Below are 110,320 nucleotides of genomic sequence, written 5' to 3' on the forward strand. Positions count from 1 at the left end.
CCAGATCCTGCGTGGCGACCTGCAACCGGGTGACGAGGTGCCCTCCGAGAGGCAGATAGCAGTCGATTGGAAGGTTGCCCGACCAACTGCCGCGCGGGCCCTTGAGGCACTGCGCCAGCAGGGTTTCGTGGAGAGCCGGCAAGGATCAGGCACATTCGTGCGTGATCGGATGAGGCCCAATCGTCTAGCCCGGGAGCGTTACTCGCGGGCACGCGAAACCGGGAAGATCTACCCTGCGAATGAACGCGCGGTGATCCTCGCCGCGGGCTATGACGCCGCACCTGACCACGTCGCGGAGGCCCTCGGGCTTTCGGCCGGTGAGCGCGTCGTTCGCCGACAGCGCCTGGTCCATGCCGATGATGAACCCGTGGAGCTCTCCACCGCTTGGTATGCCGCGGTGACTGGTGAACTGGCTCCCAACCTGCTGCTTCGTGAGCGCATCCGCGAGGGAACCATGGGATATGTCGAAAAGTCGACTGGGCGCCAGGCACGTTACGCTCGCGACGAAATGAGCTCGCGACTCGCGACCGCCCTCGAGTGCGAATCGCTGAGGTTGTCAGGCCCAGCGGCCGTCCTGGTCGTACGTCACGTGGTTCACGACAGCGAAGATCGGCCACTCGAGTTCACCGAAGCCGTCTTCCCTCCGGATCGCTGGGCTTTCGAGACGACTTACCCGGTCGTCTGAGCCGATCTCCTACCGTCCGGCTGAACGATCCGAAGAGGAGGTTGCCTACTCGGACTGGCCTATGCCACACTGCACTTGAGTGGCATAGGCCAGTCTGAGAAGGCAACCGAGATCATACTGTTGCGATTGCAGTGCCGAAATCGCAGAAACGGACCCTCATTCAACGAGCGGATCCATAGGAAGGAGGCCTCAGCCCTCATGAGAACCCATCCATACAACAGGCGATAATCCAATTGTAAGGCGGCGAATAAAGAATGCCAGACGACCAAATTCGGTTGATGGGAACCTACGAGATCGGCATCCGCCTAGGTATCAGTCGCCAGCGCGTCTACCAGCTCAGCCGCCGACCCCACTTCCCGTCTCCGGTCGCCTACCTGAGACAAGGCAAGTTGTGGCTCTTTGAGGATGTCGAGACTTGGATCACCGTTCACCGTCACAACAGAGCGCCACTGGGCAAATCGGTCGATAAACCAGGAGGTGAGGATGACAGGTAGCACCTATTACTCAACCTCGGCAGACCAAGCGCTCTACGAGGCACAGAACATCTTGGACATTCACGTCACGTCGAGTGGGACCGGGCGTTGTGTCGCGTGCGGTTCTCTCGGACCGTGCTGGCGGCGGGAGAACGCGGTGGTGACTTTCTCGCGCACTCTGCGCTTGCCATTGAGACGGCCAGGGGCCAGCAAGCCAGAATTGATCAACGCGACACGAATACCCATACACCGGCAGCCGTTGCAATAGGCGCAGCAGACAACTCTCGAGGCGGCAGTTGATGGATGAATCCTATATTCCCGCTCAACATAAATCTCTCGGAAGCGCTTTTCCCGCGGTTATGGTGACGGGCTGGACCGCCTCAGGGAAGACAACGCTGGTCGAGCACCTCGCCCGGACAGGGCTGCGCCGGATCACGGCCTCGAAGTTGCTGATCAAACGCCTGGGAGAGACGCAGTCAACCAAGATGGAGCGTCTCCTGTCCTGGCTGGCATCTGATCTGCCCACCCTCCGCGAAGGGGAGGCCGATCGACTGACGGACTTGGCGGTGTTACGGCGGCTGACGACTCGCGATGAAGGGTGCGTGGTGGAGTCCGCAGGCTCGGTCTCACTGTTGTTGCCGCCGTACAACGAGGCACTTCTGGTTCGGCTCGATGCGACACCTCAGGTTCGCACGGAGCGCCTCGGCCGGTTGCTCACCGGCCGGATCACGGCAGTTGAAGCTGCTCTGATCGTCGAGCGTAAGGACGCCGCCACCGCGCACGCGTGCCAGCAGGCATGGGGACTGAATCTGAACGATGCGACGTATCTGCACCGCTACGACGTGATCGTCGGCTGCCCCGATGAACGTACATGTGCCAATCCGCAACTATGCCGCAGCGCCACGTCAGAGGTCGTCATTGCCTCCTACCAGGTCTATCGCACCTTGTTGGGCGCCGATCGCCATGCCACAGCGATTGCAGTCGATCGCCTGAACGAGACGGCCGAACGGCTTAGTCCTTGGGTGTATCGGTTGGGTCCGTCGCTGACAGCACCGGACCCACGACAGGACTGGACGAGTCGAATGGCGCACCACGACTTTGACATTGACGTACCACGGAGGGGAGCGTCATGTTGACTCTTGCCGGCATCGTCACCGATCTCGGTTTCCTGCTCGCCATCGATCACTGCGCCCGCGGCTGCGCGCACTGCCCGGCGTTCGGTGACCGAACGCCGGTGCAACGAGCTCCGCTTCCCGACCTGGCGCGTACGGTCAAGGCTCTCGCAGCCGCGCGGCGCACGATCCGCACCACAGACCGGCGGGTGGTGCACTGCTGGCGGATCAGTGATCCGCTCGATTACGTCGTCCGCCTGGCAGACGGACGGATCGGCACGTGCGCCGACGTCGCGGAGCTATGGCGTACCCACCTGGGACAGGGCCTGTATGTGGTCACCAACGGCAGCGAGGCGAGCCCGATCGCGCGCCGGGCGCTCGCCCAGCTCGTCGACGATTCCGGGCTGACCTCCCAGCTAAAGCTGACCATCACCCATGCCGATCGGCACTTCGGGACTCCGCGTTACACGCCTCAACTGGCCGCTGACGTTGCGATCCTGGAGCCGCTGTGGAAACGGGACAGCACCCGTATCGAGGACGTCAACGGACGCCGTTTCCGGATCAACGTCAAGACCACCGCGAGCCGCAAAGCCGAGATGCGCGCGGTCCTGCACGAGGTGTTGATCGGCGCCGGACTGTCCCGCGCTCAAGCGGTCTCCTACTGCGACGATCCCACCAGAGTGCGGTTCAAACCGATCTATGATCTCGGCGATGCGGCCGGAGCGTCGAGCCCGGTCGCCGGCGCGCTCGATGTGCGTCGCGCCGACGGGCGCCGCCACAAGCCGACCGGCGGAACCCGCCGACAGATGCAGTTCGGCATCCGGCCGGATCGGCGGCTCTTCGTGGTCGACATGTACGCCTTCACCGAGCACGACCTGGGTGATGACGACCAACCTCTGATCTGGCCGGAAGGTCTGGATGGGATCGACCTGCATGCTCCGCTGAAGGACCTGACCCGTGCCTGACTCATGGGCGACCATCGATCAAGCGACGTGGAAACGGTTGAATGCGACCTTTCTCGGCAGTGACGAACCTCCCGCCGAGGCCGTACGGCGGGTGCTGGCGAGCGACGTCTACCAGCCGGACAGTTTCACCGTTGCCGAACGGCTGCACGCTCCGCTGTGGCTCGACCCGACAGAACGTGATGCCGAGAGGTGGCTGCACCGACTTGTCACCAGCCGGTTGCCGACGGCACCGGCCCGCCTGCCGAGCCCGCTTCGAGACGCCGCGGCCAGGCATGTGACCAGCGAGGTCTGGCGAGTCCTCGGAACCAGGGTAGACAGCCGTACGGTGGCTGAAACCCTGTGGAATCAGGAGGTGCCCTACCTGATCGACCGGGTCATCGGCTGGTGCCTCTACGGCGACGCCACCAAGACGTTCGACGTCACCCAGGGCTTCAACCAACGAGGCGCGGCCTTCATCAGTCGCTTCCACCATCAGCACGCCGCCGGCCTGCTACGCCTGGAAAACCCAGGCCTCCTCCGGGTCGCGGTCGCCGCTGGTCTGCTCGGCCTGGACGAAAAGGGAGGCTCGCGACGTTGTGACCCGATCCCGCTGACAGCCACATCCCGCGCCAACAAAGGCGTCTGGGAACGCCTACGCGGATACGCGAACGTCCTACCTGCCGTAGATCACTCGGACGCTTTGATCAGAAGCGTCTCCTCAGGACCCGTTCACCTCGTGTGGTGGCTCGACGACCTCGTCGAAACCTCATTCGATCTTCTGCTGATCCAACGACTCGTCCTGACAAACCCCCGCCTGAAAGTCACGATCGTGGCGAAACACGGCCAACACGACAACGACGCCAGCACTACAGCCGTACGGCGAATGCTGAAGCTACCCACTCTCACACCGCTGCGTCAGGTCGTCGCGTCCGAACGCGTGACGCTGTCACGACATGGTCCGAGGATGGCAACCGCCAACCCCCTCAAGCTGCACAAATCCCTACTCGACACCATCGCCCGTAGCGCTATCATGGTTTGCAAAGGGGGACGCATCCACGAGATGTTCAACGGCAACATCGCAGCTCCCATGTTCACCGCCTACGTCGTGGTCCGCCCGTTCACCGAAGCACAAGCCGGCGTCGACAGCACCGGTGCACCGCTCATGATCTTCGGGGCTGAGCCAGGGGAATGGTCCTGGTGGGGATTTCAGGGCCGGGCACGCCGTACCCTGAACCTGCCAACCGGGCGCACAGTTCCCGTATGCCACACGACGGTGGCCGAGCATGCCCACCGCGCCCGTACCCCAGACCCGTTATCTCTTCTGGATGCCCTGACGCACCTCGTCGCCACCTGGCCAGGGCTCCGGCACCGTTACAGTCACGCCGTCCGAGCCGAGATACGGCTCCTGCACAACCGCATCCGTCCGCACTCCGCAGCCCTACCGGCGGCGCTCCGCGCCGTACTCGACGAGGCCAACCTCATCAGCAAAGGAGAACCCACCCATGCCGACAGAAGCCGATGACACCTTCACCCAGCTTGCTCAACTGGTTGCCGCACTCGACCGCCGGTTCCCCGCACACAACGGACCCTTCGAGAGGGTCTCTCGTCTCGCCGAGGAAGCCGGTGAACTGGCCGGCGCGGTCAACCACGCCGAAGGCATGGGAGTCAAGAACCAGAAGCACGGCGAACCCGACTTGAAGAACCTCGTCAAGGAGGTCGAGGACGTCTTGCGCAGTGCCGTCGGGATCGCCCATCACTACGGCGTCCTGAACCAGGTCCGTGAGTCCATCGCCCACCACCACGCCGGCTACCGGGATCAGGGATATATCCCCGACCATGTCCATGCCGGCTGAAGTCCTTCTCGTCCGGCACGGCCGAGCCCGCTGCAACGACACCGGCACCATAGCCGGACCGGGTTGCGGCGGCCTGACCACGGCCGGTCGCGAACAAGCCGTCGCCACTGCCCGACGGCTCGCGACCGGCCCGTCGATACGTGCCGTACACGCCAGCATCACCCTCCGCGCCTGGCAGACCGGCCAGATCATCGCCGATGCCCTCCATCTCGACGTCGTCGCCGAACCGGAGCTTCGAGTACCCGACCCAGGAATCGCCGAGGGCGAACTCTGGGAAAGCGCTCGTACCAGGTGGCCCGCGACAACCGATAGCCCGACCCGACCGGCTGCACCCGGCGGCGAACCCTGGTCCGCTTACCTGGACCGTGCCGGGCAGGCGTGGAACCGGCTGTTCGACACCAGCACACCCGGCATCGTGGTGATCGTCGGCCACAGCGAAACTCTCGGTGCGGCTCTGCACTTTCTCCTAGGCGTGGAAAGTCTGGGGCGCCTCAAACTCGCCTTCGACCATTGCGCCATCACCACCTGGCAACCCGCCGTCGAATGGCCCGGAATGCGACACCCACAACACCGCTGGACACTCACGCGTTACAACGACACCCATCACCTCGCATAGTTCTTCGGGAGCACCAGGGGTTTGCCGGTCGTCGGGTCGATGACGTTGAGGGCGGTGAGCAGATCGAGGACTTCGGGCTATTAGGCAAGGTCGAGAAAGGTGGTCGGTTCGTCGAGCGGCAGCAGGTCGATGTCCTGGGCGAGTACCAGGACGATCCACAAGCGCTGACGTTGCCAGCCGGAGCCGTGACGCGGCGGCGAGTCCGGGATCACGTCGGGTGGTCGCGGGCCTGTGGAGTCACCGGTTGTGGCCGTGCGGTTGCGCTACTAGGTTGAGCGTTGCCATCTGCGGCGTCGTGAGGGAAACCGGTGGGAATCCGGTGCGGTCGCGCCACTGTTACCGGCCCGAGCCCGGGCCGGGAGTCAGAGAGCTCGCTCGCCGCAGCCCCACGGACGGGACGCGTCATCCCGTAGGAGGTTCGATCTCGCATGTCCGATGTGAAGCCGGTACAACCCACCGGAGTGCCCGCGGTCTCCGGGCAACTGCTCGGCACGGCCCTCGGCGCCGTTCTCATCATGCTGCTGCTGGCGTACCTGGTCGCCTTCGACCAGGGCGGCCTCTCCCAGAGCGGCATGTACCTGCACGAGCTGATGCACGACGGCCGGCACCTGCTGGGTGTGCCGTGCCACTGACCGCCGCCCCCAACTTCATCTCGCTGCTGCTGCGCGGCCTGCTCGCGGGCCTCATCGCCGGTCTGCTGGCCGGTGCTTTCGCGTACACGTTCGGCGAGACCCACATCGACGCGGCGATCGCCATCGAGGAGGCTGCCGCGCCGCCGGCTGAGCCGGGCGCCGTCGAGGAGGAGCCGCTGGTCAGCCGGGAGGGCCAGAAGGCCGGCCTGGTGCTCGCCACGACGTTGTACGGCATCGCGATGGGCGGCATGCTGGCCACCGCGTACATGCTGCTGCGCCGCCGGTTGCGGACCGGCAGCGACAGCCGGGCCGCTTTCGGCCTGGCCGGGGCGGCACTGGCCGGGATCGTGGTGATCCCGTTCCTGAAGTATCCGCCGAACCCGCCGGCCGTCGGCGATCCGGACACCATCGGACAGCGCACCTGGAGCTATCTGGCGGTACTGGTACTCGGGCTGGTCGCCGTGTGGGCCGCGGTGATCGCCGCCCGCACCCAGACCGCCGAGTGGCGTCGCGCGGCTGCCGGTGCCGTTGCGTTCCTGGTCGTCGTCGCGGTCGCCTATCTGCTGCTGCCGGACATCAACGAGGTGCCGGACACCTTCCCCGCGTCCCTGTTGTGGGAGTTCCGGGTCACCTCGCTCGGGGTGCAGACGGTGCTGTGGTCGGTTCTCGGTCTCGCCTTCGGCGCCCTGGTCACGCCGCGCGGAACGCCCACCCGGACGGCAGCGGCAACGGAATCGGCTGCCGCGTAACCCCTGAACCACGAAACGGCCGGGACCACGGACGGTCCCGGCCGTTCCACATGTAGTGACCGATGTCGGTTAGCATGATCCGCGGTGCTGGTTCACCCCGTCCGCCAGGCGGGGTGTCGTAAGAGGGAACCCGGTGCGATACCGGGACTGCCCCGCAGCGGTGAGTGGGAACGAAAGCCGTCATCAAGCACTGGGCTGGTGAGACAGCCTGGGAAGCGACGGCCGGTAGGTGGCTGGTGTTCAAGCCGTGCCCGCGAGTCCGAAGACCTGCCAGCGCTGCGCCCGCCGTCCGGTGGGCGCCGCCGGCGACCTCTCGGGAGGGTCAGGGCGGAAGCCCGGCCGTCGCCGTGCCTTCCCCTGTCCTCGTGTGCTCGTCGCCGGGAACTTCGAGGGAAGGACTCCCTGGTGAGCAACACCTTCGGGCAGAGCACCGTGCTCGGCTATCCGCGCATCGGCGCCAACCGGGAACTGAAGAAGGCGGTCGAGGCCTACTGGGCCGGCAAGATCGGCGCCGCCGAGCTGGAGAACACTGCCGCCGGGCTGCGGGCCGAGGTCTGGCAGCAGCTGCGCAACGCCCGCCTGGACGCCATCCCGTCCAACACGTTCTCCTACTACGACCACGTCCTGGACACCGCCGTCGCGGTCGGCGCCATCCCGGCCCGCTTCACCAGGCTCGGCTTCTCCGGGCTGAACACCTACTTCGCGATGGCCCGCGGTGTCGACGCCGAACCCGCGCTGGAACTGACCAAGTGGTTCGCCACCAACTACCACTACCTGGTTCCCGAGATCGACGCGGACACGACCTTCACCCCCGACCCCGCAAAACCGCTTGCCGAGTACGCCGAGGCCAAGGCCCTGGGCATCGAGACCCGCCCGGTGCTGGTCGGCCCGGCCACGTTCCTGCTCCTGGCCAAGGGCACGGACCCGTTCGCCCGCCTCGACGAGCTGGTCGAGGTGTACGCCACGATCCTCAACTGTCTCGCCGATGCCGGTGTGGCCTGGGTGCAGCTGGATGAGCCGGCCTACGTCGCCGACCGCACCCTGGACGAACTCGACGCCCTGCAGCGGGTCTACACCCGTCTCGGCGAACTCGAACACCGGCCGAAGATCTTCGTGGCCACGTACTTCGGGGAACTCGGCGACGCCCTGCCGGTCCTGCTGACAGCCCCGATCGAGGCGATCGGGGTGGACCTGGTCGCCGGCCCCGGCAACCTGGCCCGCCTAATTGCCGCCGGCCCGCTGGGCAACAAGACCATCGTCGCCGGGCTGGTCGACGGGCACAACATCTGGCGCACCGACCTGCGGGCCGCGATCACCACCGGCGCCGCCGTGACCGCCCTGGCCGACCACGTGGCCGTGTCCACCTCCTGCTCGCTGCTGCACGTGCCGGTAGACCTGTCCGTGGAGACCCGGCTCGCGCCGGAGCTGTTCGAACGGCTCGCGTTCGCCCGGCAGAAGGTCGACGAGGTGGTGCTGCTCGGCAAGGCGCTGCGCGACGGCACCGCGCACGTGCCGGCGCCGCTACCCGCCGCCCCCGCGGCCTGGCGCAACGACGACGTCCGGGCCCGCCTCGCCGCCCTGACCCCGGCCGACCGGCAGCGCGGCGACTACGAGCAGCGTGCGACGGCGCAGCAGGCGCGGCTGAACCTGCCGGAGCTGCCGACCACCACGATCGGCTCGTTCCCGCAGACCGCCGAGCTGCGCAAGGCCCGCGCCGAACTGCGTGCCGGCACCCTGGACGCCGACGGTTACACCGAGCGGATGCGCTCCGAGGTCGAACACGTCATCCGGCTGCAGGAGCGGCTCGGCCTAGACGTGCTGGTGCACGGCGAACCGGAACGCAACGACATGGTGCAGTACTTCGGGGAGCAGCTCGACGGGTTCGCGGCCACCGATCACGGCTGGGTCCAGTCCTACGGATCCCGCTGCGTGCGCCCGCCGATCATCTACGGCGACGTCGCCCGCAAGACCCCGATGACCGTCCCGTGGTCGACGTTCGCACAGTCGCTGACCGCCAAGCCGGTCAAGGGCATGCTCACCGGCCCGGTCACCATCCTGGCCTGGTCGTTCGTGCGCACCGACCAGCCCCTGGCCGACACCGCCGACCAGGTCGGCCTCGCGCTGCGGGACGAGACCACCGACCTGCAGGCGGCCGGGATCACGGTGATCCAGGTCGACGAACCCGCCCTGCGCGAGACGCTGCCGCTGCGCAAGGCAGCCCAGAAGGCGTACCTGGACTGGGCAGTCGGCGCGTTCCGGCTCGCCACCAGCGGCGTCGCCGACGACACCCAGATCCACACCCACCTGTGCTACTCCGAGTTCGGTGAGGTCATCACCGCGATCGACGCCCTAGACGCCGACGTCACCAGCATCGAGGCGTCCCGCTCCAAGATGGAGGTCCTCGACGACCTCGCCGCCATCGGCTACAGCCGCGGTGTCGGCCCCGGTGTCTGGGACATCCACTCCCCCCGGGTGCCGTCCCAGGACGAGGTCACCGAGTCGCTGCGCCGCGCGGTCGGCGCCGTCCCGGCTCGCCGGCTGTGGGTCAACCCGGACTGCGGCCTGAAGACCCGCGGCTACCCGGAGACCGAGGCGTCGCTGAAGCACCTGGTCGCGGCAGCCGCCGCGGTCCGCGGACAGTAATCCCCCGCAGCGGGGCGGAACCTTGCCGGGTTCCGCCCCGCGCCCCTTTCCGTTCCGCGCTCGAGGTGGTCCGGACGGTCGACCCGCGGATCGCTGACGAACGACCCCAACGGCGCCTGGTACACCTCCGGCATCCGCGCCGGCCGTCGTTCACCGACCGGCGACCATCATCGATGCGCTACGACCGGACGTGATCGTCAGATCAGCTCCTCGACTCGGGTGGTCCAGCGTTTCAGCAGGGCCGGGTCGTGGCTTACCACCAGGACGCCCATGTTGTGGTGGTGTTGTTCTTCGGTGATCACGGCGGCTACGTGGGCCTGGGTGGAGGCGTCGAGCATGGTGGTGGCCTCGTCGCAGAGCAGGTAGGCCGGGCGGTGGGCCAGGGCCCGGGCCAGGCAGGCGCGTTGCAGCTGGCCGTCGCTGACCGCGTGTGGTTGGCGGGCCAGCAGGTCGGGGGTGAGGCCGGTGCGGTCGGCGAGTTCGGCGACGCGGGTCTCGATCGTGTCGCGGGGGTGGCCGGTGGCACGCAGGGGTTCGGCGATCAGGTCGGTGAGCGACAGCCGTGGGTCGCTGGCGGCGCGGGGGCTCTGGAAGAGCAGGCCGATACGGGTGCGGATCTGCGGTGGGACACGGTGCCGGGCCCCGGTGACGGGTGTGCCGTCGAGGCTGACGTGCCCGGTGGTGGGTTCGTGCAGGAGTGCGAGGACGCGTACCAGAGTGGATTTTCCGCAACCGGAAGGGCCGCGGAGTCCGACCGTCTCGCCGGGCTCGACCGACAGTGATACCTCGGAGAGAACTTGGCGGCCGCGGTAGCCGGCGGTGATGGCGTGGGCCTGCAGTGTCATACCGCGACCTCGGTGTGCAGGGGGTGGTGGCAGGCGACCGGTCCGGTCGGCGGGGTGGCGCAGGTAGTGTCGGCACGGGGGCAGCGCGGGGCGAAGGCGCACCCCGGCGGGAGCGCGGTCAGCATGGGCGGGTGGCCGGGGATGGGCCGGAACTCACGGTCGGGAAGAGCTTTCAAGAGCGCCGCCGTGTACGGGTGGGCAGGCTCGGTGAAGACGCCGGTGGCGGGCCGGTGTTCGACGATGCGGCTGGCGTACATCACGGCGACGGTGTCGGCGACGCGTTCGGCGGCGGCCAGGTCGTGGGTGATCAGCAGGACGGCGCCGCCGTTGTCGCAGCGGCGGCGCAGCAGGTCGAGGGTGTGGTCGACGAGGGGGCGGTCGAGGCCGGTGGTGGGTTCGTCGGCGATCAGCAGGGGTGGGTCGGTGGCCAGGGCGAGTGCGGTGACCAGGCGCTGGGCCATGCCGCCGGAGAGCTGGAACGGGTAGCGGTCCAGGTCGGCGGGGTCGAATCCGGCGTCGGCGGCGACCCGGTCGGCGGTTTTCGGGTCGCGGTCGTGGGCGCGCAGTGTCTCGGCGAGCAGTGTGCGGCCGGTGCGCACTGCGGTGAGGGCGGTGGCCGGGCTCTGCGGGATCAGGCCGATCTTCCGGCCGCGGATCTGCCGGGCCAGCACCTTCTCGCCGCTGTGCAGCAGGTCGGTGCCGTCGACGGTGGCGTGCCCGCTGACCTCGGCGTTGGCGGGGAGCAGGCCGAGCAGGGCGTGGGCGAGGACGGACTTGCCGCACCCCGATTCACCCACGACGGCGAGCAGCTCGCCCGCCCGTACCCGCAGATGAAGGTCTGTCACGGCCTGGACCACCGCATCGCGCAACCGGAATCGCACGCTCAGGCCCTCGGTGTGCAGCAGTGTCATAGGTCGAGCTCCGCTCGGGCTCGGGGGTCGAGTCGGTCGCGCCAGCGGGTGGCGAGCGCGGCGATGGCCAGGGTGACCACGATGATGAGCAGGCCGGGCACGATGCTGGCCCACCAGGAGCCGGTGAGCAGCGACCGCTGACCGTCATTGATCATGTTGCCGAGGGACGCCAGGTGCGGTGGCAGGCCGAGGCCGAGGAACGACAGCGAGGTCTCGTGCCAGACCGCGTGCGGGATCATCAGGGTGGTGGCGAGGGCGATCTTCGGTAGTACGTGCGGCAGCAGGTGCCGGGTGAGCACGCGGCGCCGGCTCGCTCCGCCGGCGATGGCGGCGTCGATGAAGGGGCGGGTGCGCAGCGACAGCAGTTCGGAGCGCACGATGCGGGCGGTGGACAGCCAGTGGGTCAGGCCGATGGACAGGATGACCGCGCCGAGGCTGGGGCGCAGCATCGCGACGATGAAGATGCCGAGCAGCAGGTGCGGCAGGGCGGCGAGGGTGTCGATCAGGCGCATCAGGACCCGGTCGGTCCAGCCGCCGAGCAGGCCGGCGAGTCCGCCGACGATGCCGCCGAGCAGCGACGCGGCGAGGGCGGCGACGATGCCGACCAGGACGGAGACCCGCAGGCCGTAGATGCTGCGGTGCAGTACGTCGCGGCCCAGGTCGTCGGTGCCGCCGGGGTGTCCGGGTGACGGTGACAGCCCGACGTGGGCGAGGTCGACGGCGCTCTGATCGAGAGGCCAGATCACCGGTACGAGCAGGGTGGCCCCCAGGGCGGCCACCAGGGTCAGCTGTGCGGCCCGGAGCAGGGTGCGGTCAGCCATCGATGCGCACCCGGGGGTCGGCGGCCGTGTACGCCAGGTCGGTGCACAGGTTGGCCAGCAGCACGACCGCGGTGGTGATCAGGGTGATCGCGGCCAGCAGCGGGAAGTCGCTGCCGAGGGCGGCCTGCACGCTGACCGCGCCCAGGCCGGGTAGTGAGAACACCGTCTCGACCAGCACCGATCCGCCGACGAGTTCGGGCAGGTGGGTGCCGACCAGGGTGAGGAACGGCAGCAGGGCGGTGCGCAGGGCGTGACCGAACAGCACGGTACGGCCGCGCAGCCCGCGGGCCCGGGCGGCCAGGACGTGGTCGTCGCGCAGGCTGTCGGCGACCGAGTCGCGGACGAACAGCAGGAACCAGGGCGCCTGCGAGACGGTCAGGACGGCCACCGGCAGGACCAGGTGATGGGCGACGTCGCCGAAGGTGGTCGAGGTGGCGGTCACGTCGGTCAGCCCGCCGGCCGGGAACCAGCCGAGGGCCAGGGCGAAGACCGCGATCGCGGCGAGGGCCAGCCAGAACACCGGCATCGACTCCACCGCGTAGGCGGCGGCCCGGATGCCACGATCGAACAGTCCGCCGCGGCGGTACGCGGCGATGGTGCCGAGGAGCAGGCTGCCGGCCAGGACCACGGCGAGGGTGACGCCGATCAGCAGCAGGGTCCAGCCGGCCCGGGCGGCGATCACCGCGCCCACCGGTTCGTGCCGGGACGTGGACCAGCCCAGGTCTCCTTGGAACAGGTTGCCCAGCCAGCGGGCGTACTGCACCGGGAGCGGGTCGTCGACGCCCCAGTTCGCGCGGATCTGGGCGAGGTTCGCCGGGTCGGTGGTGAAGGCGGTGGCTCCGGCGTACTGCATGGCCGGGTCCATCGGGGACGCGGCGCCGAGCAGGAACATGCCGATGCTGGTGGCGAACAGCACCGGTACGGCGACGGCGAGCCGTCGCCGTACCAGCTTGATCACGCCCGGGTCCAGGTGTGCAGGTTCCACCAGATGCTGTTCTCGACACCGTGCTCGTGGGCTTCGACGCGGGGGCTGACACCGTTGACACCGTCGCGGACCACGTAGGTGTGCTGCAGGTAGGTCAGGAAGATCCACGGCACGTCGGCGGCGAGCTGCTTCTGGAACGTCGTGTAGGCGTCCTTGCGGTTGTCCGGCCGGCTCCGGCCGTCCTGCAGTGCCTGGTCCACCACGGCGGAGTGGTAGGAGCCGGGGTTGTAGTAGCCCTGCTCGGCGAAGTCGGAGCGGAACAACTTGTAGGAGACGAAGTCTGGGTCGTACGGGTTGCCGAAGCCCATGATCAATGCGTCGGACCTCATCCGCGGGGTGATCGCGTCCCAGGTCAGGCCTTCGGGCTTGATCTCGATGCCGGCTTTCTTCGCGTCCGCGGTCACGGCGAGCGCGAGTTCCTTGCGCAGGCTGTCGGTGGCCGGGTACATCAGGGTGAAGGTGGCCCGCTGCCCGTTCTTGGCGCGGATGCCGTCGGCGCCGGCCGTCCAGCCGGCGTCGTCGAGCAGCTTCCCGGCCGCCGCGGTGTCGGCGCTGCCGGTGCCCGCGACCGACGGTTCGGCGTACTCCGAGGTCGGCGGGACCGGGCCGTACGCGGGTTCACCGGCGCCGGCGAGCACCCCGGTGACCATGGCGGACCGGTCGGCGGCCACGTTCAGCGCCTTGCGGACGGCGAGGTCGCCGGTGACCGGGTTCTTCATCGGCAGCATGACGCCGCGGTAGTCGGCGGTCGGCACCTTGTGCACGCCGAAGCCCGGGAACGGTGTCGCCAGCTTCGGCGCGAGTTCGACCGCGTCGAACTCGCCGGCCCGGGTCCGCTGGGCGCGTACGTTGTCGTCGGCGACGAACGCGACCACGACCGCGCTGGTGGCCGGTTTGCCGCCCCACCAGGTGTCGTTGGCGGTGAGCTGGAGTTTGTCGCCGGGTGTCCAGGCGGTCACCTGGTAGGGACCGGTGCCGACCGGCTGGCGGTTGAACGCGGCCTTGTTGATGTCCTGGCCGGTCAGGGCCTTGGCCGGGACGATGCCCAGGACCAGGCGCTGCAGGAACGGGGCGTAGGCGTATTTGAGCGTGAAGACGACAGTGGACGCGTCGGTGGCCTCGACCTTGTCGAGCATGTCCAGGTCCGAGCGCAGCAGCGAGTCCACCTCGGGGTCCATCACCGACCGGTAGGTGAACACGACGTCGTCGGCGGTCAGTGCGGTGCCGTCGTGGAAGGTGACGCCGCCGCGCAGTTCGGCGGTGACGGTGGTGCCGTTCACGACCGGCAGTTCGGCGGCGAGCGCCGGGATCAGGGTGTTCTGTGCGTCGCGGGCGACCAGGCCGTCGAAGATCAGCGAGGCGCCGTCGGTGCCGTACCCGAGGATCGGGTTGAGGGTGTCGGGTTCACCGGCGGTCGCGACGACGAGCGGCTTCGTGCTGCTCGACGCGGTGCCGGCGTCCGGATTCGAGCAGGCCGTGAGGCTCACGGCGGTCAGCAGGGCGAGGGTGAGGGGCAGTGTCCTGCGCAGCATGGGACTCACTTCGGTCGGGACATCGATCGACGTCAGGGCCGTTGCCGCAATCCTGTACTAATTGCCAGATAATGGCAATAAGCCCGGATGATCTCGTCACGCGTACCACGGCGGTGCCGCGAAGCACTGTGCGTAGACCGTGTGCAGCCGGTCCTGGTGGGCGCGCAGTCGCTCGGCGGTCGCCGCCGTGATCGTGTACAGGACTCAGCCGGCCTCGGCCATCAGCAGGGTCAACTCCTGGACCAGCTCGTCCATGCTCTGCCCGGTCTGGGTGCGGACCAGTGCCAGCGCGAGTTCGGCGAGCAGCATGAACCCGCGGGTGCGAACGGTGTCGTCGCCGATGGCGCAGAGCAGTTCCTCCGCGCCGGCGAAGTCACCCCGGCTCTTGGCCGCGATGACCCCGGCCGCCTGTTGTGCGGCGAGGAAGGCCGGGCCGGCTGCCGTCACGGGGCGACGATCAGCGGGTTGCCGGCGGCGCGGGCCGCGTCGAACCGCTTCGTCACGTCGGTCCAGTTCACCAGACTCCACAGACGGTCCACGTAGTCCGGGCGCACGTTCTTGTACTGCAGGTAGTAGGCGTGTTCCCAGGCGTCGAAGACCAGGATCGGGGTCGAGCCCTGACCGACGTTGCCGTGGTGGTCGTAGACCTGCTCCACGATCAGGCGCTGCGACAGCGGCTCCCAGGCCAGGACACCCCAGCCGGAGCCCTGCACGCCCTTGGTCGCGGTGGACAGCTGCGCGGAGAACGCCTCGAACGATCCGAAGTGCTCGGTGATCGCGGCTTCCAGGTCACCTTCGGGACGGTCGGCACTCGCGCCGGGGCGCAGGTTGTTCCAGAAGATCGAGTGCAGCACGTGCCCGGACAGGTTGAACGCCAGGGTCTTCTCCAGCCCGACCAGCGCGCTGTAGTCGCCCTTGTCCCGGGCCTCGGCCAGCTGGTCGAGGGTGTCGTTGCTGCCCTTGACGTACGCCGCGTGGTGCTTGCTGTGGTGCAGCTCCAGAATCTGGCCGGACATGGCCGGTTCGAGCGAGCCGTAGTCGTACGGCATGTCGGGGAGCGTGTAAACCGCCATCACTAAACCTTCGCTTCTGCCTAGAGTTGGTTCTTGCCTCTATATTGCAATAGATCAGGTCCCGGCGTACGGCGGAAGGGCTTCGGATCGATGTCGTGTCGGAGTTTCGGTGACCGCGATCACGCCCACTAACGAGCCGGTGGTCGAAGATCTGCCGAACCTGCTGGCCGGAGCGGGAATGCGCTGGTCTGACCCGGCTGCGACCGGAACCACCGGTCGGGCTCAGGTCAGGCGTCATGACGGCTGAGGTCGTCAGGCCGGCCTCGGTGAGTGGAACGGGCGGGAAGGCCACCGAGCAGCCCGGTCCACCGTGGCGCCCCACCGGCCGCGAACACCGCCGCGCCGAGGCTGAGCAGCACGATCGGCAGCCGTGTTCAGGGCCGGACGGTGTCGTCGTCCCAGACGTCGGGGATGCCGTCGCCGTCGGCGTCGCGCTCCTCCTCCGCGCGGATGCGCCGGTAATGCCGGTTGCGGGTCCGGAGCACCACCGTGGCCAGCAGTGCGGCGATCAAGGAGCCGGCCAGGATGCCGATGCGCGCGTGTTCGTCCTTCGTGCTGCCGGCGCCGAAGGCGAGTTCGCCGATCAGCAGCGACACGGTGAACCCGATCCCGGCCAGCAGTGCCAGGCCGAAGACGTCCCACCAGCTCACCCCGGCGCCGAGGGTGGCCCGGGTGAACCGTTGCACCAGCCACGTCGATCCGAGCACACCGGCGCACTTCCCGGCCACCAGCCCGAGCACGATGCCGATGGTGACCGGGTCACGCAGCGTCTCGCCGATCCCACCGGCGCCGGCGACCGACACCCCGGCGGCGAAGAACGCGAAGACCGGCACCGCGAAACCGGCCGACACCGGACGCCACCGGTGCTCGAAGTGCTCCGCCAGGCCGGGGCCTTCGCCGGGGCCGCGGTGGATGACCGGGACCATGAAGCCGAGCAGCACCCCGGCGACGGTGGCGTGCACACCGGAGGCGTGCACCAGCGCCCAGGTGGCCGCGGCCACGGGCAGCAGCAGCCACCAGGAACGGACCCGCCGCTGCACCAGCACCGCGAACAGCCCCAGCGGCACGAGCGCGGCGACAAGCGGCAGCAGACTCAGCGAGCTGGTGTAGAACACCGCGATGATCAGGATGGCGAGGAGGTCGTCGACCACCGCGAGGGTGAGCAGGAAGGTACGCAGCGCGGCCGGCAGGTGGGTGGAGACGACCGCCAGCACGGCGAGGGCGAACGCGATGTCGGTGGCGGTCGGGACCGCCCACCCCCGCAATGCCCCGCCTGCCATGCCGCCGTTGACCGCCACATAGATCAACGCGGGTAGGGCCATGCCACCGACCGCCGCGGCGACCGGCAGCACCGCGCGCCGGGGATCACGCAGGTCCCCGGCCACGAACTCGCGTTTCAGCTCGAGCCCGGCGACGAAGAAGAAGATCGCCAGCAGAGCGTCCGCCGCCCACTGCGCCAGGGTCAGCGGGCCGACCCTGACCGCGACGAGGTCCTGGTACCCCGACGACCACGGTGAGTTCGCCCAGACCAGCGCCACCACCGCAGCAGCGAGCAGCAACGCACCGCCGACGGTCTCGGTACGCAGGATGTCGCCGATCCGGCTGACCTCCGGCCAGCTGCCGCGGCCGAACAGGTGACGACGCTGCTGAGGGGGTGTTGCAGACACGGAACTCCTCGGGAGTGTGGGCACGACAAGGACATCGCCGACCAGACTTCCCGGCACACCGGACGCGATCTTACCGGCCTGGATCAGGGCCGGCAGCGATCCAGCTCACCCACACCCGGCCGGGCCGCTTCGGGTTATCGGATCAGCCGGCGACGGGTCGTGACGAGGCCGGGGCATCCCGGCTGCTGGATCATCGCGGGCCGGGATGCCCCGAACGGGAACGACGAGTCACGGCCAAGCAACACTCGCCCCTGCCGCTATCATTTAGCAACTGCCAGCGAAGTGCAATAAGGCTCGCCCCGGGATCAGCCGGCGCAGAGGGCGGCGTCGACAAATCCGGCCCGGGCCGTCTGGGCGGACTGGCTCTGGATCGAGCCGTCCGTGGTGGTGACGGCCAGGGTCACGGTGCGGCCGTCGTCGGTGGCGCCGTCGCGGATCGAGTATCCGGCGATGTCGCCGCCGTGGCCCCAGGCGAATCCGCCGCAGCTCAGCGGCGTCTGCATGAGGCCCAGACCATAGCGCCACTCGTCGGTGGCCTCGACCGTGGTCTTCATCTGTTCGAGCTGGGCCCGGTCGAGGAGCCGGCCGTCCAGCAGCGCCCGCAGGAACGTGTTGACGTCGCCCGGCGTGGAGACCATCTGACCCGCACCCCAGCCCCAGCTCGGATCCATCACGGTGAAGTCGGTCATCCGGTCGTCGACCGGGTTGCGGACGTAGCCGTGCGGGTGCGGCCCCCGAAGATCCTTTTCACCGACCGTGGGCAGGTAGGTGTCGCGCAACCCGATCCGGTCGATGACCCGGGTGGTGATCAGCTCGGCCAGCGGACGCCCGGTGACCCGCTGGGCGATCAGCCCGGCCAGCACGTAGTTGGTGTTGCTGTACGACCAGGCGGCCCCCGGCGGCCGGGACGGCATCGACAGCGCGATGTCGACCAGCTCCCGCGGCTCGAAGTAGCGGTTGCGCAGGGTGAAGTAGTCGGCGTTCTCCTGGATCATCGCCTCGGTGTAGTCGGGCAGCCCGCTGGTGTGCTGCAGCAGCATCCGGACGGTGATCCGCTCGCCGTCCGGCACCACACCGGGCAGGTAACGCTCCATCGGCTCGTCGAGCCCGATCCGCCCCTCACCGGCCAGCTGCAGCAGCACCACGGACACGAACATCTTGCTGGCGCTGCCGATCCGGACCCGGCCGTTCAACGGCACTTTCCCGCCGGTACGCAGGTCGCCGACCCCGGCCGTCCATTGGCGCCCCTGGATCGAGGCGAGCGCACCGGGACACCCACCCGGCACCACCATGTCCGGCATCCCGTGCGGTGCGGCGGCCGGCACCGCGGTGGCGGTGGCGGCCACCATCAACGCCGCGAGTATCCGGGACATCAGCTCGCCTGCTCGGCGGGCGGCAGCGGTGTCGTGCCCCGCAGCTTGCCGAGCACCTCGGCCGGAACCGGCTTGCCGAGCATCTGGCAGCTGATCGCGTCCTCGGCGGCCAGCATGAGCTGGATGTAGCGGCGCGGATCGATGCCGGTCGGCGACATGGTGGTGTCACTGGTCGCCGTGCGGCGCCCGTCGGCGGTGGTGACCGCGGTGCTGTGGTGGCCGTTGGTGTCGCCGCCGTGTCCCCAGACCGGCCCGCACGGGGTGTCCTTGCGCATCAGGCCGAGCCCGTACTCGCCGACGATCTGGAATTCCGCCGGGACCGGCACGGTGGTCTTCATCTCGGCGAGCTGCCGCGGCGAGATCAGTTTCCCGCTGAGCAGGGCGGAGAAGAACCGGGACAGGTCCCGCTGGTCGGAGATGATCGCCCCGGCGGCGCCGCCCCAGGCCAGCGACCAGCCGGTGGTGTCGTAGTAGACGCGTTGCGGGCCGGAGAAGTCGATCGTGTAGCCGTGCGCGTAGCCCCGGCCGGTACTGGTCGCCCGTGGGTCGGCCAGGTAGGTGCGGGTCAGCCCGAGCGGCTTCGCGATCCGCTGCTGGATCAGGTCGGCCAGGTCGGCACGGGCCAGCTTCTCCACGATCATCCCGGCCAGGATGTAGTTGGTGTTGGAGTATTTCCAGCTCGTACCGGGCGCGAAGTCCGGCGCGTTCTGGAACGCGTAGCCGATCAGTTCGGTGTCCGAGGGCACCCAGTCCGGGTCGAAGACCTTGCTGTTGAACTCCTCGTCGCCGGTGTAGTTGAACAGGCCGCTGGTGTGCTGCAGCAGCATCCGGACGGTGATGTTCGCCCCGTTCGGCACGACACCGGGCAGGTAGCGTTCGACCGGCGCGTCCAGGACCAGCTTCCGCTGATCGACCAGTTGCAGGGCGAGCACCGCGACGAAGGTCTTGGTGTTGCTGCCGGCCTCGAACTGCTCGTGCCCGTTGATGCGGCGGCCGGTGTCCCGGTCCGCAAGACCCGCCGCGGTGACCGTGACCCGGCGGCCGTCGTCGATGCGGGCCATGAAGCCCGGTGCGCCGAAGTCGAGGGTGTACTTGACGACCTCGCGCATGGCGTCCTGCTTGGTGCCGGCCGTCGCGCCGGTCACGCCGGAACCGACCAGCGCGGCCGTGACCGACAGCGCGATGGAAGTGCCGACAGCTGCTTTCATCAGGTGTTTTCTCATGACTCATAGCTTTGTCGGCGACCCGCGAAAGGTCATTCCCCTACGCTACACAGTGGAACTGCGGCCACCGGTATCAGCGATGGTGGGGTTATCCCTACCTTCGGTCCCGTTGATGAGAGCGGCGAGACCATGGGGCGCACCGGGGCCGAAGATGAGATCCACGGTCTCGCGGGCGGCGACGGCTTCCGCTTCGCTGCGCCGGAACATGATTTCCTCGTACGCCGCGATGGCGGTCTCCGGGTCGCCCGGGTGCGCGGCGATCGCCTGCCCGAGTTCGGCCCCGTCGAGCATCGCGGTGTTGGCGCCCTCGCCTCCGGGAACGGTGACGTGTGCCGCGTCGCCGAGCAGCGTCACGCCGGGAACGCGGTGCCACCGGTGCCGGTCGGGAAGCCGGTGGATGCCGCGCAGGATCGGGCCGGTGTCGCTGTCGGCGATCAGGGAGATCAGTTCCGGCGCCCATCCCGCCAACTCGGCCGCGATGCGCTGCCGCGTCCCGTCGGCGTCATCGAAGTCGATGCCGGAAAACCATTCGAGCGGACGATGGAGTACGACGTAGGCGTGCACGACGTCACCCACCTCCCGATGAGCGAGGAAACCCTCGCCGGGCGTGAGGGCGTACATGGCACCGGCCCCGACCGTCTTGGCCACCGCGGGGTGGCGTTCGTCGACGTCGTGCAGGTGGACGTCGATGTAGCTCATGCCCGAATACACCGGCGTCTCGGCCGACAGCAGCGGCCGGACCTTCGACCAGGTTCCGTCAGCGCCGACGAGCAGACCGGTCTCAACTGTCGAGGCGTCCGCAAACGTGAGTAGATGACGCCCCCGGCCCAGGGGTTTCGCCGAGGTGAGCTTCCTGCCCCACTGCACGGTTCCGGCGGGAAGGGAGTCCAGCAGGATGCGGCGGATGTCGCCGCGCAGCGCCTCGGGGCGTGTCATCGAGCCGTCGTCGGGTAGCTCGGCGAGCACCGTCCCGAGCCGGTCGAGGACCCGCTGACCGCCGCCGCCCTGGTGGATGATCGCGCGGTATTCCTCCGACAGCCCGGCGATCTGGAGGGCGAGCTGGCCGTCGTGCTCGTGCAGGTCGAGCTGTCCGCCCTGGTTACGGGCCTCCGCGGAGGTGTCCGCGTCGTAGACGGTAACCGGGACACCGTGCAGGTGCAGGACGCGAGCCACGGTGAGGCCGCCGAGCCCGGCACCGATCACGGTGACCGGAGATGCGTACGTGGTCATGGTGTTCCTCCCGAAAGCGTGTTGGACCAGCGGTCCACCCACCCAGTCTTGGACCGGCGGTCCAACTCTGTCAAGATGACGTCGTGAACACTCCGGACCCGCGCAGCCCCCGGCGCACCGACGCCCTCTCCCGGGAACGCATCGTCGAAGCGACCATCGAGATCCTCGACACCGCGGGCGAGAACGGCCTGACCCTCCGGGCGGTCACCGCACACCTGTCGACCGGACGGGGCGCGATCTACCACCACGTCATCAACAAGGACGAACTCCTCGCCGCCGCCGCGGAAGGCGTCATCGGACCCGTCCTGGCCCGCACGGCCGGCGACACCGAACCGAGAGCCGCCATCCGTACTCTCGCGCTGGGGATCTTCGACGCGATCGACCGGCACCCGTGGGTGGGGACACAACTGTCCCGTGAACCGCTGCAACCGGCCGTCCGGCAGATCTGGACGGCCGTGGGCGCGCAGCTGCACCGGCTGGGCATCTCCGGGACGGCCCTGTCCGACGCGGGATCAGCGCTGGTCAGCTACGTGCTGGGCGCCGCGGCCCAGTATGCCGCGGGAGCGCGGCGCTCCCCCGACGCCGCCACCCGTCAGCGCTACCTCGAACACCTCGCGGAGCAGTGGGCGCGGCTCGACCCGGATCCGCTCGTCCAGACCTCGGCGGCCGCGCTCGCCGAACACGACGACCGCGAGCAGTTCCTCGCGGGTGTGGACATCTTCATCGCCGGAGTCACCAGTGGTGACTCCGGCGGGGATTGACAGGATCATCCGCCGATGGCGAGCGGCTCCTTCACACCGGCCCGGCGGGTCAGGCCGAGGTCGAGCAACAGCAGTCCCGCGTTCGCCCCGGCGGCCGCTCCGAGCAGCGCCGTCGCGACTCCCGGGAAGCTGGGCAGCGCGGAGAAGCCGAGCAGGGCGCCGGCTGCCGCGCCGCCGACCGCCGCCGTCAGTCCGAGACGCCGGGTCCGCACCTCGCGGTTGCGGTCGGTCCAGGCGAGATAGACGCCGATGCCGATGCTCGACGCCAGTGCCGGTACCACGACGGTGGCGTTGACCAGCGGGGTCCGCGGGAGGGCGGTCCACACCAGCAGCGCCGCCGCGCACAGCCCGCCGAGACCGAGCGGGATCGGCGCCAGGACACGCACCCAGACACTCGCCCGGGATCCGATCGCCCCGTTCCGCCGCACTCGCGCGGCCAGGACCAGCAGCAGGGCCACCGCGATCAGGGTGCCGGCCGCGGTGACACCGGCCAGGATGCCCGCGATCGTCGACATGCTCATCGGCGTGGGGGTGAAATCGACAGCCCGGGTGCCGAAGCGCGAGTCGTCCACCGTGCCGGTGTCGTAGAACGTGGTCAGCAGGTGCCGGCCGGCGTCGGGGCGGTGCTCCCAGAAGTCACCGGTGTGGCCCAGTTCCGGCAGGATCACCTGCTTACCGCGCGCGAGTGTCGGCAGTAGCTCCCGGGTGGCCAGTTCGGCGGGGGTGGAGAAGTCGACCGTACCGCTGACCAGAAGGGTTTCGGTGTCGCTCGGTCGCAGCGTGCGGTAGGCGGTGTTGTCCGGGCTGTCCGGCCACACCGTGGCATAACCGTCGGGGCCGCCCCAGAGGAAGTCGGCGCCGCCGTTGGCCAGAACCGATCCGGGGTCGCCGCCCGCCGCGTAGTAGGCCTCGGCCGCCGGTGCGTCGATCATGGCGAACGACGCGAACTGACCCCACACGATGGAGTCCGGCAGGATCAAGTCGCTCAGCGCGGACATCGCCCAGAAGGCGCTCGGGTCACCGTCCGCGGCGCTCAGGAACGCGTCGATGACGGTCGGCGCGGTCTGCGGCGCGGCATCGGGACCGTTGTGGTGCATGCCGTACATCGCGGTGGCACGGACGTTGCCCTCCTTGATGTTCAGCAACCCCCACCGGGACGGCGGTTCGGTCACGGCGGCACGCATCGAGGCCACCAAATTTTCGGTACGACCGGAGCACCGGCTGTCGGCGGCGCAGAGTTCGGCGTACCGCGCGATCTGGGTGTCGGTGATCGTGGGGTTCCAGACGAAGTGGCCGGGCGGGTTCACCGACACCATCGCCGAACGCGCCAACGAGGACGGGTGCCGCCAGGAGTAGATCATCGCCGTGCGGGTGCCGGCACTGGAGCTGAGCAGGTTGATCCGCTGGTAGCCCAGGGCCGTCCGGGCCGCTTCCAGGTCCTCGATCTGCTGGACGATCGAGTAGGCGTTCAGATCCACGCCGTCCTTGGTCAGCCGCTGCGCGCACGCCTGGAACGCCAGCCTGGTCCGGCGTTTCGCCTCGTCGCCGATCAGGTCGTCCGAGCTCTTCATGGCGCCGGCGACCTCGGCACAGTCCAGGCGCCGCGACCCGTCGACACCGCGGTAGCCGACCAGCACCACGTCGTGGCCGTCGGTGAGACGGCTCGCCTGCGGAAACAGCATGTTGGTGTTGCCGGGGCCGCCGCCCAGCCGGAAGATCGGCTCGCCGGAAACCGTCCCGGTCGCCGGGATCCGCACGACGGGCAGCGCGATCAGCTCGGAACCGGGATCGCCGCGGGTCTCCGGCACGACGAGCGTCCCGCACTCGGCCGGCACCGTCCCGGCCTCGGTGTCGTACTCGCACGGCCGCATGTCGAGAGAGCCCGCGGCGGCGCCCGCGGGAACCTCGAGGGTCCGCTCCGGCCACACGGTCAGCCCGCCCAGCCCCAGCAGAACCAGGCCGCTGACGGCAGCGGCAATGACCTTCGACGTCGTCATGCCGGGCAACGCTAGTGAGACCCGGGGCCCGGAACCTCCCCCACGGGCGGGATGCGGCCGCACCACCGATCGACCATGATCGCGAGGTGATGAGCACTCCCGCCGCCGAGGTACACCGGCGCCTCACCCGCCTGTCGTTGCTGATCGCGGCTGTCTGCGCGGTCACCGACGTCCTCGTCTACCTGGGCGACGGCCGCCCGGCGAGCGTGGTGGCGTGGGTGGTGCTGGCCGCGATCGTCGCCGCCGACGCCGCGGTGGCCGCGCCGACCCGGTGGTCACTCGCGGTCCTGATCGCCGCCGTCGCGGTCAACGCGGGCGGCGCCGCGCTGCTGCACGGTGACATGACGCTCAGCCTCAACGAGGCGGGCCTGCTGGTCGCGTCGTACCGGGCGGGCGCCTGGCTGCACGGCCGGCCGGCCGCGGTGGCTCTGGTCACGATCGTCGGTGGCCTGATCGTCTCCCACCACGCCCGCGGTTTCCCGTTCGACTGGACGGTGGTCGTCTCCTCGGTGAAGTTCGGCTTCGTGACCTGGCTGGTCGGCCGCTACACCACCGCCTGGCGCAGCTACCTGGACGAACTGCAGCGACAGGCCGACGAGGCGGACCGCGACGCCCGCGAGGCGATCGACCGGGCCGTCGCCGAGGACCGCGCCGCGATCGCCCACGACCTGCACGACGTCATCACCCACCACGTCAGCGCGATCAGCGTGCACGCCGGGGCGGCCCGGCTCCGCCTCACCGGCACCACCTCCGACCAGGCCGCCATCGCATCGCTGCGCTCGGTCGAGGACAGCAGCCGCTCGGCGCTCGGGGACCTGCGGCACATGCTGGACGTGCTGCACGGCCAGTCACCAGCAGCGGGGGAACGCCCCGGGCTGGCCCGGATCGACACCCTGCTGGACGGGATGCGCGCCGCGGACATCGAAGTACGGCTGCAGGTGACCGGCATCCCGGCCCGGCTGCCCGAACCGCTGGACGCCGCCCTCTACCGGATCGTCCAGGAGATGCTGACCAACGCGCTGCGCCACGGCGACGGCGGACCGGTCGACGTCGCGGTACGGCACGGCGACGGGGTCATCGAGGTGGAGACCCGCAACCCGTACGACGAACCGACCCGCACCAGCCGCACCAGCCGCGGCCTGGACGGGATCACCAACCGTGCCGCGGCCTTCGGTGGCCGCGCCCGCAGCGGCCCGGTCCCCGGCAGCCGCACCTGGAGCACCGCTGTCACCTTCGACTGGGAAAGGTCGTGATCACCCTGATCACCGTGTTGCTCGCCGACGACCACGCGCCGTTCCGCTCCGGACTGCGAGCGGTCCTGGACACCCAGGACGACATCGCCTGCGTGGCCGAGACCGCCGACGGCGACCAGGCCGTGGAACAGACCGTGCGGCTACGCCCCGACGTCGCGGTCCTCGACGTCCGCATGCCACGCCGCAACGGGCTCGCCGCCGCGCGGGCGATCCTCGCCATGCCCGGCAACCGGACCCGGATCGTCGTGCTCACCACCTTCGACACCGACGACTACGTGCGGGAAGCGGTGACCGCCGGCGCCCGCGGTTTCCTGCTCAAGTCCATGCCGCCGGAGGAACTGATCGCCGCCGTCCGGATCGCCGCCCGCGGTGACGTCCTGATCGACCCGTCCGTCGTCCGCCGCAACCTCACCCGCTTCGCCGACGCGCTCACCCCGGTCGAAACACCGGCCGACATCGCCCGGCTCACCGCCCGCGAACGCGAAGTGCTCCACCTGCTGTCCGGGGCGCTGAGCAACCCGGAGATCGCCCGGCGACTGCACGTCGGCGAGCAGACCATCAAGACCCACGTGTCCAGCATCCTGCGCAAACTCGGCCTCCGCGACCGCACCCACGCGGTCGCCTACGCCCACATCTCCGGCTTCGCGACCAACGCCACCCTGGACCGGTGATCACGCCCGGGCGGTGTAGACCACCACCCGCAGGTCACCCGGGTTCAACGTCAGGACGTCGAGGTCCAGATAGAGGTCGCCGTGCTCCGGGCTGGGCACCCGCAGCCGGTCGGCGGGACCGGTCCGCGACGGCGGCGCATCCCAGAGCAGCGCGAACTCCGGGCTGCGGGCCCGCAGGTCGCCGATCATCGACGACAGTTCGGTGTCGGCCGGGTAGCGGTGTGCGGCCGCCCGCAACTCGGCGACCACGGTGGCCCGGAACCCGTCCAACCGCTCGGGGGCCTCGAACACCGACGGGCCGGTCTCGGTGAACGCCCGCCACACCACGTTACGGCCGCGCCCGGACTCCGGCACCGTGCAGACATCGGTGTGCCAGAGCGCGTTCGCCGCCAGGACCGTCCACGTCGCGTCGCAGACACAGACCGCGACCTCGGTCAGCCGGTCCAGCATCCGCCGGGCCGGCCCGGTGACCTCCCGGTGCACCAGCCCGGCCGGCTCCGGCGCGGCGGCGAACCCGGCCAGCATCCGCAGCCGGTCATGCTCCGCGACGGTCAGCCGCAGGGCCCGGGCGAGCGCGTCGACCACATCCGGTGACGGACGCCGCCGGCCCTGCTCCAGGCGTTTCAGGTACTCCTCGGAGACACCCGCTATACCGGCCGGCTCGTCACGGCGCAGGCCTGGCACCCGCCGTACGGCGGGAAGTGACGCCCGGACCCCCGCCTCACCGGGAGTGAGCCGGTGCCGCAAGGTCCGCAGCGTGGTCCCGAAGTCGTCGTCCCGCCGCACGGCCCCATCATGTCAGTCCCGCGCGAGCCGCGGCCCACCCGGCACCGCGGCGTCCGCGGCGTCGATCGGCTCCATGTAGAACCGCGACCGGCGAATCAACCCGTCACGCACCGTGATGACAATGACGCCCTTGAGGTCCTGCCCGGCCGCCTTGGTGTAGTGCCACTCACCCCACACGTCGTCGCCCACCTCGACCGCGTGCGTCATCGCCACGGTGATCTCCGGCGACATCTTGAAAATCATTTCCCAGTTACGCCGCACCTGCTCCGGCCCGACGAAATCCCGTCCCGGATGCGCCGGCCACTCCCCCGAGAAATCCGCCCCGAAACAGGCCGCCACCCCGTCGAGATCGTGCCCGTTCAACGCGCTGATCAGGCGCTCCACCACAGAGTTACTCATGGACGAAAACGCTAGTCAGGTTCCCGCACACCGGCCGGGGCCAACCTGTACCCCCCACGCCGGCGCAGAATCAGGCACAGGGCGAACACCACGCCGGGGCATCGCCCGCGAAGCGGTTCGCACACTTCTCGACCTGGCCCGGTCCGACGGACGCTGGTGTACCGTCCACGCCTTCCCCAGCCGGACGAACACGGCATCGAACGCCATCTGCCGATCTGCCGGGTTCACGTTCGCCGGTGCGGAGGAGACGGCCTTCGCCGGGAGCGTGTTCGCGACCAACCACTGGATTCACGATTTTGAACCTGCCGGTGTCAGCGGTGAAGATGCGTGACGCCCGAGCCCTGGGCCGGTTGCGGACCCTGCTCGGCGACGACTTCCGGACCATGCATAGACAGCAGGGCCAGGGCGTCGGCGTCGGGGCTGCCCGGTGCGGCGTGGTAGACCGTCAGGGTGTGGCCGGTGCCGTCCTCGAGGCGGAACGTCTCGTAGTCGACTGCGAAGTCCCCGACGACCGGATGACGGAAGGTCTTCTGCCCGGTCGCCTTGACCCGCACGTCGTGGTGCGCCCACAGCCGGGCAAAGTCGGGACTCTTCAGCGCCAGCTCGCCCACCAGCGTGGTGAGCCGGGCACTGTCCGGGTCGGCTTCGGCGCGCAGCCACGCCACCGCGATCCGGGCCGACTCCTCCCACCGCGGGAACAGGGCACGTTCCGCCGGGTCGAGGAAGAACGAGCGCAGCAGGTTACGGTCCCGGGCCAGACTCGGGTGGATCGCGCCGGCGAGGCGGTTGTACGCCAGCACGTCCGCGCACCGGTTCTGCACCAGCGCCGGAGTGTCGCGCCACAGGTCCAGCAACCGGCGGGTGCCGGCCGAGACGTGGTCCGTGTCGCGGGGCGGGTGCCGGGTGGCGGCCAGCCGTCGCAGGTGGGCCAGGGCGTCGCCGTCGAGGCGGAACGCCCGGCCGAGCGCGGTCAGCACCTCCGGTGACGGGTTACGTTCGCGACCCTGCTCCAGGCGTACGTAATAATCGGTGCTCATCCCCGCGAGAACCGCGACCTCGTCGCGGCGCAGCCCCGGCACCCGCCGCACCCCGCCCGACGGCATCCCGACGTCACCGGGCCGGGTCGCGGCCCGCCGGGCGCGCAGGAAGTCCCCGAGAGCGTTCACCCGGCCATGCTACGAGCGCCCGCTGGGCCGCCGGGTAGGAGCGGCACTCCTACCGGGGTCACGCCGGCCGGCCCGATGGTTGCCGGCATGGAAGACATCCTGCAGCAGATGGCCGCCGTCTTCGGCGACCTGCACGAGCGCTCCCCGATCCTGCACACCCCGGACGAGGCCGGGCTCACCTACCACGACGTCACCTTCCCGGCCACGGACGGTGTGCCGTTGGAGGGCTGGTTCATCCCCGCGCCCGGCGCGGACCGTGTCGTCATCGCCAACCATCCGCTCGGGTTCACCCGGGCCGGGCTGCCGTCACACCTCGAACCGTGGCACTCGCGGTGGTCCGCCACCGGCAACGGCATCGAGGTCGACTTCATCCCCGACTACCGGATTCTGCACGACGCGGGTTATCACGTGCTCGCCTACGACATGCGCAACTTCGGTCACAGCGGTGCCGCGCACGGTGGCGTGACCTCGGCCCGCTTCATCGCCCGGGACGTTCTCGGGTCGCTGCGGTGGGCCCGGTCCGAGCTGCCCGGTGCGGCGATCGGCCTGTTCAGCCGGTGCATGGGCGCCAACGCCACGATGGCCGCGATGGCCCAGGAGCCGGTGGCGTTCACCGATGTGCGCTGCCTGGTGGCGCCGCAGCCGCTGTCACCGCGGGTGGTGCTGGAGCGGTCGCTGGAGCTGCTCGGGTTGACCGCCGCCGACCACATCGAGGAACTCGGGGAGCTGATCCGCCGGCGCACCGGCCTGCGCCTGGACGACGGCTCCCCGGTCGAGGCGGCCCGCTCGGTCACCGTCCCGACCCTGCTCTACCAGGTCAAGGACGACATTCTTACGCGTACGGACGACGTACGGTCCATGTACGACAACATCCCGATCGCCGACAAGGACCTGTTCTGGATCGAGGGCACCACCCGGCGCTTCGACGGCTACCTGCACTTCGCGAAGGAGCCGGCCCGGATGCTCGACTGGTTCGACCGTCACATGCGGTAGTCGTCAGTTCTTGAATTCGTCGACGCCGAGGGCGAAGTCGCCGTGGCCGATCCCGTTGCCGGCCAGGCCTACGGTGACGACGCCCATGCCTTCCAGCCAGTGCGCCATCGCGAGGCCACCGGTGTCCAGCGGGCGCAGGCCGAGACTCTCCACGAACGCCGCGAAGGTCGCCTTGGCCCGTGCGTCGTCGCCGGCGAAGAAGACGTCGGGCCGGCCGTTCTCCAGGACCGTCCGGAAGATCGTGTTGAAGGCCTTCAATACACTGGCACCGGCCGGAGCCACCTTCTGGGCCTCCTGGGCGATCGACGTCTGTCCATCATGGGCGAGACCGTCGAACGTGGCGTCGAACGGGTTGCTGATGTCGACGATGATCCTGCCGGCGAGGGCGTCCCCGAACTCGGCGACGACCGGAACGACACCGGCGTACAGCAGGGCGGTGATGACGATGTCGCCGGCGGGGGCGGCACCCCAGCGGCCTGTCGTCGTACCACCGCCGAGAGTCCTGGCCAGGCTCTCGGCTTTGGCGCGGTCGCGGCCCATGACCTCGACGGTGTTGCCGCCCGCCACCGCGAGCGTGCCGATCGCGCGAGCCATGTTGCCGGTGCCGATAAGGGTGATGGTGGTCATGATCGGTGTCCTCTTCCTGCTTCTTTTCGACTGATCAGGCGGCCGGGAAGTAGTTGCCGTTGTCCAGGTCGGCGAGCAGCCGGGGCTGGGACGGCTGCCAGCCGAGGGTCTCGCGGGTGATGAGGCTGGACGCCGGATAGCTGCGCGTGACGATGTTGGCGAGGAAACCGAAGTGTCCCGGCAGCACCAGTTCGTCGCGGGGCACGCTCACCGCGGGCAGCCCAGACGCGCGCCGATCGCTTCGCTGATCTCGCGGAACGTGATGCCCTCGTCGTTCACCGCGTGCCAGTACCGGCCGGCCGGTCCCTTCTCCAGCGCCAGACGGAACAGGGACGCGGCGTCCCGGATGTGCACCGCGTTCCACAGGTTGGCGCCGTCCCCGGGGTAGCCGGCGAAGCCCTTCTCCTTGGCGAGCGCGATCAGGGTGGGCAGGAACCCGGCCCGGTCGGTGGTGCTGTGCGCGATGTTCGCGATGCGGACGACCGAGGACCGCACTCCGCGTTCGGCGAGTCCGATCGCGGTGGTCTCGACGATGTTGCGGGCGTGCAGGGTGCCGCGGTGCTCGTCGCGGACCTCAAGGGCCGGGTCCTGCTCGGTGGCCGGGCGACCCAGGGTCTCCTGCCCGGGTGAGCCGATGCTGCCGGCTACGACCAGTGGTTTCCCGGTTCCGGCGAGGGGCTCGCCGTACGCGAGCACGATGGGTACCTCGGCGGCGGCCACGGCGTCGATGCCGCCGGAGAAGAGCAGGTCCTGCCGGTGGGCGACGTGGACGACACCGTCGAACTGCGAGGCTGCCGCGGTGAGGCCGGGGAGATCCGTCAGGTCGCCGCGGTGCACTTTCGCGCCGATCGCGGACAGCGCGGCCGCAGCCTGGTCCGAGCGGGCCAGCCCGGTGACCTCGTGACCGGCGGCGATGAGTTCGGGGACGATGTACGAACCGGAATGGCCGGTTCCGCCGGTGACAAAAACGCGCATGGTGTGGCTCTCCCGTTCAGTGGAGACTGTTGATCGGTGCCTGAGCCGACAGTGCCACTGTCCGGAATCGGCGTCCAAGACCTATTTCGGCGCTGGCGATACCCTGAAGGCATCACCGAATCGGGAGGCGCTGTGGACCTCGATCTGCGCAAGGTGCGCTACTTCGTCGCGGTGGCGGAGCGGCTGCATTTCGGTCGTGCCGCTGATGCGCTGCACATCGCGCAGCCGGCGCTCAGCCGTCAGATCCGCGCGCTCGAACAGGACCTGGACGCCACCCTGTTCCTCAGGGACAACCACGGCGTGATGCTGACCGAGGCGGGCCGGCAGTTGCTGGACGATGCCGGTCCGTTGCTGGCCTCCGCGCAGGCGGTCCGGCGCCGGGTGGCCTCCGCCGCCCTCGGCACCCGGCGGCTGACGGTCGGGTTCCGGGCGGGTGTCGCGGTCACCCCGGCGGCGCGGAACTTCGCGGTCCGGCATCCGGACGTGGTGGTCGACATGCAGCGGATCGAGGGGGACGAGCAGGCCGCGATGCTGCTCGACGGGCGCATCGACGTGGCCTACGTGCGGCTGCCGATCGACGGGACCGGCCTGCGTGTCACCCCGCTCTACCGCGAGCCGCGGGTGGCGGTGCTGCCCATCGGGCACCGGCTGGCCGGCAAGGAACAGATCACCAAGGCCGACCTGGCTGGTGAGCCGCTGGTCGGGAACCCCGGCCCGGGCATGCGACCCCACCCCGATGCCGGATTTCTGGTACGCGGGGTGGACGAGACCCTCGAACATGTCGCAGCCGGGCGCGGCATCTCGTTCCTGGCCCGTTCGGCGACCGTCTTCTACTCACGCCCGGACGTCAGCTTCGTGCCCGTCCCGGATCTGGCCGCCGACGAGGTCTGCCTCGCGATCCCGGCATCACGCTCCTCGCCCCTGGTGGACGACTTCGTCGCCGCGGCCGTGGCCACGGCCGAGATCACCGCCGAATGCGGAAACTACGAGATGTGGCAACTCGGAGGCGACACCGCCGTCCCGAACGGTTGAGGGATCCGGCTCGCCATGAGTCGCCGGCCTATCGGGGATCGGTGAAGAGGCCGGTCAGCAGGAGGCCGCAGAGGCGCTCGTGTTCGTCCCGGTCGGCGACGCCCTCGGCGCGGACCACCGCTCCGTTGGCCCGGATCAGCATCCACAGGTCGTTCTCGGACACGGCGGGGTTCACGGCTCGTTCCTGGCGGGCCTGGGCGAGGAACTCGTTGCCCGCGGTGCTGCAGAGCGCGCACAGGGCGGCGATGACCGCCGAGGTCGAGTGGTCGCGGGTGAGGACGTCGTTGGCGACCGGGTCGCTGAACTGCAGGCGCCAGGTCTCCCGGAGGAAGGCGGCCAGTCTCTCGCCGGGGTCGGTGACCGCGCGGGCCGCGGCGACGATCTGCTCGATCTTGACCCGGACCAGGTCCTCCACCACGGCGTCGACCAGGCCCTGCCGGCCGCCGAAGCGGTTGTAGATGGTGCCTTTGCTGACTCCGGCGGCCAGTGCGATCGCTTCCAGCGGCGCGTCCAGGCCCCGGGCCGAGAACTCGACCTGAGCGGCCTCCCGGATCACCTGGGTGGTCATGCGGGCGTCCACGCGCACTGTTCGGCCTCCGGGAACTGACTGTCGGTCGTTGTTGACGCTCATGCTACGCGTGCTAAGTTGACGGCACCGTCAGAACTTGACGGCACCGTCAAAGAGGGAGTTCCCCATGGCCAAGACCGTTCTGATCCTCGGCGCCGGACCGGGCAGCGGCCTCGCCGTCGCCCGGCGTCTCGCGGGTGAGGGCTATCAGGTCGCGCTGGTGGCCCGGCGCAAGGACAAGCTCGACGACCTCGTCGCCGGCCTCCAGGCGTCCGGAGTCACCGCGGCCGGTTTCGCACACGATCTGACTGACCTGCCGGCGCTGGCCGGTGTCGTGGACTCCGTGGTGGCACAATTCGGCCCCATCGACACCCTCGTCTTCGCCCCGTCGGCCGAGCACTGGGCCATCCCGGCGACCGAACTGACGGCCGAGGTCACCCGCGACTTCGCCGACCTGTTCCTCTACCCCCTGATCGAGGCGACCCGGCTGGTGCTGCCGGCCATGCTCGAACGCGGCGCCGGCCAGATCGTCTACATCAACGGCGGCCAGGCGATCGAAGCGCCGGCCGGCATGAGCGGCCCCGCTCCGGCCATGTCCGCGGCCCGCAACTACCTGGGCACACTGCGGCAGGAGGTGGCCGAGCGCGGAGTCGTGGTGTCCGCGGTCTTCGTCACCGCGCTGATCGAACAGTCCGCCGCGGCCGAGGCGGCCGCCGCATGGGATCCGGACAACGAGCACCCCCGGGTCTCGTCCACGGTGATCGCCGACGCGGTCTGGGCCTTCCACGACCGGAGCGCCGGCGGCTTCGAGGTCGTCGTCCCCTGACGGCCACGGGCGCGGGACACGGCAGTTCGACACGGCCGCCGCAGCCCTGGACGAGGCCGAGGCCGCGTACCGGAAAATCGGTCTGGACCGGGAGACCGCGCAGCTCATCGCCGACGTCGTGGCCCGCCGGGCCCGGGTGCACGCCGAGGCGGGGCGGCCCCTGTCCGCCGTCGCCGATGCGCAGCAGGCCCTGCTCGGGTGCCTGTCGCTCGCCTCGGGGCCGCTGCGCTCCCCCGCCCGGATCGCCGTCGCCCGGGTCGCGGCGCACGTGGCCCAGGTGCAGCTGCTCATCGACGGTGACACCGATCTGACCGCCGGGGCGGCCGACTTCGCGATCCGCGAGGTGGTCGGTGGGCTCGGGCCGGGTGATCCGTTGCAGTTGTCGCCGATCGAGGCGGATCTGCTGGTACGCGCCGGAATGGTGGCCGTCATCATGCACACCGCCGCCGGGCGGCCCACCCTGGCCGAAGCCGCCGGTCAACTGGTCGGGCTGGAGGCGCACGCCCTGTTCGCCTGGGCGTCGCAGCAGGGCGACGTCAGCATGCGCCACCAGTTCCCGACGTTCGGCGTGGACTGGCTGTCCGCGGTGGTCAATTTCGGTCAGCGGCACGCCGAGCAGGAGTTGTGGCCGGCCGCCGTGGACGCGGCGGCCTGGCTCACCGGCATCGTCGGGCAGCTGGCCCCGTTCGCGATCGTCGACACCGGCGTACAGCGAAATGTCCTGGCCATCCTGGACTGGCAGGAGGGCATCTTCACGGCCACCGGCGACCCCGCGGCCGCCGCCCGGGTCGCCGAGGTCCGCACCACGGTCCGGGCGTCAGGCGGCCCCGGCTGAGGCCGGCAGCGCACGCCGCCCGGCGAGCTGCTCACGCTCGGTCTCCGGCAGGGTCATCGACGCGGCCAGTTCGGCGGCCAGCGCGTCCACCTGCGCCTGGTCGACGTCGGTGTCGAACGTCCACCGCAGGTTCTCGTCACGGGTGATCACGTCGATGGTCCCGGTGCCGGTCCGCCGCACGTACCGCACCAGGTCGGTGGAGATGTCCTGGCCGATCTCGCCCTCCTCGAGAAACGTGGTCGCCTTGGCGATGAGGATCCGGCGGTCGGTGACGGCCACCAGCAGCTTGTTCGCGGCCTTGTCCTCGGCCGCCCCGAACAGGCCCTTCGCCCCGTTGAAGATCGTGGACAGGGTGTCCGGGCCGTCCGGGTCGGCGGGGAACGCGAGTGCACGCAGCGTCTCGCCGTCGGCCAGGAACCAGCGCAGGATCTTCAGGTACGGATCGGCGGGCAGTTTCCGTGGCACGCAGGCGATCTCCGGGACCACCGGCACAGGACGCGGCGGGTGCAGCACGTCGGCCAGTGGCTCGATCGCCGCCAGCAGGGCGCCCGCTGTCTCGCGTACCACCTTGGCGTCCTTGAGTTTGCCCGGCAAGGGAAGCGCGGCCCGGCCGGGAAGCTCGACGATCACCCGCAGTTCCCTGGTCAGCGCGTCGACGATCCGGGTGGTCTCGGCCATCGCCGCGTCCAGTTCGGCGCGGGTGTCGCGGGCGATCAGGTCGACCAGCGCGACCTCGGCCGGGTCGTCCGGGCCGAGCGTCCGCGCCCGGGCGGCGTGCAGCGCCTTGTACCCGGTCCACGCCTTGACCGAGGAGAGCAGCGCGTGGGTGTCGACGAGGATCGCCTCGGCGTTGGCCTCGAAGTAGTCCCGCCGGCCGCGCGCACCGAGCTGGTCGATCTTGCCGATGTGGCCGCGGACGCTGCGCTGGTACAGGTCACACTGTTTGCGCAGCAGCACCTCGCTGGGCGCGACGCTGTCCCACAGCGAGGCCGGCACCGCCTTCAGCTCGCGGGCCTGCGCCATCGCCCGGTCGATGCCGTCGACCAGCCCGGTCAGTTCGGCCCAGTGCTCGTCGCGAACCGTGGCCAGGACGTTGCCGGTGATGGCGATGTTCGTCCGGGTCAGGGCGGCGACCTCGCTGACCTGCATCTGCAAGCCGATCATGGCCAGTGCCGGGCCGATCGTCGCCGCCGACTGGGCGAAGCTCAGCACGTCCACCGGCAGCAGGCGGGCCTGGCCGACGATCTGACCGTTGGCCATGATCGTCCCGAGGTTGGCACCGTCCTTGACGGCCAGGGTGCCGCCGGCCTGCAGCAGCGCCATCGACGAGTCGCTGAGCCGGTAGAGGCCCTGCATGCCGGCCAGCGCACTACCGATGTTGCCGGCCGCGGTGGCGATGTTGCCGATCGAGGCGAGCACGGTCGAGAGCCGGTCACGGTCGGCCGCGGGCACGAGTCCGAAGTCGATCAGATCCAGTTCGAGTTCCGTGGGCACGTCGCCGTAGACGACGGCGACTCCGGGAAGCACCTCCGCCAGGACCAGTGCGGCGTCGTCCGTCGAATCCTGCATGTCGGTTCCTCCCCGGAGAAGACGCCGCAGTGTACGGCCGCACACCTGCCTGCCGACTCGGCGGATGTGGTGATCAAACGTTCGGCCCCGCGCGTCTGGCCTTCCCGGTGATCGATGCGCGATGATCTCCGGCGTGGCTTTCGTTGTCTGGTTCATGGTCGGGTTCTATCTCGTTTGGGCGGGCGTGAAGCTGGGGTGGCGGCTTCAGGGACTGGACCGCGACGGTCTGCTCACACCCGGGACGGTGGTGCGCATCGAGCAGGATCCGCGCGGGAAGTCGCTGTTCGCGCCGGTTGTCGAGTACTCCGACCGGGCCGGGGTGCGGCACGAGTTCACCGTCGGGTTGAAGGCGTTCAAGCCGATCCATCCGGTCGGCGCCACGGTGCCGGTGCGCTATTTCCCGGGCCGCCCGGACACCGCCACGCTGGGATCGGTGCGGAACACCGTACTGACAATCGGTGTGCCGTTGATCGTGGGCCTTGCCTGTCTGGCGGCGGGCGTCTGGACGAAGGACTGATCATTTTCAGTACGGGGTTTTTAGTACGGCAGGTCCGTCACGCACAGGGCGAAATCCTCGGCCAACCGGGCCACATAGGCCGGGTCGGGTTTGCCCATGTATTCGAGTCTGCTGTCCAGGGTGAAATCGATCAGCAGGTCGTGCCGGCCCACCGGGACCTCGGACACCTCCAGCAGCCAGCGGAACACCCGGTCCACGCGGTGATGCCAGTCCAGGGCGTAGTCCTCGTAGTCACCGGCCGCGATGATCAGGTAGCGGGCGGCGCGCTCCCAGTTGTCCGGATCATCTTCGGTCAGTGGCTGGAACTCCTCGAACCGCCGGGCCAGCTCGACCAGCCACGCGTGCCAGCGGACCACCCCGGCGGTGATGCCCTCGACGGTGAACGGCTCGTCGCCCGGGGTGTTCCACCACGACACCCACGGGCCGTAGTGCTTCGCCAGGCCGGCGTACACCCCGGGACCACCCGGCAGGAGCGCGTTGTACGCCACCCGCGGCAGCGAATCGACGTCGAACGGCCGACCGGTGGGATCGAAATCCGCCCAGGTCAGCTCGTTGTCGGTGGTGTACACCAGGTACCGATCGAGGGTCCGCCATGCTGGCGGGCCCTCGGCAGCGAGGATGCCCTTGGGCGCGGGCAGGTCCGCGAACCGGCCCCGGGCGTCGGTGGCGATCTCGACCAGCAACTCGTGCCAGGCCACGACATCCGCGGCGACCGCGGCCGGGCTCCGCTGCGACGTGTCGGCACGCCAGACGGCCCGCCGGTTCTTGACCTCGACGGTCTGCGCCCACCCCACCGCCCACGGGCCCAGCGCCTCGACCAGGGCGTCGGTCATCGTCTCGTACCAGTCGCCATCGGCCGGCCTCAGCCTACGGACCAGCGCCGGGATCCGGGCGGCGTCGAACTCCCGGCCCGCGGGATCGAGCTCGGACCAGGGCACCTGCCGCAGATGACGCACCCGAACGAGGGTATCCGGGGCGGGCGAGCGGCTGGCATGATGCACGACTGTGTCGATGTCTCGCCGAGGTGTGCTCGGAGCCGGAATCACCGCCGCCACCGCACTGCTGACCGGATGTGATCGGGGTCCCGAGGGCCGTGCCGAGGGCATCGGGGACACCGGGGGCACCGGAGGGGGAACACCGGTCACCGCCGCCGCGCCTGCCGTGCCGTACGCCGCGCCGTTGAAAACCGTCCTCACCAGATATCTGAAACCCACCAAGGCCAACCCGAAACATCCGACGTACGCCGGGGCGACAGCCGTCGTCATGGTCGGCAACAAGGTGACCGCGACCGTCACGGTGGGGCACGCGCTGCGGTACGGCGCCGGACCGGTCCAGCTGCCCGCCGCCAAACGGGTGGCGATGCGCGCCGACTCGATCTTCGACCTGGCGTCGCTGACCAAGGTGTACACGTCGATCCTGCTGTTGCAGCAGGTCGACAAGGGTGTGGTCGATCTGGACGCGCCTGTCGCGCGGTACCTACCCGGGTTCACCGGCACCGGGAAGTCGAAGATCACCGTGCGAATGCTGCTCACCCACACCAGCGGCCTGCCGGTCGGCGCGACCGTCAAGGGGCTGCCGTCGCTGGCCGCCAAAAGGGCCCGTGTCCTGGCCACGCCGCTGGTGAAGGCAGCGACGCCCGGGACGGAGTACCGGTACTCCAGCGTCGGGTTGATGGTGGCCGCGCAGTTGGCCGAGAAGGTCACCGGCAAGTCCCTGGACGCGGCCCTGAAAGCCGGGGTGACCGGCCCACTGGGGTTGACCGGCACCGGTTTCCTGCCGCTGAAGTGGGTGACGAACAAGGCCCGGATCGCCGCCACCGACGCCCGCACATCCCGGGGTCTGCTGCGCGGTGTGGTGCACGACGACGTCGCCGCGCAGATGGGTGGGATCATCGGCAGCGCCGGGCTGTTCGGCACCGCCCGCGACGTGGCGGTCACCGGGCAGATGCTTCTCAACGGCGGCACCTACGGCGGGAAGCGGCTGCTGTCCGCGGCGATCGTCGCGGAGATGCTGACCAACCAGAACAAGGGGCTGCCCGCGGTGGACCCGGACCGTCCCGGCCGCCCGTCCGACCACGGCCTGGGCGTCACGCTGCGCCAGCCCTGGTTCATGGGCAAACTGTCGTCCCCGACGACGTTCGGCCACACCGGCTTCACCGGCACATCGTTGCTGGTGGACCCGAGCCGCCAGCTGGTGCTGGCCCTGCTGACCAACCGAGCCCACCCGAACTGGAGCTGGGCCAACCCCGACCCGATGCGCGCCGAGGTAGCGAACACCCTCACCAAATACCTGTGACAGCGTCCTGACGCCTGGTTTGGTAGACCCGGACATCTGACGGCGTTCGATGCCCCACCTGGAAAGCTAAGATCGCTCAGTGAGTGAAAACCACCGTCGAGTTCGTAGGGTCGTCGTCCTTTGACGCTTCACCGTGCCCTGACCGAGGTCGGCAATCCGCCGCTGCGGCCACTGCCCGCCGAGGTTGTCGACCTTCTTCTCTCCGTGAACGCGCCACCGCGGCTGGCAGCGCATCTACGTGCCGTCCATGATGTCGCCGCCCAAATCACGGCGTGGCTTGCCGATCACTACCCAGCCCTGACGATCGATCGTGACGCTGTTCTGTTCGGCGCCGCCACCCATGACATCGGCAAAACGGCGCATGCCGAGGAACTGTCCGGACCGGGCTCCCGGCACGAGCTGGCCGGGCAACGGCTGCTTCTCGACGCCGGCACCGATCCTTCCCTGGCACGCTTCGCCGCGACCCATGCCAGCTGGCAGACGGCGACCGTCACTCCCGAGGATCTGATCGTCAGCCTCGCCGACAAGATCTGGAAAGGCAAGCGCGTCCCCGACCTCGAACAACTCGTGGTCGATCAGCTTGCCGCAGCTTCGGGTCAGGAACCCTGGCAGGCCTTCCTCAACCTCGACGACCTGCTGAGCCACATCGCAGAGCACGCCGACGACAGGCTCGCCTTCCAGAACAGCTACGCCACCACGACCTATTGAGAACTCCCTACGGTCGAGACCTACCAGCTCACCACTGCGCCGCCCTTGGTGAGTGTCAGGTCGGCTCTGAGGTTCTTCCGTCGGGCGAGGAGGTCAAAAGGTCCGGTCAGTGCCGAACCAGAACCATAGGAAAGGCATGGTCAGCAGTGCGGCGGTCACCGCCATGAACAGCATCGGATTCAGCAGGCACGCAGCGCGGAGCCGATGCCACTGGCGCCGGTTGAGGAGCACAGCGGCGATCAGTAATGCTGTGCCGACAACAGCGATCTCCGCCACGGCGAATCGGGCTCCGACCGGGCCGTACGGCCGGACCACGTCGTCGCCGTTGGCCGCACGGATGTAGTAGGTGAGGGTGTCGAGGGCGGCGATCGGAAAGATCGCACACCAGCCGATGAACAGGTCGCCGGCCAGCCAGACCAGCATGCTCCGGAGCAAGCCTCATCGGTGAACCTTCACCGGCACGGTCACTGTGCTCCTCACGTCTCAACGGCTGGCAACCACCATGAACCATCCCGTCCGGGATTCGCCCCCGCCCGGGAGTTGGTCCAGTTTATATCGGCCGGCATCGCTACAGGCCAGCTCACCACGTCGCCCAAGGCCAACTACGGTGATGCCGACGATAATGGCGGCAGCGGTAGCGGCAAACCTCATCCGCGCAATGCCGGCGGCAGAAGAGGACGCTGCCCACCGCGCCGCACACAACCTCGCCGCGAGGGCCAAACCGCTAACCTGCATGGGCGACCTACCTAAGCCGAATTAAGCCCGCATTGGTGGCTCGAAAACCGCACATGCCCAGGTAGAAATGTTCGAGATGTGGTTCGAAGTCGACGTGCAGCCATTCGCATCCAGCTGCGCGGGCATCGTTAGCAGCAGCTTCGACGAGCCTGGTGCCGATACCCTGATGCCGGCGATCCGGATCGACCGCCGTGTCCAGGAGAAAAGCATGGGCACCACCGTCCCAGCAGACCTGAATGAACCCGACGAGCTGCCCAGCGTCGAACGCGCCGATCCACGTGAGCGCGTGTTCCTCCAGGCGTTGCGCCCACGGATGAACCTTGGCGAGGTCTCCGTCGAACGCGTGGGCATGCAACATGCTGAGCTGCCGGTCGTCAACAGCGAAACGGGGCACCAACTCAATCACCACGCAGGAAACGCTACCGCTATCATCGCCGGCCGCAGTTGGGCAGCCTGGCGGGAGCCGGACGTGGGCCTGTGCAACGTGCCTCATCGCGGCAAGGGAGTGTGTCCGTGCCACTGCTCATCTTCGAGCCATAATTGAGGGTGAAATGTCTACTTAAGCGGAAGCGAGCGCAATTGGCTGTTTCGGGCACAATTTTTGAGCCGTAGGATCCAGCAATAAGCCGAAAACCCTCGATAAAAGCATTCTATTGACGCACTCTTTTCGGCACGAGCGCGCGCTTGGCGAAGTTGGTGCGGGCGTTCGTCCAAGGCGTTTCTCTCGGCTGCCATGATGGGTGGATGCCGCTGTATGAGATGACTTCCGACGTTCTGGAGCCCATACCGTCTACGACCTTCGCGGCAGAACAGGTGTTGGAGCGGGCTGACCTGCAGCGGCTGCTCCGCGCACGGATCGACATGATCGTGGATGGTGTCCTGGTCGTGGCGGAAGAGTTCGGGGCGTTCACCGATGCTCGGCGCCGTATCGACCTTCTAGGGGTCGACCGCGGTGGCCGGCTGGTCGTCATCGAGCTCAAACGCACCAACGATGGCGGCCATGTGGAGCTACAGGCGCTGCGGTATGCCGCGATGGTGTCGGTCATGACATTTGACGACCTCGTCGAACATCACGAGCACTACCTTGCCCAGGTCGAACCCGAAGCAGTCGACGAGGCTCGTAGTCGGCTGGCGGACTTCCTCGAGGATGCTGGCGGCGAAGACACGGTACTGAGCCGGGAAGTACGCCTGGTCCTTGTGGCAGCCGGATTCGACCGCGAGATCACCACTACCGTTCTCTGGCTGACCGACGTGTATGGCCTCGACATCCGCTGCGTAAAACTCACGCCGTACAAGGTCGCCGAACGACTACTGCTGGATGTCCAACAGATCATTCCGCTACCTGAGGCCGGTGAATTGACCGTGCAGATCCGCCGGAAGCAGAACCAAGCCCGGGCGGCCAGCGGCGATGGCCGCGACTGGACTCAGTACGAGATCATCACGCCTTCAGGCCGCAGCGGGCCTCTACGCAAACGCTGGGCCGTGCTCACCATGGTGACAGCCCTGCACCAGGCAGGCATCACCGCACAACAGCTCACCACCGCCATCCCACGCTCACGGTTTCTACCCGTCGAGGGCGTGCTGAACGGTGAAGACCTAGCCAAGGCGTTCCTGGCGACATACCCCGGTTCCACCAAACGCCTCGGCCGCTGGTTTCTCGACGCGCCCCTGCATGATCAAGGAAGAACCTGGGTCGTCTCGAAGATGTGGGGCACAAACACCGAACCGGTCCTCGACCGGCTCACCTCCCTAGCGCCGAACGCCGAGTTCAGCTACGAGCCGCTGGAGCATGACGAGGCCTGAGCGGTTCAACATCACCGCGCCTATGACGCGACTCGCGGCAATTGGGTACGTTGATGGCCGCTGGCATGCGGGTTCCGGAAGGGCCCGTCATTGTCCGGAGTCAACGACGGCATGGCTTCATGAAAGTGGAAGGTCCAGGTATGGTTGCGTTCCTTTGAGCTGACACAAGAGCCGCTTCGCGCGATGCGGACCAAGCCCTTACATATTGCCTTTGTAGCTGGAGTACTCCCGTGACCGCACCAATCCCAGGTTTGCTCGGCTCCGCGGGGCCGGCTCAGTTCGAGTGGTTGGTCCACTTCTGCGGGCGGCCGAACCCTGCGGCCGTCACACCGACAGTGCCGCTTGCGATCCGCAATCAACAGCCGTGGCAGCGGCTGTTCAGCATTCTTTGGGAAGGGCAGATTCGCGGCTTCGCGCCGTTCGGCTCTGATTCGCCGATGGTGTGCCTGTCGGAGAGCCCGCTGGAGCATCTGCGGTGGCTCTTGTCGACTCGACAGTGGCCGCCATGGGGTCTGTTGCTAAGGCGGCAAACTGTTTACGACCTTGGCGGTGGACCGGTTTGGTATGCCCGCCCCGAGCAACTCGAAATGCTGCCAGCGGAGCTACGCGGTTGGACTGTGCGGTTTGAGACAGGCGTCAACCGGTCAGATTGGCTGCACGAGCGTGAGTGGCGGATCCCAGTGCCGCTAGCCAATCCCGTTCTGCCGCTTCCTGCCGACGCTGTTCCGGTGATCCTCGTAGGCGATCCGAACTGGCAACCCACCGCGCTGGTTTCCAGGACCATTTGCGTTGATGATTCAGGTATGCAGGTACAGCCTGGGCAGCTCGGCCATCCTCAGATGGTTGAGATGCTGGAACTGCCGCACCTGTGGACAGCCGCTGAACGGTGGTATTGGGATCCAGACCAACAGCAGATCCTGCAGATTCCGCGCTAGCCGAACGTAACGATACGCCGTCCTCAAGCCATAACCGCGGTCGATGGCCATCACCTATCGGTGCAGCAGACCCGACCGCTTGTTCAGCCATGCCTAATACACAAGCGAAACGACCGTGTCCCTGTAGGGCGATGGCGTCCGAGCCGCCTCGCGTGGGTGGGGACCGGGCAAGTGCGGGGCATTCGGAATGGCCAGACAGACCACGGCCAGGGCGAACCCATGTCGCCGGCAAACTCAACCTCGACTGATGCGATCCACCTGGCGGTTTGCTGGCCGGGCGACCCAACACGCAAGACGGACTTACGAACTTGCCGATCGCCATGGAGCGGCCGGGTCGGCGAGCGTATCGAGGATGACCTGGCACCATGTGCGGGCGGCACCTACTGCCATGTGGGCATGTCTTGTGTGCAGACCTGGGCGTCGCGCGGCGTGCCCTGTTCCCCAGCCCTCATTGCGGAGCTCGGCCAGACCGATGGCGATGCCCGAAAGGCCGCCAAGAATACGTTTAGTTGCATTGCTTCCGTCTGGTCCCGGCGCAACGGCTTGCGGGTGAAGGCCAAGCTTGCGCTGGGCGGTGTCGATGAGCCAGGGCAGCTTGACCGTCTTGTCGTCGAAGGCAACCCCGAGTTCGTCGAGCACGGTCTTGGCGGTTGCCTCGATCAGTTCTTTGCCCGACCCGATAGCTTGCGCGGGGTCAGTGCCGATCGCGCGGTCGATACGGTCGAATGAGTCAAGGATCATGTCGGGTTCACGCAACGTGTGAAGAGACTGCGGCACCCTGGATGCTGTGGCGATCGTGTTGTCCCGCGTGAAGGTCAATCGGCGGTCCCCGTCAAGAACGAAGTCGTGCCGGGTCAGGAACCTACGCGTGACTGCTAGAGCGTCATCGTCAAGTTCCTCAAGTAGGGTCTCATAGACTCGGAGCCCCCGCTTGACGTGATCAAGGTCTGCCCAGTCCACGTTGTCCTCGAACTCGTGCCAGAGACTGCGTCGCTGGCCGCTCTCGTCGTTCGGGTCCCCGGACGAGACGAAGCCCTGGTCCTCCCACATCGCTGAAATCAACCGTAGGACGCTGTAGTCCGAGCTGAGATCCCGAAAGTGCCGCCGAACTGGCCAGAATGCGAGGCTCTGTCTTGATGCCGGGTGACGGCCCCATGTCGTGAGGTTCTCCCCGAGCGATGACCGTCGCTCGGCACCCCGGAGGTTAGCACGCCACTGGCTGGCGCCCGCATGCCTTACCAGCGGCAACTGAGGGAGTTGACTAACGACCCGGGTTGGCACCCCAAATTGCCGGGTAGGAGGCTGCTTCTTGAGATTCTCCAAAGATATCCGATTGGCCAATGGTTGCGCCGGTCAAGCGATTGTAAAGACGACTGGTCTGCATCTCATTGAGATCACAAATTGCGTCACAGGCGATCCTCGCCGGCGAGATATCCAGGCCGGAATTTCTTGTGATCTCTGCCGATATCCGCGTTGAGCGCGGCAGGTGAGCGTGAGAAAGCCCGCTAGCAATCCTTCTGGCTTCTCCGTAAAAGTATTCGAAGACGGTCCTTATCATTATGCGCTGACCAACCTGCGAAGGTCGAACCTCGGCACCGTCTATAACGAAATACCAAGCCAGCTCCTTCATTGCTTCGACTGCAAGATTTAACCTATCGGGTCTGCGCATAGCCCAGGGATGTACACTGTCTCGAAATTCGAGACTGGTCCCTTTTATGCATTCGTGTACCATTCTAGCCGTAAACAATGAGAGTGCAACGTCCCGCTCGGAGGAACGCTTGAAGCTGCGGACGGGAAGATGCTTTTTCATACATCCCAAAGCCTCATCAAGAGCCTCGATTGCATTCGCATTTCCCTTTGATTCCCATTTTTTAGTCAGCCAAGCCGAAAATCGAATCAACGTCTCACCCTCTGATAATAGATCGGCGATCGGTATGACTCCAAGGCGGGCAAAGTCCTCAAGATCATGAACTGCGTAGGTGATGTCATCCGCCCAGTCCATGATCTCTGCTTCCATGCTACGAGGCGGTAGATCGCCTACGCTACTCCAGCTACCGAGAGGGGCTGCCGGGCCGCAGCACCATTCGAACATCTCACGATCGACTCGGTATGCACCCCATTTTTTACCGGCCTTCTTATGGCAGGGCTCTCTGAGCCACGGGTACTTCAAGACGGCCTGCAGCCCACCACGCGTGAAGTCAAGTCTTGACGCATCGTCTCTATAGTGCCCGGTGGGCCGCGTTAGAATTCGGAAGCCTTGAGCATTCCCCTCAAAAGAATCCAAGTCGTGGCTCTCCATAATATCCTGGAGTTCATCTTCGGCTGCATGGCCGAAAGGTGGATGACCAATATCGTGCGCCAATCCAGCAAACTCCGACATGTCAGGGTCAAGGTGCCGAGAGATGCGTAGCGATCGGCTGAGGAGACGACGTCGCGAATATCTTGATAAGAGATTATCGGCCAATCCTCTCGCAACTTGCCCAACTTTAAGACTATGCACTAGGCGACTGTGAAGCGATTGCCCCTCGTACGGTGAGACAACCTGCGTTATTCCGGCAAGTCGACGGAACGGCTCAGAGTATATCAGTCGGTCGCGATCGCGCCGAAATTCCGACCGCGTGTCTGATGCGCTTTTCGTGTTTCCGCTCCACCGCTCTGATCGCCGATCTTTGTGTCTCATTGGTTCTGCCAATCCGGAAAGCGAGATTACTGTCTCCTAATCGGCAGGTTATTCTTCAACCTTAGGAAGAGGCGATGCTGTGGCCGTAGTGACGTGAGTGAACCGGCAGGAGTTTTTCTTGACGCTCAACTCGGCAGATCAGTAAGTAGCGGATCGGCCGTCGCGAGGGCTGTCGACGGGACACGGGGCTGGTTTTCGGTGACGGGCGCATACGCCCGGCGGTCGCTGGGCGGTCCGGGTGGGGCGCATTGTTTGCGTTGACGGGGCAGGGCTGTTCGCCGGGCGTACAAAAAAGGTTAGATCTGGGACCATTGGGACGGGAGGACCAGGCGGAAACCGATCCCGCGGCGGTTTTCGATCCAGCGGGGGTCGCCGAGTTTGCGGCGGAGCGTGGCCACGTGGAAGTCCAGGGTTTTGCCGCGGCCGAAGAAGTTCGGTTCCCAGACCGTTCCCAGGATGCGGCGGCGGTCGACGACCGTGCCCGGCTGGGCTGCCAGCAGGGCCAGGAGCTGGTACTCCTTCGGGGTCAGCGGGAGTGTCTCGCCGTCGACGCTCGCCTGGCGGGCCCGGTCGTCGATGGTGAGGGATTCCAGGGAGCTGGCGCGGGTTGTGGCGCGGCGGCCGATCGCGCGCATCCGGGCGACCAGCTCGCGGGTGCTGAACGGCTTCGCCATGTAGTCGTCGGCGCCGATCTCCAGGCCCAGCACCCGGTCGGTGAGGTCGCCGCGGGCGGTCAGCATGATGATCGACACGTCGCTGACCTGACGCAGACGGCGACACACGTCGATGCCGTCGATGTCGGGCAGGCCCAGGTCCAGCAGCACGAAGTCGCCGAGCGGGGCCTTCAGCGCGTCCGCGCCGGTGCCCACCCGGGTGGTGACGATCCCGTAGCGACTGAGCCCTTCGGCCAGCGGCTCGGCGATCGACTCGTCGTCCTCAACCAGTAGAACCCGCATGCCACACCATACCGAGTAGGGTTGCGCGTGATCCGGCGCCTGCTCCTGACCTATCTGTCCCTCGCTCTGGTGGTGCTGACCGCGCTGGCGCTGCCGTTCGGGTACGTGTACCAGCGGGCTGAGGAACAGCACGCGATCAGTCAGCTGGAACACGACGCGGAGACCCTTGCCGCGTTCATCGACACCGCGCAGGGTGACGACGAGGACCACATTCCGGCGCTGCTCGGCGATGCGGCCCAGCGCTGGAGTGCGGAGATCTTCCTCGACGAGATCTCCCCCGCTCCACAGCCGGTGATCAGCGGCATCACCGACGGCACGATCTGGGTGTCGGTCCCGATTCATCCCGGAGAGCCCACCCAGGGCGCTTTGCGGGTACGGGTATCCAGTGAACCGTTGACCGCCCGCATCCACCAGTTCCGCTACCTGCTCGGCGGTGTCGGGGTGGCCGTGCTGACGGTCAGCGCCCTGATCGCCCTGGCCCTGGCCCGCTGGATCGGCCGCCCGGTCCGCGAGCTGGAGCGGGCCACCCGCAGTCTCGCCGACGGCGCCGCCACGCCCGCGCCCACCCTGAACGGACCGCCGGAGCTGCGCCGGCTGGCCGCCACGTTCAACACGACCGCGGCCCGGTTGCAGGAGTTGATCGCGGCGCAGCGTTCGTTCGTCGGCCACGCGTCGCACCAGCTTAAGACGCCGTTGACCGCGTTGCGGCTGCGGCTCGAGAACCTGGAGGACGACGTTCCCGCGGAAAGCGCCGGCACGTTGCGGGCGGCGGTCGTGGAAACCGACCGGCTGTCCGGGATGGTGGACACCCTGCTGGCGATGACCCGTACCGAACACAGCGCCCCCGCCACCGAGCCGGTGGCCGTCGACACCCTGGTCCACGCCCGGATCGCGGTGTGGCGGCCGGTCGCCGCGGACAAACAGGTGGATCTTTCGGTCAAAGGCGCTGCGGGTACGGTCGCGCAAGCCGTCCCCGGGGCCCTGGAGCAGATCCTGGACAACCTGCTGTCGAACGCGTTGAATGTGGCCCCGCCGTCCAGCACGGTCACCGTCTCGTGGGCGATCTCCGGTGCGGAGGTCAGCCTGCACGTGCTGGATGCCGGCCCCGGTCTGACGGCTGACCAGCGCGAACTGGCGTTACAGCCGTTCTGGCGGGCCCCGGAAGCCCCACGCGGCGGCACCGGCCTCGGTCTGGCCTTGGCCGCCAAGCTGGCCGAGGCCGGCGGCGGCGCCTTGCGCTTGGACGCCGCCCACCCGACCGGCCTGGACGCGGCCCTGACCCTCCCAGCAAGCGAGCGAACGCCATGACCGGGACGGCGGGATCAGCAGGCTCTGGCGCGATCAGCGTTATTGATCTTGGTGTCGGGTGTCTACGGGATTCGTATGCTGACCGTTGTGGAAGTGCCTACACGCGATGATGTCGACAGCTGGTGGCGGGCGGTGTCGACGGGCAGGTGCAGTCGAGAACAGGCTCACGCATGGTCCAAGCCTTGGGTCGAAGACGCGCCGGAACTGGTCAGCGACCCGATTACATCGATGGGCTTGCTGTGGCTTCACGGACTTGATCTGAGTGCGGGAGGGCCCGGATCCGCGCTCCTGCGACATGGCGGCGGTGATGGCCGTATCTACCTCCGGACGGACAGCGAGATGGCAGCGCTCCATCAGCAGTGGATTGCTGGTGCCGCAGCCTTCGACGCCGATCCAGCACACTGGCGTCGGGACCGCTTTGCTCAACTTCTCCAGACGGAGAATCGGGAACACGGACTTGAGCATGCGCGGAGACTTGCCGATCGCTTGATTGAGCGCCGGCATCTAACTGCCGCGCAAGCGGCGACGGTCTTGTCCGGGGCCGTGGACAACGATGGTTGGTGAGGGTCAGCAGCCCCAGTTGTCGACGAGTTTGATGCGGACGGTGCGCTGGCCGACGTAATCGCCGTCGCCGGTGAAGGCCCGGACGGTTCCGGTCAGCCGTTTGCGTTTGACGTCGTCGACGAATCCCTTGCTGACGCACCCGCCGTCGATCGAGACGGAGCTGTCGTAGGAGTAGGCCGGCTCGAAGACCTTCCCCCGTGAGGTCTTCACCGTCAGGTCGTACAGCACGGTATTGCGGTGGGGCGCTTCGAACCAGGCTTGAAGATAACCGTTTTTGCAGGTCCCTTTGTCGATCGTGAAGGTGGTGACCTCCAGGTTCTTGATGGGCTTGGATGATGCTTGGGCGGGCTGCGATCCCAGGGCCACCACCGCGAGCGCGGAACCGGTGACGAAGACCGTTCGGGAGATGTTTTTGATCATTGCCGTGCTCACTTTCGGGTGCGGTCAGTCGTAGATGCAGGGTGGGGGTGTGTGGCCGCTGATGTCGACCATCTGGTCCCAGATCCAGCCGTCTCCGGTCCAGTCCCAGTGGTCGTGGCCGTTCAGGCGCTGGCCTCGGACCGAGCAGTAGACGGTCACCGTCTCGTACGGGTAGATGGGGTAGAGCTTGGCGGAGCGGTCGGTCGGTTCGGCGTAGGCGTGGATCGGGCCGGGGTAGGCCAGGTCGGTCAGGGTGAAGGTGCCGTACGGTTCGTCGAATCCGTTGCCGTACGCCCGGTCGGTCTGTGGTTTGAGGTAGACCGTCTTGGTGGAGGCTCGGGGCTTTGCCGTGGGTTTGCCGGCCGGTGTGGTCGTCGGCGACGCGGACGGTGTGGGGGTGGCCACCGGTGCGACGACCGGCAGGATCGTCGCCGCGAGGGCGGGTGACGCCTGCACCTGAGTTTGGGAACGCTTTCCGTACAGGAATGCACCGGCGGCGATCCCGGCGGGTTGCCCGCCGGCAAAAGCTCACCCGTGCGGCGCGGCTCCCCTGAGGAACTGGTTCACGGCGGCGGCGGTCAGGTCGTCCAGCCGGGTCGCGTCGACGAGACCGTTGTTGATCAGCGTGGCGATGCCGTTCATCGTCGCGTAGAGGATCAGCCCGATCTCCTCGAACGGGCCCGCCCGCAGGACGTGCCGGTCCTGGCCCTCGCGGATCAGGTCGACGAGCGGGGCGAACGCGGTGTCGGCGGACCGGGACACCGGTGAGTCGCCCGGCCGGTGTTTGGCGGCGTTCATCAGCTCCAGCAGCGCCGGATTCTCCGTCGCGAAGTGGGCGAACGCCGATGCCGCCCGGCGCAGGCGCGGGGCGAATCCGTCGTCGCCGCTGGCGACCGCGGCCCGGATCCGCTCGCCGAGGCGGGTGTATCCGTTCTCCGCCAGGGCGTCGAGCAGGCTCTGCCGGTCGGGGAAGTGCCGGCGCGGGGCGGCGTGGCTGACGCCGATCTCCCGGGCCAGGTCGCGCAGGGAGAGTTGGGCCACGCCGTGGGCGCGCACGCTGCGGTCGGCGGCCGTCAGCAGGGCGGTGCGGAGGTCGCCGTGGTGGTACTGGCGCTGGTCGGGCGGCGTGCTCATGGTCGCCATCCTAGCCGAGATGTTGCCATTGACAACATAAGTAGTCGGTGACAACATCGCGGCCATGACTTCCACTGACACCGAACTGATCGTCGTCTCCGGCGCGTCGACCGGGATCGGCGCGGCCACCGCCCGGCAGCTCGCGGCCCGGGGCTACCACGTCCTCGCCGGAGTCCGCGACGACCGGGAAGCCGGCACGATCCGCGGGGAACGCATCGAACCGGTGCTGCTGGACATCACCGTCGGCGAACACGTCGACGCACTCGCGGCCCGCATCGCCGGGGATCCGGGGCGGCGGCCGTTGCGCGCGGTGATCAACAACGCCGGGATCGAGATCAACGCCCCGGTGGAGGTGCTGCCGCTCGACCTCTGGCGCGAACAGTTCGAGGTCAACCTGTTCGGGCACATCACCGTCATCCAGGCACTGCTGCCGGCGCTGCGGCGCAGCCGGGGCCGAGTCGTCAACATCAGTTCGGTCGGTGCGGAGGCAGTTCTTCCGATCTACGGGGCGTACGCCGGCAGCAAGGCCGCGTTCGAGTCCGCCAGCGACGCGCTGCGCCGGGAGGTGTCCGCGCAGGGCATCCAGGTGGTGATCGTCCAGTCCGGCGGTGTACGGACCCCGATGGCCGACCACAGCGGGCCGCGATCCCTGGAGATCGCCGCCGGTATGAACGCCGAGCACACCGGCCTCTACGGCGAGCTGATCTCCTCGACGGTGCGGTTCCAGTCGGCGTTCCTGAAACGCGCGATCACCGCCGAGAAGGCGGCGGCCCGGATCGTCCGGATCACCACGACCAGGCGGCCGCGCGCCCGCTACAGCCTCGGCCCGGACGCGGCGATCACCCTGCCGCTCAACCGCTTCCTGCCCACCCGGCTGATGGACCGGGCCCTCTCCTGAACCGGGGTGGCCTCACATCCGGGGCAGAGCTGCCGATGGTGACAGAGTGGTGGCCCGGCTGGTTCTGATGCTGCGGGTGGTGATGCTCGTACTGGCCGCCGGGGTCGTCGCCGGGCGGTTGACCGGGGTCGACTCATGGGTTCTGGACGCTGCCACTCCCCTGGCGTACGGCTGCGTGGTCCTGCTTCTGGCCTTGCGGGTGTGGTTCGTGCGCACCCAGCGGCTGGTCTGGGCAGCGTTCGGGCTGGGACTGTGCTCCTCGATCGCCGGGACGGTGTACGCCGCGGTCAACAACGTCGCCGATGTCCGGGACTCGACCTGGGCCGACGTCGGGTGGCTGGGGTTCTTCCCGTTCGCGTTCGCCGGGCTGCTCCTGCTGCTGTCGGATCGGGTGCCGAGCCGGCGTACCGCACTGGACGGCACCATCACCGGGCTGGGCGGCGCGGCGGTCTTCTCGGCGATCGTGCTGGACGGCCTGATCGGGGTGACCACCGCCGACGGCATCGTCACCCTCGCCTATCCGGTCGCCGACGCGGTGCTGTTCGGCACCCTGGCCGCGCAGTGGGCGCTGGGTTTCTGGAGCGGCCTCACCAGCACCATGATCATGGGCGGGATCTCCCTGTCGATCATGGCGGACACCGTCTACGCCGCCACCGACGGCCGGGTGCCGCTCCCCGCCGGACTGATCGACGTCCTCTACCTGGGCGGCATCATGCTGCTGGGCCTGGCCGCCTGGCGACAACCCGGCCCGGTACGCCCGGACCACGACCGGGATCCGTACCGGGTGGCGATCTGGCTGGCCGGTGGCGCCCTGACGGTGCTGCTGGTGGCCAGTCAGACGCCGCTGTCGGAGTTCACCGTGATCCTGGCCGGGCTGACCCTGGTCGCCGGGATGGCCCGGATGGGCATCACCGTCCGGGAGCTGGAGGCGGTCGGCCGGGAACGGTACCGGGAGGCCCGCCGGGACGCGCTCACCGGCCTGGCCAACCGGCGGGCCGTACTGGAGCGCCTGGACCGGCTCGGCCGGCGGCCGGTCGCCCTGATGCTGCTGGACCTGGACCGGTTCAAGCAGGTCAACGACGTCCACGGCCATCAGGCCGGCGACGACCTGCTGGTTCAGGTGGCGGCCCGGCTGGCCGAGGTGTCCCGCGCCGGCACCCTGGTCGGCCGGCTCGGCGGCGACGAGTTCGTGCTGGTCGTCGAGGACGACGACGTCGGCCCGGAGGCGGTGGCCGCCATCGCCCGGCGCGTCCGCGACCGCCTGCGCGACACCTACCGGCTGACCGGCACGGACGGCCCGGTCACCGCCGGCATCGACGTGAGCATCGGCATCACCATCCGCGACGACGCGAACCCCGAGGCCCTCCTGCACGACGCCGACCTGGCGATGTACCAGGCCAAACGCGCGGGCGGTGGGCACGTGCTGCACATGCCCGGCCAGCCGGTCGCCCCGGCTCTCCCACCCACCGCGCGGGAATCCCTCCTGGACCGCTGACTCAAGGTCGGAGCGGTTCACCGATGAGTTCGGCCGGGCCGGTGAGTCTGACTTTGTGAAGCTGTCTACGGAGAAGGAGATGTCGGTCATGGCGATGCCACCCGTTGTCGATCAGGAGACCTGGCGCGAGCAGCTGGACGCCCTGCGCGTCCGCGAGAAGGCGGCCACCCGGGAACTCGATGCGATCGCCGCGCAGCGGCGGAAGTTGCCGATGGTGCGCATGCCCGAATACACCCTGGTCGGGGCGGAGGGGCCGGTGCGGCTGGCTGACATCTTCCACGGCCGGTCGCAGCTGATCGTCTACCACCACATGTGGCACCCGGGCGCCGAGTGGCAGTGCGGGGGCTGCACCAGCCTCACTGCGGTGTTCACCCGGCTGGGCTTCCTCGAGAACTACGACGCGCGCTTCGTGATCGTGACGCAGGGGCCGATCGACGAGGCCCTCGCGTACGCCGACCGCGTCGGTAACAGGATGACCTGGTACTCCACCGCCGACAGCCCGTTCGGCGCCGACGTCGACGCCCCGGCCGGCGGCGGCTTCGCCGTGAACGTCTTCCTCCGCGACGGCGACACGGTCTATCGCACCTGGCACACCGCGGGCCGCGGCACGGAACAGCTCACCTATACGTTCGCCCTGGTCGACCTGCTGCCCTTCGGCCGGCAGGAGGAGTGGCAGGACTCCCCGGCCGGCTGGCCGCAGTCGCCGGCCTACAGCGGCTGGCTCGACTCGCCCGACGTCGCCCGCCTGTACGGCCCCGGAAAGTAGCTCCATCATGGACCGGTGATCGATGAACTGGCGGCTTTTGCCGTTGCCGCGATGCCGGGGCTGATCGAGCGGATTCCGGCTGCGCCCGCCCGGCTGCTGGGCCGGATCGGGGCGCCGGAGGACCCGGTCTCGCCGGCGGCCCGGTGGCCGTCGGCGGTGCCTGTGTCGCCGCGGTTCGGGCCGCGTGGTGAGGAGGCTGCGGCGGTCCGGGCTCTGCGGTCGTTCGGGCCGATGACGACCGAGCGGCTGCTGGGCGCGCTCGAACTGTTCCTGGCCGGTCCGGAAGGGGCCGGTTGGAGTTCCGCGCCGGGCCTGGCCGACGGGGTGAGCGGGCCACCACCCGGCGGGCAGATCATGGTCGGCACCGTGCGCGGTGGTGACCAGCAGAGCGAAGCCGTGGAGGCCGCGGCTCTGCTGGATCGGTTGTACCCGGGTGCCGCCGATCGCACGGCTGCTCTGACGCAGGCCGTCGCCGGCGACCCGGCCGTCGCGGCCCTGCTCACCGCGATGCCGGACGGCGCCGATGAAGCCGCCCTCGCCGCCCGGCACGGGGCCGTGCACCTCGCCCTGGCGATCACGGTTGCGGGTAGCGTCATCGAGCAGGTGGGGCCGTTTCCGATCATCGACCGGGTTCCGGCCACGGTCGGGCTGGCTACGGGTGTCGCCGCGTTGCTGCTGCGTGACCTGCCGATGCCCCGGGAGTATGCGGCGGCTTTCCTGGCCAAGATCCGCGCCGAGTACCTGTTTCCCCGGCACAGCCACACCCAGGCCGCCGTGGCGGGTCACCGTTTCGCGCTGACCGAGAACGGGACCTGCCCGGACGCTGACTTCTCCGGCAACGGGCTGGCCGCGGCCGTCGACGGTGGTGTGGTGATCCGTACCGGCGTGGGGGAAGGTTCCGTCCGTGTCGAGGCGGTCGTGCTGGCCGAAGCGCCCGCCGAGGTGGAGGAGCACTGGCCGGACGTCGTCGAGGTCAGCTGGCACGCCGAGACGGGCCTGGCGTCGTTGAGAGAAGCCACCGGGCGGGCCGGCCCGACCCCGCCCTGGCCCGGCGACTACCGGGTGCGGGTGCACGCTCGTGGCCGCGACGACGGGGACGCCGCCTACGAGAGCTACCGGCTGGTCGTGTGGGCCGCGCCCGCCGCACCACCGATCGTGCACCGGAGCTTCGACCGGCTCGGTCACCGGCTGCGGGGCGAACCCGAACCGGTCCGGGCGGTGCCGCCGCAACACGCCTACCGCTGGGTGCAGCGCACCGCGCTGACCGTCGCCGCGACGGTGACCGTGGTGACCGGTACCCCGTTCGCCGAGGTGCTGCGGGCCTTCGGCGCCGACCCGGACCAGCCGGAGCCGTTCGACCGGACGGAGATGGAACCGGACTGGATCACCGCACTGGACACCGGGGACGCGGTGGTGGTCGTGGAGTTCAACGGCTACTACGGTTCCCGGGCACCGGTGTTGCAGGCGGCGTCCGGGCGGGGGCGGGCGGCCAGCATGTTCTGGAACGTCAACGCCGTCACCCGGCTGTCGTTCGCCGAGCGTGGCGAGCTGCTGGCCGGTTTCGAGCCGATGGGTGGCGAGTCGGCCCCGCCGAAGGTCGCCGAGTGCCTGGCCGGTATCGATTTCGGCGAGCTCGGCGACCGTACCGAGAAGGGGCTGGTGGCGGTGGAGCGTTTCACCGGTCACGTCTTCACCGCCGACGAACTGGCCGCGATCGAGGCCGCTGGAAGCGGTTACCGGGTCAAGCAGGAGAAACAGCGCTGAAGAGCGGGGTGAGCAGCTGGACGCCGAAGCCGGTGCCGCCTTGGGCGTCGCCGAACAGGGCGGCCATCCGCGGGCCCAGGGCGAGGACCGCACCGTGGGTGAGCGTCGCGACGTCCACCAGTGGGCAGAACGCGCGCACGTGCAGGTCCGGCGCGACCTCGGGAAGCATCGCCCTGGCGTGCAGGATCGCCGCCACCGGTGAGTACGGCGGCACAGCGGGCGGCGGTCACGACGTGAGTTCCTCCGCCCGGGCCCGGCAGGCCACCACCGCCGACTCGAACAGACCACCCAGGTCACCGGCTTCGAAGGTCTCGACGGCGCGCTGGGTGGTGCCGTTCGGGCTGGTGACCTTGCGGCGCAGGTCGGCCGGGTCCTCGCCGGTCTCGGCGAGGAGTTCGACCGCGCCGCGGAACACCTGCTGGGCCAGCACCAGGGCGGTGTCCGGGTCGAAGCCCTGCCCGATCGCCGAGTCGCGGAGCTTCTCGACGAGCAGGAAGACGTACGCGGGCCCGGAACCGGCGACGGCGGTGACGCTGTTGAACCGGTCCTCGGGCACCTCGACGACCTCGCCGAGACCGGCCAGCAGGTCGCGGACCTGCTGGAAGACGCCGGCCGGGACGTGGGGTGCCGGGACCAGCCCGACCACCCCACGGCCGACCGCGCTCGGCGTGTTGGGGGTGCACCGCAGAACGTGCACCCCCTCGGCGAGCGCGGCGGTCATCGTGTCGACCCGGGTGCCGGTCGCGGCGGACAGCACCGCCGTGCCGGGCCGGATCGACGCCGAGAGATCGGCGAGAACCTCGGCCATCTGGTACGGCTTGACCGCCAGGATCACCACGTCGGCGTCGCGGACCGCGGTGTGCGCGGCCTCCGGGTCGGTCTCCAGCGAGGTGGCGACCGTGCCGGCCGGGAGTGCGCCGGCAGCGGTCGACGCGGCTCCGGCGGTACTGCGGTTCACCGTGGTGACGGAGGTGAACGCGGTGCCGGACCGGGCCCAGCCGGACAGCATGGCCCGGGCGATCGACCCGGCGCCGACCACGGCGAGACGTGGGCCGGTCATCGGACCACGAGACCGTTCTGGATCACCGTGCGGTCCCGGTCGCGGTCGGCGATGACGTCGATGTCGGTGAACGGGTCGCCGGACCAGACCACCAGGTCACCGGCGGTCCCGATGGCGAGCCGGCCGAGGTCGTCGCGGCCCAGCAGGGTGCTGTTGCCGCCGGTGACGGCCCGCAGCGCGGCCAGGGCGCCGACCGCCTCCTTGATCAGGCGGACGCCGACGAGCTGCTCGGAGACCAGGTCACCCATGTTGTCCGAGCCGAAGCCGACGGTGACCCCGGCTTCCAGGGCGTACCGGACGGCGTCGCCTCCGGCGTGCAGCACCTCGCGGTTCTTCTGCTGGGCCACCTCGGACAGGCCGAGCTGGGCGCCGAGGCGGTCCATCGCGTCGTACGCGCCCAGGGTCGGCACCAGCACCGCGTCGTGTTCGGCCATCAGCCGGGCGGTCGGCGCGTCGAGCAGGTTGCCGTGTTCGATCGAGCGCACCCCGTTGACCACCGAGTGGACAATCGCCTCCGGGGAGTAGGCGTGCGCGGCCACGTAGCTGCCGCGACGCCGGGCCTCGTCGGTGACCGCGGTGATCTCCGCCGCCGAGTACTGCGGCACGGCGATCGGGTCGACGGGCGACACCACACCGCCCGAGGTCATCAGCTTGATCGCGTGCGCGCCGTGCCGGAACCGGTCGCGCACCGCCACCCGCAGGGCTTCGACACCGTCGACGACCTCGACGGCGCAACCGTCGTGGCAGGCCGAGTCGTCGCCGGCGCCGCGGTAGTCGCCGTGCCCACCGGTCTGGCTCAGTGCCGCCCCGGTGAAGAAGTACCGCGGCGACACGATGACACCCTCGTCGATGGCCCGGGCCAGGCCGGCGTCGCCGCCGGCCGGGTCGCGCACCGTGGTGAACCCGCGGTGCAGGGCGTCGCGCAGCCGGTGCTGGGCCCGCAGGGCCACGTAGCTGCGGGGCGCTTTCTCGATCGGCCCGGATTCCAGGGAGATCGCGTAGGCGTGGAAGTGCGCGTCGATCAGTCCCGGGGTGACCACGGCGCCGCGCGCGTCGACGGTGCGGACGCCGGCCCCCGTGGCGACGTCACCGATCTCCCGGACGACGCCGTCGACGATCCGGATCGAGCCCTCGGTCAGTTCCTCGGTGTGGCCGTCGAAGATCCGTGCGTTGCGGACGATCAGGTCGCCACCGCTCACGCCGTCACCCCGTTCCGCCGGTCCGTGGTGGCGCCGCCGGAGCAGGCCGGGATCGGGTCGGGTGACGCGCGAGGGGTCCGCCGCCGGGTGAGCAGAGTACGGATCACGGTGACCTCCGGATGGTGACTGCCGAACACTACGGTGTGACATTTCACTAGGACAAGAGCTTTCACAGTTGACACGTCCGGCGGCCCGGAGGCGGACAGGTTGACCGTCAGGTTACGTTCTGCGCCTTCGCCGGCCCGGCCCAACGGCCCCTGACCTGCGCGATGTGGTTGACCATCAGCTCCTGGACAGCCGCCGGCTCGTTACGCTCGACAGCGTCCAGAATCGTGTGGTGCTCGCGCGCCGAGGCCTCCAGCTCACCGCTCTCGTACAGCGCGGCCAGCCCGTACAGCCGGGTCCGGCCCCGCAGACCGGAGATCAGCGAACAGATCCGCTGATTGCCCGCATAGTCCAGCAGGCGCAGATGAAAAGCCCGGTCGGCTTCGGTGTACGCCACCAGATCACCCTCCCGGGCACCGGCGACGATGGCCTCGGCCATTTCCCGCAGCATCGGCATGTCACCGGCCGGGATGATCGGCGTGACCCGGGCCATCAACGGCGGCTCGATGAGCATCCGCAGCTCGGTGATCTCGTCGAGGTCGCCCTCGTCGATCGCGGTGACCCGGAAACCCTTGTTCCGCACCGTCGTGACCAGGTTCTCCCGCACCAGATCCAGCATCGCCTCACGCACCGGAGTCGCCGAGACGTTGAAGCGCGCGCCGAGACTGGGCGCGGAGTACACCGCCCCCGGCTCCAGCTCACCGGAGATGATCGCGGCCCGGAGCGCCCGGGTCACCTGCTCACGCAGACTCACCTTCTCGAATTGCTGGATGCTGGTCCTCTTCGATGGCACGTTCGCTCCCCACTGATAAGTGAGCAGATACTAGCCGTGGTCATCCCCGGCCAGATCCGCCAGCGAAATCGGAGCCGCGAGGGTACGCCGCGACATCGGCGCCAGATCGGCAGCCGTCAGGTCCCGGCCCGGCGGCACCGCCAGCGCGGCCGCGGCGAATCCACAGACCCGCCCCTGACACCAGCCCATTCCCGGCCGGGCGAGCAACTTGACGGTACGCGCGTCGGTCGCGCCGAGCGTGTCCCGCGCGGCACACACCTCACCGACGGTGACCTCCTCGCACCGGCACAGCGTGGTCTCCGGCTCCAGCCAGTCCCGCCAGCCCGCCGGGATCGGATGGGCCCGGTGCATCGCGCGAGCGAACGCCCGCCCACGCCGGATCACCCGTTGGAGACGCCGGGTTCCCCCGTCCGGAACCGGCCGCCCGGCGTCCCGGCCGACCGCGAAACCGGCCAGCTCCCCCTCGGCGACCGCCAGCAGGGCGCCGCCGACCCCGGTGGCCTCCCCCGCCACCCAGACCCGGTCGACGTCGGTGCGCTGCCACGCGTCCACCACCGCCACCAGGGACTGGTCCACGTCGACCCGGGTCGCGGCGCCGAGCGCGGTCACCAGCTCCATCGACGGGGTGAAGCCCCAGCCGGTGGCGACCAGGTCGACCTCGAGATCGGCACGGGCCAGCCCGGTCAGTCTGCCGCCACTGTCCAGACGTCCCAGCCGCACCGACTCCACCCGGTCCGCACCGGAGATCCGGGTGATCACGGTGCGGGTGCGCAGCGGAATCCGGTGACGGGCGAACACCGCGGCGTACTCGAAAGCCTCCAAGGCCTTGGAGGGAACCGCAACCGCACCGCCGGGCGTCCTGGCCCAGCCGGCCGGCGAGCCCGCCTCGCAGACGGCGACGACCTTGGCCCCGGCCTCGGCCAGCCCGGCCGCGACCGGGAACAGGAACGGCCCGGTACCCGCGACCACGGCCCGTTTCCCGGCGAGGCTGCGATGGCCCTTGAGCAGCGCCTGGACCCCACCGGCCGCCATCACGCCGGGCAGATCCCAGCCGGGGATCGGCAGCTGCCGGTCGTAGCCGCCCGGGCAGAGCACCAGCCGGACGGCCGTCACCAGCGCCGGAACTCCCGGGGTCTTCTCCGAGGCCACGGTCGGGGTCAGATGCAGCGCGTACGCCCCGGCACCGGCCACCGGTTCCAGGAACCAGACCTGATGCCCGGCGATCCGGGTGACACTCCCCCGGCTCTCCAGCGCCCGCAGCCGGTCCCGCAACCCGGTGAACCGGCGCCACTGGTGCTGCCCACGGCTCTCGTCCGTGCTCGGCACCGACTCGTCCGGGTGCCGCCAGAACTGGCCGCCCGGCTGCCGCCCGGCATCCACCAGCACCACCCGCAGGCCCTGCTCGGCAGCGGTGACCGCGGCGGCCAGACCGGCCGGGCCGGCACCGACCACCGCGACGTCGTAGGTCTCACTCATCACCGGTCTCCAGCTTCATCCCGTCCCGGGCGGTGACCAGGCACGCGCGCTGGTTGGGGACGCCGTCCACGGTCACCAGGCAGTCGAAACACACCCCGATACCGCAGAACAGCCCCCGCGGGCGGCCGTTCCTCCGGGTGGTGCGCCAGGCGACGACACCGGCGTCGGTCAGGGCCGCACCGACGCTCTGCCCCGGCCGGGCCGAGATCGGCCGCCCGTCGAGGGTCAGATCCAACTCGGTCATGCTGCCTCCCGCAGGGCGAACCGCTCAGGGGCGAACGGGGCGAGATCAAGCTCGGGTTCGGCACCGGTGATCTGCTGGATCAGGAGTTTCGCGCTGCCGACCGACAGGCCGATGCCCGCGCCCTCGTGCCCGGCGGCGTGCGCCAGCCCGGGGGCCCGCGGATCCAGGCCGATCACCGGCAGATGGTCCGGGCAGTACGGCCGGAACCCGAAGTAGCTGCGCATCACGTTGACCCCGGCCAGCGACGGGTACAGCCGCAACGCCTTGCCGGCGATCTCGCGCAGCGCGGGCAGCGACACGGTCCGGTCGAAACCGACCCGCTCCCGCGACGACCCGATCAGGATCGTGCCCGACGCGCTGCCCTCGATGACCGTGGAGGTCTGCAGCGACTCGTCGGAACTCTGGGTGCTGGCGACGTACTCGCCCGCGTACACCTTGTGGAAGACCGTCTTCGGCAGCGGCTCGGTGATCAGGATGAAACCCCGGCGCGGCAGCACCGGCACCTCGACCCCGGCCAGCTCGGCGATCTGCCCGGCCCACGTCCCGGCGGCGTTGACCACGTGACCGGCCGGCACGTCGCCCTGGTCGGTGCGGACCCCGGTCACCCGGTCGCCGTCGCGCAGGAACCCGGTCACGGTGACACCGGTGCGCACCACCGCACCTGCCTCCCGGGCCATCCGCAGCAGGTGCGCCGCCATCAGCATCGGCTGCACCTGACAGTCCTGCGGATAGAACGCCGCACCGCTGATGTCCCGGGTCAGGTGCGGCTCGTACTCCGGCACCCGGTCCACCGGGACGTCCTCGACCACGATGCCCGCGGCCCGCTGCCGGGTGGCCAGCTCGGTCAGGCCGGTGGCGCCGGCCGGGCTGGACGCCACGACCAGACCACCCTTGGCCTCGAACTCCCACAGGTCACCGTGCTCGGCCAGTTCCCCGTTCCAGAGCTGGTTGGAGTACAACGACAGATCCAGCTCGGGGCCGGCCTCCTTGTCGGAGACCAGCAGATTGCCCTCACAGGCGCTGGTGGTGCCACTGACGATCGCACCCCGCTCCAGCACCTCGACGCTGAGCCCGGACCGCGTGGCGTAGTAGGCCGTGGCAGCGCCGAGCGCACCGGCCCCGATGACCACGAGGTCCGGGGCCGTCACAGCTCGAAACCCGTGGGGAACGGGTCGGTGGGGTCGTACATGTACTGCGCGGTCCCGGTGATCCAGGCCCGCCCGGTGATGGTCGGCACCACGGCGTCGAAACCACCCACGTCGGTACGCTCGACCAGCCGGCCGGTGAACCGTGTCCCGATGAACGACTCGTTCACGAAGTCGGTGTCCAGCGGCAGCTCGCCCCGCGCGTACAGCTGGGCCATCCGGGCGCTGGTGCCGGTGCCGCACGGCGACCGGTCGAACCAGCCCGGGTGGATGGCCATCGCGTGCCGGGACAGCCGCGCCGTCGACCCCGGCGCCTGCAGATAGACGTGATGGCAGCCGGAGATGTCCGGGCGCAGCGGGTGCACCGGCCGGTTCTGCTCGTTGATCGCGTCCATGATCGCCAGCCCGGCGTCCAGCAGCCGCTGCTTGGCCGCCCGCTCGAACGGCAGCCCCAGCTTCTCCAGCTCGACGACGGCGTAGAAGTTGCCGCCGAACGCCATGTCGTAACCGACACTGCCCAGCCCGGGCACCTCGACGCTCTGGTCCAGGGCCAGCGCGAACGACGGCACGTTCCGGATCGTCACCGAGGTGGCCTTACCGTTCTGCACCGCGACCCGCGCCTCGACCAGACCGGCCGGGGTGTCCAGGCGCAGCGTGGTGACCGGCTCGACGACCGGCACCATACCGGTCTCGACCAGCACCGTCGCCGCGCCGATGGTGCCGTGCCCGCACATCGGCAGCAGCCCGGAGACCTCGATGAACAGGATCCCGTAGTCGGCGTCCGGACGGGTCGGCGGCTGCAGGATCACCCCGCTCATCGCCGAGTGCCCGCGCGGCTCACGCATCAGGAACAGCCGCAGATCGTCGTTGTTCTCGATGAACCACTGCCGGCGCTCGGCCATCGTCGCGCCGGGGAACACCCCGACCCCACCGGTGACGACCCGGGTCGGCATGCCCTCGGTGTGCGAGTCGACCGCGTGGATGATCCGATCGGTCCGCACCGGCTCACTCCCCGCCGTCGGTGTCGCGCAGTTCCCCGGGCAGCAGGTGCTGCGGGAAACCCTGCCAGGCGACCGGCCGGACGAACCGGTTCAGCGCCGCGGTACCGACCGAGGTGGTGCCCGGCGCGGTGGTGGCCGGGTAGGGGCCGCCGTGCTGCTGCGCGTAGGTCACCGACACACCGGTGGGCCACTGGTTCCACAGCAGCCGGCCGGCCTTGCCCGCCAGCACCGTGAGCAGCTCCGGAACCGCAGCGTCGTCGTCCTGGGCCACCACCGTCGCGGTCAGCTGGCCCTCGACGATCTCGGCCACCCGGACCAGCTCGGCCTCGTCCTGGTAGGTGACGACCAGCGCGGTCGGCCCGAAACACTCGGTGAGCAGCGCCTCCGGGTCGGCCAGCACGTCCGCCGCCGTGGTCAGCAGCAGCGTCGACGCCGGGGCCTCGGCGGGCGTGCCCGCGGCCAGCACCTCGATGCCGGTGTGCGCGCTGAGCTGGTCCAGGACCCGCTGGTGACCGCTGACGATCTTGTCGTTGAGCAGCGGCGCCGGGGCCGGCAGGGTCGCGTCGCGCAGCAGGTCGAGCAGCTTCGCACCGGCCGGGGCCAGCAGCACACCCGGCTTGGTGCAGAACTGGCCGGCGCCCATCGTGAACGACCCGACGAAACCGTCGGCGATCTCCTGCGCGCGGGCGGCCGCGGCCTGCTCGGTCACGAAGACCGGGTTGACACTGCCGAGCTCGCCGTAGAACGGGATCGGCTCGGTGCGCGACTGGGCGATGTCGAACAGGGCCCGGCCGGCCGGGATCGAGCCGGTGAAGGCGCCCGCCCTGATCTGCGGGTGCACGAGCACCTCACGGGCCTGCTCCGGGCTGTGCACTAGCGCGAACAGGCCGTCCGGCGCACCGGCGGCACGCAACGCGTCCAGCACCACCCGGGCGGTGGCGTCGGACAGCTCCGGGTGCCCCTCGTGGGCCTTGACGATCACCGGGCAGCCCGCCGCGAGCGCCGAGGCGGTGTCGCCACCGGCCACGCTGAACGCGAACGGGAAGTTCGAGGCGGCGAAGACGATCACCGGTCCGAGCGGCACGGCGGTCCGGCGCAGGTCCGGGCGGGGCGCGCCCATCGGCCATTCCGGGTCGGCGTGGTCCACGCGTACACCCAGATGGTCTCCGGCCGTGGCGGCGCCGGCCAGCAACCGCAACTGGAAGGTGGTGCGCTTCAGCTCGCCGCGCAGGCGGGCCTCCGGCAGGTGCGACTCGCGCCGGGCGATCGGGACGAGGTCGTCACCGGCGGCGTCCAGGGCGTCGGCGACCGCCACCAGCACCCGCTCCCGGTCCTGGCGCGCGGTGGCCGCCCACGTCTTCGCCGCGGACACCGCCTGAACGATCAGCTGCTCGGTCGTCATCTGGTTCTCCTTCGTCACTGACCGTCTGTTTCCTGATGACGCTGGTACAGGGCGGTGGCCACCACCAGGTCCTCCCACGCCATCCCTACCCCGGAGAAGATCGCCGGGCGTCCCGGTGTCCGCTCGAACCTGCCGTTGACCAGGTCACTGAGGTTCGCGACAGGCAGGGCAGACCATTCTTCGCCGGTACGGGCCTGCAACAGGTTTCCCGCCTCCCGCATCGCCGAAGCACGCGCCTCCACGGCCACGTCACCACGCCGCACGAGAGCGGCGGGCAGCTCGGCGCGCTGGGCCCCGTGCGAGCCGATCGCCGCCACGACGGCGTCCGCGGCGACCAGCGCGTCGTCCAGCACCGGGGTGGAACTGGAGGTGACGCAGAGGACGACGGCGGCATCCCGCACGTCGTCCGGGGTGCCGGCCCGCACCGCGAGACCCTCGTGCCCGCTCATCCGCTCGGCGAACGCCTCGGCCGCACCGGGACGACGGCCGGTCACCGCCACGTCCAGCGGACGGTCCAGCACCGCGGACAGGCAGTGCAGGTGCCGTTCGGCCTGCGGACCGGTGCCGACGACCACGACCCGGATCGGCTCCGGGCCGAGATCCGGGCCGGCCGCCAGCAGATGCTTGATCGCCGTCACGGTGGTGGCCGGCGTACGCAGCAGGGTCAGTTCCACCGCGTCCATCAGAACTCGCGGCGCGAGGTCGTCACTGGCGAACAGCGTGTAGACACCCTGGATCTTGGGCAGGCCGCGGGCCGGGTTCTCCGGGGCGATGGTCAGGAGCTTGACCCCCGACCACGTCTGCCCCGAGGTGGGCATGACCAGGAACTCGCCGCGCGGGGCGGGCGAGAACAGGCGGGGGCTGTCGACCTCGGGGTCGACCTCCCCCGACCTGAGCGCCCGCTCCAGGAACCCGACCACGTCCGGATACGTGGCCAGCGCGGCGAGCCGGTCGGCGGTGAGGAACGGAATGGTCATGGGATCAGTTGTAGCCCTTGTCGATGACGGCCTGGGTCTCGGCGGTGATCCGCGCGGTGATCTCCGGCGAAAGCTGCAGGCGCGGCGGACGGCAGGCGCCACCCTTGCGGCCGACCAGGTCCATCGACAGCTTGATCGCCTGGACGAACTCGGTCTTGGAGTCCCAGCGCATCAGCGGGTGCAGGTCCCGGTAGATCTTCAGCGCCTCGGCGGCATCCTCGGCCTTGCCGGAGGTGGACAGGTCGTAGACCTTCTTGCACGCGTTCGGGAAGGCATTGGTGTAACCGGCGATCCAGCCGACCGCACCGGCCAGGCCCACCTCGAACAGCACGTCGTCCGAGCCGACCAGCACGTCCAGCTCGGGCGCCAGCTCGCGCACCTCGTAGGCGCGGCGCACGTCGCCGGAGAACTCCTTCACGGCCACGATCAGTCCCTCACCGTGCAGTTCGGCCAGGAGGTCGGGGGTCAGGTCGACCTTGGTGTCGATCGGGTTGTTGTAGGCCACGATCGGCACCCCGACGGCCGCGGCGGCCCGGTAGTGCGCCACGACGGTGGCCCGGTCGGCGCGGTACGCGTTCGGCGGGAGCAGCAGCACGGAGCCGGCGCCGGCCTTGGCGGCCTGCTCGATCCAGCGGACCACTTCCTGCGAACCGTACGCCGCGACACCCGGCATGACCTGGAAACCGGCGGGGGCGGCCTCGACGGCGACCTCGACGACGCGGGCGCGCTCCTCGGGCGTGAGAGTCTGGTACTCACCGAGCGAGCCGTTCGGCGTCACCCCGTCCATGCCGTTCGCGGCGAGCCAGCGCACGTGCTCGGCGAAACCGTCATAGTCGACGGACAGGTCGTCGTTGAAAGGAAGGGCGGTCGCGACGTTGATTCCGTGCCACGGCTGCTTCGCCATCGTGTGGTCTCCTCACCAGTAGTTGCCCACATGCTATGTGACATTGCACTGTCCGGACAAGGCTTCCGCCGCTTCATTCACGGCCCGTCTATGCGCCCGCCCGCCGCACCGTCGACGACACCCCCACCAGCTCCGGCCGCGCCGGAACCAGCAGCGTGGTAACCCCGAGCGCCTCGTTCATCGCGGCCAGCTGACACTCCAGGCCCAGGTCGGTGCGGTTGCGCACCCCGCGCACGATCACGTCGGCCCGATTCTCCCGGCAGAAGGTCGCGGTCAGCCCGGCCCAGGCGGTCACCACCACGTTGTCCCACTCTGGCAGGACCATTTTTCGTACGCCCACCGCCCGCTCCGTCGCCCCCGCGCCGGGACTCTTGTCCGGATTCACCGCCACCAGCACCGTGACCAGGTCGAACTGCCGCCGGACCCGATCGACGACATCAAGATGCCCCGACGTGAACGGGTCGAACGTCCCCGGATAGACGGCATGCGTGGCCACCCGCCGATCCTATTGCAGAGCGTCATCGATGGGGCCCGCCGCCCGGCCGCCCGTCCCGACCCGCTCCTCCGGCCCATCCCGCCCTGCTCCCGCTTCTCCGGCCCGGCCCGTCGTCGCGCCCGGCGTGATCCGGCTGACATCTCGCGGGCGGGGCTCTTCCGGGGCCGAGATTGTCGTACCCGCGGAGCATCATGACCGGGTGACCACTTCCGCGGGCGAACTCCTCGCCACCGTCGTGGCCCGCGCGGTCGCCGACTTCGCGGGTCACAACGCCTACGTGCGCGGCGGCACCGCGGTCCACGCGGTGGCGACGGTCCGCTGGCTCGGCGAGCTGGAGGTCCCCGCCCCGCTCTGCCACGTCGGCGTCAGCGGCGGCGAGCTGGCCGCCCTGCGCCCGACGACCGCCCCGGTGACGTGCCGCCGTTGCCTGCGCCGCCAGGGCGCCGACGAAACCCCCGGCCCATCGGCCACCCAGCAGCTCTCCCTGTTCCCGGCGACCCGAACACCACCCGATCAGCCGGCGTCGGGGTAACGCCTCAGGTAGGCCCGGGCCCGGCGCCACAGGAGGACAGCTTCGACGGTCCGGTAGGCACCCAGCAACAGCAGCGCGATGCTGCCGTAGAGGATGAAACGGCCGACGTGGCCGTTCAGGGCCAGGACGATCAGTACCGGCAGGCCGGCGAAAGCGGCGATGAGCCCGGTCGCCATGACCGGCCCCGACCGACAGATCCGGGTCGCCTCGGCCACCGCGTGCGGATGCTGTTTCTGATCGCGGATGGCGCGAAGGGTCTCCTTGTGCAGCTCCGGCGCTCCTGACCAGTCCGGCTGCGGCGCCATTCCGGGATGGCGGCGCAGCACGACGAGCAGGGCGGTGGAGACAGCCGCACCCGCAAACATGATCATCGCCCAGAGCAGCAGAGCGATCGCAGCCTTACCGGCCGAGGAGAAGACCATGGCCAGAACGCCGGCGACGATCCCCGCCCCGGCGAAGGCGGCCGCCCGGACAGCGACCTTGCGCCGGGTGGGCCACGGCCGAACGGGAAGAACGTCCACAACAGACTCCTACCCGCCCGGACCCGGAACCAATCGACCGCCGCCCGTGCCCGGAACCGCACGTCACCGCGGCTCAGCCGGCTCTTCGTAGGACTCTCGCAGTGCCCGCTTCAACAGAGCGAGGTCCGTGTCGAGGGCACGGCGGCTGGTCAGGCGCAGCAGTGACCCGAGCAGCGGGAGGCGAGGGGCGAAGTCCAGAACGTGGTCGATACGGGTGCCGGCCGGAGTTCCGGTCAGATGGAACCTCAGTTCGGCGTGCCGGAACATCGGTGAGCCGAGCAGAGCGAAACTCAACTCGGAGACGGGCTCCCAGACGGTGACCCGGAAATCCTGCCGCTTGCCGCCCGGCGAGACGGTGGTCGCCTCCCACCCGACACCCAACGGGCCGGTCGAGCGTGGGATGACCTCCGCGATACTGCGATCCCACCGCGGTGTGGTCCGAACCGGATCGGCCAGAAACTCCCACACCTGATCAGCACCCTGCGCAACGACGATCGAGGATTCCAGCCGCATACCGTCCACGGTAGGCAACCTCCGCCAGGCCGTCCGCGTGGATCAACTCCGCGGGATCGCCTATGGCATGATCTGCCGCCATGGACGACGTGGAACGGTTCCGGCGGCTGGCCCGGGAACGGGGCGCGACCGACGGCGCGATCGACACCTGGCTGCAGTTCAACCGGCCGAAGGTCGAGCTGCACGCCACCGGTGACGGTCCGCCCGCCGGTCGCTTCGGCGGACGCCCGTTGCTGCCGGAGAGCGCGGCCTGGCCGATGATGGACGGCCGGATGCCGTACTTCTTCCTGGCCGAGGTCGACTGTGCCGCGCTCGCCCCGGAGATGCCCGGACTACCGCCGGCCGGCACCCTGCAGTTCTTCGTCAGCGACTTCTACGACGCGGAAGAGGGCGCGGTCTTCTACTACCCGCCCGGCACCGCACTGACCGACACCGGGCCGCCGCCGGGCTCGCACGAGCCGACCGTCCTGGCCGGGCACCCGCTGCACGTCCGTCGCCGGGGCACGATGCCTCCCGATCCGGGCCCGGAGGACCCCACACCCGACTACGACCTCGACATCGAGGACTGGTGGGACGAGGTCATGACGGGCGAGGGCCGGATGCACATGGGCGGTATGGCCCAGCGGCTCTACTACGGCTTCCCCGGGCCCCGGGAGTTCGAGTTCGAGGACCCGTACACCGATGCGGTGCGGCTGGCGGAGTTCTTCTTCGACCCGGAGGAGTTCACCGAATTCGATCCGCAGAGGATCGAGTTCATGATCTATCCCGACGACCTGGCCGCACGGGCGTTCGACCGGGCCTGGGTCGGCACGACGATCAACGACTGAGCCGCCGGCGCCGACGGTCCTGGTGGGTACGGGGTCGTGGGCTCAGGCGCCGAACTCCCAGAACGCCCGTAGCGCCGTGATCCGGCCGGTGCCGTCGGTGCGGTAGGTGAAGACGCCGTTCACCCGCATCGTGTCGCCGGTCGGGAACTTCAGATGGATGGCGCCCACGTCGGCCACCTCGTCGCCGCACAGGTAGGAACGTTCGATCTCGAAGCGCATCGTCTCGACCTGGCCGATCACCGAGTCGTAGAACGCGGCGATCGCCGCGGCGCCCCGATGCCCCTGACCGTCGGGGCACAGGGGTGACGGGCCGACCGGGTCCTCCACCACGGCGTCGTCGGCGAACAGGGCCAGCCATCCGGCCCGGTCCCCCGCTCCGGCCGCCGCCTGTGAGCGGCGCGCCAGTTCCCGTGCAGTCGTCAACACAACCTCCCGAGACCGGAATTGATCAGTGGTGGGTGCCGAGATCGGGCGTGCTCCACCCGTACGGATAAATCGCCTTGATGTGTTGGTCGAGGGGACCGGCGGAGCCGGGCGGTGAATCCGGGCGCGGGTCGAGGCGGCCGAGCGTCCGCAGCACCGTCGTGGACAGGCGGCGGCGTGCCCGCGACGGGAGTGGCAGACCGCACCCCCGCAGGATCCGCGGGTCGACCTGGGCGGTCAGGATCGGGTTGATCAGCGGGCGGACCGGGCGCGGGAGCAGGGTCGGCAGATAGTTCAGGAACGCCCTGGTCAGGCGCTCGTTTTGAGGCTCGTACGCGACCTGTTCGTCCAGGTAACGATCCCAGCGGGCGCGCATCTGCGGCAGCGCCGGCGGCATCGGGTGATGCGAGCCGAACGCCCGGGCCACGGCACTGAAGTGCAGGCGCAGCGACTCGCGTTCCGCGTCGAGCACCGGGCGCCAGCCGAACCGGTCGGCGATCTCCAGGGACATCAGCGGTACGTCGCAGCCGACGGCCACGAAGTCGTCCGGGTGGATGTCGTAGTGCCGGTGCATGCCGTTGACCCGGCGGGCGGCGTCCCGGCCCGGCCCCGGGTCGAGACCGTGTTCCAGCACTTCGTTGACCAGCAGGGTGGTGTCGATGAACCGTCTGGCGGTGTGCTCGGTGAACTGCCCGGTGGCGTCGAGGATCCGCGACATCCGCGGGACGGCGAACGTCATCAGGTTCCCGGTGACCGCCTGCAGCAGCATCACCGACTGGAAGTCCAGGTAGAACAGCCGGGTGATCTCCCGGTGGTCGACGGCGGGATCCAGTGCGGCGATACGACGGCGGCGCGCGTCACGGTCCATACCGTCAGACGCTAACCGGCGGCGGGGTTCGTGGGAACCCGGGCACGCGGTCGTGCTATCCGGCGCCGATCGCTTCCAGGTGGGCGTCGAAGGCAGCGACCATGTCGAAGTCGGGGTCCAGCAGCCACCGGGTCTGCAGGCCGTCCATCACCGCGATCAGGCCGGCGGCGAGCCGGTCGGCGGGTGGCCCGGACGGCAGGTCGCCCTCCTCGCGGGCGGCCCGCACGGCGGTGGTGGTCTCCCGGCTGACCGACGCGTACCGCTCCCGGAAGAAGTCGTGCGCCGGATGGTCGGGCGCGGTCGCCTCGGCCGCGAGCGTGGTGAACAGACGGATCATGTCGCGGTCGGCGGCGTTGCGGCGGACCAGGGCGCGCAGCCCGGCGACGAACCCGCCCGGCGCCGCCCGCAACTCCATGCCGGCACCGACGTCGCGCTGTTCGAGCAGGGCCACCAGCAGGGCTTCCTTGGAACCGAAGTGGTGAATGATGTTGCCGGCGCTGACCCCGGCCCGCACCGCGACGTCGCGCAGCACTCCCCCACGGAAGCCGTGCTCGGCGAAGACGGCGCGGGCGGCGTCGAGGATGGCGCGCCGGGCCTCCCGGCCGGAATGGTACGGACCCCGCGGGCCCCGTTTCGGGGAAGAAGTCACGCTCCCGACCATATACAGTGGACGGTTCCTGGCCCCGGCGGGCCCCTACCGACCGGCGGTCACCAGGTGGGTTGCCGGGTCGTGGTCGAGGGCCGGAGTGCCGGCCACGATCACGTCGGCGCGCTCCCACGGGCGGTCCGCCTCCAGGAACGGGACCTCCTCGGCCTCCCACTCCTGCCACTGTCGTTGCGCCTCGGCCAGGTCGAAGCCGTTGCGGTCCATGTCGCGGCGCAATCCGCGTTCCTCGGCCTGGGCGTAGTCGGACTGGATCCAGATCGACACGTCCAGGAAGGGCACGAGTTCACGGCGGGACGCCCCGACCCCCTCGATGATCACGGTGCGGGTGGACGCGGGCACCTCGAGGTGGCCGGTGCGGCCGCGCGGCGCCCAGCCCGGTGGCTGAAAACGCACATCACGGCCTTGGCGGTACGGGGTGAGGATGCCGTCGATCATCGGCTCGGCCCACCCGAACCGCGAGTGCCACCACGCCACGTCGTCGGTGTGCACCACGGTCGCGTCACCGAGGGCGGCGCGCAGTCGTTCGGCGAACGTCGACTTGCCGGCGGCGCCCCGGCCGTCGACGGCCACGATCCGGGCCGGTGGGCTCATCAGCGACTGCACGAACACGTCGAAGCGCTCGGCCTGCCAGGGGCCGGCGGCGGGTTCTCCAGGTCCAGGTCTCATACCCCGGTCTACTACCCAGCAGGTCAGGATCCGATCCAGCGGTAGCGGCGTTCCGGGCGGCCGTGCACCGCGTACCGCAGCGTCACGGCGGCGCGGGCGGTGGCGTGCAGGTGTTCCAGGTAGCGGCGGGCACTCACCCGGGAGATGCCGACCACGTCGGCGCATTCCGCGGCGGACAGCGTGTCGGCGGCGGTCGAGAGCGCGTTGCGGACCAGCTGGGCGGTCTCGGTGCTCAGCCCTTTCGGCAGGGTGGCCGAGGCCCGCGGCGCGTAGGTCAGGGCGCGGTCGATGTCGGCCTGGTCGTTGTGGTCGGCGTACATGCCGGTGCGCTGGGTGGCGTACTGCTCCAGCCGGGTCCGCAGGTCGTCGAACCCGAACGGTTTCAGCAGGTAGTTGACCACCCCGCTGCGGACCGCGCCGCGGACCGCGTCGGCCTCCTTGGCCGCCGAGATGACCAGCACGTCGCTGTCCTGGCCGTCGGCGCGCAGCCGGGCGAGCACGTCGAGGCCGAACATGTCGGGCAGGTACAGGTCGAGCAGCACCAGGTCGGGCTGTTCGGAGCGGACCAGGTCCAGGGCGGCGGCGCCGGTGTGGGCCACCCCGACGACGCCGAAGCCGGGGATCCGGTCGACGAAGCTGCGGTGGATCCGGGCGACACGGAAGTCGTCGTCGACGACCAGGACACCGATCATCATGGTCTCCCCAGGGACAGGCGGGCGGTGAACATCGACCCGGCGACGGCGACCTCGCCGCCGTGCCGGGTACAGACGAGCCGGGTCAGGGCCAGGCCGATGCCGCGTTCGCCCTGCTCGGCGGCTTTGGTGGTGAAGCCGTGGGAGAACACCTCGTGGGCCAGTGAGGGGGCCACGCCGGGGCCGGAGTCGCGGACCATGATCTCCACGGTCGACCGGTCCTGCCGCAACTCCACCTCCACCCAGGCGTCCTCGAAGCCGCAGACCGCGTCGATGGCGTTGTCGACCAGGTTCCCCACGACCGTTGCCACGTCGGCGGCGTCGCCCGGGTCGAGGCGGTCCAGCGACGTGCGTTCGGAGATCCTCAGGCGCACCCGGCGTTCGGCGGCCTGCGCCGACTTGGCCATCAGCAGCGCCGCGACCGCGGTGTCGTGGACCCGGCTGGTCAGCGTCAGGTCCAGCGACGAACGGTGGCTGGCCAGGGCGTCCACGTACTGGACCACCTCGTCGTGCTCGCCGATCTGGATCAGCCCGGAGATGGTGTGCAGCTGGTTGGCGAATTCGTGGGCCTGCGCCCGCAACAGTTCGGTGGTGCTGCGGAACGAGCCCATCTCGCGTTCCAGCTGGGCCAGCTCGGTGCGGTCGCGCAGCGTGGTGACCGAGCCGAGCCCGGTGAGGCTCATCCGGTTCATCACCAGCACCCGCCCGGCCCGGACGACGACCTGATCCTTGTCGGCCGAGGAGAGGCCGGTGAGAACGTCGGCCAGCCGCCCGTCCACACCGAGGTCGCCCAGGGACCTGCCGACGCAGTCCTCCGGCAGGTCCAGCAGGGCCCGGCCGGGGGTGTTGACCAGGGTGATCCGGTGGTGCGGGTCGAGCGCGATGACCCCTTCGGCGATCCCGTACAGCATGGCCTCGCGGTGTTCGGCCAGGCCGGCGATCTCGCGCGGTTCCAGGCCCAGGGTCTGCCGCTTGATCCGGCGGGCCAGCAGCCACGACCCGGTCAAGCCGACGAGGCTGGCCAGACCGAGATAGATCCCCAGGTTGTACGACGATTCCAGGGCCCGTTGCCAGATCGTCGGGGACACCTCACCGATCACCACGATGCCCAGCTGGCGGCCGAGGTTGTCGCGCTGATCGCTGAGCACCGGCACCTGGGCCACCAGTTCGAGGGCGCCGTCGACACGTAACTCACCGGACCAGGCGCGCCCGTGGGCCACCGACGGGTCGCCGAGCGGCAGCTGTTCCCGTACCAGAGTGGGGTTTGTCGAATCGAGGACGACGCCGCGCGGATCGGTGACGGTGACCGAGGTGACGCCGGACTGGGTCTGGGTGGCCTGCACGATCGCGGGCAGCGCCGCCCCGGGCGCGGGTTGTTCGAGCTGAGCGCGGATCAGTGGATTGTCGGCGAGTTGTTCGGCGAGGGCAGCGACCCGGCGGCCCTCGACCCGGTTGAACGTGGCGGCGGACTGGGCGAGCGACAGCGCGGCCACCGCCACCAGCACGATCACGATGATCGCCAGCTGGAGGACCAGCAGCTGACCGGCGAGTGTCGGCCGTCTCAGATTCGTGACCACAAATTACTCAACCTCCGCTGATTACAGAACGCAGACACCCCCGTCGCCGGAGGGCCACCATCATCGCGCCGGACAGCCCCGAAACGAAAGAGAAACAACCATGAAAACATCGACCAAGGCGATCTTGGCGGCACTGATGACGGTGAGCCTCTCGGCCTGCGGCGCGACGGCGGGCGGTGGCGAGGAGAACAAGGGCGGTCCGGTCGCTGATCTGCGGCTGATGGTGCCGAACACGCCGGGCGGCGGGTACGACACGACGGCCCGCACGATCGCCAAGGTGATGGAGGACAACAAGATCGCATCCGGGGTCGAGGTGTTCAACCTGTCCGGGGCCGGTGGTGTGGTCGGGCTGCAGCGCACCGTCAACGAGAAGGGCAACGGCAAGCTGGCCATGCAGATGGGCCTCGGTGTGGTCGGGGCGTCCTACACGCAGAAGTCGCCGGCGAAACTGACCCAGACCACCCCGCTCGCGAAGGTGATCGAGGAGCCCGGCGCCATCGTCGTACCGAAAGAGTCGCCCTATCAGACCATCAACGACCTGGTCACGGCATGGAAGGCCGACCCCGGCAAGATCGCCGTAGGCGGCGGATCCTCCCCCGGCGGGCCGGACCACCTGCTGCCGATGCGCCTGGCCAAGACCGTCGGGATCGACCCCACCAAGGTCAATTTCGTGTCGTACGACGGGGGCGGCGAACTGTTGCCCGCCGTGCTCGGCGGCAAGATCGCGTTCGGCGCGAGTGGGGTCGGGGAGTTCCTGGACCAGGTCGAGGCCGGTCAGGTGCGGGTGCTCGCGGTGACCAGCGCGCAGCGTCTGGACGCGGCGAAGGACGTGCCGACGCTGAAGGAGTCCGGCATCGACATGGAGTTCACCAACTGGCGGGGCATCGTCGCGCCGCCGGAGATCTCCGCCGCGGACAAGCAGCAGTGGATCGACGTGCTGACCGCCATGCACGGCACCGAGGCGTGGAAGGCCGAGGTCGTCAAGCACGGCTGGACCGACGCGTTCGTCACCGGCGACCAGTTCGCCACGTTCCTGACCGAGCAGGACAAGGCCGTCGCCGACGTGCTCACCGACCTGGGTCTGGCATGAGGACTGGCGTGACCAGGGACCGGGCCCAATACGGGTTCTGCGTCTTCCTGGCTGCGGTCGGGGTGCTCGTCCTGGTCGACGCCACCACGATCGGGCACGCCTCCAGCAGCAACGACCCGATCGGCCCCCGGCCGGTGCCGATCCTGATCGGGGCGCTGCTGCTGGTGGTGGCGGTCCTCTACGCGATCGACGTGGCCCGCGGCGGCGTCGGCACCGAGGAGGACGGCGAGGACGTCGACCTGAAGTCGGGCATCGACTGGCGTACCGTGCTGCTGCTGATCGCCGCGTTCGGCCTGAACGCGGTGCTGATCGAACCACTCGGCTGGGTGATCAGCGGGTCGCTGCTGTTCTGGGGTTCGGCGTACGCGCTGGGCTCGAGAAATCATCTCCTCACCCCGGTGATCGCGGTGTCCCTGGCCCTGATCACCTTCTACGGCTTCGCCATCGGTCTCGGCGTCAACCTGCCGGCCGGCATCCTGCAGGGGATCCTGTGATGGGCGAACTCGGCAACCTGCTCGACGGCTTCGCCAACGTGGTGTCGCCGCAGAACCTGCTGATCGCGCTGATCGGCGTCACCATCGGCACCGCGGTCGGGGTGCTGCCCGGCATCGGCCCGGCGATGACCGTCGCGCTGCTGCTGCCGCTCACCTACGGCATGGAGCCGACGCAGGCGTTCATCATGTTCGCCGGCATCTTCTACGGCGGCATGTACGGCGGATCCACCACGTCGATCCTGCTCAACACACCCGGCGAGTCGTCGTCGGTGGTCACCGCCATCGAGGGCAACAAGATGGCCAAGGCCGGCCGGGCCGCGCAGGCCCTGGCGACCGCGGCGATCGGCTCGTTCGTGGCCGGCCTGATCGGCACCCTGCTGCTGGTGTTCGTGACCCCGCCGATGGTGTCGTTCGCGATCAGCCTGGGCGCCCCCGACTACCTGGCGATCATGCTGCTCGGGTTCATCGCGGTCAGCGCGGTGCTCGGCGCGTCCCGGATCCGCGGGTTCGCGTCCCTGCTGATCGGCTTGGCCGTCGGCCTGGTCGGCATCGACCGGGTGACCGGCCAGCAGCGGCTCACCTTCGACCTGCCGCAGTTGGCCGACGGCATCGACGTGATCGTGGTCGCGGTCGGTATCTTCGCCGTCGGCGAGACCCTGTGGGTGGCCGCGCACCTGCGCCGACGCCCGGCCGAGGTGATCCCGGTCGGTCAGCCGTGGCTGGGCCGCGACGACTGGCGGCGCTCCTGGAAACCGTGGCTGCGCGGCACCGGACTCGGCTTCCCGTTCGGCGTGATGCCGGCCGGCGGCGCCGAAATTCCGACCTACCTGTCGTACGCCCTCGAAAAGCGGCTCAGCAAGCATCCGGAGGAGTTCGGCAAGGGCGCCATCGAGGGTGTCGCCGGGCCGGAGGCCGCCAACAACGCGTCCGCCGCCGGAACCCTGGTGCCGATGCTGGCGCTCGGGCTGCCGACCAACGCCACCGCCGCGGTCATGCTCGCCGCGTTCCAGGGCTACGGCATCCAGCCCGGCCCGCTGCTGCTGCAACGCGAGTCGGCGCTGGTGTGGACCCTGATCGCCAGCCTGTTCATCGGCAACCTGCTGCTGCTGGTGCTGAACCTGCCGCTCGCCCCGGTGTGGGCGCGGCTGCTGCGGGTGCCGCGCCCGTACCTCTACTCCGGGATCGTGTTCTTCGCCGCGATGGGCGCGTACGCCGTCAACGCCCAGCCGTTCGACCTGCTCCTGCTGCTCATCCTCGGGCTGATCGGCTTCGGGATGCGGCGCTTCGGGCTGCCGGTGCTGCCACTGATCGTCGGGGTGATCCTCGGGCCGATGGCCGAACGGCAGGGCCGGATGGCGCTGCAACTGTCCGGCGGTGACCTGTCCGGGCTGCTCGGCGGGCCGATGTCGTACATCGTCTACGGCGTCATCCTGGTGATCCTGTGCTGGCCGCTGCTCAGACGGCGGGCCAGACCCGCACCGGCACCCGCGGAAACGCCACAGTCAGAAAATGCTCGGTGATCCGGTCGCCGGGCAGCGCGTCCGGCCACTCGGCGAGGATCTCCGGCAGCGTCCGGTGACCGAGCGCCAGCCGTAACAGCGCACCCGGCGGGAACTCGGCGTCCTGTTCGCCGGCCCGGCCACGTTCGGTGGTGATGTCGGTGAGCAGGCCGTCGGTGAAGTGCAGGCGGGCGGCCCGGCCGTACGCGCCGATCGTCATCGTGGACCTCGGCCAGCGCAGACCCGCCGCCTGCCAGCGGGCCTGGAGCAGCGGTTTCAGGTGGGCGATCAGGGCGGCGGGATCGCCGGTGCGGACGAACCAGCCGCGGGTACGGGTGGGGACGCCGGCCGGTCCGAGGACGCTCAACGGGTGTTCCGGGCCGAGCAGCAGCCGTAGTTCGGTCTGGGTCGGGTCGATGCCCTGCCGCAGGTAGGACCAGACGCCGTCGTCCGGGCGCAGGGTCGCCGCGACCACGGCCCGCGTCACCGGGGTGTGGACCAGGTAGCCGCCGTCCTCGTGGACGGCGATGACCCGGCGGACGATGTCGGCGGGGTGGCGGCCGGCGATCTCGTAACGCCAGAATTGCTCGTCGCGGGGGCAGCTCAGGACCTCGGTGTCCGCCACGGCCCGGTCCACGGCGGCGAGTTCCGCCGCGTCGTCGACGGTGGCCAGGCGGATCGTTTCGCTCTTACCTTGGCGTATTGTTTCGCTCTCACCGGCGGCGGGCAGCGCGGTCACCGGGATGCTCGGGGCGCCGTCGTTGGCCAGGGCGTAGTCGTAGCCGAACCGGCGGTAGAAATACGGGATGCCCTCGATCGTCTGCAACAGGACGTTCTCGGCGTCGAGGGTGCGGTGCACGGTGTCGAAGAGCAGCTCGGTCAACTGGTGGCCGCGGTGTTGTGGGTCGACACCGACCAACTCGATCACGGCCACCGGCAGGCGGACCCCGGCCAGACTCCACTCCTGGCGCAGCACGACGAGACTCGCGACCACCCGGCTGTTGTGCTCGACGACCACGAACATCTCCGGGTCGCGTCTCATCAGGGCCTCGACCCAGTGCCGGATGCCCGGATGTGGCTCGCCACCGGTCCGGTCCTGTAGTTGCACCGCGGCCTGCAACTCGGCGATCGCGGTGACGTCGGCGGCACGCCCGGGACGAACGTGGTAATCCATGCTTTACCTCCACTGCGGTTCAGGTTGCAGGCTTAGAGGATGACCAACGTCGATGAGGTTTACCAGCGGTTGAGTGACACCGGGCCGGAGCGGGACGGGTGGCTGTCCAACCACGCGCCGATGGCCGCCGAGGCACTGATCCGGCACGGACACGCCGACCAGGTGCACCGGTGGCTGGACGCCTACGCCGATCGGCTCGAACCACGGCCACGCGGGATCAGCCCGATCCGGGCCGAGGACTGGCGGTCACCGCTCGGGGATCCCCGTCGTACCGGCGACTGGCTGGTGTTCTTCGAACGGGAACTGGCGGCGGCGCCGTGGCGCGACGTGCTCGTCCAGTGGTGGCCGCGGCTGTTGCCCGGTATCGCCGCCGGGGCCACGCACGGGGTGATCCGGGTCGGTCATGCGGTGCGGTCACTGATCGCGGCGGAGACGCCGGAGCGGGTTGCCGAGTTGGGGCAGGGGCTGGCGTACTGGGCCGGGCGGTGGCAGACCCTCGCCCCACCCGGCGCCGGGCCCTATGCCGCGACCGATCCACGGGCAGCCCTGGACGCGGTGCCACGCGTGCCCGACCAGCGGTCCGGGGCCCGGGAGCGGCTGGCGCAACTCGCCGACACCCCGGGTTGGGCTTCGGCCGCCGGTGCGATCCCCGGCTCGTCCGCCACGGAAGACGTCCCCGCCAGGCTCGCCGGAATCATCGAGGCGGCGACACTGCGGCACGGCACCTTCGGGTACGCGTCCCCGGTCATGCTGGTCCACGCGGCCACCGCCCCGAACGCCGTCGCCCGCGTGCTGCCGGTCCTACCCCGCACCCTGTGGATGCCGAGCCTGGCCGCCGCGTGGTCAGCGACGGCCGCGATCACCGCCGCCTACTCCCCCGCCGCCCCGCGCCCCCTGCCGTCGTCGGCCGGGGATCTGATGGCCGCCGCTGCCGCGAGCGGCGACGAGCACGCGATCAAGTTCGCCGACACCGCCCTGGACGTCGGCGACCACGCCCTCGCCTCGGCCCGGCATTCGGTCAACATGCTCTCGTGAACCTAGGTTGATACCTTCCGCTCGCGTCGACCTAGGTTGATACCTCCCGGGAGCCGGGACTCACCGACAGCCGGCACGCCGCCCGGTATCGGGACGGCCCGGTGTTCCCAGCCGGCGACGCCGCGGCCGACCAGGCGGTAACGTGCGGGCATGGCGACGCGATGGACACTGGGCTGCGATGCCGCCGATCCACACCGGTTGGCGGCGTTCTGGGCCGGAGCGCTCGGCTATCAGCCGGAGCCCGGCTACCAGGATCCGGACGGCGCTTCGATCGTCGACCCGGACGGCGTCGGCCCGGCGATCGGCTTCCTGCGGGTGCCGGAGGGCAAAACCACCAAGAACCGGGTGCACATCGACATCCGGGCGACAGCCGCCCCCGGAGACCGCGAGCACCTGATCCGCACGACGGCGGCCAGGCTGGCCGCCGAGGGCGCAACGGTGGTCCAGGAACAGACCTACGACGGCCGGCTGGGCCACATCGTCATGCACGACCCCGAGGGCAACGAGTTCTGCGTCGCTTGACAACCACGGGCCTCTATATCGACGGGGGCTACTAGAAGGAAGCGCACCGGGCGGAGTTATGCTGGTTGGGCATGACCGATTCTTCGCATGAAGCCGTTGTCGATGCGGCTGAGCACGTCGCCGCCTATGGTGCGGCGTTCGCCACCGGGGCCAGTGAGCTGGTGGACCGGTTCTACGAACCGGGCGCGATTCTTGTTCCGCAGCCGGGGGCGGCGCTGTCCGGGGTGGACGCCCGGCGGTCCGCGTACGACCATCTGCTCGGTTTCGGGGTTCCGATGGTCGCCTCGACCCGGCATCTGTATGTGGCCGGCGACGTAGCCCTGTCGATCGTCGACTGGTCCATGCGCGGCACCGCCCGCCAGGGATTCCCCCTCGACATGACCGGCACGGCCGCCGACGTCCTGCGCCGTGGCACCGACGGCCGCTGGCGCTACCTGATCAACAACCCGTTCGGCACCGCGTCCTGAGGTGTGCGGGGACACCGCTGGCTATCGTCGTCGATGTGGTGAGCTTTCCGGTCGACGACGTCGTCCCCGCGGGTGAGAGGTTGCCGGCGCGGCCTCTCGGCGAGTTGTTCGCCGGCGCGCTGGTGGCCGGTGGTGACCCCGCACTCCCGGTCCTCGCGCCGGACGGTGTGCATCCGTTGCTGAGTGCTGTGGGCCGGGCGTTCGCCGAGCACCGGCCGCTGGTGTTGTCGCCGGACGCGGTGTGGCTGACCATTGCCCACGGGATCGCGCAGCACGTCCGTCTGCACGCCGGGGAGCTGCGGCCACGGCTGGTGTCGTGGCCGGATCGCCGCTGGCTGGAGGTGTCGCACGCCGGGCCGATGCCCGTCGATGCCGAGTCCTGGCGTGCCCTGGTGGGGTCGTTCGGCCGGCTGCTCGCCGCCGAGGTCGTCGATGCCGGTCTGTTCGCCTGCGACTTCTCCACGAGCACCGATGTCGAGCGGGTCGCGGGTCAGGTCGTGCTGCTGGACGCGTACTCGCCGTACTTCTCGTTGTGGTTGCAGTGTGTCTGTGGCATTCCCTCGATCACCCTCACCGGCACGGTGGCGGACTGGCGCAGGATCCGGGAGCGGGTGGACGCGCTGCCCGGTTTCGGGCTGGAGCGCTGGTGGCGGTCGCTCGCCCCGATCGCCGACCAGTTCACGCACGCCGCGGCGGGCGCGGTGGACACCGGGTTCTGGCAGCGGATCTACAATCCGGCGGATGCCTACGGCGGTGACGTGATCACCGGATGGGCGGCGCGGCTGTACCCGTACCTCTCCGGCGGCGGTGTCGTCGACCGGCCGAACCCGCTGTTGAACCTGCCGATCGACCAGCCCCGGGAGCTGACCTCGGGCCGGATGGGCTACACCGGTCCGGGAGTGCGCAGCGACGCGGTCCCGGCCACCCTCTCCCGCGTTGTGATCACCGTCAACGACCGGGCCGGGCGGGACAATCGCACGGTGGACCTGCATGCCGGCCTGGTCGCCGTGGCCCAGGACCCCGACGGCGCGTTGCGGCCGGTGGCCGGATGGCATCTGACACCCGCGGAACCACAGATCGACGACGTCATCGACCGCATCGTCCGCGACCACCACGCCACCGCACCCCGCGAGGAGAGCATGCTCTTCGCGTCGGCCGATCTCGCCGCGTTCTACCGGCGCATCGGATCGGCCACCCTGTTCGACGGCGCCTGGCGGATCCGCCCGATAGCCGAACACGGCCGCCTGCGGGACGGCACCGGCCAACAGTCCTTCATCGCCGTCATCGATCTGGCCGACGGCCGTACCATCGGCGCGGCCCTCGACCACGACAGACAGACCCTGCACTGGTTCGCCGGGCATCCCGCGGCACTGTGCGACCAACCCGAGGATGTCCCGGTCTACGGCACCTCGCTCACCATCGTGCTCGCCGCGGCCCTCGACAACGACGGCGACATCTCCCACCTGGAGACCGGCCGCCTCGACCAGCTCGACCTCGACGACCAGGAGGACACCGACGACACACCGGAGCCATCGCCGGTCGACCGGCGGCCACCGGATCCGCCGCCGCCCGGCGCCGATGCCGATGAACAGCTCGCCTGGATCCGGCAGGCCAAGGAAGCCGCCATCGACGAGCAGGACTACGAACGGGCCGCGTTACTCCGTGACCGGGAGAAAGCCCTTCTCGCCGGGGAACCCTTTGCAGGCCATGGATAAGCTTCGCTATCAGGAGCATCCAGCGGCTCATCCGGGTGGCCAGGAGGACCCTCATGACGCCTCGAACCTGTACCGACGGCACGTTGCGGCATCTGTCGGTGGATCTCGATCTCGATGACACCGGTGGTGGGGACGGCGGAAGCGTCGGGTACACGTTGTGTTCGGCTCCGGAGCGGCCCGTCTGGGGGCGTGATCAGGAGTCCGTCGACATGGCGTTCGAGAACTTCCGCACCGAATCGGCCGTCGACATCGCCGCCCTGCCGGCCTGCGAGGAGTGTTCGCGGGTGGCGGAGCTGCTGGCCGGGCCGGACGCCGTTCCACCTCTGCATCGGCGGCCGCCCCGGCCGGAGTTCGCGTCCGGGTTCAGCGGGGACGAGATCCGGGCCGTGCTGCGAACCGACATCGCGACCGGGGCCACGCCCGGGCGAAGCGCCGGTGTGCATCTGCTGTCCTTCACCACGATGCCCGACCAGCCCGGGTTCGGTGACCACGTCAAGATCTTCGACCTGGTGTGGGACGACGGCGACATCGTCCGGATGGGGCAGGTCACCGACTGGGCGGCGGTGGTCGCCTTCGCGGCGGCCGCCGACGTGCCGGACCGGGACCGGAAACTGATCGCCCTGGCCGCGAGCCTCGACAGCGGGCCGCTACCCGCCGTCCTGCACACCGAGGACCCGGAGGCGGCCCGGCGGGTGCTCGAGGCGATCGCGATCGTCACCGGTCACGGCGACCGCTGGGACCTCACCGAGCGGCCGCGTGCCTGATGTCCCCGGCCCCGGAGGAACTCGTCAGCGCCGCCGGTGAGCGGGAGGTCCTGGAGGCGTTCACCGACTACTACCGGCGGGCGTTGCCCGGCAAACTGCAAGGCCTTTCCGATTCCGCCGTACGCCGCCGCATGGTCCCGTCCCGGACCACCCTGATCGGGCTGATCAAGCATGCGGCCGCGGTGGAACGCAACTGGTTCCAGCACCATCTCGCCCAGCGTCCCCGCGACCGGATCAGCGCCAACTCCCGCGGGGACGACGCCAGCTGGGAGGTGCCGGAGTCCGAGACCACCGCCGACGTGCTGGCCGAGTACGCACAGGCGTGCGCCGAGTCCCGCCGGATCGCGGCCGGTTTCGCCTTGGACGACACCGTCCCGCACCCCCGGCTGGGCCGGGTGTCGCTGCGCTGGATCCACGTCCACATGATCGAGGAGATGGCCCGCCACACCGGCCACGCCGACATCCTCCGAGAACAACTCGACGGCACCACCGGCGACTGACTCCACGCGCCGGTCAGTTGCCGCCGACTCGGCGGCCGGTCCGGCGCGGGTCGGTGGTGGCGAGGTGATCAGCCCAGCGGGCCGCCTCGTCCACCGGATCACCGGAGCCGATCACGAACTCCACCAGGAACTGTTCCCACCGCGCATCCGGGTCCGCAGTCGGCCGGCCTGGGTGGAACAGCAGCACGGTCACCCTGTCCCGCTGCCACGGCCAGGCCACGGCGGCGTGCGGTTCGCAGTTCCACCGGGCCAGGATGTCCGGTGTCTCCCGCAGGTGCCGGCCGAGGAGCCGCGCCACCGTGCGGGCGGGCCACTCCCAGCTCGTGTCCGTGGTCGCCCGGAGAAGCTCGCGGTCGTAGCCGGCGGCGTCGAAGACGAACTCCGACAGGTCGATCTCCTCGTCGTCGGGGTTGCGCCACCCGCCCCACACGACCCGGTCGCCGTCGCGGCGGACGGTCACGTACAGCGCCCCGCAGCACTCCTCGGTGCATTCCGCCATAGCCAGGCGAACCTCCCGGGGCTGCCCGGCCGCCGTCAGCGGACCGCCCGGCGTCAGCAGTGTCTCCGGCTCGATGCCCGGCCCGGCGGGAAACGCCGCCAGGACGTCCCGCCCGTCGACCACCGGCCGCACCTGAACGGTGTCACCGACCACGACATCAAGCCGGAGCCGGCTCGCCATCAGGACTTCCGCCGGGCGATCAGAACAGCACCCGGACGGTCCTCGTCGGGCCCGAGAACGATCTGCGCGTCGATGGTGAACCCGCCAGCCCCCGCATCGTGGTGTTGGTCCACGGCCGAGCACGCTACACGGGAAGATCGTCGGTCTGACGATGTTCCGACAATTCGGATCTAGCGTGCGTCCGATGAAGAATGTTCTGCGTAGACGGCTCGGGGCCGGGGTGCTGGTGCTCGCGGCCCTTGTCGCCACCGGGGCCGGGGTGGGTGCTGCCGAGGCCGGTACCGGGCCGGTCGCCGTGGTGGAGTACGACCTGGGGGACGCGGCCTTCACCGATCCGCCGGACTGGGACGGGGTGTCGGAGGTCCGGGCGGTCGTGCACTATCCGCGGCATGCGGCCGGGAAGGTGCCGGTCGTCGTTCTCCTGCACGGGCAGCAGGTCGCCTGTCATTCGGCGGACGAGGACGACCGGGGCAGTTGGCCGTGCCCGGCCGGTGTCACACCGTACCCCAGCTATCGGGGTTATGGTTATCTGGCGAATGCCCTGGCCAGGGATGGTTTCGCGGTGGTGTCGATCAGTGCGAGCGGGCTGAACTTCCACTTCGGGACCGCGCCGGAGCGGGCCCATCTGATCAACCGGCACCTGGAGCTGCTGCAGCACCACCGGGAGTTGCGCAACCGGCTCGACTTCAGCCGGGTGGGCACGATGGGGCACTCGGTCGGCGGTGAGGGTGTGATGTACCAGGCGGCCGACGCCCACCGGGGTGAGCTTCCGCCGGGAGTTCGCATCCGGGGTGTCGTCGCGCTCGCCTCACCGGGGCCGAGCACCTTCTTCGACGTCCGGGTCACCACGGCGCCGATCGCGGTCGTCACCGCCGGATGCTGGGCGGGCGCGGGTGAGAAGTACTTCCAGAAGGACGTGCACGGCTTCTGGATCCGGGTGACGAAGGGCAACCACAACTTCTACAACACCGCATGGACGACCGGTCCCGGGCCCACCGACGGTGACGACACCGAGTGCCCGCAGACGCCGGGCCGGCCGACCGCGGCGCAGCAGCAGGGTCTGGCGGTGCACTACCTGCTGGCGTTCTACCGGTACACCCTCAAGGGCGACCGCACCGCCGTGTCCACGCTGACCGGCCCGTTCGCCGGTGTCGACACCGAGCGCGTCACCGTCTGACGGCGTCCCCTCCCACGGCTCACCTCTGATGCCGTGGGAGGGGGCGGGTGTCAGGCGACCGTCAGGGCCGTGTCGTCGATGGTGAAGGTGGTCTTCAGCGACGAGTCCTCGGTGCCGGTGAAGGTCAGGGTCACCGTCTGGCCGGCGAAGGCCGCCAGGTTGTACGAGCGCAGCGTGTAGGCGCTCTTGTTCAGGTTGGAGAACGCCTGCAGCGTGGTCGAACCGGCGGTCACCGTCAGTTTGTCGTACTGCGTAGTGGTCGTGGTCTCCGCAGTGGTGATCTTCAGGTAGAACGACAGGGTGTACGAGCTGCAACCGGCCGGCAGGGTCACCGACTGGGACAGGGTCTTGGTGTTCGTCGAGCCGACCCCGCCGAGGAAGGCGTCCCGGGTGCCGGTTCTGGGGGCGGCGTCGCCGGTGTTCGCGCCGATCACGCCGGTCGTGGCGGTCCACGGGGTGGTTCCTGTCTCGAAGCCCTCGTTGCCGAGTTTCTGGCCGGGGGCCGGGCAGGTGCCGGTGCCGTTGACGGTCAGCGTGTAGGAACCGGTGCGGGTCGCCGAGCCGGTTCCGGTCACCGTGATGGTGTACGAGCCGGGTGCGGCGGCCGCGGTGGCCGCGATCGTGACCGTGGACGATCCGCCGGACGTGACCGACGCGGGGCTGAAGCTGACCGTCACGCCGGAGGGTGCGCCGGAGCTGGTCAGCGCCACGGTCTGGGCGCTGCCCGCGGTGGTGGCGGTGCTGACGGTGGCGGTGGTCGAGGAACCGGGGTTGACCGCGCCGGTGCCGGGACTGACCGTCAGCGAGAAGTCGTTCGCGGTGGCCGCGGTGGTCAGCGTCCAGACCGCGTACAACTCGGCGTTGGCCCAGCGGCCCAGTGACGTGGTGTTGATGTTCGACGGGTAGGTGTCGCAGGCCCGGTGGTAGCAGGGGTCGTACGCCGCCCCGGCCGTCCCGCCCCACTTGGTGACCTGGGCGGCGGTCTTGGTGTAGCCGGCCCCGGTCGAGTTGATCGACGATGGGATGCCGGCGTTACGGAACGAGCCGTCGTCGCTGCAGCACTCGGTCGACGTCTCGGTCGGCACGTTGATCGAGGTGAAGTACTCGCGCAGTTTCACCGCGACGGCGTCGGTGCCGGTGACGAAGTAGCCGCCGTTGGTGGAGGCGATCATGTCGAAGGTGCCGTACGCCTTGATCGCGGTCTTCTGCGCCGTGGTCAGCGAGTTGACGTAGAACTTCGAGCCGATCAGGCCCTGTTCCTCACCGGCCCACCAGCCGAACCGTACGTGATTGGTCATGGTGGGGTTGTTCGCGGCCAGCCGCAGGGCCGCCTCCAGCAGGGTCGCGGTGCCGGAGCCGTCGTCGTTGATGCCCGGCCCGGCCGACACGCCGTCGGAGTGGGCGCCGAACATGTACGTGTTGGCGGTGTCGCCGCCCGGCCAGTCGGCGATGATGTTCTTCGCCGAGCCGGAGCAGGTGGTGCAGGTCTGCACGGTGACGGTGTAACCGGCCGCCTGCAGTTTCTGCTGCAGGTACGTCGTCGTCGCGGTGTGCCCGGCCGTGCCGGTGGCCCGGTTGCCGCCGTTGCTGGTGGCGAAGTTCTGCAGCTGCTGCAGGTGGGCGTTGACGTTGGCGACGTCGACGGTCGGCGGGGCCGCGGCGAGCGTGGTGGTCGACGCGGACACCGGCGGGGCGCTGAAGACCAGCGTCGCCGCGGCGAGAACAGCTAGGGCAGGTCCTGCCGTCACCGTCTTGAATCTCATGGGCTGTTCCTATGGTCGGGCCGATGCATGGGCGGCCGATTCGCGGCCGACCGTAGGAGAACAGCAACGTGGCAGCAGGCACAACATATCGAAATGCTTATATCTCGTACGGGGATGGACGACGTCGCCTTCGACGAGCCCGGCGGACGCCGCACCACGATGTCCCTGGTGCAGATCTTCCGCCGCCACGACGACCGGATCGCGATGCTCCGCGACTACTTCACCGAACAGCCACGCTGAGCGGATCGATCGTCGTCAGCGAAACATGCATCCAGCGATCGTCTCAGGTCGTCGCCACGCATTCCGTGACTCGACGACGTACGCTCCGTTGCGTGACTGCCGAACCAACCGAGAAGCGCAAGGGCTCGTTCTGGCGCGAACTCCCCATCCTCCTGGGGGTGGCGATCCTGGTCGCCGTCCTCGTTCGCACCTTCGTCCTGCAGACCTTCTACATCCCCTCACCGTCCATGCAGCACACCCTGGAGCTGTGGGACAAGGTTCTGGTCAACAAACTGGTGTACGAGTTCCGGGAGCCGCGCCGGGGCGAGATCCTGGTCTTCAAGTCCCCGCTCGACTGGAACGCCAACGGCGACGACTTCATCAAACGGGTCATCGGCCAGCCCGGCGACAACGTGGTCTGCTGCGACAGCGACCGCCGACTGGTCATCAACGGCAGGTCCCTGGACGAGCCGTACATCTATGTGGAGGCCGACGGCACCCGCAACCAGGTCGCGCGGCAGGACTTCGACATCACCGTCCCGCCGGGCCGCCTCTGGGTGATGGGCGACCACCGGGAGGCCTCCGGCGATTCCCTGGAGCACTACCTGCAGAGCCCCGCCACCGACGAGAACGGCAAGATCCTGGACGCGACGATCCCGATCGACACGGTCGTCGGCCGGGCCTTCACCATCTTCTGGCCCTTCGATCACGCCACCCTGCTCTCGGTCCCGGAGGAGTTCGACGCCATCCCCTAGGATCTTGAGCGTGACGGTGCTGGTCGGGGACGAGATGGCCGGCGGTCCCGCGGAGGACGTGGCGCTCGGGCCGTGGCTGCTCCGACACGGGCAGGGGGACGCACGGGACATCCTGCGTGTGTTCTCGCCCGCGCCGACAGCGGCCTTCAGCCGCCGGGACACACGCCTGCCGGGGTACGAACGGGCGGCTCACGCCGTACGAAAACTAGGGTTTGAGCCCGTTGTCCGTCCGCAAGGTGGGAGCCTCGCGGCCTATCACCGGGGCAGCGTCGTCGTGGACCACGTGCACCGGGAGCCCGCGGCCAGTCCCGATCCGGTGGAGCGGTTCCAGCGGTTCGCCCGGCTGCACGCCGACCTGCTCGCCGGGCTGGGGGTGGATGCCCGGATCGGGGCGGTGCCGGGTGAGTACTGCCCCGGCGAGTACAGCATCAACGCCGGTGGGGTGAAGATCGTCGGGTCGGCGCAGCGGGTCACCCGGGACGGCTGGCTGTTCAGCACCGTCATCCAGGTCAGCGGGACGGCAACGCTGCGTGCGGTGCTGACCGAGGCCTACCGGGAGCTCGGCTACGACTTCGACCCGGCTACCGTCGGCACACTGGAGGACGTGGTCCCCGGCCTGACCGTGGACGTGGTCACCGCGGCCGTTCTGGACGCCTACCGGTAACGACCACGACCAGCGGCCACAACGCCTGCGCGCCCGCGGCGACCCGTTCGGCGAGACCGACGTGGGTGGCGGTCACCAGGGACACGGCGAACCAGCCGACCAGCCCGAGCAGGACCGCCGCCGCGAGGACCGGCTCTCCCCGGCGCCGGTCGAACGCCGGCCACACCGCGAGCGCGCCGAACGCCGCCGCGGCCACCACACCGTGCCCGGCCATCGGCAGCGGGAACGCCGCCACCAGCGCCGTCGCCACCCCGCCGAGTCCGAGAACGATCCGTCCCGGCGTCGCCACCCACGTCAACCCGAGCGCGGTCACCACATGGCACACCCCGACCACGACCAGGGCAAGACTCATCAGCCAGCGGTCGGCGGCACCGATCGCGGCGAGCGCACTGATCGTGTCCACGGTGCTGTCGAAACCTTCGGGCTGCCGGTACGCCGCCAGGGTCCAGCCCCCGATCAGCGCCACCGGAGCGACCGCCGACGAGACCCGCGTCCACCAGGGCGTCACCCTCGGGCCCGCGCGGCGATGTGCCGGGCCGCCACCCGGCCGAGGATCCGGCCGCCCGCCCATGATCCGTACTGGGAAAGCCCGCCCGGGTTCGAGGGTTTCCCGTCGGCGAACGGCCACCAGGAGGCGAACACCGTTCCGGCCGCCCCCGGGATCGTGCGCCGGAACTCGCCGGTCAGCACCGTCTCCAGGTCGGCGCGGGCCAGCAGATCCTGACGGACGAAGAGCGGATCGCTGATGTACGCCGAGGCCGGGATCCCGTCGCGTAACTTCCCGGGTGTGGCCAGGGGCCGTTCCACGCCGACGCCGCCGTAGAGGGGACGGGTCCGTTCGGTGACCGCCACGAGCAGCTCGACGAGGTACCGGCCGAAAACGATCATCTGCTGGCGGGTGCCGTCCGGGTAGTCGAACGGGCCGGCCGACATGACGATCTCGACCACCCCGTCGTCGGCGCGGTCCAGTCGCATCCGGCGGTGACGTTCGATGAAGTGGTGGTCGCCGTCGGGCCGGGCACCGCGCTCCAGCAGCAGGTTGTGTATCTCGCCGGCGGCCCGGTCGTCGCCCGGTTCCGGGAAAAGCGAGACGCTCAGGTGCGCCCCGTCCATCTTCGTCACCGTGCCATCCTGGTGGTTCGGCGGGCATCGCGCCAGGAGATCCAGGCGGTCCGCAGCCGCGGCGACGGTTCGGTGCCGCCGTGCCTGCGGGCGCGCAGCTGGCTGATCAGCCAGGGTGGTGCGGCGGCCCGGTCGACGGCGTCGCTCTTGGTGAGCAGGGTGCCGGTGCGCAGGACGTGCCGGCCCCGGGCCATCGAGGTCAGGCTGAGGTCGGCGATGACCGGGTCGGCGAACATCCAGGGCCGGCGGGCCGCCCACGCCCAGTAACCGGTCAGTTCGGCGCGGCCCGCCGCCCGGATGTCGTCGGCGGTCATCGCCGGAAACAACTCCCCCGGCGCCCGGCCGAAAACGGTCCGCCCGAACGTGACCAGTTCGGCCCGGGTGATCCCGGACAGGATCCGCCGCACCAGCATCCCGTGTGTCCAGGTCGGATGCCGGGCCCCGACGTCCGCCCCCGGGGAGACGTAGACACAGCCCAGGTTCAGGTGATCCCAGGGCCGGTGCAACGACGCCAGCACCGTCTCGTCCACCGCCCCGTCGGTGACCGCAACCAGGTCGAGGTCACTGACCCCCGCGACGTAGTCCCCGGACGCCAGCGACCCCGCGATCAGCAGGTCACTGACGAACCCGGTCTTCGCCAGCTCGTCCCCGAACGCCAGAACCGCTTCCACAAAAGGAGCCTACGACTCGATGTGAACCAGGGCGCCCGGGCCTCTGTACACGGTTGTGGGTTCCGCTCAAGGCGGCTGGCACTTTTTGGATCACTCGGCGGGGGTGCAGGATGGGTGGCGAGTTGTTCGTCGACGTTGCCGGCATGAATTCCATCTACAACCAGCTGCAACGGGCCTCCGACCACTCGAGCGACGTTCTGACGTACGTCCGGCGGCATGCCGGAATGGGCATCAGTGCGCAGGGCTGGCTTCTGGCCCTCTTTCTCCGGCCCCACGAGAAGGCCTACGAGAAAATGACGGACGCGATCTCTCGCATTCGAGATCTGACCGACAGCGTGGCCACTCAGGTGAACATTGCGCAGGTCAAATACTCGAGGACCGACCTGGAAGCCGCCGCCGATTTGGATCGAGGCTACCCGGGCGCCACGAATTCCCGTGCCCTGGCGAGTTCCCTGACCCAGGAGAAGTTGCGGCTACCGGACGGCCATGATTCCTTTGCGGACACCGGCAACCCGGCGAGCCGTCTGGTGGCGCCGGTCGGGCCCGAGACCGAGCTCTGGTCGATCAATCCGCTCGCCGATCTCGTTAGCCCGTTCGCCTGGCTTCGGCAGACGGCGATCTGGGTGTTCGGCCACGACCCGTTCGAGTACTGGGCGGAGAAGTTCAGTGGCAACTGGAGTAGTTACCAGGAAGCCGGCGCTGCGATGCGCCGGGCCGGGAATGCCGCCGGAATCATCGGCGACAACCTCGCCGCGGGGGCCGTGTCCGTGCCGCTGGTCTGGCGAGGACACGCCGCCGAGAATTTCCAGGAATACGAACTGACCCTGGCGGCAGGAGCGCGATCGGTTCAGGAAGCAGGAAGCAAGCTCGGCGATCTCTACCATCAGGCATCCGACGCGGTGAAGAACATCTACGACGTGGTCGCCGGGATCATCATGAAGCTACTCGACATCCTGCTCGTGATAAGCATCGGACTCGGCGCGGGGGCAGCGACGTTCTACACTTTCGCAGGTGCTGTAGTGGGATTCTCAGTAGCACTCAGCTATTCCGTTTACGCATCGCAGTCGTACAACCAGGTAGCGAAAATATACGGCGACGGCGAAGCCGTCCTGAAAGCGATATCAGCTTCCATCGACGCCGTCGCGGCCTCTTCCCAGACTGTCGAAATCTCAGATCTTGAATCCTATCGACACCCGGGGAACTGAAGGGAGAACGGGTCGAATCCGATGAATGACAACGTTTTTGACGATCCCGTCGTGAAAGCACTGCTGAAACACCTCGCCGAGGAACGCAGCCGAAACGACGCCCTCGGCGAACTGTCCCGTGAGCTTCTGACGGGAAGAGCACGGCCGATGGATCTACTTCGGAGCGGTTGGTACGGTGAAGGCCTGGCCGCCGCAGCGATGCCCGGGCAGACGGAACTGACTCGAATGGCTCCCGACCAGCAGGCAGAGCTGCTGGACGTCGCTACCCGTCTCCGCGGAGCAGGGGACGCGATCGGAGGAGACGAGTCGTGAGCCGGTTTCTTCGCTGGCAGGTTGCGTCCGTCTTCGTCGTCGTCTCTGGTGTCGCACTGGGGTTGACCGTTCTCGGGGCCTGGGGCTATTGGGCTGAGGAGAGCCCGCAGATCCGTGCGATCACCGTGTTCATGTGCGTCGTGTTTGCCGGGTGTGTCGGGCTCAGTGTTTCCATCGGGACCGTCGACTGGGATGACGGCTTTCCCTGGAGACGTGTCGTCACCCTGCTGACCTTTCTTGTCCTGGGCTTCGGCGTCGGCTGGGCACGGCTGGTTCTCGCGTAGTCGGCCCGACCGGACTCCGCTGGTCAGGCGGCTACCGGGATCGGGGGTGACTGGAGGGGGACGGGGCGGCCCAGGTAGTAGCCCTGGCCGTTGCGGACTCCCGCCTCTTGCAGGGCGGCCAGTTCCTCGGCCGTTTCGATGCCCTCGCCGACCACGCTCATGCCCAGGGACGCGGCGAACGTGACCATGGCCATCGCCAGGGCCTGGCGGGCCACGTCCTGGTCGATGCCGGCGACGATGCCCCGGTCCAGTTTGATCACGTCGGGGCGTAGGCGCAGGACGTGCTGCATGGAAGCGTAGCCGGCGCCGGTGTCGTCGACGGCGAAGCGGACGCCGGTGGCGCGCAGGTTCTGCACGGCCAGGGCCAGGGTGTCGTAGTCGGCGACGGCGGCGTGTTCGGTGACCTCGACGACGATGCGGGCGGCGGCCGGGCCGAGGGCGGCGAGTTTGGCGGCGAAACGGTGGTCGAGGATGGTCTGCGGCGCGGCGTTCACCGACAGGTAGGCGGCGGGCGGCAGGAGCGTGATCTGGCGTACGGCGGCGTCGATCGCATGTAGTTCGAGGTCGATGCCGAGGCCGGTCTGCCACGCTTCCGCGAACCACACGTCGGGGGTGCGGTAGGGGGTGCCGGCGAACCGGGACAGCGCCTCGCAGCCGGCGATCTGGCCGGTGTGCAGGTCGTAGATGGGCTGGAAGAGGATCTGCAGGGCGTCCGGGTCGCGCAGGGCCCGCAGGATCCGGTCGCGGGTCTCGGCCTGGTCGGCGGCCTCGGCCTCGGCGGCCATCCGGGCGGTCACCTCGGCGGTGATGTCGGCGGTGGAGCCCTGGTAGGCGACGAGTTTGCCGTTGCGGTCGTGTACGGCGGTGGCGCTGCTGCGGACGTACCGGATGCTGCCGTCGCGGTGCCGCATCCGGGCCTGCCGGTTCTGCCAGCCGTTGTTCATCCGGCTGTTGTCCACGTCGGCGCGGATCATGGCGTGGTCCTCGGGCAGGAAGAACAGGTCGAACACGCCCTGGCCGATGATCTCGCCGGGGCGGTAGCCGAGCATCTCCTCGACGGCCGGGTTGGAGTAGAGGTAGAGGTGGTTCGGGTCGACCCGCCACACCCAGCCCTGGGCGCTGGACGCGGCGTCGTGGTAGGCCTCGGTGGCGGTCTGCGCCGCCTCGGCCAGGTCGCGGTGGACCTTGATGAGGCGGCGCAGGGTGACCGCGACCACGATCAGCCACAGCACTCCGGCGAGCGCCAGCCATTCGTCGAACTCCGGGGTGTCGTCGCCGAGGATCACGTCGGCCCAGTCCCACAGGTAGTAGGCCAACGACACCAGGGAGCTGACCGACAGCACGACGATGGCTGAGGACAGCGCACGGCGGGTGACGTCGGTGGCGGACCGGAGCGAGAACATGGGCACGCCGTGTGAATCGGTCAACCAGTCGGCCACTTGAGTAGATACTCGTTGTAACGTGCCAGTTCGTCGTCCTCCCCCGCGGCCAGGGCGCGGTCGGAGGCGCGGTCGGTGCGGGCCTGTTCGCGTTCGTCGCTGCGGATCCACTGGCGGACCAGGAGCAGCAGGATCGCGGCGGCGGGCAGTTCGCCGAACGCCCAGGCCAGGCCGGCGCCGAGACGCTGGTCGTCGAGCAGTGGTTGCGCCCATGCCGGGTGGACGGCGGCGTACCAGTCCAGGCCGATGATGGTGGTCGACTGCAGCAGCACGAACCCGAAGAAGGCGTGCGCGACCATGGCCAGGAAGTGCACCATCACCAGCAGCGCGGGGTGCATCCGGCGGCGGCCCGGGTCGCTGCCGATCAGCACCCAGAAGAGCAGGTATCCGGCGATCACGAAGTGCGCGATCATCGCGAGGTGGCCGAGGTGGTAACGCATCAGGGTGCCCAGTACGTCACTGAAGTAGAGGCCGTACAGGCTGGCTACGTAGATGCCGAGCGCCACCAGTGGATAGGTGAACACCCGGGCGATCCGGCTGTGCAGGATCACCAGCAGCCACTCGCGGGGGCCGCGGACACGGGGGTCGGCGGGCCGGCGCAGCGCGCGCAGGGCCAGGGTGACCGGGGCGCCCAGGACCAGCAGGATCGGCACCACCATCGACAGCACCATGTGCTGGATCATGTGCACGCTGAACAGCACGTACGCGTAGCGGGCCACGCCGAGGCAGGTGATCGCGGCGAGCAGCAGCATGCCCCCGGTCCAGGACACCGTGCGGGCCATCGGCCAGTGGTGGCCGGCTTTGCGGAGGCGTACGACACCGGTGAGGTAGGCCGCGATCCCGGCGACCGCGAGGGTCAGGATGAACATGTCGGGCAGCGGGTCGCCGAGCATCCGCAGCCCGGAGGGCGCGGCCGGGGCGGGGAAGCCGAGCAGTTCGGTCAGCGGGTCGGGTTCGACACCCTCGGTCTGTGGGGCGGGGCTGCGGGACAGGGCGACGGCCAGGCCGATCGCGGCGCCGAGCACGGCGAGTTCCCCGACGGCGAGGCGCAGGAACGCGCGCGGGTGGCCGGCTCGCAGGGCGGGCAGGCAGCGGGCGCGGTGCACGGCCCCGATCACACCGGCAAGAGCAAGGGCACCGACCTTGGCGAGTACGAGTAACCCGTACCGCGATCCGAAGAGCTCGGAGAGTCACCCAGCCGGACGGCCGCGTTGGCGGTGCCGCTGATCGCCGTCACGATGAAGCAGACCAGCGCGAGCCGGCTGTACCGGGCGACCGCCTCCGGGAACGCCTTGACCCGGCGCACCAGCAGCAGCCCGCCGAGACCGCCGATCCACAGGGTGGCGGCGAGGATGTGCAGGACCAGGCTGGACACCGCGAGCTGGTGGTCGCCGGCGCCGGAGGCGTGGCCGGTGAAGGCGGGTGGCACGATCGCGGCCAGGGCGAGGATCGCGGCGACGGCGGCCAGCCCGCGGGACAGCCCGGCCCGGCTGAGCAGCGCCACCACCAGGATCAGCCCGGCCTGCCACATCAGGGCCTGGCCCTGGGAGATGGAGAGTGTGAACCCGGCGATGGGTTGCAGTCCGAGTTCGGGAACCGGGACGCCGAGCACGTCGGAGACGCTGAACAGGATCCGCGCCACCACGACGCAGAACCAGGCGGCGGCCAGCCAGGTGGCCCGGCGCAGCAGCAGCCAGCCGTGCGCGGACACGCTCGGGCCGTCGCCGGGCAGCAGGAACGCGGCGGTCACCAGCACCCCGGCCAGCAGGATGGCGAGCAGGTCGGAGGCGGTGGTGACCACCGGCAGCGCCCACGGGGTGACCGGCCCGGCGTCCGGCAGGCCGGGGATGACGGTGGTGTCCACTCCCCCGGCGAACATGAGGGCGGGTATCAACACCACCGCGGCCGTCGCGGCGACCATCGCCGTGACCGACCGTGTTCCTGACTTCACTTTTCCACCTCTCACCGACGTAGCTCAGGGTTGTCGGTGCGGGTGAAGCCCTGATTCCCTGGACGTACGAGTTGTTACCTGGAACTCAGCGTTACGAGGGGACGGGTCAGTAATGCGAGGTTTGCGCCGATAGGGGAGAGTGCTCCGCAACCTGCGCATGCGTACCAAACTGGGCCTGCTGGTCGCCGTTCCGCTGGCCGGGCTCGTCGTCAGCACCACCGTCGGGGTCAGCGGGCTGCTGACCGCGAACGACAGCGCCCGTGAACTGCAGACGGCGGCACAACTCACCCGGACCGCGCTGGAAGCGGACATGGCCCACGACGCGATCCGCGGCGACGTGCTGCGCGCCCTGTTCTCCCGGGACGGCACCGACCGCACCGAGGGCGCCGGTGAGCTCACCGAGCACATCGCCGCGATGCGGGCCAAGCTGGACGCCCTCGACGATCCGCGGGCGCCGGCCGCCGTCCGGGCCGCCACCGAGCGGGTCACCCCCACCGTCGAGGAGTACCTGCGGATCGCGGACACCGTCGTCGACACCCCGGCGGGCAGTGCCCGGGGCGCCGCGTACCAGCAGTTCACCGCCGCTTTCACCGCAGTGGAGGAGCAGTTGCCCGCGGTCGGTGACGCCCTGGACGCGCACGCCGCCGCGACCACGACCGCCGTCGCCGAGCAGGGCCGCCGGGCGATCTGGCAGCTGGGCCTGACCGCGGGCTTCGCCGTCGTCCTGCTGCTGGGCCTGGTGACCGTGGTGTCCCGCGGCATCCTGTCGTCGCTGCGCCAGGTGTCCACCGTGCTGTCCGCGGCGGCCGGCGGTGACCTGTCGCAGCGGGCCGCCGTCACCGGCCGGGACGAGTTCGCCGACATGGGCGGGCAGGTCAACACGGTCATCGCCGGGATGCGGGAGACCATCGCGGCGCTCACCGAGTCGGCGGCGACGGTCGCGGACTCCACCGGCCGGATGACCACGGTGTCCCAGCGGATCTCCGCGGCCGCCGAACGCGCCACCGGTCACGCCGGCACCACCAGCACCGCCGCCGAGGCGGTGTCCCGCAACATCACCACCACGGCGGCCGCCAACGAACAGATGGGCGCGTCGATCACCGAGATCGCCCGCAGCACCACCGACGCCGTCCAGGTCGTCGCCGAGGCCGTCGCCATGGCCGAACAGGCCAACCAGATCATGACCCAGCTCGGGGAGTCGTCCGCCGAGATCGGTGACGTCGTCAAGGTGATCACCTCGATCGCGGAGCAGACCAACCTGCTGGCGCTGAACGCCACCATCGAGGCGGCCCGCGCCGGGGAACTCGGCAAGGGGTTCGCGGTGGTCGCGGGCGAGGTCAAGGACCTGGCCCAGGAGACGGCCACCGCCACCCGGGACATCTCCACCCGGGTCGAGGCGATCCAGGCCGGCGCCGGCGGCGCGATCCGGGCGATCAATGAGATCACCGCCGTCATCCAGCGGATCAACGACCTGCAGACGACCATCGCGTCGGCCATCGAGCAGCAGAGCGCGACAGCCGCGGAGATGACCCGCAACATGGGTGAGGCCGCCGGGCGCAGCACCGAGATCACCCGGGCCATCGGCACCGTCGCCGACGACGCGTCCACCACGGCGCAGGACGCTCAGGCCGCGCTGTCCGCCGCGCACGACCTGGCCGGCATGACGAATCAGCTTCATGCCCTGGCCGCGAAGTTCCGTACCTGATCTGCGACCATGGTCCGCGGCGCTGGTTCGCCCTGCCCGCCAGGTGGGGTGTCGTAAGAGGGAACCCGGTGGGAAACCGGGACTGCCCCGCAGCGGTGAGTGGGAACGAAAGCCGTCAAGTGAGCACTGGGCCGCTGGCCCGGGAAGCGACGGCCGGTAGGTGGCTCTTGCGGGAGCCGCGCCCACGAGTCCGAAGACCTGCCAGCGCTGTGCACACCGTCCGGTGTGCGCCGCCGGAGGTCTCTCGGGAGGACCAGGGGTGTTCAGCCTCTCCTGTCGTGATGCCGTCCGGCGTCTTCGAGGGAAAGGTTCCTGTGAGACTCCCCCTACTGGTGGTGGCACTTCTGCTGACCGCCGCATGCTCCGCCCCGGCTTCTTCGACGACCGTCACCAACGGTGAGATCGCGGTCGCGATGCAGTTCCCGCCCCGCTCCGCCTACGCCTTCGACGCCGACGACGGCGCGCTGCTCATGACGCTCGGTGTCGCCGAGACGCTGACCAGCGTGGACTCGTCCGCGCAGCCCTCCCCCGGTCTGGCCACCAAATGGGAGCAGACCGCCGATCCGAAGGTGTGGCGGTTCACCCTGCGGGACGGCGTGACATTCCACGACGGCACCCCGTTCAATGCCGACGCGGTCGTGAAGGCTCTGACCTACATCTCGACGGTTTCCGCGCCGCCGCGGGCCGTCCGGGACATCGGGCTGACCGTGCAGGCCGACGGTGCGAATGCGGTGCTGATCGGCACGGCCGAGGCCGATCCGGTGCTGCCCCTGCGGATGAGCAGCGGCAATCTGGGGATTCTGGCGCCGTCGGCCTACACCGCCGGTGCTCAGCCCTCTGTCGTTCGTACCGCAACCGGCCCCTATGTCCTGGCCACCGTCAACGGCGCGGACTCGGCCGTGCTGGAGCGCAACGACGACTACTGGGGTGACAAACCCGCCGCGTCGAAAGTGACGGTGCGTTACGTCACCGACCCGCAGAGCCGGGCTCTCGCGCTGCAGTCCGGGGACGTGCAGTTCGCCGAGGGCCTGCCGCACGCCGCCACCGCGCAGGTCGAGTCGGCCGGCGGCCGGGTGACCGCCTATCCCGCCGCCCGCACGGTCGAGTTGCTCCTCAACCAGAGCGCCACACCCTTCAACGACTTGCGGGTACGCCAGGCAGTGACCGCCGCCATCGACCGCCCCACCCTCGCCGCGCAGGTCCTGCAAGGCGCCGCGACACCTGCCGCCGACCTGTTCGGCACCGCCGTCCCGTGGGGTGCACAGGCCCCGCCCGCCGGAGCCGACCAGGCCAAAGCCAAAGAACTACTCGCCCAGGCCGGGTACGGACCGGAAAAACCGCTGACCGTCCGCCTGTGGACGTTCCCGAACCGCCCCGAGATGCCCGTTCTGGCCACCGCCGTCCAGGCGATGCTCGGTGAGGCCGGGATCAAGGTCGAGGTGACCGTCGGTGACTACTCGGCACAGGAGCCGAAGGTGCTCGCCGGGGACTTCGACATGTTCCTGAACTCGCGCAGCTACCTGTCCGACTTCGCCGACGCCGCCAGCGTCCTCACCTCGGACTACACCTGCAAGGGCAGCTACAACATCGACCACTTCTGCTCGCCCGAGTTCGACACCCTGGTCGGGACGCTGGCCACCACCAGTGACGTCACCGCCCGGCAGAAGGTCTTCACCCAGGCCGCCGGCATCCTCAACGACCAGGCCGTCGGCGTGATGATCGTGCACCCGAACAACACCGCCGGCTCCCGCGGCGTCACCGGTTTTGTCCCCGACCCGCTCGGTGTCCGGCCGGTCCTGCCGCAGCTGAAGCCCGCCGGGTGATCCTGCCGCTGATACGACGGCTGGCGCTGCTGCCGTTCGGGTTGCTCGCCGCGTCGGTCCTGGTGTTCGCGTTGCCGCGCCTCACCGGGGCCGACACGGTCCGGACCGTGCTGCGCGCCCGGACCGCCTCGGCCGTGCCGGACGCCGCCGCCGAGGCCCGGGTGGCCGCCGAGTTCGGGCTCGACGGGTCGGTGGTCGAGCAGTACCTGCGCTGGCTCGGCGCCGCCGTGCGCGGGGACTTCGGGCTGTCGTTCGTCACCCGTACCCCGGTCGGTGGTCAGGTCGGGTCGGCCCTGGCCGTGTCCGCGCTGATCACCGTGCTGGCGCTGCTGCTGGCGCTGCTCGCCGGGGTGCCCGCCGGGGTCTACGCGGCGTCCCGGCGCGGCCGGTTCTTCGACCGTCTTGTCACCGGGACCGGGATCGCCGGGGTGTCGGTGCCGGAGTTCGTGCTCGCCCCGGTGCTGGTCCTGGTGCTGTCGGTGCACGCCGGGGCGTTCCCGGCGATCGGCTGGGGCACCCCTGCGCACCTGGTGCTGCCGGTGCTGACCCTGGCCGTCTACCCGGCCGCGCTCACCGCCCAGCTGGTCCGCGCCGAGACCGTGACCGCGCTGCGGCGGCCGCACGTGCTGACCGCCCGCGCCAAAGGGCTGTCGTCCGGGCCGGTGCTGTGGCGGCACGGTGCCCGGCTGGCCACCACGTCGGTGCTGTCGCTGTCCGGGATGTTCGTGGCCGGGCTGATCGGCGGGTCGGTGGTGGTCGAGGTGGTGTTCGGCATCCCCGGGCTGGGGCGGCTGCTCTACGACGCGGTGCTGGCCCAGGATCTGCCGATCGTGCAGGCTGGAACCCTGGCCGTGATCGGGGTGGCCCTGCTCGCCGGGGTGTTGTCCGAGATCGCACAGTTGTCCCTGGACCCGGTGGCCCGCCGGTGAAACGCCTTCTCGCCGCGGCGGGTGCCGGCGTCCTGCTGGTCGTCGCCGCTTCGGTGCTTCCGGATCCGCTGGCCGCCGACTATGCCGCCATCCTCGCGCCGCCGTCGCCGGCTCACCCGCTGGGCACCGACCAGCTGGGCCGCGACGTCGCCGCCCGTCTGCTGGCCGGCGCCCGCCTGACCCTCGGCCTGACCGTGGCGACCCTGCTGGTCACCTCGGTCACCGGAACCGTCGCCGGCATGACCGCCGCCATGATCGGCGGACCGCTGGGCCGGACCGTACCCCGGATCGCGGACCTGCTGGCCGCCCTGCCCACCATCCTGGTCGGCCTGATCGCCGCCGCCGTCCTCGGCCCCGGCCTGCCGTCGATCCTGGCCGCGGTGTGCGCGGTCGGCTGGACCCCGTTCGCCCGCCAGGCCTACCACCTGACGATCGCCGAGAAGACCCGCGAGTACGTGATCGCCGCCCGCTCCCTGGGCGCCGGCCCGGTCCACGTCATCGTCCGCGAGATCGCCCCCAACATCGGCGGCCCGCTCTTCGCCCACCTGCTGCTGCGATTCGCCGGCACGCTGCTGACGGTCTCCGGCCTGTCCTTCCTCGGCCTGGGCGTGCAACCCCCGGACCCGGAGTGGGGCGCCATGGTCGCCGAGGGCCGCAACCACCTGTTCGACGCCCCCCACCTGGTCCTGGCCCCGGCCGCCGCCGTGGTCCTGACCGCGACGCTGGCCGTCGTCGCCTCGTCTAGCTGGCGAACGCGCGGGCGAGGATCTCGTCGATGACCGTGCACTTGGCCATCCCGTAACCGTCGTCGCCCAGCTCGCGGGCCAGGCGGCGCTTGGTGTCGGTATACAGGTCGCGGTCCTCGGGGTGGGTTCGCATCCAGTCCCGCAGCACCCGGTGGCGGATCGGTTCGGCGGCGCCCACCGGCCAGACGTGCAGGTGGAAGTCCTCGGCGGGGTCGATCAGCATCCGGTGGCCGAACCACCACGGCTCCCGCAGGATCAGGATCCAGCCGGCCCGCTCCAGGTCCGGCAGGTAGGCGGGCTCGTCGTCGGAGGACACGACGGTCAGGTCGATGTCGATGATCGGCTTGGCGGCCAGACCCGGCACCGACGTCGACCCCACGTGCTCCAGGCCGGCGATCCGGTCCCCGAGAATCCCGCGCAACTCGGCGGCGACGGTGCCGAACCGGGCCGCCCACGCCGGGTCGTAGTCCTCCAGCACGACCGGCCGCCACCCGTTCAGTGGTTCCCGGACCAGCGAAGTGGCGTTCTGCTCCGGTGTCCCCAGCTGACGGTGCAGCACTTCCGGCGGGTACTCGCCCATGACCGACCTCCACAGTAGAAGCAAAGTCCGCCAGAATACGTCACGGCGCAGTGCAACCTCAGCCCTTTTCCATCCGTCTTCGAGGCGTGAGAGACGACAAAGAGAACAGCTTTCACGAGCTCGTGGCTCGTCGGCGGCCCGGCATGCTGCGTACCGCGGTGCTGCTCGCCGCCGGTGACTCGCATCTGGCGGAGGACCTGGTGCAGGCCACTCTCACCAAGTTGTACGTCAACTGGTCGGCGTTCCAGCGGGCCCGTAACCCCGACGCCTACATCCGCCGCGCGCTGGTGAACGCGCTGATCGACGAGCGCCGCCGGGTGTGGCGGCACCGGGAGAAGCCGGTCGCCGAGTTGCCGGATCAGCCGGTGGCCGAGTCCGGCGCGGATCCGGCCGGTCAAGCGGTCCGGCAGGCGCTGCGGGAGTTGCCGCCGCGGATGCGGGCCGCGGTCGTCTTCCGGTACTTCTACGACCTGGACGTGGCGGAGACAGCGCACGCCCTCAAATGTTCGGAGGGCAACGTGAAGAGCCAGACCGCCCGCGGGCTGGACCGCTTACGCGACGCGCTGACCGCCCTCTCCCCTGTTGAGGAAAACCTTCCCGAAGGAGCTAGATCATGACGGATCTCCGTGGTCATCTCGAGGACATCGCCGGGCCGGTGACACCTGTCGCGCCCGGCCAGATCGAAGCCGACGTGCTGCGTGGCCGCCGCGCGACCCGGCAGCGCCGGTCGATGCAGGCGGTGGTGGGTTCGCTGTTCGGTGTGGCGGCGCTGACGGCCGTGTTCACGATCCCGTCCGGTGGTGTCGGCGCCGGACCGCAGGGCCCGACGGCGGCCGCCCCACCCGCGGTGGTGACGGCGGTGGACCTGGTGGCGTACCAGGGCGCCCAGCCGAAGGGTTTCACCGTCGACAAGGTGCCGGCCGGCTGGTTCATCCAGTCCGACGACAACTATTCGCTGACGCTGGCGCCGGAGAAGGTGCGTAACCCCGGCCCGGACGTGGACCCGTCGGCGCAGCCGGAGTACGACCCGGCGAACTTCGTCGGCAAGATCGGCATCTTCCTGGAGTCCCGCGACCAGAGCGGGCCCGGCCGCGACGGCATCGACCTCACCGTCGGTGACGGCACCGGAGTCCTGGTCAAGCATCTGCCCCCGATGATCCCCGGTCAGCCCGACGGCGACCCGAACGGCGACTACGGATGGTCGCTGTGGGTGCCGCAGCCGTCCGGGATCTGGCTGATCGTGCAGTTCCCGGAGCGCCTCGACATGTCCCGGGAGCAGATGGCCGAGCTGGCCGCGGGCGTGCACGTGCACCGGAACGCGTCCCAGGGCGCCGGGTGACCCGCACGGCGCCACCCTCGGCAGCGGGTGGCGCCGTCACCGGTGTCAGTACCCGAAGATCATCTTGTACGCGACCTCGGGCAGGAACTGGCCGGCGCTGGAGCCGCCGCCGACACCGCAGTTGCCGTCGGACTCCCCCGGCGTCTTGAGCCACAGCAGCATCTCCGCGCCGCCGCCGAGCTGGGTCGGTGTCCCGAGCCGGCGGCCGGCCGGGTTGCACCACTGGCCGTTGGAGCCGTTGCCGTTGCGGCTGGTGTCGATCACGAACGGTTTGGTGTACCCGTACCGCTGCAGCTCGGCGGCGATCCGGTTGCCGTGGCCGCTGTTCTCGCCGGTGGTGTAGTAGTTGGAGACGTTCAGGGCGAAGCCGCGCGCGTTCGCCACCCCGGCCGTGTTCAGGCGCTGCGCCATCGTCGGCGCGTCGATCCAGCCGGGGTTGCCCGCGTCCAGGTAGGCCCAGGTGTTCGGCGCCTTGGCCCGGAACTGGTTCACCGCGCGGGACAGCATGCCGACCCGTTCGTTGATCCGGTTCTGGTCCATGCAGTTGAAGTCGCCCAGGGCGTCCGGTTCGAGGACCACCACGGCGGGCCGGTTGCCGATCGCGGCGGCGAACGACGAGATCCACGCGTCGTACGCCGCGACGCTGCCCGCCCCGCCACCGGAGTGCCCGCCGCAGGCGTCCCGGCCGGGCAGGTTGTACGCCACCAGCAGCGGAAGTTTGTCGGCCGCGTCGGCGGCGCCGACGTATCCACCGACCGCGCCGCCGATGTCACCGCTCCAGTTGCCGAACCAGCTGGCCATCGGCTTCTGCGCGATCGAGGCCCGGATCGCGGCGGCCCGGCCGTCACCGGGGTTGGCGGCGGCCCACTGCGCCGGGCTGGAGTAGGGGTTGACGTAGAAGCCGCTGGTCTGGCTGACCGGGTCGGCGTGTGCGGCGGGCGCGCCCAGCAGGACCGCGGGGACGGTCAGGGCCAGGGCGGCGAGCACGCGGGACAGGACGGGATGTCGCATGGGGATCTCCTGAGCGTCGGGGTGGCCGGCGGTGGGGATGCCACCGGCTGGAAGCGCTTCCAGGAAGGTTCTGTTGCGTTGACGTCCATGTGATGCTCGTCAATACCCGCGAGGTTGTCAAGCGAACTGGAACCGCTCCCAGCCCATCGCTGAAACTCGATACGATGAGGTCCGGACAGGAAGGGACGGCATCGCGATGACGGCAACGGCGCCCCGGCGGCAACCCACACTCGACGAGGTCGCGGCCCGGGCCGGGGTGTCCCGCTCGGCGGCGTCCCGGGTCATCAACCAGGCCCCGCACGTCAGCCACGCCACCCGGGAAGCCGTCGAGAAAGCGGTCAAGGAGATGGGCTACCGGCCCAACCGGACCGCCCGCGCCCTGGCCACCCGGCAGACCGGGATCGTCGCGCTGGTCATCTCGCACGACGATCCCGGCCTGTTCGCCGATCCGTTCTTCGCCCAGGTCATCGTCGGGGTCTCGGCCGTCCTGGAGGAGACCGACCTGCACCTGGCGCTCTGCCTGGCCAGCTCGGAACGGGGGCGGGCCCGGCTGACCGGGCTGCTGCACGCGCGCGGTGTCGACGGCATCATGCTGATGGCCCTGGACGGCGACGATCCGCTGACCGGCATCGCCGAGGAGACCGGGCTGCCGACGGTCCACGGCGGGCGGCCGCTGGACAGCGAACCGAAGTGGTTCGTCGACTCGGACAATCTCGGCGGGGCCCGGCTCGCCACCGAGCACCTGCTCGGCCTGGGCCGGACCCGGATTGTCACCATCACCGGGCCGATGACCGCCCGGGTCGGCGCCTCCCGGCTCCGCGGTTACCAGGAGGCGCTGATCATGGCCGGGCTCAGCCCGTACGGCACGGTCGAGGCCGACTTCACCGAGGCCGGCGGCGCGGCGGCGATGACCACGCTGCTGGCCCGCCGGCCCGACCTCGACGCGGTGTTCGCGGCCAGCGACAAGATAGCCGCCGGGGCGATCCGGGTGCTGAACGAGGCGGGCCGGGCCGTACCGGAGGATGTCGCGGTGGTGGGGTTCGACGACCTGGACGTGGCCGAGCGGACCGATCCACCGCTGACCACCGTCCACCAGCCGATCCAGGCGCTGGGGCGGGAGATGACCCGGATGCTGCTCGCGCTGATCGCCGGGCGCGAGCCCACCGCGCTCATCCTGCCGACCCGGCTGGTGCGGCGCGGGTCGGCTTGAAACCCGTTCAGGCCTTCGGCAGGTACGGGTAGTCGGTGTAGCCCTCGGCGCCGCCGCCGTAGAACAGGTCCGCGCGCACCTCGTTCTCCGGGTGCCCGCCCTGCCAGCGCGCCACCAGGTCGGGGTTGGCGATGGCCGCCCGGCCCACCGCGACGGCGTCGATGAACGGCGACCGCAGCAGCTCGGACGCCTCCTCGACGGTGGTGACGGTGCTGAAGCCGCTGTTGAAGACGACCTTGCCGCCGAACCGCCGCTGGAGTTCCACGGCCAGGTCACCGGCCGGTTCGCCGTGCAGCAGCGACAGGTAGGCCAGGCCGAGCGGCTTCAGCTGGTCCAGCAGCGTGCCGTAGGTGGCGAGCACGTCGTCGCGGTCGGGCTCGAACGCGTCCTGACGCTCGTGCTGCGGGGAGATCCGCACACCGACCCGGCCGGCGCCGACCGCCTCGGCGACCGCGGTCACCACCTCGACGACGAAGCGGGCCCGGTTCTGCGGGGAGCCGCCGTACTCGTCGGTGCGGTGGTTCGAGCCGGGCGCCAGGAACTGGTTGAGCAGGTAACCGTTGGCGGCGTGGATCTCCACCCCGTCCAGGCCGGCGTCGATCGCCCGGCGGGCCGCCGCGACGTGGTCGGCGACCGAGGCCCGGATCTCCTCGGCGGTCATCGCCTCCGGCACGGCGAACGGCACCTTGGCGGCGCCGGTGTACAGCTCGCCCTCGATGGCGATCGCGCTGGGGGCCATCACCCGGCGGCCGCCGTTGAGGTCGGGGTGGCTGGTCCGGCCGCCGTGCATGATCTGCACGACGATCTTCCCGCCGTCGGCGTGCACCGCGTCGGCGACCCGGCGCCAGCCCTCGGCCTGCTCGTCCGAGGCGATACCCGGCTGACCCGCGTACGACTGGGAGTCGAAGCTCGGGTAGGTGCCCTCGGTGATGATCAGCCCGAGGCCGGCCCGCTGTCGGTAGTGCTCGGTGATCAGGTCACCCGGAATGCCCGCCGCGCCGGAACGCATCCGGGTCAGTGGGGCCATGACGACCCGGTTGGCCAGTTCGATCGCCCCGAGGGTGACCGGCTGGAACAAAGTCTCGGCGGTGGTGGTCGTAGTCATGGCGACGTCCCTGCTTCGTTGGTCGGACGCCGTACGGGTTCTCGTGCGGCTTCCGAACCGTACCGCATGTACGCGCAAACGCGTACATGATGTGATCGGCGGTACTCTGGAGCCATGGCGAGCCGCACCCCGACCCCGCTCACGCACCCGGACATCGACGACATCGACCTGCTCACGGTGCTGAGCGCGCTCGCCGACCCGGTCCGGCTCGGCATCGTGGTGAAACTCGTCGGCCGCCCGGGGCTGACCTGCGGCGGCTTCTACCCCGACGTCACGGCGTCGGTGCTGACCCGCCACTTCCGGGTGCTGCGCGAGGCTGGGGTGATCCGCCAGGAGGATTCCGGCGTACGCCGCGAGAACACCCTGCGTAAGGCCGACCTGGACGCACGCTTCCCCGGCCTGATCGACATCATCGTGAAGGAAGCGGCCGACGGCGCGATCCCCCGGCTACCGCACTGACCGCTTTTCCTCAGTGGCCGCCTTCATCGCCTGAGCACGCAGTCGCCGCAGGTGCCGCCGCCGGGGATCCGGTAGTAGAGGCAGCAGTTGTTGCGGGCCAGGTACCAGCGGGCCCGCGCCGGATCGGGCCGGTTCAGGGTGGCCATACCCCGCAGCGGCGGCAGGTCGAGGGCCTGCCCGACCAGCCGTGCGGCCGGTTCGGCGGCGTCCGGCAGGGTGTCGGCGATCATGCCGGCCGCGCCACCGAGCGCGGAGGCGACGTTGCCCCACAGGACCTGGGGTGACAGGCGGTACCGCTCGCGGAAGACGTCCAGGACCGGCTCGACGACGCCCCGGATCGCGGTCGTGGTGAATCGTTCAGCGGTGCCGGGTTCACTGTCGAGGTCGCGCCAGGCGATCGGAATCGGTCCACCTTGAACCGGCCGCCACCACAGCCGGTCCAGGTCGGCGATCGGCAGGACACCGGTGGTGGCGACCGCCCCGACCAGTGGCGACAGCAGCCGGGATGCCAGTCCGAGAAAGATGATCGACGCGGTGACCCGTTCGTCGATGGCGTCGAGGTCCAGCCCGCCGAGTGCGGCAAGGGTCCGCCGCCCGATCCGGACCCGTTCGCCGATCACGTCCCCGTCGCGCAGATCCCGCAGCGGCCGCCACTCACCGTCACCGTCGTAGGGTTCCCAGACGAAGTACGGCCCGAGTTCCGCCGCCGCCCGCAGAGCCGCTCCACTGTCCCGGCTGCTCATCCGGCGACCACGGCGGTGACCGCCGCCATCGCGTCAGCGAGGTCGGGGCACGTCCGGCCGAGTCCGGCCTCGACGACAACCGTCCCCCCGGCCGCTGTTTCGATGCCGGCCGTCGCCGGGCCGGGGGCGTCGCTCCAGAACACCAGCACCGCGGGGCAGGCCCGGGTGATCGCGGCGGCGATCACGGCACTGTCCAGGCCGGCACCGAGATGCGCGGAGGCGATGCCGCGTTCGGCCAGGGCCGCGGCGAGCGCGTCGAGAGCTGCCACGTCCCGCCCGTCATCGGCGGCCACCAACATCACCTGCACCGGCGTGCCCGCCGGCGGTCGCGGAACAGCGGCGAGAACCTCACCGAGCGAACGGGCCAGCAACCGCCGGGCAATGACCTTCCGCGTCTCCGGACAGCGGGCGCGGTCGATGTGCTGGAATGCGGGCCCGGCCACGGCATGCCAGGTTCGCACGACTCCCCGGCCGGCCACCGCACGGCTGACGGCCTCCCGCAGGCCGAGCACATCCATCCGCCGGGCGGCGCGAGCCAGTCCACGGGCTTCGGCGTCACTTCCCGGATCGTCGCAGGGTCGTTCGGCCGCCCGGACAGCGCTCTCCCGGCGGGCGCGCCGGGCGGCTTCCGCCGCGGGCACTCCACGGGTGGTGAGCTGCGCCATCATCGTCAGCCGGGCGATGTCGTGCGGGGTGTACCGCCGGTGGCGGCCCGATTCGTGTTCGCTGGGCCCCAGCCCGTACCGCTGGTGCCAGGTTCGCAAGGTGGTGGTGGCGACACCGAGCCGCCGGGCGAGACTCCCGGCGCTGAGCGGCTCGTCGACCGTCGTCTGCATCTTCTCTCCCACCGCCGACCCGCCCTCGAGGTCACCGACAACACCGCACCAGTTTCGACACGGGCACTGGCAGGTATCCGGACTCGCGGACCACCCGGCCCACTCACCGTTGCGGGGCAGTCCCGGTCTCCCACCGGGTTCCCTCTTACGTCACCCCACCCGACGGGAAGGGCGAACCAGCTGCCGGTCCATATTACCGGTTACCCCCTACCTGCCGCCGTTCGCCGCTTTCGACACCACGCCCACCCCCATGATCAGGGCGCCGGTGATCTGGTCCGGCGCCCCGGGATCAGGGACCATACGGTGTGAACTCCGACGTGCTGCTCGAACTACGCGCGGCGCGACGCGCCCCCGGCCCGGGACGGCGTGAAGCATTGACCGCGTTGGCGAACCTCGGCGGCTGGGACGCATTGGACCCCGTCGATCAGCGCGCGATGGCCCGGCTGATCGAGGTCAAGGCACTGACCGAGAAACCCGGACCGATGCACCTGTGCGGCTCCTGGTACGCCGTCCCGGCAGCGGTCGGCCGGCAGGCGGTGCTGGACGCGTTCGAGCTGGCCGACGCCCGACCGGTGACGATGCGCCTGGGCGCGTCGGCGTGGAACAACGACCGCCACAACTGGGATCTCGGCGATCACGGCGCCTGCTCCCGTATGTACATCACGCCGGCGCTGGACGGCTGGACACTGGTCTTCGGCACCGTGCCGACGGTGGCGCACCTCCAGAGCGAGGCAGCGTTCCGGGAAGCGGTCCGGGCCCACTGTGCCGAGTTGAGCGGCAGGTTCGGGGTGACCCAGTGGTACGGTGCGAGCTGCGGCGACGGCTGGACCGCGTGGTGCCTGGCCGAGGACGGACGGGTCACCGACCGATACGACATCCTCGAACCCGAACCGCCCGAAAATGATCACGAGCCGGTGATCCGTTACTACGACGACCTCGTCGCCCGGACCGCCCCACCGACGACCACACGCTTCGAGCAGCTCCACATCGAAGGCTTCGGCGCGCCCACCATCGTCCGGCGAAACCGCTCCTTACGCGGTGACGAGAGACATGCCACCGAGGTGGCGGCCGGCCTCTCGATCAATCCCGCCGCCCTCGGCCCGCACCACACCGTCACCGGCCGCGCTCTGCTGGCCCTGACCAGCTGTGGAATCGGCCGGCCGAGCACACCGGGTGCACTCGCATGTTGAGCGAGGGCGAGCACTGGTCAAGCTGGGTGCGGCAGTGGGCGACCGACATCGACACGGCCACGAGAGACATGACGGCGACGTTCGAGGCGACCTATGGCTACCCCGCCGGTGTCAACGAGGTGCGGTGGGCGACCGCGGACGACCGCACCGACGCCGGGCCCCTGGCGCCGATGGCCGGTTTCTATCAGGTGGTCGCCGAGGTGAGCCTGCCGGATGTCGGCAACGGCATCTTCATCCACAGTGCGCAGAGTGCCCTCGCGCAGACGGAGGATCCGCACGGGCCGGTGATCGGTTCCACCGGCGGCGGCACGCAGTTCGTCCTGGATCGGGACGGTCGTGTGCACAGGTCGGTCGGCGCGTCCCTGGACGGCGACTTCGTGCCGGTCGCGGACTCGGTCGAGCAGTTCCTGTCCCGGCTGCGCCACGCGGTCACCGAGTTCGTCCGCCACAACCGGATCGTGGATCTCGACAACGGGTGACGTCCCGGCCCGGAATCCCGGGCCGGGAGCACGTGGATCACACGGTTCGGCGGCTGCGGATCGCGCCGATGAGCACGTCGGCGGCCAGGAATACGAGCAGCGGGATGCCGAGCAGGGGCAGGGCCCAGGCGATGGCGAAGACCAGCGGGACGCCGGCGACGATGCCCCACGTCGGGAGTTGCTGCCAGGCTCCGCGGGTGGGTGGGGCTCCGGCCAGGGCGCGGCGGTCGGTGCGGGTGGGGCGGCGCTGCCACCACATGCGGTAGCCCCAGATGATCAGGGTGATCACGCCGATGGCGAGCAGGGCGAGGACGATCTGGTTGACCGGGCCGAAGAGCAGACCCATGTGCGCCTGTACGCCCCACGAGGTGAGTTTCGCCAGCAGTGGCCAGTCGGCGAAGTCGACCCGGTCGGTGATCTGCCCGGAGGCGTCGACGGCGACGCTGTCGAAACGTACCGGCCAGCGGTTGTCGGTCTGGGTGACGGTCCAGGCGCTGGCGGTGTCGGCGGGCGGGGTGATCTGCACCGGCCCGTCGAGTCCGGCCTGGCGGGCGCCGGTCAGGGCGGTGTCGTAGGCGGCCGGGTCGGCGACGACCGGGGTCGGGGCGCCGGCGCTGTGGTGTCCGCCGGTGGGCGCGTCGACGGAGGTGGTGACGTAGGGGCGGTTGCCGCGCATGGCGTCGAGGGCGGCGCTGAAGTTGGCGCCGGCGTAGGTGGACCAGGTCAGGCCGGTCGCGGACAGGATCAGCAGGCCGAGGGTGAGCCAGATGCCGGTGGCGGCGTGCCAGCTGCGGCTGCGGCGCACGCCCTTCTTCGCGGACAGTTCCGGGGTGATCATGCGGCGCAGGGCGCGCTGGCGCCGCCACCAGAGGATCACGCCGCCGAGGGCGAGGACCCACAGCCAGCTGGCGGCGAACTCGGAGTACATCTCGCCGCCCGCGCCCAGGTGCAGATCGCGGTGGAAGGTGTCGAGCCAGGTGTTCAGCGGGGTCGCCGTCCACCAGGTGGTCAACTGCCCGGTCACTTCGCTGGTGTACGGGTCGACGTACACCGTATGCACGAGTTCCGACTCGGGCGTCAGGTCGGGTGAGCTGAAGTCGACCTGGGTGGTGGCATCGCCCTCACCGACCCGCACCCCGATCAGGTCGCCGTCGGGGTGACTCGCGCGTGCCGCCGCGATCTGGGCGGCCACCGGCGCGACCGTGTCGCCGGGGCTGTCGACGACCAGCTCACTGCTGTAGACGATCTTCTCGAGCGTCGGGACCAGGGTGAACATGAACCCGGTCGACGCCGCGACCAGGATGAACGGCGCGACCAGGATCCCGGCGAAGAAGTGCAACCGCAGTAACAGCGGCCCGAACCCGCGAGCGCTGGGCGGACGTCGCGGCGCGGGCGGGGCGACAAGCGCGGGCTCGCTGACTTCGGGGATGATCGCCATCGGCTGTCCTCTGGGGGTATCGGCGTCCGAGTGACCTCCGCCACGTCGAGGAGGTCAGAGCGGTAGTCGCCCCACCGCACCGAAAAGTTCCCAGCGATCTGTCAGAAAGTGCTGAGTGCCCTCCGAACGGCGGGATCGTCCGGTCCGGTGCCGTAACGGTGCTGGTAGACGGCGAGGACCATGTCCCGGACCGAGGCCCCGTCGGGTTCCAGACCGGCGGCGATCAGCCGTAGAGGGTGCGGATGACCGCCCGGCTGGGTCGGACTGTAGTCGCGCACCGGCAGCAGCTCGGCACCGAGCCGCTGGTAGAACACGATCCGCCGCCGCCGGATCGC

At 69.7% G+C, this 110,320-nt stretch carries 121 protein-coding genes, 1 pseudogene and 4 riboswitches (1 of these 126 cut by a window edge); of the genes and pseudogenes, 55 read left to right on the forward strand and 67 right to left on the reverse strand.

Annotation, left to right across the window (positions count from 1 at the left end; genetic code table 11):
- The 6 genes from Aco03nite_RS38025 to Aco03nite_RS38050 form a co-directional block, all read left to right on the forward strand.
- On the forward strand, positions 1-685 hold a 685-nt coding region (locus tag Aco03nite_RS38025; RefSeq protein WP_203805193.1), incomplete at its 5' end, for a GntR family transcriptional regulator.
- Positions 686-1,457: 772 nt separating this feature from the next.
- Positions 1,458-2,294, forward strand: coding sequence for a DEAD/DEAH box helicase family protein (locus Aco03nite_RS38030; RefSeq protein ID WP_203805195.1), 837 nt, complete (start codon positions 1,458-1,460; stop codon positions 2,292-2,294).
- Positions 2,288-3,235 carry a hypothetical protein gene (locus tag Aco03nite_RS38035; RefSeq protein WP_203805197.1) on the forward strand — a complete coding sequence of 316 codons (948 nt, stop codon included), beginning with the start codon at positions 2,288-2,290 and terminating at the stop codon, positions 3,233-3,235. The genes Aco03nite_RS38030 and Aco03nite_RS38035 overlap by 7 nt, the downstream gene beginning before the upstream one ends.
- Positions 3,228-4,736 carry a hypothetical protein gene (locus Aco03nite_RS38040; RefSeq protein ID WP_203805199.1) on the forward strand — a complete coding sequence of 503 codons (1,509 nt, stop codon included), beginning with the start codon at positions 3,228-3,230 and terminating at the stop codon, positions 4,734-4,736. The genes Aco03nite_RS38035 and Aco03nite_RS38040 overlap by 8 nt, the downstream gene beginning before the upstream one ends.
- Positions 4,717-5,067, forward strand: coding sequence for a MazG-like family protein (locus tag Aco03nite_RS38045; protein ID WP_203805201.1), 351 nt, complete (start codon positions 4,717-4,719; stop codon positions 5,065-5,067). Before Aco03nite_RS38040 ends, Aco03nite_RS38045 begins: the two co-directional genes overlap by 20 nt.
- Positions 5,051-5,683 (forward strand): histidine phosphatase family protein, encoded by a 633-nt coding sequence (locus tag Aco03nite_RS38050; RefSeq protein WP_203805203.1) that lies wholly within the window; start codon positions 5,051-5,053, stop codon positions 5,681-5,683. Before Aco03nite_RS38045 ends, Aco03nite_RS38050 begins: the two co-directional genes overlap by 17 nt.
- An 80-nt stretch (positions 5,684-5,763) precedes the next feature.
- Here the strand turns inward: Aco03nite_RS38050 and Aco03nite_RS38055 are convergent, their stop codons facing one another.
- Positions 5,764-5,895 carry a hypothetical protein gene (locus Aco03nite_RS38055; RefSeq protein WP_373872665.1) on the reverse strand — a complete coding sequence of 44 codons (132 nt, stop codon included), beginning with the start codon at positions 5,893-5,895 and terminating at the stop codon, positions 5,764-5,766.
- Positions 5,896-5,940: 45 nt separating this feature from the next.
- A riboswitch (cobalamin riboswitch) is annotated at positions 5,941-6,075 on the forward strand.
- 36 nt (positions 6,076-6,111) lie between these two features.
- Between Aco03nite_RS38055 and Aco03nite_RS38060 the strand changes: the two genes are divergently transcribed.
- From Aco03nite_RS38060 to metE, 3 genes are all read left to right on the forward strand, one after another.
- Positions 6,112-6,315, forward strand: a complete 204-nt coding sequence (locus tag Aco03nite_RS38060; RefSeq protein WP_203805205.1) for a CbtB domain-containing protein — start codon at positions 6,112-6,114, stop codon at positions 6,313-6,315.
- On the forward strand, positions 6,306-7,064 hold the full coding sequence (locus Aco03nite_RS38065; protein ID WP_203805207.1) for a CbtA family protein: 759 nt from the start codon (positions 6,306-6,308) through the stop codon (positions 7,062-7,064). The genes Aco03nite_RS38060 and Aco03nite_RS38065 overlap by 10 nt, the downstream gene beginning before the upstream one ends.
- 71 nt (positions 7,065-7,135) lie before the next feature.
- Positions 7,136-7,353: riboswitch (cobalamin riboswitch) on the forward strand.
- A 116-nt stretch (positions 7,354-7,469) separates the two neighbouring features.
- Positions 7,470-9,707, forward strand: a complete 2,238-nt coding sequence (metE, locus tag Aco03nite_RS38070) for a 5-methyltetrahydropteroyltriglutamate--homocysteine S-methyltransferase (protein WP_203805209.1) — start codon at positions 7,470-7,472, stop codon at positions 9,705-9,707.
- A gap of 197 nt (positions 9,708-9,904) precedes the next feature.
- On the opposite strand, the gene Aco03nite_RS38075 is transcribed toward metE, so the two are convergent.
- The 11 genes from Aco03nite_RS38075 to Aco03nite_RS38125 form a co-directional block, all read right to left on the reverse strand.
- Positions 9,905-10,552 carry an ABC transporter ATP-binding protein gene (locus Aco03nite_RS38075; protein WP_203805211.1) on the reverse strand — a complete coding sequence of 216 codons (648 nt, stop codon included), beginning with the start codon at positions 10,550-10,552 and terminating at the stop codon, positions 9,905-9,907.
- Positions 10,549-11,463, reverse strand: coding sequence for an ABC transporter ATP-binding protein (locus Aco03nite_RS38080; protein ID WP_203805213.1), 915 nt, complete (start codon positions 11,461-11,463; stop codon positions 10,549-10,551). The genes Aco03nite_RS38075 and Aco03nite_RS38080 overlap by 4 nt, the downstream gene beginning before the upstream one ends.
- Positions 11,460-12,284 carry an ABC transporter permease gene (locus tag Aco03nite_RS38085; protein WP_203805215.1) on the reverse strand — a complete coding sequence of 275 codons (825 nt, stop codon included), beginning with the start codon at positions 12,282-12,284 and terminating at the stop codon, positions 11,460-11,462. Before Aco03nite_RS38085 ends, Aco03nite_RS38080 begins: the two co-directional genes overlap by 4 nt.
- Positions 12,277-13,269 (reverse strand): ABC transporter permease, encoded by a 993-nt coding sequence (locus Aco03nite_RS38090; protein WP_239145776.1) that lies wholly within the window; start codon positions 13,267-13,269, stop codon positions 12,277-12,279. Before Aco03nite_RS38090 ends, Aco03nite_RS38085 begins: the two co-directional genes overlap by 8 nt.
- Positions 13,239-14,801, reverse strand: a complete 1,563-nt coding sequence (locus Aco03nite_RS38095) for an ABC transporter substrate-binding protein (protein WP_203805217.1) — start codon at positions 14,799-14,801, stop codon at positions 13,239-13,241. The genes Aco03nite_RS38090 and Aco03nite_RS38095 overlap by 31 nt, the downstream gene beginning before the upstream one ends.
- Positions 14,802-15,005: 204 nt before the next feature.
- Entirely contained in the window at positions 15,006-15,248 is a 243-nt protein-coding gene (locus Aco03nite_RS38100; RefSeq protein ID WP_203805219.1) for a superoxide dismutase, read from the reverse strand.
- Positions 15,245-15,874 carry a superoxide dismutase gene (locus tag Aco03nite_RS38105; RefSeq protein ID WP_203805221.1) on the reverse strand — a complete coding sequence of 210 codons (630 nt, stop codon included), beginning with the start codon at positions 15,872-15,874 and terminating at the stop codon, positions 15,245-15,247. Before Aco03nite_RS38105 ends, Aco03nite_RS38100 begins: the two co-directional genes overlap by 4 nt.
- 374 nt (positions 15,875-16,248) lie before the next feature.
- On the reverse strand, positions 16,249-17,541 hold the full coding sequence (nhaA, locus tag Aco03nite_RS38110) for a Na+/H+ antiporter NhaA (protein ID WP_203805223.1): 1,293 nt from the start codon (positions 17,539-17,541) through the stop codon (positions 16,249-16,251).
- A 305-nt stretch (positions 17,542-17,846) separates the two neighbouring features.
- Positions 17,847-18,914 (reverse strand): serine hydrolase domain-containing protein, encoded by a 1,068-nt coding sequence (locus Aco03nite_RS38115; protein ID WP_203805225.1) that lies wholly within the window; start codon positions 18,912-18,914, stop codon positions 17,847-17,849.
- The gene (locus Aco03nite_RS38120) at positions 18,914-20,137 is read right to left on the reverse strand and encodes a serine hydrolase domain-containing protein (protein WP_203805227.1); all 1,224 of its coding nucleotides are present in this window, start codon (positions 20,135-20,137) and stop codon (positions 18,914-18,916) included. The genes Aco03nite_RS38115 and Aco03nite_RS38120 overlap by 1 nt, the downstream gene beginning before the upstream one ends.
- Positions 20,138-20,182: 45 nt before the next feature.
- Positions 20,183-21,367, reverse strand: a complete 1,185-nt coding sequence (locus tag Aco03nite_RS38125) for an FAD-dependent oxidoreductase (RefSeq protein ID WP_203805229.1) — start codon at positions 21,365-21,367, stop codon at positions 20,183-20,185.
- A gap of 83 nt (positions 21,368-21,450) precedes the next feature.
- Here Aco03nite_RS38125 and Aco03nite_RS38130 point away from each other — a divergent pair, with 83 nt between their 5' ends.
- On the forward strand, positions 21,451-22,128 hold the full coding sequence (locus Aco03nite_RS38130; RefSeq protein ID WP_239145777.1) for a TetR/AcrR family transcriptional regulator: 678 nt from the start codon (positions 21,451-21,453) through the stop codon (positions 22,126-22,128).
- Between the two features lie 5 nt (positions 22,129-22,133).
- On the opposite strand, the gene Aco03nite_RS38135 is transcribed toward Aco03nite_RS38130, so the two are convergent.
- Positions 22,134-24,125, reverse strand: coding sequence for an alpha/beta fold hydrolase (locus Aco03nite_RS38135; RefSeq protein WP_203805234.1), 1,992 nt, complete (start codon positions 24,123-24,125; stop codon positions 22,134-22,136).
- An 89-nt stretch (positions 24,126-24,214) separates the two neighbouring features.
- On the opposite strand from Aco03nite_RS38135, the gene Aco03nite_RS38140 reads away from it, so the two are divergent.
- Both Aco03nite_RS38140 and Aco03nite_RS38145 read left to right on the forward strand, forming a co-directional pair.
- On the forward strand, positions 24,215-25,378 hold the full coding sequence (locus Aco03nite_RS38140; RefSeq protein ID WP_239145788.1) for a sensor histidine kinase: 1,164 nt from the start codon (positions 24,215-24,217) through the stop codon (positions 25,376-25,378).
- 5 nt (positions 25,379-25,383) lie between these two features.
- Complete coding sequence (locus Aco03nite_RS38145) at positions 25,384-26,049, forward strand: response regulator (RefSeq protein ID WP_203805450.1); 666 nt, start codon at positions 25,384-25,386, stop codon at positions 26,047-26,049.
- Here Aco03nite_RS38145 and Aco03nite_RS38150 read toward each other — a convergent pair whose 3' ends face one another.
- Positions 26,050-26,835 carry a helix-turn-helix domain-containing protein gene (locus tag Aco03nite_RS38150; protein ID WP_203805238.1) on the reverse strand — a complete coding sequence of 262 codons (786 nt, stop codon included), beginning with the start codon at positions 26,833-26,835 and terminating at the stop codon, positions 26,050-26,052.
- Positions 26,836-26,847: 12 nt separating this feature from the next.
- Positions 26,848-27,234, reverse strand: coding sequence for a nuclear transport factor 2 family protein (locus tag Aco03nite_RS38155; protein ID WP_203805240.1), 387 nt, complete (start codon positions 27,232-27,234; stop codon positions 26,848-26,850).
- Between Aco03nite_RS38155 and Aco03nite_RS54840 the strand changes: the two genes are divergently transcribed.
- On the forward strand, positions 27,233-27,565 hold the full coding sequence (locus tag Aco03nite_RS54840) for a GNAT family N-acetyltransferase (RefSeq protein WP_373872667.1): 333 nt from the start codon (positions 27,233-27,235) through the stop codon (positions 27,563-27,565). The two genes, Aco03nite_RS38155 and Aco03nite_RS54840, sit on opposite strands and share 2 nt — an antisense overlap.
- On the opposite strand, the gene Aco03nite_RS38160 is transcribed toward Aco03nite_RS54840, so the two are convergent.
- Positions 27,546-28,400: a helix-turn-helix transcriptional regulator gene (locus tag Aco03nite_RS38160; protein WP_203805242.1), complete on the reverse strand. Its 855-nt coding sequence runs from the start codon at positions 28,398-28,400 to the stop codon at positions 27,546-27,548. The two genes, Aco03nite_RS54840 and Aco03nite_RS38160, sit on opposite strands and share 20 nt — an antisense overlap.
- Positions 28,401-28,487: 87 nt before the next feature.
- Here Aco03nite_RS38160 and Aco03nite_RS38165 point away from each other — a divergent pair, with 87 nt between their 5' ends.
- Positions 28,488-29,393: an alpha/beta hydrolase family protein gene (locus Aco03nite_RS38165; RefSeq protein ID WP_203805244.1), complete on the forward strand. Its 906-nt coding sequence runs from the start codon at positions 28,488-28,490 to the stop codon at positions 29,391-29,393.
- Positions 29,394-29,396: 3 nt separating this feature from the next.
- Here Aco03nite_RS38165 and Aco03nite_RS38170 read toward each other — a convergent pair whose 3' ends face one another.
- Genes Aco03nite_RS38170 through Aco03nite_RS38175 form a run of 3 tightly spaced genes read right to left on the reverse strand, consistent with a single transcriptional unit; the run spans position 29,397 to position 30,995 of the window.
- A complete protein-coding gene (locus Aco03nite_RS38170) occupies positions 29,397-30,020 on the reverse strand; it encodes an NADPH-dependent F420 reductase (protein ID WP_203805246.1) in 624 nt (207 codons plus the stop codon).
- Positions 30,021-30,054: 34 nt separating this feature from the next.
- Positions 30,055-30,231, reverse strand: a complete 177-nt coding sequence (locus Aco03nite_RS53525; RefSeq protein WP_239145778.1) for a hypothetical protein — start codon at positions 30,229-30,231, stop codon at positions 30,055-30,057.
- Positions 30,228-30,995, reverse strand: a complete 768-nt coding sequence (locus Aco03nite_RS38175) for an NAD-dependent epimerase/dehydratase family protein (RefSeq protein ID WP_239145779.1) — start codon at positions 30,993-30,995, stop codon at positions 30,228-30,230. Before Aco03nite_RS38175 ends, Aco03nite_RS53525 begins: the two co-directional genes overlap by 4 nt.
- Before the next feature lie 132 nt (positions 30,996-31,127).
- Here Aco03nite_RS38175 and Aco03nite_RS38180 point away from each other — a divergent pair, with 132 nt between their 5' ends.
- Positions 31,128-32,027, forward strand: a complete 900-nt coding sequence (locus tag Aco03nite_RS38180) for a LysR family transcriptional regulator (RefSeq protein ID WP_203805248.1) — start codon at positions 31,128-31,130, stop codon at positions 32,025-32,027.
- Between the two features lie 28 nt (positions 32,028-32,055).
- On the opposite strand, the gene Aco03nite_RS38185 is transcribed toward Aco03nite_RS38180, so the two are convergent.
- On the reverse strand, positions 32,056-32,595 hold the full coding sequence (locus Aco03nite_RS38185; RefSeq protein WP_203805250.1) for a TetR/AcrR family transcriptional regulator: 540 nt from the start codon (positions 32,593-32,595) through the stop codon (positions 32,056-32,058).
- Between the two features lie 127 nt (positions 32,596-32,722).
- Here Aco03nite_RS38185 and Aco03nite_RS38190 point away from each other — a divergent pair, with 127 nt between their 5' ends.
- Together Aco03nite_RS38190 and Aco03nite_RS38195 are read left to right on the forward strand one after the other, a co-directional pair.
- Positions 32,723-33,421 (forward strand): SDR family NAD(P)-dependent oxidoreductase, encoded by a 699-nt coding sequence (locus Aco03nite_RS38190; RefSeq protein WP_203805252.1) that lies wholly within the window; start codon positions 32,723-32,725, stop codon positions 33,419-33,421.
- A gap of 118 nt (positions 33,422-33,539) precedes the next feature.
- Positions 33,540-34,256 (forward strand): hypothetical protein, encoded by a 717-nt coding sequence (locus Aco03nite_RS38195; RefSeq protein WP_203805254.1) that lies wholly within the window; start codon positions 33,540-33,542, stop codon positions 34,254-34,256.
- Here Aco03nite_RS38195 and Aco03nite_RS38200 read toward each other — a convergent pair.
- Entirely contained in the window at positions 34,239-35,825 is a 1,587-nt protein-coding gene (locus tag Aco03nite_RS38200) for a hypothetical protein (RefSeq protein WP_203805256.1), read from the reverse strand. The two genes, Aco03nite_RS38195 and Aco03nite_RS38200, sit on opposite strands and share 18 nt — an antisense overlap.
- A gap of 121 nt (positions 35,826-35,946) precedes the next feature.
- Here Aco03nite_RS38200 and Aco03nite_RS38205 point away from each other — a divergent pair, with 121 nt between their 5' ends.
- Positions 35,947-36,342 carry a DUF3592 domain-containing protein gene (locus Aco03nite_RS38205; protein ID WP_203805258.1) on the forward strand — a complete coding sequence of 132 codons (396 nt, stop codon included), beginning with the start codon at positions 35,947-35,949 and terminating at the stop codon, positions 36,340-36,342.
- Positions 36,343-36,362: 20 nt separating this feature from the next.
- On the opposite strand, the gene Aco03nite_RS38210 is transcribed toward Aco03nite_RS38205, so the two are convergent.
- On the reverse strand, positions 36,363-37,298 hold the full coding sequence (locus tag Aco03nite_RS38210; protein ID WP_203805260.1) for a hypothetical protein: 936 nt from the start codon (positions 37,296-37,298) through the stop codon (positions 36,363-36,365).
- A 55-nt stretch (positions 37,299-37,353) separates the two neighbouring features.
- On the opposite strand from Aco03nite_RS38210, the gene Aco03nite_RS38215 reads away from it, so the two are divergent.
- Positions 37,354-38,637: a serine hydrolase domain-containing protein gene (locus Aco03nite_RS38215; RefSeq protein WP_203805262.1), complete on the forward strand. Its 1,284-nt coding sequence runs from the start codon at positions 37,354-37,356 to the stop codon at positions 38,635-38,637.
- Positions 38,638-38,757: 120 nt separating this feature from the next.
- On the forward strand, positions 38,758-39,345 hold the full coding sequence (locus Aco03nite_RS38220; protein WP_203805264.1) for an HD domain-containing protein: 588 nt from the start codon (positions 38,758-38,760) through the stop codon (positions 39,343-39,345).
- Positions 39,346-39,438: 93 nt separating this feature from the next.
- Here Aco03nite_RS38220 and Aco03nite_RS38225 read toward each other — a convergent pair whose 3' ends face one another.
- Positions 39,439-39,768 (reverse strand): hypothetical protein, encoded by a 330-nt coding sequence (locus Aco03nite_RS38225; RefSeq protein ID WP_203805266.1) that lies wholly within the window; start codon positions 39,766-39,768, stop codon positions 39,439-39,441.
- Positions 39,769-40,087: 319 nt separating this feature from the next.
- On the reverse strand, positions 40,088-40,489 hold the full coding sequence (locus tag Aco03nite_RS38230) for a GNAT family N-acetyltransferase (protein ID WP_239145780.1): 402 nt from the start codon (positions 40,487-40,489) through the stop codon (positions 40,088-40,090).
- A 335-nt stretch (positions 40,490-40,824) separates the two neighbouring features.
- Between Aco03nite_RS38230 and Aco03nite_RS38235 the strand changes: the two genes are divergently transcribed.
- Both Aco03nite_RS38235 and Aco03nite_RS38240 read left to right on the forward strand, forming a co-directional pair.
- Positions 40,825-41,883 (forward strand): PDDEXK family nuclease, encoded by a 1,059-nt coding sequence (locus Aco03nite_RS38235; protein ID WP_203805268.1) that lies wholly within the window; start codon positions 40,825-40,827, stop codon positions 41,881-41,883.
- Positions 41,884-42,113: 230 nt separating this feature from the next.
- Positions 42,114-42,818: a hypothetical protein gene (locus tag Aco03nite_RS38240; protein ID WP_203805270.1), complete on the forward strand. Its 705-nt coding sequence runs from the start codon at positions 42,114-42,116 to the stop codon at positions 42,816-42,818.
- Between the two features lie 300 nt (positions 42,819-43,118).
- On the opposite strand, the gene Aco03nite_RS38245 is transcribed toward Aco03nite_RS38240, so the two are convergent.
- The 3 genes from Aco03nite_RS38245 to Aco03nite_RS38255 form a co-directional block, all read right to left on the reverse strand.
- On the reverse strand, positions 43,119-43,880 hold the full coding sequence (locus tag Aco03nite_RS38245) for an abortive infection family protein (protein ID WP_203805272.1): 762 nt from the start codon (positions 43,878-43,880) through the stop codon (positions 43,119-43,121).
- A gap of 199 nt (positions 43,881-44,079) precedes the next feature.
- Positions 44,080-45,498 (reverse strand): deoxyguanosinetriphosphate triphosphohydrolase family protein, encoded by a 1,419-nt coding sequence (locus tag Aco03nite_RS38250; RefSeq protein WP_203805274.1) that lies wholly within the window; start codon positions 45,496-45,498, stop codon positions 44,080-44,082.
- Between the two features lie 296 nt (positions 45,499-45,794).
- On the reverse strand, positions 45,795-46,454 hold the full coding sequence (locus Aco03nite_RS38255; protein ID WP_203805276.1) for a response regulator transcription factor: 660 nt from the start codon (positions 46,452-46,454) through the stop codon (positions 45,795-45,797).
- 27 nt (positions 46,455-46,481) lie between these two features.
- On the opposite strand from Aco03nite_RS38255, the gene Aco03nite_RS38260 reads away from it, so the two are divergent.
- Positions 46,482-47,762 carry a sensor histidine kinase gene (locus tag Aco03nite_RS38260; RefSeq protein ID WP_239145789.1) on the forward strand — a complete coding sequence of 427 codons (1,281 nt, stop codon included), beginning with the start codon at positions 46,482-46,484 and terminating at the stop codon, positions 47,760-47,762.
- Positions 47,763-48,329: 567 nt separating this feature from the next.
- Here Aco03nite_RS38260 and Aco03nite_RS38265 read toward each other — a convergent pair.
- From Aco03nite_RS38265 to Aco03nite_RS38275, 3 genes are all read right to left on the reverse strand, one after another.
- Entirely contained in the window at positions 48,330-48,758 is a 429-nt protein-coding gene (locus Aco03nite_RS38265) for a hypothetical protein (protein WP_203805280.1), read from the reverse strand.
- Positions 48,759-48,770: 12 nt separating this feature from the next.
- Positions 48,771-49,202 (reverse strand): hypothetical protein, encoded by a 432-nt coding sequence (locus tag Aco03nite_RS38270; protein WP_203805282.1) that lies wholly within the window; start codon positions 49,200-49,202, stop codon positions 48,771-48,773.
- Positions 49,203-49,274: 72 nt separating this feature from the next.
- Entirely contained in the window at positions 49,275-49,880 is a 606-nt protein-coding gene (locus tag Aco03nite_RS38275; RefSeq protein WP_203805284.1) for a TetR/AcrR family transcriptional regulator, read from the reverse strand.
- Between the two features lie 64 nt (positions 49,881-49,944).
- Here Aco03nite_RS38275 and Aco03nite_RS38280 point away from each other — a divergent pair, with 64 nt between their 5' ends.
- The 4 genes from Aco03nite_RS38280 to Aco03nite_RS38295 are packed head-to-tail and all read left to right on the forward strand — an operon-like array spanning position 49,945 to position 54,803.
- Entirely contained in the window at positions 49,945-50,778 is an 834-nt protein-coding gene (locus tag Aco03nite_RS38280) for an SDR family NAD(P)-dependent oxidoreductase (RefSeq protein ID WP_203805286.1), read from the forward strand.
- A 49-nt stretch (positions 50,779-50,827) separates the two neighbouring features.
- Entirely contained in the window at positions 50,828-52,273 is a 1,446-nt protein-coding gene (locus Aco03nite_RS38285) for a GGDEF domain-containing protein (RefSeq protein WP_203805288.1), read from the forward strand.
- Positions 52,274-52,328: 55 nt separating this feature from the next.
- Positions 52,329-53,039 (forward strand): DUF899 domain-containing protein, encoded by a 711-nt coding sequence (locus Aco03nite_RS38290; protein ID WP_203805290.1) that lies wholly within the window; start codon positions 52,329-52,331, stop codon positions 53,037-53,039.
- A 15-nt stretch (positions 53,040-53,054) separates the two neighbouring features.
- Positions 53,055-54,803 (forward strand): DUF6461 domain-containing protein, encoded by a 1,749-nt coding sequence (locus Aco03nite_RS38295; protein ID WP_203805292.1) that lies wholly within the window; start codon positions 53,055-53,057, stop codon positions 54,801-54,803.
- Here the strand turns inward: Aco03nite_RS38295 and Aco03nite_RS38300 are convergent.
- The 12 genes from Aco03nite_RS38300 to coaD form a co-directional block, all read right to left on the reverse strand.
- On the reverse strand, positions 54,781-55,017 hold the full coding sequence (locus Aco03nite_RS38300; RefSeq protein ID WP_203805294.1) for a hypothetical protein: 237 nt from the start codon (positions 55,015-55,017) through the stop codon (positions 54,781-54,783). The genes Aco03nite_RS38295 and Aco03nite_RS38300 overlap by 23 nt on opposite strands.
- Before the next feature lie 12 nt (positions 55,018-55,029).
- Complete coding sequence (gene proC, locus Aco03nite_RS38305; protein WP_203805296.1) at positions 55,030-55,863, reverse strand: pyrroline-5-carboxylate reductase; 834 nt, start codon at positions 55,861-55,863, stop codon at positions 55,030-55,032.
- On the reverse strand, positions 55,860-57,062 hold the full coding sequence (locus Aco03nite_RS38310) for a metal-dependent hydrolase family protein (protein WP_239145781.1): 1,203 nt from the start codon (positions 57,060-57,062) through the stop codon (positions 55,860-55,862). The genes proC and Aco03nite_RS38310 overlap by 4 nt, the downstream gene beginning before the upstream one ends.
- 214 nt (positions 57,063-57,276) lie before the next feature.
- Positions 57,277-57,960, reverse strand: coding sequence for a GntR family transcriptional regulator (locus Aco03nite_RS38315; protein WP_203805300.1), 684 nt, complete (start codon positions 57,958-57,960; stop codon positions 57,277-57,279).
- A 30-nt stretch (positions 57,961-57,990) separates the two neighbouring features.
- On the reverse strand, positions 57,991-59,436 hold the full coding sequence (locus Aco03nite_RS38320) for an FAD/NAD(P)-dependent oxidoreductase (protein ID WP_203805302.1): 1,446 nt from the start codon (positions 59,434-59,436) through the stop codon (positions 57,991-57,993).
- The gene (locus tag Aco03nite_RS38325; protein WP_203805304.1) at positions 59,429-59,680 is read right to left on the reverse strand and encodes a (2Fe-2S)-binding protein; all 252 of its coding nucleotides are present in this window, start codon (positions 59,678-59,680) and stop codon (positions 59,429-59,431) included. The genes Aco03nite_RS38320 and Aco03nite_RS38325 overlap by 8 nt, the downstream gene beginning before the upstream one ends.
- The gene (locus Aco03nite_RS38330) at positions 59,677-60,828 is read right to left on the reverse strand and encodes an NAD(P)/FAD-dependent oxidoreductase (protein WP_203805306.1); all 1,152 of its coding nucleotides are present in this window, start codon (positions 60,826-60,828) and stop codon (positions 59,677-59,679) included. The genes Aco03nite_RS38325 and Aco03nite_RS38330 overlap by 4 nt, the downstream gene beginning before the upstream one ends.
- On the reverse strand, positions 60,825-61,826 hold the full coding sequence (locus tag Aco03nite_RS38335) for a proline racemase family protein (protein ID WP_203805308.1): 1,002 nt from the start codon (positions 61,824-61,826) through the stop codon (positions 60,825-60,827). The genes Aco03nite_RS38330 and Aco03nite_RS38335 overlap by 4 nt, the downstream gene beginning before the upstream one ends.
- Positions 61,827-61,830: 4 nt before the next feature.
- Complete coding sequence (locus tag Aco03nite_RS38340; RefSeq protein WP_239145782.1) at positions 61,831-63,228, reverse strand: aldehyde dehydrogenase (NADP(+)); 1,398 nt, start codon at positions 63,226-63,228, stop codon at positions 61,831-61,833.
- A 14-nt stretch (positions 63,229-63,242) separates the two neighbouring features.
- Positions 63,243-64,205, reverse strand: a complete 963-nt coding sequence (locus tag Aco03nite_RS38345) for an ornithine cyclodeaminase family protein (RefSeq protein ID WP_203805312.1) — start codon at positions 64,203-64,205, stop codon at positions 63,243-63,245.
- Positions 64,206-64,209: 4 nt separating this feature from the next.
- Entirely contained in the window at positions 64,210-65,109 is a 900-nt protein-coding gene (locus tag Aco03nite_RS38350; RefSeq protein ID WP_203805314.1) for a dihydrodipicolinate synthase family protein, read from the reverse strand.
- Between the two features lie 88 nt (positions 65,110-65,197).
- On the reverse strand, positions 65,198-65,605 hold the full coding sequence (coaD, locus tag Aco03nite_RS38355) for a pantetheine-phosphate adenylyltransferase (protein ID WP_203805316.1): 408 nt from the start codon (positions 65,603-65,605) through the stop codon (positions 65,198-65,200).
- A 199-nt stretch (positions 65,606-65,804) separates the two neighbouring features.
- On the opposite strand from coaD, the gene Aco03nite_RS38360 reads away from it, so the two are divergent.
- Positions 65,805-66,137, forward strand: a complete 333-nt coding sequence (locus Aco03nite_RS38360) for a hypothetical protein (protein ID WP_203805318.1) — start codon at positions 65,805-65,807, stop codon at positions 66,135-66,137.
- On the opposite strand, the gene Aco03nite_RS38365 is transcribed toward Aco03nite_RS38360, so the two are convergent.
- Entirely contained in the window at positions 66,119-66,658 is a 540-nt protein-coding gene (locus Aco03nite_RS38365) for a hypothetical protein (protein ID WP_203805320.1), read from the reverse strand. The genes Aco03nite_RS38360 and Aco03nite_RS38365 overlap by 19 nt on opposite strands.
- Positions 66,659-66,721: 63 nt before the next feature.
- Complete coding sequence (locus Aco03nite_RS38370) at positions 66,722-67,171, reverse strand: SRPBCC family protein (protein ID WP_203805322.1); 450 nt, start codon at positions 67,169-67,171, stop codon at positions 66,722-66,724.
- 80 nt (positions 67,172-67,251) lie between these two features.
- Between Aco03nite_RS38370 and Aco03nite_RS38375 the strand changes: the two genes are divergently transcribed.
- Positions 67,252-67,998, forward strand: coding sequence for a DUF1963 domain-containing protein (locus tag Aco03nite_RS38375; protein ID WP_203805324.1), 747 nt, complete (start codon positions 67,252-67,254; stop codon positions 67,996-67,998).
- Between the two features lie 42 nt (positions 67,999-68,040).
- Here the strand turns inward: Aco03nite_RS38375 and Aco03nite_RS38380 are convergent, their stop codons facing one another.
- From Aco03nite_RS38380 to Aco03nite_RS38405, 6 genes are read right to left on the reverse strand one after another with little or no spacing between them, the layout of a single operon-like run.
- Positions 68,041-68,421 carry a nuclear transport factor 2 family protein gene (locus Aco03nite_RS38380; RefSeq protein WP_203805326.1) on the reverse strand — a complete coding sequence of 127 codons (381 nt, stop codon included), beginning with the start codon at positions 68,419-68,421 and terminating at the stop codon, positions 68,041-68,043.
- Positions 68,422-68,446: 25 nt separating this feature from the next.
- On the reverse strand, positions 68,447-69,289 hold the full coding sequence (locus Aco03nite_RS38385) for an oxygenase MpaB family protein (protein ID WP_203805328.1): 843 nt from the start codon (positions 69,287-69,289) through the stop codon (positions 68,447-68,449).
- A 55-nt stretch (positions 69,290-69,344) separates the two neighbouring features.
- On the reverse strand, positions 69,345-69,938 hold the full coding sequence (locus Aco03nite_RS54325) for a TetR/AcrR family transcriptional regulator (RefSeq protein WP_275415943.1): 594 nt from the start codon (positions 69,936-69,938) through the stop codon (positions 69,345-69,347).
- A 45-nt stretch (positions 69,939-69,983) separates the two neighbouring features.
- Positions 69,984-70,622, reverse strand: coding sequence for a uridine kinase family protein (locus Aco03nite_RS38395; protein ID WP_239145783.1), 639 nt, complete (start codon positions 70,620-70,622; stop codon positions 69,984-69,986).
- Positions 70,623-70,645: 23 nt separating this feature from the next.
- The gene (locus Aco03nite_RS38400; RefSeq protein WP_203805332.1) at positions 70,646-71,314 is read right to left on the reverse strand and encodes a response regulator; all 669 of its coding nucleotides are present in this window, start codon (positions 71,312-71,314) and stop codon (positions 70,646-70,648) included.
- The gene (locus tag Aco03nite_RS38405) at positions 71,314-72,891 is read right to left on the reverse strand and encodes a sensor histidine kinase (protein ID WP_203805334.1); all 1,578 of its coding nucleotides are present in this window, start codon (positions 72,889-72,891) and stop codon (positions 71,314-71,316) included. Before Aco03nite_RS38405 ends, Aco03nite_RS38400 begins: the two co-directional genes overlap by 1 nt.
- 100 nt (positions 72,892-72,991) lie before the next feature.
- On the opposite strand from Aco03nite_RS38405, the gene Aco03nite_RS38410 reads away from it, so the two are divergent.
- From Aco03nite_RS38410 to Aco03nite_RS38420, 3 genes are read left to right on the forward strand one after another with little or no spacing between them, the layout of a single operon-like run.
- Positions 72,992-73,981 carry a Bug family tripartite tricarboxylate transporter substrate binding protein gene (locus Aco03nite_RS38410; protein ID WP_203805336.1) on the forward strand — a complete coding sequence of 330 codons (990 nt, stop codon included), beginning with the start codon at positions 72,992-72,994 and terminating at the stop codon, positions 73,979-73,981.
- Between the two features lie 8 nt (positions 73,982-73,989).
- Entirely contained in the window at positions 73,990-74,475 is a 486-nt protein-coding gene (locus tag Aco03nite_RS38415; protein WP_239145784.1) for a tripartite tricarboxylate transporter TctB family protein, read from the forward strand.
- The gene (locus Aco03nite_RS38420; protein WP_203805340.1) at positions 74,475-75,995 is read left to right on the forward strand and encodes a tripartite tricarboxylate transporter permease; all 1,521 of its coding nucleotides are present in this window, start codon (positions 74,475-74,477) and stop codon (positions 75,993-75,995) included. Before Aco03nite_RS38415 ends, Aco03nite_RS38420 begins: the two co-directional genes overlap by 1 nt.
- Here the strand turns inward: Aco03nite_RS38420 and Aco03nite_RS38425 are convergent.
- Positions 75,931-77,148, reverse strand: a complete 1,218-nt coding sequence (locus Aco03nite_RS38425; protein ID WP_203805342.1) for a GNAT family N-acetyltransferase — start codon at positions 77,146-77,148, stop codon at positions 75,931-75,933. The two genes, Aco03nite_RS38420 and Aco03nite_RS38425, sit on opposite strands and share 65 nt — an antisense overlap.
- Positions 77,149-77,187: 39 nt before the next feature.
- Here Aco03nite_RS38425 and Aco03nite_RS38430 point away from each other — a divergent pair, with 39 nt between their 5' ends.
- The 6 genes from Aco03nite_RS38430 to Aco03nite_RS38455 all read left to right on the forward strand — a co-directional run bounded on the left by Aco03nite_RS38430 (position 77,188) and on the right by Aco03nite_RS38455 (position 82,151).
- Entirely contained in the window at positions 77,188-78,183 is a 996-nt protein-coding gene (locus Aco03nite_RS38430) for a questin oxidase family protein (RefSeq protein WP_203805345.1), read from the forward strand.
- Between the two features lie 150 nt (positions 78,184-78,333).
- Positions 78,334-78,705: a VOC family protein gene (locus tag Aco03nite_RS38435; protein WP_203805347.1), complete on the forward strand. Its 372-nt coding sequence runs from the start codon at positions 78,334-78,336 to the stop codon at positions 78,703-78,705.
- 71 nt (positions 78,706-78,776) lie between these two features.
- Positions 78,777-79,172: a YybH family protein gene (locus Aco03nite_RS38440; RefSeq protein ID WP_203805349.1), complete on the forward strand. Its 396-nt coding sequence runs from the start codon at positions 78,777-78,779 to the stop codon at positions 79,170-79,172.
- A gap of 35 nt (positions 79,173-79,207) precedes the next feature.
- A complete protein-coding gene (locus Aco03nite_RS38445) occupies positions 79,208-80,887 on the forward strand; it encodes a DUF4419 domain-containing protein (RefSeq protein WP_203805351.1) in 1,680 nt (559 codons plus the stop codon).
- Between the two features lie 53 nt (positions 80,888-80,940).
- Positions 80,941-81,651: a hypothetical protein gene (locus Aco03nite_RS38450; protein WP_203805353.1), complete on the forward strand. Its 711-nt coding sequence runs from the start codon at positions 80,941-80,943 to the stop codon at positions 81,649-81,651.
- Positions 81,651-82,151 (forward strand): DinB family protein, encoded by a 501-nt coding sequence (locus tag Aco03nite_RS38455; RefSeq protein WP_203805355.1) that lies wholly within the window; start codon positions 81,651-81,653, stop codon positions 82,149-82,151. Before Aco03nite_RS38450 ends, Aco03nite_RS38455 begins: the two co-directional genes overlap by 1 nt.
- Positions 82,152-82,164: 13 nt before the next feature.
- Here the strand turns inward: Aco03nite_RS38455 and Aco03nite_RS38460 are convergent, their stop codons facing one another.
- The gene (locus Aco03nite_RS38460; RefSeq protein ID WP_203805357.1) at positions 82,165-82,830 is read right to left on the reverse strand and encodes a hypothetical protein; all 666 of its coding nucleotides are present in this window, start codon (positions 82,828-82,830) and stop codon (positions 82,165-82,167) included.
- 184 nt (positions 82,831-83,014) lie between these two features.
- On the opposite strand from Aco03nite_RS38460, the gene Aco03nite_RS38465 reads away from it, so the two are divergent.
- Positions 83,015-84,007 carry an alpha/beta hydrolase gene (locus Aco03nite_RS38465; RefSeq protein ID WP_203805359.1) on the forward strand — a complete coding sequence of 331 codons (993 nt, stop codon included), beginning with the start codon at positions 83,015-83,017 and terminating at the stop codon, positions 84,005-84,007.
- Between the two features lie 50 nt (positions 84,008-84,057).
- Here Aco03nite_RS38465 and Aco03nite_RS38470 read toward each other — a convergent pair whose 3' ends face one another.
- On the reverse strand, positions 84,058-85,770 hold the full coding sequence (locus tag Aco03nite_RS38470; RefSeq protein WP_203805361.1) for a M28 family peptidase: 1,713 nt from the start codon (positions 85,768-85,770) through the stop codon (positions 84,058-84,060).
- 114 nt (positions 85,771-85,884) lie between these two features.
- Between Aco03nite_RS38470 and Aco03nite_RS54330 the strand changes: the two genes are divergently transcribed.
- From Aco03nite_RS54330 to Aco03nite_RS38480, 3 genes are all read left to right on the forward strand, one after another.
- Positions 85,885-86,010: a hypothetical protein gene (locus Aco03nite_RS54330; protein ID WP_275415944.1), complete on the forward strand. Its 126-nt coding sequence runs from the start codon at positions 85,885-85,887 to the stop codon at positions 86,008-86,010.
- A 92-nt stretch (positions 86,011-86,102) separates the two neighbouring features.
- Positions 86,103-86,744: a signal peptidase I gene (lepB, locus tag Aco03nite_RS38475; RefSeq protein WP_203805363.1), complete on the forward strand. Its 642-nt coding sequence runs from the start codon at positions 86,103-86,105 to the stop codon at positions 86,742-86,744.
- 10 nt (positions 86,745-86,754) lie between these two features.
- A complete protein-coding gene (locus tag Aco03nite_RS38480) occupies positions 86,755-87,408 on the forward strand; it encodes a lipoate--protein ligase family protein (protein ID WP_203805365.1) in 654 nt (217 codons plus the stop codon).
- On the opposite strand, the gene Aco03nite_RS38485 is transcribed toward Aco03nite_RS38480, so the two are convergent.
- Genes Aco03nite_RS38485 through Aco03nite_RS38495 form a run of 3 tightly spaced genes read right to left on the reverse strand, consistent with a single transcriptional unit; the run spans position 87,377 to position 89,201 of the window.
- Complete coding sequence (locus Aco03nite_RS38485; RefSeq protein ID WP_203805367.1) at positions 87,377-87,874, reverse strand: DUF998 domain-containing protein; 498 nt, start codon at positions 87,872-87,874, stop codon at positions 87,377-87,379. The genes Aco03nite_RS38480 and Aco03nite_RS38485 overlap by 32 nt on opposite strands.
- 38 nt (positions 87,875-87,912) lie before the next feature.
- The gene (locus tag Aco03nite_RS38490; RefSeq protein ID WP_203805369.1) at positions 87,913-88,530 is read right to left on the reverse strand and encodes a hypothetical protein; all 618 of its coding nucleotides are present in this window, start codon (positions 88,528-88,530) and stop codon (positions 87,913-87,915) included.
- Positions 88,527-89,201 carry a hypothetical protein gene (locus tag Aco03nite_RS38495; RefSeq protein WP_203805371.1) on the reverse strand — a complete coding sequence of 225 codons (675 nt, stop codon included), beginning with the start codon at positions 89,199-89,201 and terminating at the stop codon, positions 88,527-88,529. The genes Aco03nite_RS38490 and Aco03nite_RS38495 overlap by 4 nt, the downstream gene beginning before the upstream one ends.
- Before the next feature lie 110 nt (positions 89,202-89,311).
- Here Aco03nite_RS38495 and Aco03nite_RS38500 point away from each other — a divergent pair, with 110 nt between their 5' ends.
- From Aco03nite_RS38500 to Aco03nite_RS38510, 3 genes are read left to right on the forward strand one after another with little or no spacing between them, the layout of a single operon-like run.
- Positions 89,312-90,406, forward strand: coding sequence for a hypothetical protein (locus tag Aco03nite_RS38500; protein WP_203805373.1), 1,095 nt, complete (start codon positions 89,312-89,314; stop codon positions 90,404-90,406).
- A gap of 21 nt (positions 90,407-90,427) precedes the next feature.
- Positions 90,428-90,718 (forward strand): hypothetical protein, encoded by a 291-nt coding sequence (locus Aco03nite_RS38505; RefSeq protein WP_203805375.1) that lies wholly within the window; start codon positions 90,428-90,430, stop codon positions 90,716-90,718.
- Positions 90,715-91,002, forward strand: a complete 288-nt coding sequence (locus Aco03nite_RS38510; protein ID WP_203805377.1) for a hypothetical protein — start codon at positions 90,715-90,717, stop codon at positions 91,000-91,002. Before Aco03nite_RS38505 ends, Aco03nite_RS38510 begins: the two co-directional genes overlap by 4 nt.
- Positions 91,003-91,025: 23 nt before the next feature.
- Here the strand turns inward: Aco03nite_RS38510 and Aco03nite_RS38515 are convergent, their stop codons facing one another.
- From Aco03nite_RS38515 to Aco03nite_RS53550, 4 genes and pseudogenes are all read right to left on the reverse strand, one after another.
- The gene (locus tag Aco03nite_RS38515) at positions 91,026-92,405 is read right to left on the reverse strand and encodes a sensor domain-containing phosphodiesterase (protein WP_203805379.1); all 1,380 of its coding nucleotides are present in this window, start codon (positions 92,403-92,405) and stop codon (positions 91,026-91,028) included.
- Between the two features lie 20 nt (positions 92,406-92,425).
- Entirely contained in the window at positions 92,426-93,334 is a 909-nt protein-coding gene (locus tag Aco03nite_RS53540; RefSeq protein ID WP_307837670.1) for a cytochrome c oxidase assembly protein, read from the reverse strand.
- 156 nt (positions 93,335-93,490) lie between these two features.
- Positions 93,491-93,568 (reverse strand): annotated as a pseudogene (locus Aco03nite_RS53545) (hypothetical protein); the annotation flags it as partial.
- Complete coding sequence (locus Aco03nite_RS53550; protein ID WP_507762615.1) at positions 93,556-94,362, reverse strand: CopD family protein; 807 nt, start codon at positions 94,360-94,362, stop codon at positions 93,556-93,558. The gene Aco03nite_RS53550 and the pseudogene Aco03nite_RS53545, both read right to left, overlap by 13 nt.
- A gap of 187 nt (positions 94,363-94,549) precedes the next feature.
- On the opposite strand from Aco03nite_RS53550, the gene Aco03nite_RS38525 reads away from it, so the two are divergent.
- The 4 genes from Aco03nite_RS38525 to Aco03nite_RS38540 all read left to right on the forward strand — a co-directional run bounded on the left by Aco03nite_RS38525 (position 94,550) and on the right by Aco03nite_RS38540 (position 99,628).
- The gene (locus Aco03nite_RS38525) at positions 94,550-96,097 is read left to right on the forward strand and encodes a methyl-accepting chemotaxis protein (RefSeq protein WP_203805381.1); all 1,548 of its coding nucleotides are present in this window, start codon (positions 94,550-94,552) and stop codon (positions 96,095-96,097) included.
- Positions 96,098-96,103: 6 nt separating this feature from the next.
- Positions 96,104-96,317, forward strand: a riboswitch (cobalamin riboswitch).
- 94 nt (positions 96,318-96,411) lie between these two features.
- On the forward strand, positions 96,412-97,920 hold the full coding sequence (locus Aco03nite_RS38530; RefSeq protein WP_203805383.1) for an ABC transporter substrate-binding protein: 1,509 nt from the start codon (positions 96,412-96,414) through the stop codon (positions 97,918-97,920).
- Positions 97,917-98,849: an ABC transporter permease gene (locus Aco03nite_RS38535; RefSeq protein ID WP_203805385.1), complete on the forward strand. Its 933-nt coding sequence runs from the start codon at positions 97,917-97,919 to the stop codon at positions 98,847-98,849. The genes Aco03nite_RS38530 and Aco03nite_RS38535 overlap by 4 nt, the downstream gene beginning before the upstream one ends.
- Positions 98,846-99,628 (forward strand): ABC transporter permease, encoded by a 783-nt coding sequence (locus Aco03nite_RS38540; RefSeq protein ID WP_203805387.1) that lies wholly within the window; start codon positions 98,846-98,848, stop codon positions 99,626-99,628. The genes Aco03nite_RS38535 and Aco03nite_RS38540 overlap by 4 nt, the downstream gene beginning before the upstream one ends.
- On the opposite strand, the gene Aco03nite_RS38545 is transcribed toward Aco03nite_RS38540, so the two are convergent.
- Positions 99,591-100,175 carry a GrpB family protein gene (locus Aco03nite_RS38545; RefSeq protein WP_203805389.1) on the reverse strand — a complete coding sequence of 195 codons (585 nt, stop codon included), beginning with the start codon at positions 100,173-100,175 and terminating at the stop codon, positions 99,591-99,593. The two genes, Aco03nite_RS38540 and Aco03nite_RS38545, sit on opposite strands and share 38 nt — an antisense overlap.
- 86 nt (positions 100,176-100,261) lie before the next feature.
- Here Aco03nite_RS38545 and Aco03nite_RS38550 point away from each other — a divergent pair, with 86 nt between their 5' ends.
- Positions 100,262-100,792, forward strand: a complete 531-nt coding sequence (locus tag Aco03nite_RS38550) for a SigE family RNA polymerase sigma factor (protein WP_203805391.1) — start codon at positions 100,262-100,264, stop codon at positions 100,790-100,792.
- Entirely contained in the window at positions 100,789-101,514 is a 726-nt protein-coding gene (locus tag Aco03nite_RS38555) for a hypothetical protein (RefSeq protein WP_203805393.1), read from the forward strand. Before Aco03nite_RS38550 ends, Aco03nite_RS38555 begins: the two co-directional genes overlap by 4 nt.
- Positions 101,515-101,559: 45 nt before the next feature.
- Here Aco03nite_RS38555 and Aco03nite_RS38560 read toward each other — a convergent pair whose 3' ends face one another.
- Positions 101,560-102,525, reverse strand: a complete 966-nt coding sequence (locus Aco03nite_RS38560; RefSeq protein ID WP_203805395.1) for a glycoside hydrolase family 6 protein — start codon at positions 102,523-102,525, stop codon at positions 101,560-101,562.
- A gap of 196 nt (positions 102,526-102,721) precedes the next feature.
- Here Aco03nite_RS38560 and Aco03nite_RS38565 point away from each other — a divergent pair, with 196 nt between their 5' ends.
- The gene (locus tag Aco03nite_RS38565) at positions 102,722-103,735 is read left to right on the forward strand and encodes a LacI family DNA-binding transcriptional regulator (protein WP_203805397.1); all 1,014 of its coding nucleotides are present in this window, start codon (positions 102,722-102,724) and stop codon (positions 103,733-103,735) included.
- Between the two features lie 7 nt (positions 103,736-103,742).
- Here the strand turns inward: Aco03nite_RS38565 and Aco03nite_RS38570 are convergent, their stop codons facing one another.
- The gene (locus tag Aco03nite_RS38570; protein WP_203805399.1) at positions 103,743-104,840 is read right to left on the reverse strand and encodes an alkene reductase; all 1,098 of its coding nucleotides are present in this window, start codon (positions 104,838-104,840) and stop codon (positions 103,743-103,745) included.
- 114 nt (positions 104,841-104,954) lie between these two features.
- On the opposite strand from Aco03nite_RS38570, the gene Aco03nite_RS38575 reads away from it, so the two are divergent.
- Positions 104,955-105,299 carry an ArsR/SmtB family transcription factor gene (locus Aco03nite_RS38575; protein WP_203805401.1) on the forward strand — a complete coding sequence of 115 codons (345 nt, stop codon included), beginning with the start codon at positions 104,955-104,957 and terminating at the stop codon, positions 105,297-105,299.
- 23 nt (positions 105,300-105,322) lie between these two features.
- On the opposite strand, the gene Aco03nite_RS38580 is transcribed toward Aco03nite_RS38575, so the two are convergent.
- Both Aco03nite_RS38580 and Aco03nite_RS38585 read right to left on the reverse strand, forming a co-directional pair.
- Positions 105,323-106,042, reverse strand: coding sequence for a (2Fe-2S)-binding protein (locus Aco03nite_RS38580; RefSeq protein ID WP_203805403.1), 720 nt, complete (start codon positions 106,040-106,042; stop codon positions 105,323-105,325).
- Positions 106,039-106,878, reverse strand: coding sequence for a MerR family transcriptional regulator (locus Aco03nite_RS38585; protein ID WP_203805405.1), 840 nt, complete (start codon positions 106,876-106,878; stop codon positions 106,039-106,041). The genes Aco03nite_RS38580 and Aco03nite_RS38585 overlap by 4 nt, the downstream gene beginning before the upstream one ends.
- A 51-nt stretch (positions 106,879-106,929) precedes the next feature.
- Positions 106,930-107,074: riboswitch (cobalamin riboswitch) on the reverse strand.
- Positions 107,075-107,183: 109 nt separating this feature from the next.
- Between Aco03nite_RS38585 and Aco03nite_RS38590 the strand changes: the two genes are divergently transcribed.
- Both Aco03nite_RS38590 and Aco03nite_RS38595 read left to right on the forward strand, forming a co-directional pair.
- Complete coding sequence (locus tag Aco03nite_RS38590) at positions 107,184-108,068, forward strand: hypothetical protein (protein ID WP_203805407.1); 885 nt, start codon at positions 107,184-107,186, stop codon at positions 108,066-108,068.
- Positions 108,062-108,547: a hypothetical protein gene (locus Aco03nite_RS38595; protein ID WP_203805409.1), complete on the forward strand. Its 486-nt coding sequence runs from the start codon at positions 108,062-108,064 to the stop codon at positions 108,545-108,547. Before Aco03nite_RS38590 ends, Aco03nite_RS38595 begins: the two co-directional genes overlap by 7 nt.
- A gap of 37 nt (positions 108,548-108,584) precedes the next feature.
- On the opposite strand, the gene Aco03nite_RS38600 is transcribed toward Aco03nite_RS38595, so the two are convergent.
- Together Aco03nite_RS38600 and Aco03nite_RS38605 are read right to left on the reverse strand one after the other, a co-directional pair.
- Entirely contained in the window at positions 108,585-109,985 is a 1,401-nt protein-coding gene (locus Aco03nite_RS38600) for a PepSY-associated TM helix domain-containing protein (protein ID WP_203805411.1), read from the reverse strand.
- Positions 109,986-110,086: 101 nt separating this feature from the next.
- A protein-coding gene (locus tag Aco03nite_RS38605; RefSeq protein ID WP_203805413.1) for a GNAT family N-acetyltransferase crosses the window boundary here: on the reverse strand, positions 110,087-110,320 show its end. The gene runs 348 nt beyond the window's last position; only the last 234 of its 582 coding nucleotides appear in the window; its start codon lies off the right edge, out of view; the stop codon is at positions 110,087-110,089.

This window comes from Actinoplanes couchii (genome assembly GCF_016862075.1).
In the GTDB taxonomy this organism is placed as follows: Bacteria; Actinomycetota; Actinomycetes; order Mycobacteriales; family Micromonosporaceae; genus Actinoplanes; species Actinoplanes couchii.

Coding starts and splice junctions, on each gene's coding strand:
- Aco03nite_RS38030 (WP_203805195.1), top strand. CDS start 1,458: ATGGATGAATCCTATATTCCCGCTCAACATAAATCTCTCGGAAGCGCT.
- Aco03nite_RS38035 (WP_203805197.1), top strand. CDS start 2,288: ATGTTGACTCTTGCCGGCATCGTCACCGATCTCGGTTTCCTGCTCGCC.
- Aco03nite_RS38045 (WP_203805201.1), top strand. CDS start 4,717: ATGCCGACAGAAGCCGATGACACCTTCACCCAGCTTGCTCAACTGGTT.
- Aco03nite_RS38050 (WP_203805203.1), top strand. CDS start 5,051: ATGTCCATGCCGGCTGAAGTCCTTCTCGTCCGGCACGGCCGAGCCCGC.
- Aco03nite_RS38060 (WP_203805205.1), top strand. CDS start 6,112: ATGTCCGATGTGAAGCCGGTACAACCCACCGGAGTGCCCGCGGTCTCC.
- Aco03nite_RS38075 (WP_203805211.1), bottom strand. CDS start 10,552: ATGACACTGCAGGCCCACGCCATCACCGCCGGCTACCGCGGCCGCCAA.
- Aco03nite_RS38080 (WP_203805213.1), bottom strand. CDS start 11,463: ATGACACTGCTGCACACCGAGGGCCTGAGCGTGCGATTCCGGTTGCGC.
- Aco03nite_RS38085 (WP_203805215.1), bottom strand. CDS start 12,284: ATGGCTGACCGCACCCTGCTCCGGGCCGCACAGCTGACCCTGGTGGCC.
- Aco03nite_RS38095 (WP_203805217.1), bottom strand. CDS start 14,801: ATGCTGCGCAGGACACTGCCCCTCACCCTCGCCCTGCTGACCGCCGTG.
- Aco03nite_RS38105 (WP_203805221.1), bottom strand. CDS start 15,874: ATGGCGGTTTACACGCTCCCCGACATGCCGTACGACTACGGCTCGCTC.
- Aco03nite_RS38115 (WP_203805225.1), bottom strand. CDS start 18,914: ATGTCCCGGATACTCGCGGCGTTGATGGTGGCCGCCACCGCCACCGCG.
- Aco03nite_RS38120 (WP_203805227.1), bottom strand. CDS start 20,137: ATGAGAAAACACCTGATGAAAGCAGCTGTCGGCACTTCCATCGCGCTG.
- Aco03nite_RS38125 (WP_203805229.1), bottom strand. CDS start 21,367: ATGACCACGTACGCATCTCCGGTCACCGTGATCGGTGCCGGGCTCGGC.
- Aco03nite_RS38135 (WP_203805234.1), bottom strand. CDS start 24,125: ATGACGACGTCGAAGGTCATTGCCGCTGCCGTCAGCGGCCTGGTTCTG.
- Aco03nite_RS38140 (WP_239145788.1), top strand. CDS start 24,215: ATGAGCACTCCCGCCGCCGAGGTACACCGGCGCCTCACCCGCCTGTCG.
- Aco03nite_RS54840 (WP_373872667.1), top strand. CDS start 27,233: ATGGACGAAAACGCTAGTCAGGTTCCCGCACACCGGCCGGGGCCAACC.
- Aco03nite_RS38155 (WP_203805240.1), bottom strand. CDS start 27,234: ATGAGTAACTCTGTGGTGGAGCGCCTGATCAGCGCGTTGAACGGGCAC.
- Aco03nite_RS38165 (WP_203805244.1), top strand. CDS start 28,488: ATGGAAGACATCCTGCAGCAGATGGCCGCCGTCTTCGGCGACCTGCAC.
- Aco03nite_RS38170 (WP_203805246.1), bottom strand. CDS start 30,020: ATGACCACCATCACCCTTATCGGCACCGGCAACATGGCTCGCGCGATC.
- Aco03nite_RS38175 (WP_239145779.1), bottom strand. CDS start 30,995: ATGCGCGTTTTTGTCACCGGCGGAACCGGCCATTCCGGTTCGTACATC.
- Aco03nite_RS38185 (WP_203805250.1), bottom strand. CDS start 32,595: ATGACCACCCAGGTGATCCGGGAGGCCGCTCAGGTCGAGTTCTCGGCC.
- Aco03nite_RS38190 (WP_203805252.1), top strand. CDS start 32,723: ATGGCCAAGACCGTTCTGATCCTCGGCGCCGGACCGGGCAGCGGCCTC.
- Aco03nite_RS38200 (WP_203805256.1), bottom strand. CDS start 35,825: ATGCAGGATTCGACGGACGACGCCGCACTGGTCCTGGCGGAGGTGCTT.
- Aco03nite_RS38205 (WP_203805258.1), top strand. CDS start 35,947: ATGATCTCCGGCGTGGCTTTCGTTGTCTGGTTCATGGTCGGGTTCTAT.
- Aco03nite_RS38215 (WP_203805262.1), top strand. CDS start 37,354: ATGTCTCGCCGAGGTGTGCTCGGAGCCGGAATCACCGCCGCCACCGCA.
- Aco03nite_RS38225 (WP_203805266.1), bottom strand. CDS start 39,768: ATGCTGGTCTGGCTGGCCGGCGACCTGTTCATCGGCTGGTGTGCGATC.
- Aco03nite_RS38235 (WP_203805268.1), top strand. CDS start 40,825: ATGCCGCTGTATGAGATGACTTCCGACGTTCTGGAGCCCATACCGTCT.
- Aco03nite_RS38250 (WP_203805274.1), bottom strand. CDS start 45,498: ATGAGACACAAAGATCGGCGATCAGAGCGGTGGAGCGGAAACACGAAA.
- Aco03nite_RS38255 (WP_203805276.1), bottom strand. CDS start 46,454: ATGCGGGTTCTACTGGTTGAGGACGACGAGTCGATCGCCGAGCCGCTG.
- Aco03nite_RS38275 (WP_203805284.1), bottom strand. CDS start 49,880: ATGAGCACGCCGCCCGACCAGCGCCAGTACCACCACGGCGACCTCCGC.
- Aco03nite_RS38280 (WP_203805286.1), top strand. CDS start 49,945: ATGACTTCCACTGACACCGAACTGATCGTCGTCTCCGGCGCGTCGACC.
- proC (WP_203805296.1), bottom strand. CDS start 55,863: ATGACCGGCCCACGTCTCGCCGTGGTCGGCGCCGGGTCGATCGCCCGG.
- Aco03nite_RS38320 (WP_203805302.1), bottom strand. CDS start 59,436: ATGAGTGAGACCTACGACGTCGCGGTGGTCGGTGCCGGCCCGGCCGGT.
- Aco03nite_RS38325 (WP_203805304.1), bottom strand. CDS start 59,680: ATGACCGAGTTGGATCTGACCCTCGACGGGCGGCCGATCTCGGCCCGG.
- Aco03nite_RS38340 (WP_239145782.1), bottom strand. CDS start 63,228: ATGACGACCGAGCAGCTGATCGTTCAGGCGGTGTCCGCGGCGAAGACG.
- Aco03nite_RS38345 (WP_203805312.1), bottom strand. CDS start 64,205: ATGACCATTCCGTTCCTCACCGCCGACCGGCTCGCCGCGCTGGCCACG.
- Aco03nite_RS38350 (WP_203805314.1), bottom strand. CDS start 65,109: ATGGCGAAGCAGCCGTGGCACGGAATCAACGTCGCGACCGCCCTTCCT.
- Aco03nite_RS38370 (WP_203805322.1), bottom strand. CDS start 67,171: ATGCGGCTGGAATCCTCGATCGTCGTTGCGCAGGGTGCTGATCAGGTG.
- Aco03nite_RS38375 (WP_203805324.1), top strand. CDS start 67,252: ATGGACGACGTGGAACGGTTCCGGCGGCTGGCCCGGGAACGGGGCGCG.
- Aco03nite_RS38385 (WP_203805328.1), bottom strand. CDS start 69,289: ATGGACCGTGACGCGCGCCGCCGTCGTATCGCCGCACTGGATCCCGCC.
- Aco03nite_RS38395 (WP_239145783.1), bottom strand. CDS start 70,622: ATGAGACCTGGACCTGGAGAACCCGCCGCCGGCCCCTGGCAGGCCGAG.
- Aco03nite_RS38400 (WP_203805332.1), bottom strand. CDS start 71,314: ATGATCGGTGTCCTGGTCGTCGACGACGACTTCCGTGTCGCCCGGATC.
- Aco03nite_RS38410 (WP_203805336.1), top strand. CDS start 72,992: ATGAAAACATCGACCAAGGCGATCTTGGCGGCACTGATGACGGTGAGC.
- Aco03nite_RS38420 (WP_203805340.1), top strand. CDS start 74,475: ATGGGCGAACTCGGCAACCTGCTCGACGGCTTCGCCAACGTGGTGTCG.
- Aco03nite_RS38425 (WP_203805342.1), bottom strand. CDS start 77,148: ATGGATTACCACGTTCGTCCCGGGCGTGCCGCCGACGTCACCGCGATC.
- Aco03nite_RS38430 (WP_203805345.1), top strand. CDS start 77,188: ATGACCAACGTCGATGAGGTTTACCAGCGGTTGAGTGACACCGGGCCG.
- Aco03nite_RS38435 (WP_203805347.1), top strand. CDS start 78,334: ATGGCGACGCGATGGACACTGGGCTGCGATGCCGCCGATCCACACCGG.
- Aco03nite_RS38440 (WP_203805349.1), top strand. CDS start 78,777: ATGACCGATTCTTCGCATGAAGCCGTTGTCGATGCGGCTGAGCACGTC.
- Aco03nite_RS38450 (WP_203805353.1), top strand. CDS start 80,941: ATGACGCCTCGAACCTGTACCGACGGCACGTTGCGGCATCTGTCGGTG.
- Aco03nite_RS38455 (WP_203805355.1), top strand. CDS start 81,651: ATGTCCCCGGCCCCGGAGGAACTCGTCAGCGCCGCCGGTGAGCGGGAG.
- Aco03nite_RS38460 (WP_203805357.1), bottom strand. CDS start 82,830: ATGGCGAGCCGGCTCCGGCTTGATGTCGTGGTCGGTGACACCGTTCAG.
- Aco03nite_RS38465 (WP_203805359.1), top strand. CDS start 83,015: ATGAAGAATGTTCTGCGTAGACGGCTCGGGGCCGGGGTGCTGGTGCTC.
- Aco03nite_RS38470 (WP_203805361.1), bottom strand. CDS start 85,770: ATGAGATTCAAGACGGTGACGGCAGGACCTGCCCTAGCTGTTCTCGCC.
- Aco03nite_RS54330 (WP_275415944.1), top strand. CDS start 85,885: ATGGACGACGTCGCCTTCGACGAGCCCGGCGGACGCCGCACCACGATG.
- Aco03nite_RS38500 (WP_203805373.1), top strand. CDS start 89,312: ATGGGTGGCGAGTTGTTCGTCGACGTTGCCGGCATGAATTCCATCTAC.
- Aco03nite_RS38505 (WP_203805375.1), top strand. CDS start 90,428: ATGAATGACAACGTTTTTGACGATCCCGTCGTGAAAGCACTGCTGAAA.
- Aco03nite_RS38515 (WP_203805379.1), bottom strand. CDS start 92,405: ATGTTCTCGCTCCGGTCCGCCACCGACGTCACCCGCCGTGCGCTGTCC.
- Aco03nite_RS53540 (WP_307837670.1), bottom strand. CDS start 93,334: ATGCTCGGCGACCCGCTGCCCGACATGTTCATCCTGACCCTCGCGGTC.
- Aco03nite_RS53550 (WP_507762615.1), bottom strand. CDS start 94,362: ATGGTCGCCGCGACGGCCGCGGTGGTGTTGATACCCGCCCTCATGTTC.
- Aco03nite_RS38525 (WP_203805381.1), top strand. CDS start 94,550: ATGCGTACCAAACTGGGCCTGCTGGTCGCCGTTCCGCTGGCCGGGCTC.
- Aco03nite_RS38545 (WP_203805389.1), bottom strand. CDS start 100,175: ATGGGCGAGTACCCGCCGGAAGTGCTGCACCGTCAGCTGGGGACACCG.
- Aco03nite_RS38555 (WP_203805393.1), top strand. CDS start 100,789: ATGACGGATCTCCGTGGTCATCTCGAGGACATCGCCGGGCCGGTGACA.
- Aco03nite_RS38560 (WP_203805395.1), bottom strand. CDS start 102,525: ATGCGACATCCCGTCCTGTCCCGCGTGCTCGCCGCCCTGGCCCTGACC.
- Aco03nite_RS38565 (WP_203805397.1), top strand. CDS start 102,722: ATGACGGCAACGGCGCCCCGGCGGCAACCCACACTCGACGAGGTCGCG.
- Aco03nite_RS38570 (WP_203805399.1), bottom strand. CDS start 104,840: ATGACTACGACCACCACCGCCGAGACTTTGTTCCAGCCGGTCACCCTC.
- Aco03nite_RS38575 (WP_203805401.1), top strand. CDS start 104,955: ATGGCGAGCCGCACCCCGACCCCGCTCACGCACCCGGACATCGACGAC.
- Aco03nite_RS38580 (WP_203805403.1), bottom strand. CDS start 106,042: ATGAGCAGCCGGGACAGTGGAGCGGCTCTGCGGGCGGCGGCGGAACTC.
- Aco03nite_RS38585 (WP_203805405.1), bottom strand. CDS start 106,878: ATGCAGACGACGGTCGACGAGCCGCTCAGCGCCGGGAGTCTCGCCCGG.
- Aco03nite_RS38595 (WP_203805409.1), top strand. CDS start 108,062: ATGTTGAGCGAGGGCGAGCACTGGTCAAGCTGGGTGCGGCAGTGGGCG.
- Aco03nite_RS38600 (WP_203805411.1), bottom strand. CDS start 109,985: ATGGCGATCATCCCCGAAGTCAGCGAGCCCGCGCTTGTCGCCCCGCCC.